The organism is Halonatronum saccharophilum DSM 13868 (assembly GCF_000517025.1).
Lineage (GTDB): Bacteria > Bacillota > Halanaerobiia > Halobacteroidales > Halobacteroidaceae > Halonatronum > Halonatronum saccharophilum.
The window spans coordinates 146013-261355 of sequence record NZ_KI912094.1; the positions used below are offsets into that span (position 1 = coordinate 146013).

The 115343-nt window shown below is 34.0% G+C and carries 115 protein-coding genes, 1 pseudogene and 3 riboswitches (1 of these 119 only partly in view); of the genes and pseudogenes, 7 read left to right on the plus strand and 109 right to left on the minus strand.

Annotation, left to right across the window (positions count from 1 at the left end):
- The 5 genes from HALSAC_RS15015 to HALSAC_RS0104170 form a co-directional block, all read right to left on the minus strand.
- The coding region (locus HALSAC_RS15015; RefSeq protein ID WP_035571273.1) for an ATP-binding cassette domain-containing protein at positions 1 to 428 on the minus strand (428 nt) is incomplete at its 3' end.
- Between the two features lie 308 nt (positions 429 to 736).
- Complete coding sequence (gene dut, locus HALSAC_RS0104155; RefSeq protein WP_027339203.1) at positions 737 to 1177, minus strand: dUTP diphosphatase; 441 nt, start codon at positions 1175 to 1177, stop codon at positions 737 to 739.
- 365 nt (positions 1178 to 1542) lie between these two features.
- Complete coding sequence (locus HALSAC_RS0104160) at positions 1543 to 2409, minus strand: VanW family protein (RefSeq protein ID WP_027339204.1); 867 nt, start codon at positions 2407 to 2409, stop codon at positions 1543 to 1545.
- A 13-nt stretch (positions 2410 to 2422) separates the two neighbouring features.
- Positions 2423 to 3157 carry a polysaccharide deacetylase family protein gene (locus HALSAC_RS0104165; RefSeq protein ID WP_051412071.1) on the minus strand — a complete coding sequence of 245 codons (735 nt, stop codon included), beginning with the start codon at positions 3155 to 3157 and terminating at the stop codon, positions 2423 to 2425.
- Positions 3158 to 3159: 2 nt separating this feature from the next.
- Positions 3160 to 3939, minus strand: a complete 780-nt coding sequence (locus HALSAC_RS0104170; RefSeq protein WP_027339206.1) for a polysaccharide deacetylase family protein — start codon at positions 3937 to 3939, stop codon at positions 3160 to 3162.
- A 258-nt stretch (positions 3940 to 4197) separates the two neighbouring features.
- On the opposite strand from HALSAC_RS0104170, the gene HALSAC_RS16330 reads away from it, so the two are divergent.
- On the plus strand, positions 4198 to 5337 hold the full coding sequence (locus tag HALSAC_RS16330) for an N-acetylmuramoyl-L-alanine amidase (protein WP_051412072.1): 1140 nt from the start codon (positions 4198 to 4200) through the stop codon (positions 5335 to 5337).
- 22 nt (positions 5338 to 5359) lie between these two features.
- On the opposite strand, the gene HALSAC_RS16335 is transcribed toward HALSAC_RS16330, so the two are convergent.
- The 43 genes from HALSAC_RS16335 to HALSAC_RS0104390 all read right to left on the minus strand — a co-directional run bounded on the left by HALSAC_RS16335 (position 5360) and on the right by HALSAC_RS0104390 (position 48051).
- Positions 5360 to 5926 (minus strand): DUF4126 domain-containing protein, encoded by a 567-nt coding sequence (locus tag HALSAC_RS16335; RefSeq protein ID WP_051412073.1) that lies wholly within the window; start codon positions 5924 to 5926, stop codon positions 5360 to 5362.
- Positions 5927 to 6144: 218 nt separating this feature from the next.
- Positions 6145 to 6942 carry a GTP cyclohydrolase FolE2 gene (folE2, locus tag HALSAC_RS0104185; RefSeq protein ID WP_027339207.1) on the minus strand — a complete coding sequence of 266 codons (798 nt, stop codon included), beginning with the start codon at positions 6940 to 6942 and terminating at the stop codon, positions 6145 to 6147.
- Positions 6943 to 6957: 15 nt separating this feature from the next.
- Complete coding sequence (locus HALSAC_RS0104190; RefSeq protein ID WP_245579424.1) at positions 6958 to 7728, minus strand: radical SAM protein; 771 nt, start codon at positions 7726 to 7728, stop codon at positions 6958 to 6960.
- Entirely contained in the window at positions 7703 to 8158 is a 456-nt protein-coding gene (locus tag HALSAC_RS0104195) for a 6-pyruvoyl trahydropterin synthase family protein (RefSeq protein WP_027339209.1), read from the minus strand. Before HALSAC_RS0104195 ends, HALSAC_RS0104190 begins: the two co-directional genes overlap by 26 nt.
- 105 nt (positions 8159 to 8263) lie before the next feature.
- A complete protein-coding gene (gene queC, locus HALSAC_RS0104200) occupies positions 8264 to 8941 on the minus strand; it encodes a 7-cyano-7-deazaguanine synthase QueC (protein WP_027339210.1) in 678 nt (225 codons plus the stop codon).
- 59 nt (positions 8942 to 9000) lie between these two features.
- Positions 9001 to 9765, minus strand: a complete 765-nt coding sequence (locus HALSAC_RS0104205; RefSeq protein ID WP_027339211.1) for an acyl-CoA dehydratase activase — start codon at positions 9763 to 9765, stop codon at positions 9001 to 9003.
- Positions 9762 to 10763 (minus strand): 2-hydroxyacyl-CoA dehydratase family protein, encoded by a 1002-nt coding sequence (locus tag HALSAC_RS0104210; RefSeq protein WP_027339212.1) that lies wholly within the window; start codon positions 10761 to 10763, stop codon positions 9762 to 9764. The genes HALSAC_RS0104205 and HALSAC_RS0104210 overlap by 4 nt, the downstream gene beginning before the upstream one ends.
- Before the next feature lie 484 nt (positions 10764 to 11247).
- Positions 11248 to 11469, minus strand: a complete 222-nt coding sequence (locus HALSAC_RS15030) for a YlzJ-like family protein (protein WP_035571277.1) — start codon at positions 11467 to 11469, stop codon at positions 11248 to 11250.
- On the minus strand, positions 11469 to 12200 hold the full coding sequence (locus HALSAC_RS0104220) for a ClpP family protease (protein WP_084804372.1): 732 nt from the start codon (positions 12198 to 12200) through the stop codon (positions 11469 to 11471). The genes HALSAC_RS15030 and HALSAC_RS0104220 overlap by 1 nt, the downstream gene beginning before the upstream one ends.
- Before the next feature lie 297 nt (positions 12201 to 12497).
- Positions 12498 to 14165 carry a ribonuclease J gene (locus HALSAC_RS0104225; protein WP_027339214.1) on the minus strand — a complete coding sequence of 556 codons (1668 nt, stop codon included), beginning with the start codon at positions 14163 to 14165 and terminating at the stop codon, positions 12498 to 12500.
- 251 nt (positions 14166 to 14416) lie between these two features.
- Positions 14417 to 15295 (minus strand): 4-hydroxy-tetrahydrodipicolinate synthase, encoded by an 879-nt coding sequence (gene dapA / locus HALSAC_RS0104230; RefSeq protein WP_027339215.1) that lies wholly within the window; start codon positions 15293 to 15295, stop codon positions 14417 to 14419.
- Between the two features lie 18 nt (positions 15296 to 15313).
- Positions 15314 to 16534, minus strand: a complete 1221-nt coding sequence (gene dapG, locus HALSAC_RS0104235; protein ID WP_027339216.1) for an aspartate kinase — start codon at positions 16532 to 16534, stop codon at positions 15314 to 15316.
- A 98-nt stretch (positions 16535 to 16632) separates the two neighbouring features.
- Positions 16633 to 17637 carry an aspartate-semialdehyde dehydrogenase gene (locus tag HALSAC_RS0104240; RefSeq protein ID WP_027339217.1) on the minus strand — a complete coding sequence of 335 codons (1005 nt, stop codon included), beginning with the start codon at positions 17635 to 17637 and terminating at the stop codon, positions 16633 to 16635.
- A gap of 213 nt (positions 17638 to 17850) precedes the next feature.
- Complete coding sequence (gene dapB, locus HALSAC_RS0104245) at positions 17851 to 18642, minus strand: 4-hydroxy-tetrahydrodipicolinate reductase (RefSeq protein WP_027339218.1); 792 nt, start codon at positions 18640 to 18642, stop codon at positions 17851 to 17853.
- A 167-nt stretch (positions 18643 to 18809) separates the two neighbouring features.
- Positions 18810 to 19403 carry a dipicolinate synthase subunit B gene (locus tag HALSAC_RS0104250; protein ID WP_027339219.1) on the minus strand — a complete coding sequence of 198 codons (594 nt, stop codon included), beginning with the start codon at positions 19401 to 19403 and terminating at the stop codon, positions 18810 to 18812.
- Positions 19404 to 19638: 235 nt separating this feature from the next.
- Positions 19639 to 20520, minus strand: a complete 882-nt coding sequence (dpsA, locus tag HALSAC_RS0104255) for a dipicolinate synthase subunit DpsA (protein WP_027339220.1) — start codon at positions 20518 to 20520, stop codon at positions 19639 to 19641.
- Between the two features lie 80 nt (positions 20521 to 20600).
- A complete protein-coding gene (gene dapB / locus HALSAC_RS0104260; RefSeq protein ID WP_027339221.1) occupies positions 20601 to 21395 on the minus strand; it encodes a 4-hydroxy-tetrahydrodipicolinate reductase in 795 nt (264 codons plus the stop codon).
- A gap of 261 nt (positions 21396 to 21656) precedes the next feature.
- Positions 21657 to 21828, minus strand: a riboswitch (Lysine riboswitch).
- 70 nt (positions 21829 to 21898) lie between these two features.
- Positions 21899 to 22417 carry a hypothetical protein gene (locus HALSAC_RS0104265; RefSeq protein ID WP_051412074.1) on the minus strand — a complete coding sequence of 173 codons (519 nt, stop codon included), beginning with the start codon at positions 22415 to 22417 and terminating at the stop codon, positions 21899 to 21901.
- A gap of 83 nt (positions 22418 to 22500) precedes the next feature.
- Entirely contained in the window at positions 22501 to 22776 is a 276-nt protein-coding gene (locus HALSAC_RS0104270; RefSeq protein ID WP_027339223.1) for a YlmC/YmxH family sporulation protein, read from the minus strand.
- Between the two features lie 173 nt (positions 22777 to 22949).
- Positions 22950 to 23600, minus strand: a complete 651-nt coding sequence (gene phoU, locus HALSAC_RS0104275) for a phosphate signaling complex protein PhoU (protein WP_027339224.1) — start codon at positions 23598 to 23600, stop codon at positions 22950 to 22952.
- 122 nt (positions 23601 to 23722) lie between these two features.
- Positions 23723 to 24487, minus strand: a complete 765-nt coding sequence (gene pstB, locus HALSAC_RS0104280; protein ID WP_027339225.1) for a phosphate ABC transporter ATP-binding protein PstB — start codon at positions 24485 to 24487, stop codon at positions 23723 to 23725.
- Positions 24488 to 24726: 239 nt separating this feature from the next.
- Positions 24727 to 25623 (minus strand): phosphate ABC transporter permease PstA, encoded by an 897-nt coding sequence (gene pstA, locus HALSAC_RS0104285; protein ID WP_084804324.1) that lies wholly within the window; start codon positions 25621 to 25623, stop codon positions 24727 to 24729.
- A complete protein-coding gene (pstC, locus tag HALSAC_RS0104290) occupies positions 25623 to 26531 on the minus strand; it encodes a phosphate ABC transporter permease subunit PstC (protein WP_245579425.1) in 909 nt (302 codons plus the stop codon). The genes pstA and pstC overlap by 1 nt, the downstream gene beginning before the upstream one ends.
- Before the next feature lie 121 nt (positions 26532 to 26652).
- Positions 26653 to 27570, minus strand: a complete 918-nt coding sequence (locus tag HALSAC_RS0104295; RefSeq protein ID WP_035571280.1) for a PstS family phosphate ABC transporter substrate-binding protein — start codon at positions 27568 to 27570, stop codon at positions 26653 to 26655.
- A 370-nt stretch (positions 27571 to 27940) separates the two neighbouring features.
- Positions 27941 to 28879: a PstS family phosphate ABC transporter substrate-binding protein gene (locus HALSAC_RS0104300; RefSeq protein ID WP_027339229.1), complete on the minus strand. Its 939-nt coding sequence runs from the start codon at positions 28877 to 28879 to the stop codon at positions 27941 to 27943.
- 151 nt (positions 28880 to 29030) lie between these two features.
- Positions 29031 to 30800, minus strand: a complete 1770-nt coding sequence (gene pnpS, locus HALSAC_RS0104305) for a two-component system histidine kinase PnpS (protein WP_027339230.1) — start codon at positions 30798 to 30800, stop codon at positions 29031 to 29033.
- A 23-nt stretch (positions 30801 to 30823) separates the two neighbouring features.
- Positions 30824 to 31516 carry a response regulator gene (locus HALSAC_RS0104310; RefSeq protein ID WP_027339231.1) on the minus strand — a complete coding sequence of 231 codons (693 nt, stop codon included), beginning with the start codon at positions 31514 to 31516 and terminating at the stop codon, positions 30824 to 30826.
- A gap of 162 nt (positions 31517 to 31678) precedes the next feature.
- Positions 31679 to 33049, minus strand: a complete 1371-nt coding sequence (argH, locus tag HALSAC_RS0104315) for an argininosuccinate lyase (protein WP_027339232.1) — start codon at positions 33047 to 33049, stop codon at positions 31679 to 31681.
- A 116-nt stretch (positions 33050 to 33165) separates the two neighbouring features.
- Positions 33166 to 33639 carry a GNAT family N-acetyltransferase gene (locus tag HALSAC_RS0104320; protein ID WP_027339233.1) on the minus strand — a complete coding sequence of 158 codons (474 nt, stop codon included), beginning with the start codon at positions 33637 to 33639 and terminating at the stop codon, positions 33166 to 33168.
- A gap of 31 nt (positions 33640 to 33670) precedes the next feature.
- On the minus strand, positions 33671 to 34879 hold the full coding sequence (locus tag HALSAC_RS0104325; protein WP_027339234.1) for an argininosuccinate synthase: 1209 nt from the start codon (positions 34877 to 34879) through the stop codon (positions 33671 to 33673).
- Between the two features lie 250 nt (positions 34880 to 35129).
- Positions 35130 to 35561, minus strand: coding sequence for a Fur family transcriptional regulator (locus HALSAC_RS0104330; RefSeq protein WP_027339235.1), 432 nt, complete (start codon positions 35559 to 35561; stop codon positions 35130 to 35132).
- 427 nt (positions 35562 to 35988) lie between these two features.
- Positions 35989 to 36819 (minus strand): serine hydrolase domain-containing protein, encoded by an 831-nt coding sequence (locus tag HALSAC_RS17630; RefSeq protein ID WP_342666844.1) that lies wholly within the window; start codon positions 36817 to 36819, stop codon positions 35989 to 35991.
- A gap of 56 nt (positions 36820 to 36875) precedes the next feature.
- Entirely contained in the window at positions 36876 to 37553 is a 678-nt protein-coding gene (locus tag HALSAC_RS17635) for a serine hydrolase domain-containing protein (protein ID WP_027339237.1), read from the minus strand.
- 241 nt (positions 37554 to 37794) lie between these two features.
- Positions 37795 to 38739, minus strand: a complete 945-nt coding sequence (locus HALSAC_RS0104345) for an NAD-dependent epimerase/dehydratase family protein (RefSeq protein ID WP_027339238.1) — start codon at positions 38737 to 38739, stop codon at positions 37795 to 37797.
- Positions 38740 to 38998: 259 nt separating this feature from the next.
- Positions 38999 to 39676 (minus strand): CPBP family intramembrane glutamic endopeptidase, encoded by a 678-nt coding sequence (locus tag HALSAC_RS0104350; protein ID WP_027339239.1) that lies wholly within the window; start codon positions 39674 to 39676, stop codon positions 38999 to 39001.
- Between the two features lie 214 nt (positions 39677 to 39890).
- Positions 39891 to 40613: a GNAT family N-acetyltransferase gene (locus HALSAC_RS0104355; protein ID WP_027339240.1), complete on the minus strand. Its 723-nt coding sequence runs from the start codon at positions 40611 to 40613 to the stop codon at positions 39891 to 39893.
- Positions 40614 to 40695: 82 nt separating this feature from the next.
- Positions 40696 to 41439: a class I SAM-dependent methyltransferase gene (locus HALSAC_RS0104360; RefSeq protein ID WP_027339241.1), complete on the minus strand. Its 744-nt coding sequence runs from the start codon at positions 41437 to 41439 to the stop codon at positions 40696 to 40698.
- Between the two features lie 219 nt (positions 41440 to 41658).
- The gene (locus HALSAC_RS0104365) at positions 41659 to 43557 is read right to left on the minus strand and encodes a S41 family peptidase (protein WP_027339242.1); all 1899 of its coding nucleotides are present in this window, start codon (positions 43555 to 43557) and stop codon (positions 41659 to 41661) included.
- Between the two features lie 173 nt (positions 43558 to 43730).
- Positions 43731 to 44354: a GNAT family N-acetyltransferase gene (locus tag HALSAC_RS0104370; protein WP_027339243.1), complete on the minus strand. Its 624-nt coding sequence runs from the start codon at positions 44352 to 44354 to the stop codon at positions 43731 to 43733.
- Between the two features lie 227 nt (positions 44355 to 44581).
- Complete coding sequence (locus HALSAC_RS0104375) at positions 44582 to 45433, minus strand: metal ABC transporter permease (RefSeq protein WP_027339244.1); 852 nt, start codon at positions 45431 to 45433, stop codon at positions 44582 to 44584.
- 2 nt (positions 45434 to 45435) lie between these two features.
- Positions 45436 to 46200: a metal ABC transporter ATP-binding protein gene (locus HALSAC_RS0104380; protein ID WP_027339245.1), complete on the minus strand. Its 765-nt coding sequence runs from the start codon at positions 46198 to 46200 to the stop codon at positions 45436 to 45438.
- Position 46201: 1 nt separating this feature from the next.
- On the minus strand, positions 46202 to 47212 hold the full coding sequence (locus HALSAC_RS0104385) for a metal ABC transporter substrate-binding protein (RefSeq protein ID WP_027339246.1): 1011 nt from the start codon (positions 47210 to 47212) through the stop codon (positions 46202 to 46204).
- Between the two features lie 413 nt (positions 47213 to 47625).
- On the minus strand, positions 47626 to 48051 hold the full coding sequence (locus HALSAC_RS0104390) for a flavodoxin family protein (RefSeq protein WP_027339247.1): 426 nt from the start codon (positions 48049 to 48051) through the stop codon (positions 47626 to 47628).
- Positions 48052 to 48291: 240 nt separating this feature from the next.
- Between HALSAC_RS0104390 and HALSAC_RS15035 the strand changes: the two genes are divergently transcribed.
- Entirely contained in the window at positions 48292 to 48945 is a 654-nt protein-coding gene (locus HALSAC_RS15035; RefSeq protein WP_245579426.1) for an HD-GYP domain-containing protein, read from the plus strand.
- Positions 48946 to 48971: 26 nt separating this feature from the next.
- On the opposite strand, the gene HALSAC_RS0104400 is transcribed toward HALSAC_RS15035, so the two are convergent.
- The 25 genes and pseudogenes from HALSAC_RS0104400 to HALSAC_RS0104515 all read right to left on the minus strand — a co-directional run bounded on the left by HALSAC_RS0104400 (position 48972) and on the right by HALSAC_RS0104515 (position 77000).
- A complete protein-coding gene (locus HALSAC_RS0104400; RefSeq protein ID WP_027339248.1) occupies positions 48972 to 50054 on the minus strand; it encodes a peptidoglycan DD-metalloendopeptidase family protein in 1083 nt (360 codons plus the stop codon).
- A 544-nt stretch (positions 50055 to 50598) separates the two neighbouring features.
- A complete protein-coding gene (gene argF, locus HALSAC_RS0104405) occupies positions 50599 to 51516 on the minus strand; it encodes an ornithine carbamoyltransferase (protein WP_027339249.1) in 918 nt (305 codons plus the stop codon).
- Positions 51517 to 51690: 174 nt separating this feature from the next.
- The gene (locus HALSAC_RS0104410) at positions 51691 to 52029 is read right to left on the minus strand and encodes a P-II family nitrogen regulator (RefSeq protein WP_027339250.1); all 339 of its coding nucleotides are present in this window, start codon (positions 52027 to 52029) and stop codon (positions 51691 to 51693) included.
- 147 nt (positions 52030 to 52176) lie between these two features.
- Positions 52177 to 53508 (minus strand): ammonium transporter, encoded by a 1332-nt coding sequence (locus HALSAC_RS0104415; protein WP_027339251.1) that lies wholly within the window; start codon positions 53506 to 53508, stop codon positions 52177 to 52179.
- Between the two features lie 55 nt (positions 53509 to 53563).
- Positions 53564 to 54289 carry an NAD+ synthase gene (locus tag HALSAC_RS0104420; protein WP_027339252.1) on the minus strand — a complete coding sequence of 242 codons (726 nt, stop codon included), beginning with the start codon at positions 54287 to 54289 and terminating at the stop codon, positions 53564 to 53566.
- Between the two features lie 192 nt (positions 54290 to 54481).
- A complete protein-coding gene (gene glnA, locus HALSAC_RS0104425) occupies positions 54482 to 55816 on the minus strand; it encodes a type I glutamate--ammonia ligase (protein WP_027339253.1) in 1335 nt (444 codons plus the stop codon).
- A 95-nt stretch (positions 55817 to 55911) separates the two neighbouring features.
- On the minus strand, positions 55912 to 56091 hold the full coding sequence (locus tag HALSAC_RS0104430; RefSeq protein WP_027339254.1) for a hypothetical protein: 180 nt from the start codon (positions 56089 to 56091) through the stop codon (positions 55912 to 55914).
- 141 nt (positions 56092 to 56232) lie between these two features.
- Complete coding sequence (locus tag HALSAC_RS17745) at positions 56233 to 57162, minus strand: methyl-accepting chemotaxis protein (protein WP_342666852.1); 930 nt, start codon at positions 57160 to 57162, stop codon at positions 56233 to 56235.
- Between the two features lie 6 nt (positions 57163 to 57168).
- Positions 57169 to 58437, minus strand: a pseudogene (locus HALSAC_RS17750) (ammonium transporter); the annotation flags it as partial.
- Positions 58438 to 59030: 593 nt separating this feature from the next.
- Positions 59031 to 60887, minus strand: coding sequence for an asparagine synthase (glutamine-hydrolyzing) (gene asnB, locus HALSAC_RS0104440; RefSeq protein ID WP_027339255.1), 1857 nt, complete (start codon positions 60885 to 60887; stop codon positions 59031 to 59033).
- Positions 60888 to 61305: 418 nt separating this feature from the next.
- A complete protein-coding gene (locus HALSAC_RS0104445) occupies positions 61306 to 62547 on the minus strand; it encodes an LL-diaminopimelate aminotransferase (protein ID WP_027339256.1) in 1242 nt (413 codons plus the stop codon).
- A 39-nt stretch (positions 62548 to 62586) separates the two neighbouring features.
- Positions 62587 to 63435, minus strand: a complete 849-nt coding sequence (gene dapF, locus HALSAC_RS0104450) for a diaminopimelate epimerase (protein ID WP_027339257.1) — start codon at positions 63433 to 63435, stop codon at positions 62587 to 62589.
- A 296-nt stretch (positions 63436 to 63731) separates the two neighbouring features.
- Entirely contained in the window at positions 63732 to 64847 is a 1116-nt protein-coding gene (locus HALSAC_RS0104455; protein WP_027339258.1) for a PRK06851 family protein, read from the minus strand.
- A gap of 179 nt (positions 64848 to 65026) precedes the next feature.
- Positions 65027 to 65665 (minus strand): NUDIX hydrolase, encoded by a 639-nt coding sequence (locus HALSAC_RS0104460; protein WP_027339259.1) that lies wholly within the window; start codon positions 65663 to 65665, stop codon positions 65027 to 65029.
- Between the two features lie 182 nt (positions 65666 to 65847).
- Positions 65848 to 66729 carry a hypothetical protein gene (locus HALSAC_RS0104465; protein WP_051412075.1) on the minus strand — a complete coding sequence of 294 codons (882 nt, stop codon included), beginning with the start codon at positions 66727 to 66729 and terminating at the stop codon, positions 65848 to 65850.
- A gap of 397 nt (positions 66730 to 67126) precedes the next feature.
- The gene (locus tag HALSAC_RS16340) at positions 67127 to 68089 is read right to left on the minus strand and encodes a M23 family metallopeptidase (protein WP_051412076.1); all 963 of its coding nucleotides are present in this window, start codon (positions 68087 to 68089) and stop codon (positions 67127 to 67129) included.
- Between the two features lie 291 nt (positions 68090 to 68380).
- Positions 68381 to 69043 carry a hypothetical protein gene (locus HALSAC_RS16345; RefSeq protein WP_027339261.1) on the minus strand — a complete coding sequence of 221 codons (663 nt, stop codon included), beginning with the start codon at positions 69041 to 69043 and terminating at the stop codon, positions 68381 to 68383.
- 283 nt (positions 69044 to 69326) lie between these two features.
- The gene (locus tag HALSAC_RS0104480) at positions 69327 to 69797 is read right to left on the minus strand and encodes a GNAT family N-acetyltransferase (RefSeq protein WP_027339262.1); all 471 of its coding nucleotides are present in this window, start codon (positions 69795 to 69797) and stop codon (positions 69327 to 69329) included.
- Between the two features lie 71 nt (positions 69798 to 69868).
- Complete coding sequence (locus tag HALSAC_RS0104485; RefSeq protein ID WP_027339263.1) at positions 69869 to 70159, minus strand: MazG nucleotide pyrophosphohydrolase domain-containing protein; 291 nt, start codon at positions 70157 to 70159, stop codon at positions 69869 to 69871.
- 488 nt (positions 70160 to 70647) lie between these two features.
- Complete coding sequence (locus tag HALSAC_RS0104490) at positions 70648 to 71130, minus strand: NUDIX hydrolase (RefSeq protein ID WP_027339264.1); 483 nt, start codon at positions 71128 to 71130, stop codon at positions 70648 to 70650.
- A 332-nt stretch (positions 71131 to 71462) separates the two neighbouring features.
- On the minus strand, positions 71463 to 71909 hold the full coding sequence (locus HALSAC_RS0104495) for a phosphatidylglycerophosphatase A family protein (RefSeq protein WP_035571288.1): 447 nt from the start codon (positions 71907 to 71909) through the stop codon (positions 71463 to 71465).
- Positions 71887 to 72447 carry a CDP-diacylglycerol--glycerol-3-phosphate 3-phosphatidyltransferase gene (gene pgsA, locus HALSAC_RS0104500; RefSeq protein WP_027339266.1) on the minus strand — a complete coding sequence of 187 codons (561 nt, stop codon included), beginning with the start codon at positions 72445 to 72447 and terminating at the stop codon, positions 71887 to 71889. The genes HALSAC_RS0104495 and pgsA overlap by 23 nt, the downstream gene beginning before the upstream one ends.
- Positions 72447 to 73766, minus strand: a complete 1320-nt coding sequence (gene rimO, locus HALSAC_RS0104505) for a 30S ribosomal protein S12 methylthiotransferase RimO (protein ID WP_027339267.1) — start codon at positions 73764 to 73766, stop codon at positions 72447 to 72449. The genes pgsA and rimO overlap by 1 nt, the downstream gene beginning before the upstream one ends.
- A gap of 170 nt (positions 73767 to 73936) precedes the next feature.
- A complete protein-coding gene (locus HALSAC_RS15055) occupies positions 73937 to 76237 on the minus strand; it encodes an alpha-amylase family glycosyl hydrolase (protein ID WP_051412077.1) in 2301 nt (766 codons plus the stop codon).
- Between the two features lie 268 nt (positions 76238 to 76505).
- Positions 76506 to 77000 carry a hypothetical protein gene (locus HALSAC_RS0104515; RefSeq protein ID WP_027339268.1) on the minus strand — a complete coding sequence of 165 codons (495 nt, stop codon included), beginning with the start codon at positions 76998 to 77000 and terminating at the stop codon, positions 76506 to 76508.
- A 424-nt stretch (positions 77001 to 77424) separates the two neighbouring features.
- Between HALSAC_RS0104515 and HALSAC_RS17240 the strand changes: the two genes are divergently transcribed.
- Positions 77425 to 77598 carry a hypothetical protein gene (locus tag HALSAC_RS17240; protein ID WP_169730080.1) on the plus strand — a complete coding sequence of 58 codons (174 nt, stop codon included), beginning with the start codon at positions 77425 to 77427 and terminating at the stop codon, positions 77596 to 77598.
- Between the two features lie 45 nt (positions 77599 to 77643).
- On the opposite strand, the gene HALSAC_RS0104525 is transcribed toward HALSAC_RS17240, so the two are convergent.
- From HALSAC_RS0104525 to HALSAC_RS0104535, 3 genes are all read right to left on the minus strand, one after another.
- Positions 77644 to 78087 (minus strand): hypothetical protein, encoded by a 444-nt coding sequence (locus tag HALSAC_RS0104525; RefSeq protein WP_027339269.1) that lies wholly within the window; start codon positions 78085 to 78087, stop codon positions 77644 to 77646.
- Between the two features lie 55 nt (positions 78088 to 78142).
- Entirely contained in the window at positions 78143 to 79285 is a 1143-nt protein-coding gene (locus tag HALSAC_RS15060; RefSeq protein ID WP_035571290.1) for a LysM peptidoglycan-binding domain-containing protein, read from the minus strand.
- 228 nt (positions 79286 to 79513) lie between these two features.
- The gene (locus tag HALSAC_RS0104535; RefSeq protein WP_027339270.1) at positions 79514 to 79813 is read right to left on the minus strand and encodes a DUF2103 domain-containing protein; all 300 of its coding nucleotides are present in this window, start codon (positions 79811 to 79813) and stop codon (positions 79514 to 79516) included.
- Between the two features lie 255 nt (positions 79814 to 80068).
- Here HALSAC_RS0104535 and HALSAC_RS0104540 point away from each other — a divergent pair, with 255 nt between their 5' ends.
- Positions 80069 to 80281 carry a hypothetical protein gene (locus HALSAC_RS0104540; protein WP_245579427.1) on the plus strand — a complete coding sequence of 71 codons (213 nt, stop codon included), beginning with the start codon at positions 80069 to 80071 and terminating at the stop codon, positions 80279 to 80281.
- A 12-nt stretch (positions 80282 to 80293) separates the two neighbouring features.
- Here HALSAC_RS0104540 and HALSAC_RS0104545 read toward each other — a convergent pair whose 3' ends face one another.
- The 11 genes from HALSAC_RS0104545 to sigG form a co-directional block, all read right to left on the minus strand.
- Positions 80294 to 80794, minus strand: coding sequence for a dihydrofolate reductase (locus HALSAC_RS0104545; RefSeq protein WP_027339272.1), 501 nt, complete (start codon positions 80792 to 80794; stop codon positions 80294 to 80296).
- On the minus strand, positions 80791 to 81435 hold the full coding sequence (locus HALSAC_RS0104550; RefSeq protein ID WP_027339273.1) for a hypothetical protein: 645 nt from the start codon (positions 81433 to 81435) through the stop codon (positions 80791 to 80793). Before HALSAC_RS0104550 ends, HALSAC_RS0104545 begins: the two co-directional genes overlap by 4 nt.
- A gap of 192 nt (positions 81436 to 81627) precedes the next feature.
- Positions 81628 to 82128 (minus strand): anaerobic ribonucleoside-triphosphate reductase activating protein, encoded by a 501-nt coding sequence (gene nrdG / locus HALSAC_RS0104555; protein WP_211231301.1) that lies wholly within the window; start codon positions 82126 to 82128, stop codon positions 81628 to 81630.
- A gap of 113 nt (positions 82129 to 82241) precedes the next feature.
- Positions 82242 to 82985 (minus strand): 4Fe-4S binding protein, encoded by a 744-nt coding sequence (locus tag HALSAC_RS15065; protein ID WP_051412078.1) that lies wholly within the window; start codon positions 82983 to 82985, stop codon positions 82242 to 82244.
- A 178-nt stretch (positions 82986 to 83163) separates the two neighbouring features.
- Entirely contained in the window at positions 83164 to 85938 is a 2775-nt protein-coding gene (locus tag HALSAC_RS16350; RefSeq protein ID WP_051412079.1) for an alpha-amylase domain-containing protein, read from the minus strand.
- Positions 85939 to 86490: 552 nt separating this feature from the next.
- Positions 86491 to 88611 (minus strand): anaerobic ribonucleoside-triphosphate reductase, encoded by a 2121-nt coding sequence (gene nrdD, locus HALSAC_RS0104570; protein ID WP_211231302.1) that lies wholly within the window; start codon positions 88609 to 88611, stop codon positions 86491 to 86493.
- A 27-nt stretch (positions 88612 to 88638) separates the two neighbouring features.
- The gene (gene nrdR, locus HALSAC_RS0104575) at positions 88639 to 89091 is read right to left on the minus strand and encodes a transcriptional regulator NrdR (protein ID WP_027339276.1); all 453 of its coding nucleotides are present in this window, start codon (positions 89089 to 89091) and stop codon (positions 88639 to 88641) included.
- Between the two features lie 255 nt (positions 89092 to 89346).
- Positions 89347 to 89496 carry a hypothetical protein gene (locus HALSAC_RS17020; protein WP_156924139.1) on the minus strand — a complete coding sequence of 50 codons (150 nt, stop codon included), beginning with the start codon at positions 89494 to 89496 and terminating at the stop codon, positions 89347 to 89349.
- Between the two features lie 150 nt (positions 89497 to 89646).
- Complete coding sequence (locus HALSAC_RS0104585; RefSeq protein ID WP_027339277.1) at positions 89647 to 89907, minus strand: YlmC/YmxH family sporulation protein; 261 nt, start codon at positions 89905 to 89907, stop codon at positions 89647 to 89649.
- 100 nt (positions 89908 to 90007) lie between these two features.
- Entirely contained in the window at positions 90008 to 90712 is a 705-nt protein-coding gene (locus HALSAC_RS0104590) for a stage II sporulation protein R (protein WP_027339278.1), read from the minus strand.
- Positions 90713 to 90723: 11 nt separating this feature from the next.
- Entirely contained in the window at positions 90724 to 91503 is a 780-nt protein-coding gene (gene sigG, locus HALSAC_RS0104595; RefSeq protein WP_027339279.1) for an RNA polymerase sporulation sigma factor SigG, read from the minus strand.
- 174 nt (positions 91504 to 91677) lie between these two features.
- Here sigG and HALSAC_RS0104600 point away from each other — a divergent pair, with 174 nt between their 5' ends.
- On the plus strand, positions 91678 to 92208 hold the full coding sequence (locus HALSAC_RS0104600) for a LysM peptidoglycan-binding domain-containing protein (RefSeq protein ID WP_027339280.1): 531 nt from the start codon (positions 91678 to 91680) through the stop codon (positions 92206 to 92208).
- Between the two features lie 232 nt (positions 92209 to 92440).
- Here HALSAC_RS0104600 and HALSAC_RS0104605 read toward each other — a convergent pair whose 3' ends face one another.
- Positions 92441 to 92803, minus strand: coding sequence for a sirohydrochlorin chelatase (locus HALSAC_RS0104605; protein WP_027339281.1), 363 nt, complete (start codon positions 92801 to 92803; stop codon positions 92441 to 92443).
- 229 nt (positions 92804 to 93032) lie between these two features.
- Between HALSAC_RS0104605 and HALSAC_RS0104610 the strand changes: the two genes are divergently transcribed.
- Positions 93033 to 93437, plus strand: coding sequence for a helix-turn-helix domain-containing protein (locus HALSAC_RS0104610; RefSeq protein ID WP_035571293.1), 405 nt, complete (start codon positions 93033 to 93035; stop codon positions 93435 to 93437).
- A complete protein-coding gene (locus HALSAC_RS0104615) occupies positions 93427 to 93771 on the plus strand; it encodes an ImmA/IrrE family metallo-endopeptidase (protein WP_027339283.1) in 345 nt (114 codons plus the stop codon). Before HALSAC_RS0104610 ends, HALSAC_RS0104615 begins: the two co-directional genes overlap by 11 nt.
- A gap of 95 nt (positions 93772 to 93866) precedes the next feature.
- Here HALSAC_RS0104615 and HALSAC_RS0104620 read toward each other — a convergent pair whose 3' ends face one another.
- The 21 genes from HALSAC_RS0104620 to murB all read right to left on the minus strand — a co-directional run.
- Positions 93867 to 95045 (minus strand): leucine-rich repeat domain-containing protein, encoded by a 1179-nt coding sequence (locus HALSAC_RS0104620; protein WP_027339284.1) that lies wholly within the window; start codon positions 95043 to 95045, stop codon positions 93867 to 93869.
- 256 nt (positions 95046 to 95301) lie between these two features.
- Positions 95302 to 96471, minus strand: a complete 1170-nt coding sequence (locus tag HALSAC_RS0104625) for an iron-containing alcohol dehydrogenase (RefSeq protein ID WP_027339285.1) — start codon at positions 96469 to 96471, stop codon at positions 95302 to 95304.
- A gap of 101 nt (positions 96472 to 96572) precedes the next feature.
- Positions 96573 to 96785, minus strand: coding sequence for an adenosylcobinamide-GDP ribazoletransferase (locus HALSAC_RS17025; protein WP_156924140.1), 213 nt, complete (start codon positions 96783 to 96785; stop codon positions 96573 to 96575).
- Positions 96786 to 96800: 15 nt separating this feature from the next.
- Positions 96801 to 97397: a cob(I)yrinic acid a,c-diamide adenosyltransferase gene (locus tag HALSAC_RS0104635; protein WP_027339286.1), complete on the minus strand. Its 597-nt coding sequence runs from the start codon at positions 97395 to 97397 to the stop codon at positions 96801 to 96803.
- A 400-nt stretch (positions 97398 to 97797) separates the two neighbouring features.
- Positions 97798 to 98301, minus strand: a complete 504-nt coding sequence (locus tag HALSAC_RS0104640) for a hypothetical protein (RefSeq protein WP_027339287.1) — start codon at positions 98299 to 98301, stop codon at positions 97798 to 97800.
- Between the two features lie 169 nt (positions 98302 to 98470).
- Positions 98471 to 99463 (minus strand): energy transducer TonB, encoded by a 993-nt coding sequence (locus HALSAC_RS16355; protein ID WP_051412080.1) that lies wholly within the window; start codon positions 99461 to 99463, stop codon positions 98471 to 98473.
- Positions 99464 to 99489: 26 nt separating this feature from the next.
- Positions 99490 to 101286, minus strand: coding sequence for a TonB-dependent receptor plug domain-containing protein (locus tag HALSAC_RS0104650; RefSeq protein ID WP_027339288.1), 1797 nt, complete (start codon positions 101284 to 101286; stop codon positions 99490 to 99492).
- 161 nt (positions 101287 to 101447) lie between these two features.
- Positions 101448 to 101697, minus strand: a riboswitch (cobalamin riboswitch).
- Positions 101698 to 101706: 9 nt separating this feature from the next.
- The gene (locus HALSAC_RS0104660; RefSeq protein ID WP_027339289.1) at positions 101707 to 102606 is read right to left on the minus strand and encodes a mechanosensitive ion channel family protein; all 900 of its coding nucleotides are present in this window, start codon (positions 102604 to 102606) and stop codon (positions 101707 to 101709) included.
- A 236-nt stretch (positions 102607 to 102842) separates the two neighbouring features.
- Positions 102843 to 103607 carry a heme ABC transporter ATP-binding protein gene (locus HALSAC_RS15080; RefSeq protein ID WP_051412082.1) on the minus strand — a complete coding sequence of 255 codons (765 nt, stop codon included), beginning with the start codon at positions 103605 to 103607 and terminating at the stop codon, positions 102843 to 102845.
- A 33-nt stretch (positions 103608 to 103640) separates the two neighbouring features.
- Complete coding sequence (locus tag HALSAC_RS0104670; protein WP_027339290.1) at positions 103641 to 104624, minus strand: FecCD family ABC transporter permease; 984 nt, start codon at positions 104622 to 104624, stop codon at positions 103641 to 103643.
- 1 nt (position 104625) lies between these two features.
- The gene (locus tag HALSAC_RS0104675) at positions 104626 to 105543 is read right to left on the minus strand and encodes an ABC transporter substrate-binding protein (protein ID WP_027339291.1); all 918 of its coding nucleotides are present in this window, start codon (positions 105541 to 105543) and stop codon (positions 104626 to 104628) included.
- A 184-nt stretch (positions 105544 to 105727) separates the two neighbouring features.
- Positions 105728 to 105891, minus strand: a riboswitch (cobalamin riboswitch).
- A gap of 86 nt (positions 105892 to 105977) precedes the next feature.
- Complete coding sequence (locus tag HALSAC_RS0104680) at positions 105978 to 107009, minus strand: FAD:protein FMN transferase (protein WP_027339292.1); 1032 nt, start codon at positions 107007 to 107009, stop codon at positions 105978 to 105980.
- A gap of 222 nt (positions 107010 to 107231) precedes the next feature.
- Positions 107232 to 107546, minus strand: coding sequence for a hypothetical protein (locus tag HALSAC_RS0104685; protein WP_027339293.1), 315 nt, complete (start codon positions 107544 to 107546; stop codon positions 107232 to 107234).
- A 110-nt stretch (positions 107547 to 107656) separates the two neighbouring features.
- Positions 107657 to 108373, minus strand: coding sequence for an RNA polymerase sporulation sigma factor SigE (gene sigE / locus HALSAC_RS0104690; RefSeq protein WP_035571424.1), 717 nt, complete (start codon positions 108371 to 108373; stop codon positions 107657 to 107659).
- A gap of 45 nt (positions 108374 to 108418) precedes the next feature.
- Positions 108419 to 109321 carry a sigma-E processing peptidase SpoIIGA gene (spoIIGA, locus tag HALSAC_RS0104695; RefSeq protein WP_027339295.1) on the minus strand — a complete coding sequence of 301 codons (903 nt, stop codon included), beginning with the start codon at positions 109319 to 109321 and terminating at the stop codon, positions 108419 to 108421.
- 152 nt (positions 109322 to 109473) lie between these two features.
- Positions 109474 to 110574 carry a cell division protein FtsZ gene (gene ftsZ, locus HALSAC_RS0104700; protein ID WP_027339296.1) on the minus strand — a complete coding sequence of 367 codons (1101 nt, stop codon included), beginning with the start codon at positions 110572 to 110574 and terminating at the stop codon, positions 109474 to 109476.
- A 25-nt stretch (positions 110575 to 110599) separates the two neighbouring features.
- Complete coding sequence (ftsA, locus tag HALSAC_RS0104705; protein WP_027339297.1) at positions 110600 to 111889, minus strand: cell division protein FtsA; 1290 nt, start codon at positions 111887 to 111889, stop codon at positions 110600 to 110602.
- Positions 111890 to 112041: 152 nt separating this feature from the next.
- Positions 112042 to 112749: a cell division protein FtsQ/DivIB gene (locus HALSAC_RS0104710; protein ID WP_027339298.1), complete on the minus strand. Its 708-nt coding sequence runs from the start codon at positions 112747 to 112749 to the stop codon at positions 112042 to 112044.
- A gap of 67 nt (positions 112750 to 112816) precedes the next feature.
- Positions 112817 to 113755 (minus strand): D-alanine--D-alanine ligase, encoded by a 939-nt coding sequence (locus HALSAC_RS0104715; protein WP_027339299.1) that lies wholly within the window; start codon positions 113753 to 113755, stop codon positions 112817 to 112819.
- Positions 113756 to 113768: 13 nt separating this feature from the next.
- Positions 113769 to 115019 carry a UDP-N-acetylglucosamine 1-carboxyvinyltransferase gene (gene murA, locus HALSAC_RS0104720; RefSeq protein ID WP_027339300.1) on the minus strand — a complete coding sequence of 417 codons (1251 nt, stop codon included), beginning with the start codon at positions 115017 to 115019 and terminating at the stop codon, positions 113769 to 113771.
- Positions 115020 to 115040: 21 nt separating this feature from the next.
- Positions 115041 to 115343, minus strand: partial view of a UDP-N-acetylmuramate dehydrogenase gene (murB, locus tag HALSAC_RS0104725; protein WP_027339301.1) — the final stretch only. 603 nt of this gene lie beyond the right edge of the window; the window shows 303 of its 906 coding nt (coding positions 604-906); its start codon lies off the right edge, out of view; the stop codon is at positions 115041 to 115043.

The following is a 115343-nucleotide window of genomic DNA, read 5'->3' on the forward strand; positions in this document are numbered from 1 at the left end:
TCCAAGGGCTTTTCTAAAAAATCCATCCCCTCTTTAAAATCACTATCACTTACATTATATATCTCTTTTAGTATAGAGAAGGTCTCAGTCAAAGGAAGATCCCACCATAGCTGTGTCCTCTGACCAAAAACTACCCCTATATCCTTGGCATTTAACTTACGATTCTCATAAGGGACTACCCCATTAACTATACATTCTCCACTGCTGGGAACCAAAATACCAGTCATCATCTTAATAGTTGTAGATTTCCCTGCTCCATTTGGGCCAATGTACCCTACAACCTCTCCCTTATCAATACTAAATGATATCTGATCAACTGCTCGTTTAATCTCAGCCTTTTTCTTATATAAACTTTTTAGTGCTCCAATCAAACCAGGATCTCGCTTGTAAACCTTAAACTCCTTTGTCAGATTCCTTACCTCAATCACATAACCCTCCCCTTTCTTTGACCTAATTGAAACTATAGGAAAAATTCAATTCATATAACATTAAATCTTATTTATATAATAATAACAATAAAATTACAATTAATCAACATAATTCCCCTTCTAAACTTAATAAAGGGATCAGCTTTATAAAGCTGATCCCTTTATTCTTTATATTATTTATCAACTATCTCTACGAGTTTTTAACTCTACGGGTTCAAAAACCGAACCCTTCGTGACAAGCCCACCAAAAAACTCTCTGTGGGCGGAGTTGCTCTTTCTTTTTTTAACTTGATACTTCTTGTACCGCCCTACTGCCCTATTCCTGTATGGCCATATCCTCCTTCCCCTCGCTTAGAATCAGAAAGATCATCAGCTATCTCCCATTGCACTCTTTCATACTTCTGTACAATTAACTGGGCTATCCTATCTCCTTTATTGACCTTAAACTCTTCTTTTCCATGATTGATCAACACTATACCAATCTCACCTCTATAACCTGGGTCAATCACCCCATCAGCATTTAAAACGGTAACCCCATACTTCAAGGCTAACCCACTGCGTGGATTAACAAAACCAGCATAACCAACAGGTAAACTAATAGCAATACCGGTCTTGAATAACTTATATTCTCCAGGGCCAATTACCCCTTCTTCTATAGAGTAAAGATCCATCCCTGCATCTTCATTGCTCCCATGTTGGTACTTTGGTAACTTCGCTTCTGCATCTAACTTCTTAATTCTTATCTTCATACTCTAAAAACCATCCTTTCTTGTATCTTTTAGTGTCTGTATCAGTGTGAGTGTAAGTAAAGCCTAAGTTCCAGAACTTAACAATAATTAAATCTAATTTAAGGTTTTACTGATTCCCTATTCCAGATTCCTAAAACTTAATTACTTAATCTCTTGTCCTGACCTTGTCGGCTCTTATCGGACTTTAATCTGCGTCCATTCCTTTATTCTTTCTTCATTGGACTCTGCTTCTACTTCTTTAATCCTCCTCTTATTAGAAATTCTCTGTACCTTTAGTAATTCCTCTTCCCTAAACCTTTTATATAATAGCTTCTTAAATATCAGGGTCTAAGTATTCAAATTGATCTTGGAACCCTACTACTCTTCTAGTAATCCTCCTCTTTACCTAAAACCTCTACAACCAACTTGTCATCGACTACCTTTGCTTTTATTATAATTGGACTAGAGAGATTATTCTTAAACTTCAAGTCAAAGTAATCCCAAGCAACTGTAGCATCTTTACCCTTAGGAACATAACCTACATCTTTAGAATGGGCATGCCTTTCTACCACCTCTAAACCTTCTACCTCTAAAGCATTATAGAGGGTACTTGAGACTTGGCAGATACCACCACCAACTCCTTTAGTCAATTCACCATCTACAACTTCTGGGGCTTCTGCAAATCCAGCCTCTTTAGTCCTTGGACCAACAACTCTATTAAATGAAAAGGTCTCACCACTTAAGAGTAATATATTATTAATAGCCTTAGTAGCTATTTCTATATTTCTCCTTCTACCTTCACTACCTCTAATAGTAGTATTATAACTCCCAACTTTATAACTTATATTCTCTATATCCTTTTTAGTTAACCAAGGTTTTAGAACACACCTTACACCTTCAACTTTCTCTCCATCCTCGGCATTAAATATCTTCTTCATTGTCTCACCAATATCTAAAATCTCTCCTTCAACCTCTGCAATTATCTCCCCATTACTCTTATCTATATAAGCATTAACTGGATATAACATTAACTCTTTTGAGTAATATAGAAGAAAATCTCTTACCTCACTATCTAAGTATCCGCTTAAATCCTCTCCATAATAGCTTACACCCTCTTCAACCCCCCAGAAGAATCTAATTAGCCTATCTACCTCACCAAATAAACCAATTAGTAATATTGCTAATATAATGATTATAATCAAGATTATCAAACTACGTTTAAGGTTAGCAAAACTTCCACCTTCTAATATCATCGCTAATCCCCCTCTATTCTAAGAGTTGGGAGATGGTAACCAGATTATATCCCTTTTCACTTAAGCCCTTAATCATCTCTGGTAAGGCTTGTGCTGTCGGCTCTGTTGGATGCATCAAAACAATGCCACCATTTTTGGCTTTAGGTACTATTCTATTTACAATTACCTGCGGAGCAGGTCTTTGCCAGTCTATGGTATCTACTGTCCACATAATCGTCTTATACCCCAACTCATTAGCTATCTCTACAATCCGATCATCAACCTCTCCATATGGAGGAGCAAATAGATTAGTCTTATACCCAGTCACATCTTCAATAAGCTCTTCATTCTTCTTAATCATATCTACTACCCCTTCTTTAGATAACTGTTTAGGATGGAGGTGTCTATATCCATGATTCCCTATTTCATGTCCTTTATCTTGTATCTCCTTAATCATATCAGGAAATTTCTCTACCCAACGACCAATAAAGAAGAAAGTTGCCTTTACATTATGTTCATCTAAGGTATCCAACATAGAAGGAAGGTACTCCTCTCCCCAAGCTACATTAATAGCCAAGGACATCTGGGCTTTATCTGTTGGTCCTTGGTAATAAGCTTTGTTCTGATCTTGAAATACTGGTTGCTCCCTTACACCTTGATTATCAAAATGTATAAGTCCAAAACTTATTAAAATCACCATTCCAACCAAACTCAGTAAAACATCCTTATTTAATGGTAAATAAAAGATTCTAATTTTTCCTCTCTTCATCTTTATTGTACCCCCCTCTTTCTCTTTTGAGTTCCAGTATGAGTCTCTATATAATAGTTATCATGGTAGATCAACTCTGAAACTGGTACTATCTCATAGCCCATACCCTTTAACTTGGGTATTAGTCGCCTTAAAGCTTCAGGAGTATTTTTTCCATTATTATGCATTAGAACTATATCTCCTGGGCCAACATTATCCATAACCCTCTTAACAATAGTATCTGCACTCACATCCATCCAGTCATGAGAATCTATACTCCATTGAATCGTATAATAACCAAGCTCATCACAGGTCTTGATTAAAAGATTATTATACTCTCCAAAGGGAGGTCTAAAGACCTTAGGCTCCTGGCCTGTTAGCCTCTTAATCAACTCCCCTGTTCTATTTAATTCCTCCTTCATCCCACTTTCATTTAATGAAGCCATATGAGGGTGACTATAGCTATGATTGCCAACTTCATGACCATTAGCTGCTATCTCCCTTACATAATTAGGATACTCTTCTAACCAATTACCCCCAAAAAAGAAGGTTATATTTACATCATTATCTCTAAATATCTGTAATAACTCTGGGGTTCTCTTAGCTCCCCACATACCATCTAAAGTTATAGCTACCTTCTTTTGCTCAGTATCTACTCTATAAATAGGGACCAACTTCTCATTACTAACTTTAATCGCCCTGCCATTAAAGACATCACTAGTAAATAAACCTAGCAAAAAGAAGGCTATACTCAAAACAAGACAGAAGACAAGTATATCCTTCTTATCAAATTCAACCTCCATTCAAATCCCTCCTCTCCTGCTATTTATTTATTCAATCATCTTAGTAATTATCACCTTCAATGGATAAATGGAATATTTTGTCCTGAATATACTTAAAGATCATTAATACAATAATAAAGCACAGCTTTATTGTTAGTCTTCAGCTATCAGCTTTCATCCATAAAGAAAAAAATCAAGACCTAAAGTGATTAAGATTTTAAGCTCTTTCTGATAGCTGACGACTGATAGCTGATAGCTAACCACGAAAGGAGTGTTTAGATGAAAGGATCAAGGGTATATTTTATTACTCCTCTAACAATCTCCCTCTCTTTAATCGCCATCTTCCTTATCTCTTTTATGATCACTTATGCTGTAAATAGTAATGAACCTTATTCATCGCTTGATAAGGTAGTAGTAATAGATGCAGGACATGGTGGTATAGATGCTGGGGCCAACAGAGATGGGATTTTAGAGAAGGATATTAATTTGGCGATTGCAAAGGAGTTGGCCCGGTTCTTAAATAGAGGTAATATTAATGTAGTAATGACTAGACAAGAGGATAGGTTATATCAGGATGATCGTAATAAAGATATTGTTAATAGAGTCAAGATAGTTGAAGATAATAAAGCAGATATTCTTGTCAGTGTGCATGTAAATAGCTTCCCAAGTTCTCAATCCTTTGGTGGGCAAACCTTCTATAACCCAGGCTCTGATGAAGGAAAAAAATTAGCATCAGCCATCCAAGAGAAGTTAATAGAGATACAACCTGAGAATTATCGTAAAATAAAGTCAGCCCCCTATTATATATTAAGAAAAAGTAATGTTCCTGCTGTAATCGTTGAGGTTGGATTTATTAGCAACCCTACTGATGTTAAGAGAATGACCGACCCTAAAGAACAGAGGATAATTGCTCAAGGTATAGGAGAAGGAGTAATAAATTATTTTAATAATAATCTACATTTGCTGCCAACAGAAAAAAGTGTCTTAGCATCTAGAGAAGATAAGAGTAATCAGATTAAACTCTATTATGGTGGAATTGATGGATTTAGGGAATCTTTAGTAGAAGAAAAACTAAAAATAGAATCCTTAGAAATAAGCCAAGAAGATAATAGATCAAGTCTTGAAGAAATTGCCTTCTTAAGTATTAATAAATTAATAGCAGGGCCAACAGAATATAATAGTCTATCACTAGTTCCTAAAGATACTCAACTTATCTCCTTAGCTATTGAAGATGGGATAGCTTATGTAGACTTCAGCCAAGAGTTTAGCTCTCATAACCTTGGCGGAGGTAGTGAATGGTTAAAGATCAAATCCATAACCAAGACCCTTACACAAATAGAAGGGATTGATAAAGTTCAGATACTTGTAGAAGGTTGGCCCTATAAGACAGAACATTTTTATTTAGATGAGGCCTTATAATGATACCATCCACATTATACCCTTATACCACCTTAATAGAAATATGAGATTCTATGTAGTATTTAAAGGCTTTAAAGATAAGTACTAAAGAAAGCAAAAAACTCAAGTAAGGAGCATATAAAGCCAAAAGCGAAAAGAAAAGAGCTGCTAAGAAAGTTAATGATGATAGATAAAACCTATACTCTTTTCTAAGCTCATACCCAACCACCTTCAACTTATTCAATGATAAAAATTCAACTATTGCCGAAGTTCCACCACCAGCAATAATAGCCACAGCCCATTGTAACAAAGGGCTTAACTCTACAACACAAGAGGCCATCATTATACTTCCGGCAATAACAGCTGTTGGCCCTTCTATTTTTATTAAAAGACGGTCAATGAGAGGAAAGTAATAAGAAAATACTTCAATAAAAGTAGCAACACTAAGGGTAATTAACGCCCCATAACTTCCTATCCATTTAAACTCTTCTAACAACTCCAAATCCCCTGATAAAGAAGCGATACTCATTATAAGTAAAGGGGTAAAGACTTTAAAGCCGCAGGCAGCACTTAACCCCAAACCAATTATAATATTCAATAATATATTCATCTCCACTTCAACTCCTTTTACCTAATTTATATGCAGATTGACTATTAAAATAACGCTTACCATTAATATAGTTGCACTTTCGTGCAACTTGCTACTAGTTACTAGCTATTAGCCAAGCCTCCAGATTTTCAAAATAATATATTTCCATTATACAAAAAATACCCTATAAGGAACACTCTTTTTTTCAGTGTCCACCTTATAGGGTATATTATAGAAACTTAGCTCTTTTTTCTATCTTTCTTCTTTTCTAACAAAGCATAAGCATCATGGGAATGGATAGATTCTTGGTGCCTACTTTCAACACTAAAAGATTCTATACGCTTATCAGAAAGTAAGGATTCTCCTACATACCTTACCATATCCTCTACAAATCGAGGATTATCATAAGCTTTTTCTGTAACATATTTTTCATCAACCCTCTTTAAAACAGGATAAATTTCACAACTACCTTGAAACTCTACTAATTTTATAATATCTTCAATCCATAATTTTTCATTAAAATTTAAAGATACCTTTACATAACCCCTCTGGTTATGTGCTGAATAACTACTTATTTCCTTTGAACAAGGACATAAGGTAGTCACTGGAACTTCTATACTTAAATCAAATTCATATTCTTCCTTTAGAGCACTCTTAATCTCACATCTATAAGGCATAATACCTTTATAATCTGAAACCGGAGCCTTTTTAGAGAGGAAGTAATTAAATTCCACCTCTAAATAAGAGTTATTAGCTCCTACCTTCTCCTTTATATCCTTTAAAACCTTGAGAGTATCTCTTTTAATATCCTCAAAAACAAAACCTTCTTCTTCTAAATTGGCTAACAATTGAGGTAATCTGCTCATATTTATTCCCTTTATATCCTTAGCTAAGTCAACACCTAAACTAAAATTTCCAACTGTTGATATAAGTTTACCTTCTTTAGATTTTAATCTTAAAGGCTGAACTAGATTTTTGACCCCAACCTTATCTATATCAAATAGATAATCACCTCTTCTATTTTGTACATCCTTCATCCTAAACCCCCTTCCTTAAACTCCTCTCTTATCAACGACCCAAATAACCTTGTGTATTTGTAAGCTTAGGCGAGTTTTTAACCCTAACTCCAAAAAAAATGAGTTATAATTTAATAAAAACTCTACCAGCCGACCCTCTTCCATTACTCCAAAAATTGGAGAGAAGTTAATAATAACTTTATTTTTAGCTAAAACTTTAGCATGTCTTTCAAGAAAAGTAATTGAATAATCTAAATCTGCCTGGTTGCCCACTACAAACTTCAATTCATCTCCTAAACTTAAGTTTAAAAGGTTATCTTTGAAAAACTTCTCTTCTTCTACCCCCGAGCTAGGACTTTTAACATCTAAGGTGTAATTTAATTTAAATTCTTTATTATAACTAAAAGAAATCATCTCATTTTGAGTATATATCGGACAGCTACCATTGCTCTCTATTCTAACCTCAAAACCTTCTTTAGCTAAGTAAATAGGTAAATACCTCTTTACTTTATCCACCTCTAATGGTTCACCACCTGTGCAGATGACCTTTTTAACCTCTAATTCATTTAAAGTATCTACTATCTCTTGAGGATATAAGAAGAGATTATCTGAACTATCTTCAATATAGCTATATTTAGTATCACAATAACTACACCTTAAATTACAGCCAGCAACTCTAACAAAAGCTACAATTTCTCCAGCAGATATCCCTTCCCCGGATATGCTCTTAAAAATTTCAACTATCTCTAATTTATTATTCTTAAATTCCTCTAGCTTCACACTATTCATCTCCTCTAACCTGAGCATAGCTTGTTGGTGTCTCCCAAAGCTTAATCTCTAATAGCTTAATACCCTCTCCAATAAACTTGTCTTCCAGCCGTTTAAAGAAGTCTAAAGCCATCATTTCAGCAGTAGGTCGATAGTTTAATTTAACAACTTTTCTCCCAGCCTGTTTTAAAACCTTTGCCACCTCTATCTCAACTCGATCTGGAGAGTTGGCCCAGTAGATAAATCCATGATCTAAAGGGTCAACGACCTCTTTCTTTACAATCCTCTTCAAACCCTTAAAATCAATAACCATTCCCGCATCTGGTCCAGTTTGAGCCAAAGACCCCTTATCTCTACCAACTTTAACCTCCATCTTATAGGTATGTCCATGGAGATTTTTACAAAGCCCTTCATGATGAGCCAGCATATGCGCCATATCCCAACTAAACTCCTTTGTTAGCGATAACATAATAACACCCCTTAAAATTCAGATAATAAATTAACTCTTTAAATATTTTTTATCAGCTTAAAGGCTATCTAAACACGCAAATGTATTGATAATATTTCTCATCTATTATCTACTCTTATACTCCACCGGATCTTTATGCCCTGCTTCTTTAAATGCCTTTAAACGTAATACACAGCTATCACATTCGCCACAAGCTTTCTCTTCACCATTATAACAAGACCAGGTACTACTATAATCGACTTCTAATTTCATTCCTAGCTTAACCTCTTGAGCTTTGGTCATATCTATAAAGGGAGCTCTAACTTTAATCTTTTTCCCCTCTTCTGCTCCACAGACTGTTCCTTTATTGATAGCCTCCTCCATAGCATCAATAAACTCTTGGCGACAATCAACATAGCCTGAATAATCTACTTCACTTACTCCAATAAAGATATCCTGAGCTCCTACAACTTCTGCATAAGAAGCTGCATAGGATAAGAAGATCATATTCCTTGCTGGAACATAGGTTACAGGTATATCACTGTCCTCATCATTACCCTTAGGTACATCTATCTGATCATCTGTAAGAGCTGAACCTCCCCAAGCTCTCATATTAGTCTCAACTATAATATGATCTTTAACACCTGCTTCTTTGGCTACTCTTTTAGCAGATTCTAACTCTTTGTTATGACGTTGTCCATAGTCAAAGGAGATAGCATAAAGCTCATAACCCTCATCCTTAGCCAAATATAAAGCCGTTGTCGAATCCAAACCCCCTGATAATAAAACCACTGCTTTCTTCATCTATAACACCCTTTCTTTTAATTAAGAATTAAGAATATTTCAAGTTTTATTCTACATTTTTAATTATTAATTTTTAATTTACTATAGTAACAACACCCTATCGCCCCATTAAATTGGGGATCATCTAACTTGATTACTCTATCATAATCCTTCTCTAGATACTTTAGTATTGCCCCATTATGGGCAACTCCACCGGCTAAAAGCAATTTATTTCCTTTAAATTTGGTAAGTAATGGCCTTAACCTTTTGTACATTGAATAGTTGACCCCAGCACAGAGCCTTTCTACCGTTGTCCCTTGAGCTATCTGTCCAATCAATTCAGATTCAGAGAAAACAGCACAGGTAGAATTGAGATCTACTGGATCTTCAAAATGTTTAGCCATATCATCTAAAGATATTTCTAAAAGGTTAGCCATATTCTCTAGATATCTTCCACAAGAGGCAGCACACTTATCATTAAGCTCCAAATCTGTTGTCAACCCCTTTTCAACTCTAACCACCTTAACATCTTGGCCCCCTACATCTAAAAGAACAAAATCCTTAAATCCTGTCTGGTACAAAGCACCATAGACATGGGCTTTAATCTCATTGATTGCTTCAAAGCCCTTTAAATCAGTATTATTTCTTCCATATCCAGTTGAAAATCTATAATCTATATCTCCCCAGTTAAACCTCTTCGTATCTACTACAATCCTACCCTCATACTTTGAATAGTCTCTATAAAAAGCCATTGTACTAACCTTCTCCTTGGCTATAACCTCTCCATTATCCATAAGGGCCATCTTAACCTCTCTACTTCCTAAATCTATACCTAAAATCTTCAACCTTTAACCCCCTTTAAATCCCCTAACATATCCAAGAAAGCCTCTAATCTAAGCTCTGTCCTAGAGTCTAAATAATTAAACTTATCACCACTTACACTTAAAATTGGGATGTCTAGCTTATCTTTGATTAGTATATCCTCAATCTCTCGATAACAAAAAGCTTGAGTATAATGAATAATAGCATCTAAATTTCTCTTTTCTATCTCCTTTTTTATAACCTCTAATCTAAATTCTATATCATATGGATATGTATAGTCATAATACTGTTCATAGATATTATTGACTCTATTTGCTCTAGGAAAAGCAAACTCCCTTTGTACCTCATTGTAAACAAAGTAAGCATTAAATTTATTTACATATTCATATATATCAGCTGTCATTGGAGGAACCCCTATAAAGCCTAACCTAATCTCTTTATTAAGAGGATCTCTTCTCTTAATATCTTCAATCTTATCTTTTAATTCTTTTTCAAAGCCTAAAATATCACCGTCAAAGTCACTACAACTTACTTGATAAAGGTGATTTTCAAAACCTGTTGCTTTATTCTCCTTAAAGGTTAATTCATCTATCCTCTTAGCCAAGTCTCTTGCTTTTTTTAAGCTTTTTCTCTCCTCTTCTACCTCTTCTAGAGTTACTCCAAAAAGATCCATAAAATCATCTAAAGACTCTTTAACTTTTTCTAAACTTCGATTATGTGGATAAGCAAAGGGATAGAATTTAATCCCTAGCAACTTCAAAACTTCAATTAAAGCCTTGGTATTAGAACAATCTCCTCCTATTACCCCAATAACCTCTTCAATTTTATGCTCCAAACAAGCCCCATATATCCCTTTAATCCAAGCACAAGAACTCTTAGGAAATCCATCTCTTTCTGCCCTATCTATGTATTTAGAATAATCCTTTGAGGTAATAAATAGGTTATTGAGATCAACAGGTTTATAACCTGCTGCTAATAGAATTTCTATTGGCACTGTGGTAGTAATTCCGATTCTTTTCATTAAACTTCCTCCTAAATTAGTTGAAACTATATAGTAATAAAGCGTCACTTTATTACTGGTGATGAGTAATCAGTAATGAGTAATGGGTAAAACCTTAAAAAAACAGAAACCCCTTTGTTACCTAAGACTTATAAGAGGTTTTGAGATTTTGACTTTACTCATTACTCTTCACTCATTACCCATTACTAGTGGCACGAAAGTGACACTTAATTACTATTAACTTTTATTTTGATGACTTAATTTCAACTCGTCACTTATTAGATTACAAAAAACAAAAAATAGAGGCCCACGCCTCTATAAGCAAACAAAGAACACCTACCTCTATAGGTAGATTATTCCTAGTTTTATTTATAGACAGGATGGTTGCGAACTGTCTTATTTAGTTTTTTAATCGTCTGACTTATTATAACACAGAATTAGTATCTTAATCAAGAAGATTTAAAAAGCCGCCCTTAAAGGGCGACTTTTAGTTAGTTATTTATCTTTATTCACTTATAAATGGTTTAAATTCAACCTTGGTTCCTGGTTGATAATCAGAATTCAAATAGTCTTGTGGATTAGAACTTATTATTCTAACTACTTCACAAGAATTAGTTGAATCAGATTTAAGTTCTAAAGTAACCCCGTTATTCTCTATCTCAAAGGTCTCTTCATCTTGATAATCTTCTTCTAACCATAGACCATCTGCTAAAATAGAATAATACATTAATTATCACCTTCTTCTAAAGCTTGGATAACACTTTGGCGCGGAGCACTCTCTCTTCCGTTACCATTCCCATTTTCAACTTGATTTTGATCTATTAGTGATCGTAACTTACTGATAGCATGGCCTAGACCTCCCACCTCTTTAATAATTCCTTCTTTCACAGCATCTTCACCAATTAAAACTGTTCCTACATCCCTTACAAGTTCACCAGTTTCAAACATTATATCTTTAAATCTCTGTTCTTGTATATTTGAGTGCTTTGATACAAACCTAACGATTCTTTCTTGCATCTTATCTAGATAATCATAGGTTTGAGGTACTCCTATTACCATTCCTGTTAAACGAATTGGGTGGACTATCATTGTAGCAGTCTCTGCTATAAAGGAATGATCTGCTGAAACTGCAATAGGAACACCTATACTATGCCCACCTCCTAAGACTAAAGATACTGTAGGTTTAGAGAGACTTGTCAACATTTCAGATATAGCCAACCCTGCTTCTATATCCCCACCAACAGTATTTAAAACTACCAATACCCCTTTAATTTTTGGGTTCTGCTCTATAGCAATCAATTGAGGAATTAAATGCTCATATTTAGTAGTTTTATTCTTGGGCGGCAAAACTGCATGACCTTCAATCTGCCCAACTATTGTTAAAGCATGGATGTCACTATCAACCTGAGGTATATTATTGGTCTGACCTAGCTGCTTTAAATTCTTTAAAGCTGCCATATTCGGCTGACCACCTTTACCCTTTTGTGGTTTTTGACTAGGCTGATTTGGTTGACTTGGGTTTAGCGAAGGCGTTGGCCCTCCTTGATTATTTAAATTTATATCTTTATTCAAACTTTATCACACTCCTTTCAGTTCTTACTATTTAGTATAATAAAGTTCTTTTTTTATATTCATTTATTTTTTCATTAATAAGCTTGGCTTTATTAATATCTATCAGTCTTCGGCTATCATCTAAAGATTATTAATTTTCAAACAAAAAAGACTAACCTTTAAAGGTTAGTCTTTTTTTATCATCTATACCTCCATAATAATCGGTAAGATCATAGGTCTTCTCTTGATTCTTTCATAAAGGAAAGTATTTAAAACATTTCTCATTTCAGATTTTAAGACTGACCATTCAGCAATACCTCTTTCTTCACACTTAGCCAATACCTTCTCAACCTCTTTATTGGCATCTCTAATTAAACTTTCAGACTCTCTAATATAAACAAAACCACGAGATATAATATCAGGACCAGCTAGGATTTTTCCTTTTTTATTTATTGTAACTACAACCATTAAAATTCCATTTTCAGACAATAATCTTCTATCACGTAAAACAACATTTCCAACATCTCCAATACCCAAACCATCTATTAAAACTCTACCTGCTTCCACACTACCAGTTATCTTGCCTTCTTTAGGTGTTAAATGGATTTTATCTCCTAAGTCAGGAATAAAGATATTCTCTTTAGAGACACCTACACTCTCAGCCAACTTAGCATGTAAATGTAGATGACGATACTCACCATGAACTGGAAAGAAATAAGTAGGTCTTGTTAAATTTAACATAAGTTTTAACTCTTCTTGACTAGCATGACCAGACACATGAACACCTGATAACGCTTCATAAATAACGTTGGCCCCGCGTTTAAATAATTGATTAATTGTCTTACCTACTGCTTTTGCATTACCTGGTATAGCAGTAGCAGATACTATAATTGTATCACCTTTTTCAACACTAATATGATAGTGATCTCCACGAGCCATCCTAGTTAATGCTGCCATTCTTTCACCTTGACTACCAGTCATAAGAAGAACAACCTTATCATCAGGATAATTCTTAACATCTTTTACATCAATTAATATCTCCTCAGGGAAATCTAAATATCCTAAATCCATAGCAATACCAACATTATTAATCATACTTCTCCCACTTAAAGCAACTTTGCGATTATACTTCATAGCTGCATCAAAAACCTGTTGAATTCTATGGATATTAGAAGCAAAACTAGCTACAAATATCTTCTGCTCAGCCTCACTAAAGTTTTTATCTATAGTCTTACCTACCTCTTTTTCCGACATAGTAAAGCCTTCTCGCTCTACATTAGTACTATCAGAAAATAGGGCCAACACACCTTCATTACCTAGTTCAGCTAGTTTATGGATATCTGCCATCTGTCCATCGATTGGCGTTTGATCAAATTTAAAGTCACTTGCATAAACCAAAGGCCCTGCAGGAGTATGTATAGCCAAAGCACAAGCATCAGCAATACTATGATTAACTCTAATAAATTCAACCTTAAAAGATCCTACCTTCACCGAATGTCCCGGATAAACATGCTTTAAATAAGCATCTCCCAATATATTATGGGATCTAAGCTTCCCGCTCAATAGACCTAAAGTTAACTTAGTTCCATAAACAGGGACATTTATCTCCTTTAATAGATAAGGTAAGGCTCCTATATGGTCCTCATGACCATGAGTTAATACGATTCCCTTTATTCTATCACGATTCTTTCTGAGATAGGATATATCTGGAATAACCAAATCAACTCCGTATAATTCATCCTCTGGAAACTTCACTCCAGCATCAACGATCAATATCTCATCATTGGCCTCTACAATCATCATATTCTTTCCTATTTCTCCTATCCCACCTAAGGGAATAACTGTTACCTCTTTTATTTTCTTTTTAAACATCTAATTAAAAAACACCTCCAAATTTTTTTACGATCTAATTCCGCATAGAAATTTATAATTAAGCTAGTCCTAAATAGCCTTAAATATAAAATTACAATATTATAAATCCCCGTTCTAAATACTCTATTTTATATTATAAGTTATTTTGCATATAAAAACAAGGAGAGATTTAATTTTAACTATTATCAATTAAATTAATAGTTAAAAATAAAAGTTCTCTAAGCTTTTAAGCTTAGAGAACTTTAAATAAATTAAAACAATCTATATTCCTTTAAGACACTCTCTAATTCTTTGTACTCACTATCTGATAATTCAACCAAAGGTGGTCTAAGTCCTCCAACACCTTGACCAATTAAATTCAAAGCTGCTTTTACAGGTATAGGGTTTGTAGTTATAAACATAGTATTGAACAACTTATTAAGTTGGGCATTCTTCTTAGCAGCCTTATCCAACCTACCAGCCTTAAAATCACCAATCATCTCTTTAATCTCTTTTCCTACCAAATGAGAGGCAACACTAATAACTCCTTGTCCCCCAATTGATAAGATCGGCAAAGTTAAAGTGTCATCACCACTATAAATTAAAAAATCATCATCAGTTAAGCTTCTAATCTTAATTGCTTGTTCAACAGACCCACTGGCCTCCTTAACAGCTACTATATTATCTATTTTAGACAATCTAGCTACCGTCTTAGGGTCAATATTTGTAGCAGATCTTCCTGGTACATTATAAAGGATAATAGGAAGATCAGTTTCTTCAGCCACCATCTTAAAATGCTTATATAATCCCTCTTGAGGTGGCTTATTATAATAAGGAGTTACTAACATCACCCCGTCAACACCGATCTCTTCAGCCCTCTTAGTAAAAGAAATTGTATCGGTTGTAGAGTAAGAACCTGTCCCAGCAATTATCTTAGTATCTCCCCCTAATTCATCAACCAAAATCTTTAATAACTTTTCCTTCTCTTCCTTAGATAGAGTAGGAACCTCACCTGTAGTCCCTAATACCAGCAAAGCATCAGAGCCATTCTCAATCAAATATCTACCTACTTTAACTGCACCATCATAATCTACACTTAAGTCCTCCTTAAAAGGAGTCACCATCGCTGTCAAAACTTCACCAAAACTCATTAAAAACACCTCCAAATTTTACTCCCCAAGCTCAAAATAATCATGCAGGGCACATAAGCCCTTGTTTTCATCTTTTGCCTCGACTAAGCATGAAATTGTTGTATGTGAATCTGTAGTCTGGTATATAGATATCTCCTCAGATGCTAATGCTTCAACTACTTGAGCCATTACCCCTGGTACCCCTGTCATACCCGCACCTACAATAGATAGCTTTACATAGTCTTGCAAGAGGTCATAATTATATTTCTTCTCCTCTAATAAATCACAAGCCTGACCTATTGCATCATCACTGACCATGAAGGTAATTATCTCAGGTCTTACATTGATAAAATCTACACTTATTCCAACCTCAGCTAATACCCCAAAACAACCTAATGCGGTTGCACTCTGTTGTTTGTTTCTTGGATGGACCCTAACTAAAGATAAATTAGACCTACTTGTCACCCCAGTTACAACCCTATCGCCCTTAATCTCTATTTGATCTTGATCAAATATATTTGAAATCACAGTGCCTTGAGCATCACTAAAAGTAGATCTAATAATTATAGGAACTCTTTCACGCATAGCAATCTCTGCTGCTCGTGGATGGATAACTCTAGCTCCTTGATAAGCAAGTTCACAAGCTTCTGTATAAGTAACATGCTTTAAGGTCTTTGCATTTGGTACAATTCTAGGGTCTGCTGTCATTATCCCCTCTACATCTGTATATATCTCCACCATTTCAGCATGCAAGGCAGCCCCTAAGGCACAAGCAGTTGTATCTGAACCTCCTCTGCCTAAGGTAGTAACCTCACCATTATCTGATACCCCTTGAAATCCTGCTACTATCGGAATCTTCCCCTCTTCTATAATATCTAAGATACGATTAGTCTTAACCTCTTTAACCCTTGTATCACCAAAGTTTTCATCGGTGATAATTCCTGACTGAGCACCATTTAAAGGCTCACACTCATAACCTCTAGATCTTAAAGCCTGACTAATGACTACAGTTGAAATTACTTCGCCACAAGACATTAAAAGATCCTTAGACCTTGGATCTATATTATCATAAATATCCAAGGCAAAATTAATCAGAGTATCTGTAGCATAAGGTGCTCCTTCTCTTCCTATAGCTGAAACTACCACAACAGGCTTATAACCAAGGTTTATACAATTAATAACCTTATCAATCACCTGTTCTCTTCGTTTAGCAGTAGCTACAGATGTCCCACCAAACTTTTGAACCACTATATTAGGCATCATTTCACCTCACTTCATCCCACAGCTAGCTAGACTCAATGCTAGCTTATGGATTCATTAAGATACAACCTTAAAGGAGGGAATAAACCTCCTAAAGATTAATCTTCGATCAACCTTTTAGCTATCTGAACTGTATTTAAGGCTGCTCCTTTTCTTAAGTTATTAGCTACAACCCACAAATTCAATCCATTATCTATCGTATAGTCCTCTCTAATTCTACCAACTAAAACATCATCTATCTCTTCAGAATCTACCTGCATTGGATATGATAAATCCTCTGGATCATCAACAACCTTAACTCCTGAAGTCTGATCTAACAATTCCTTTACCTCTTTAACAGATAACTTCTCTTTAGTTTCTATATTGATAGATTCAGCATGACCATAAAAGACTGGAACTCTAGCAGCAGTAGCAGTTACCTTTATACTATCATCACCCATAATCTTCTTAGTCTCATTTACCATCTTCATCTCTTCCTTAGTATAGCCATCATTGAAGAAAATATCAATATGTGGTAAGACATTGAAAGCAATTTGATGAGGATAAACATTAGATTGAGCTTCCTTCCCATCTAAAATTGCTCTAGATTGCTCCTCTAACTCATCCATAGCAGCCTTTCCAGTTCCAGATACTGCCTGATAAGTTGATATTACAAGCCTCTCAATTCCAACTCTATCATAGATTGGTTTTAGAGCTGCTACCATTTGAATTGTAGAACAATTTGGATTTGCGATTATACCTTTATGCTTAAAGATATCTTCAGGGTTGACCTCAGGTACAACCAAAGGAACCTCTTCATCCATTCTAAAAGCACTACTGTTATCTATAACAACTGTTCCTCTCTTTACTGCTTCTGGGGCCAACTTCTTGCTCGCTCCAGCCCCAGCACTAAATAAAGCAATATCCACCTCTTCAAAGGCTTCAGGAGAACTAACCTCCACTACATAATCATTACCTTTACAAGAGATAACCTCACCAGCAGAACGCTCTGTTGCCAACAACTTCAAATCATCAAAAGGAAAATCCAACTCCTCCAAAATACTTAGCATTTCACGACCTACTGCTCCAGTTGCACCTACCACCGCTACATTACACCTCTTCATAATAAATACCTCCCAAGTTTTTTTATATTGTTTATTCGTATATATTAATGTTAAAATGATACTTCATAGTAATATAGTGGTACTTTCTAAATTGATAATTGAAAGTGGATAATTGATAGTTAAGATCGAAACCTTACAAGAACTTTAGGGTTTAGAGTTTAAGGTTTTTAACTATCAATTATCAATTGACAACTATCAACTGAAACTATATTACTATATATCAATTAAATTCTCCAACCCATAAACCACACCTTCAACACCGTCTATCTTCCTAATGGCAATCTCAAGGCCTGGCATAAAGGACTCACGGCTGATGGAGTCAAATCTTATTGTTAATCTTTGACCTAAATCACCAAAGATCACTTCTTGATGGGATACAAAACCACCTAGTCTTACACTATGAATTCTTATCCCATCCTTATCTCCACCACGTGCCCCTTTAATAGTCTCTAAACCTTCTTTACTATCTTCCTTTAAAGAACCTTTTTTACTTATTGCCTCTACTGTCTTAAGAGCTGTTCCAGAAGGAGATTCGGCCTTATTCTTATGATGAAACTCAATTACCTCAACCCCCTCCATAAACTTAACTGCTCTTTTAGCAAAATCCATCATTAAAACAGCACCAATAGCGAAGTTTGGAGATATGATAACACCACTTTCAATCCCCCTATCCATTAAAGCTTCTAAATAATCATCTTCAATACCTGTAGTTCCTACTACAATGTCTACACCCTCTTCAATAGCGCATTCTATATTATTAGCAACAGCTTCTGGGGTACTAAAATCTACCACTAGATCAGCCCCAGTCTTGTTGACAGTCTCACTTAAATCATCACTTATCTTTATACCATCTCCATCAAGGGCCAACAACCTATAAATATCCTTTCCAACATTTATTATATCAACTGCTCCAACTAATTGAAAATCATTTTTTTTAAAGATCATCTTAATAGCCTCTCGCCCCATCTTACCATTGGCCCCACTTACAACAATTCTCTTAACCATCTTAGACCCTCCTTGGCTTAAATAGTTAAGCTATCAGTCGTCAGCAGTCAGCTCAAACCCTTTGACTATTTTCAAAACTATTTTTTATAAGCACAGGATTAGTAATTAAGAATAATTAAGTTATTGATTTTAACTGAAAGCTAATAGCTGAAAGCTGACAGCTTTTCTCATATCCCCATATACTCAATTATAACTGGTTGTAACTGTTTGCCTTTCAAAGCATAATCAGTAGTATCTATCACCAGATCCATCCTCGATACCCAAGATTTAGGTTTGTTGACTGCATCATCTTGACCTAAGGGGACAAGATATATATTTGGAGTATTGATAACTTCTCCTATATTTTTAGCATTGTTCCCCAAAGCATCATTAGTAGCAATAGCCAAGACAACTGGCTTTTCATTCCTAAGTTGAGCTTTAATAGCCATAGTAACCGCTGTATCGGTAATGGCATTGGCAACCTTAGCAGTTGTATTACCTGTACAAGGGGCTACAACCATTATATCAAATAAAGCCTTGGGCCCAATAGGTTCAGCCTCTGGTATGGTAGTTATCGGTTCATTACCAGTTATCTCTATAACTTGAGATCTCCACTTTTCTGGATTACCAAACCTAGTTTGGTGGGTCTGAACAGCCTCAGAGAGAATTGGAGTTACGTTGGCTCCTTTATCTACAAACTCCTGCATAATTGGCATAACTTTAGCCAAAGTACAGTGAGAACCAGTTAGGGCAAAACCGATACTCTTTCCTTCAAAACTCATGATAAGCACCTCCTAAATAATTAGTCAGTACTCTCATTTCATTTAAGTTTACAATATACGATTTTCGATTAAAGGGGATTAAAGTTATCTATAGCTTTAAAAAATAAATTCTCTTTACTATATAAGTTAAGCTTTTTTACTTTATAAAGATACTGAGACTTATTTCTAACACTATAAGCAGAGAGCACTCTTGACTCTAAACAATATTAACCTCCAAAACAAAACCTCTAAAAAACTACTCCTTTATAATACGGGGGATAATATCACCTAATATCCTTCCAGCACTCTTAGGTGCAACCTTTCCTGGTAACCCTAGGGCCAACTCTGCCTTAATCCCTAAGTTTTGAGCAGCATCAAAATCTGTACCACCAGGATAAGATGCCAAATCTATAATTATCCCTTCAGGGTTAACCTTTTCCAACCTCTCTTTGTCTAATATCAAAGCTGGAACTGTATTGAAGATAAAGTCACCTTCACCTAGTAACTCATCTAAATCATTAAAGTGAACAGGTATAAGACCCATCTCTTCTGCTCTAGCTAAATCTTTAGGCTTTCTTGCCACCCCATAGGTATTACTACCTAAAGCCTTTAACCTTCTAGCTAAAGCTAATCCTACCCTACCCAATCCCAAAACAAAGGAATTATTCTTATGTAAAGTTATTGGCATCTCTTGCATTGCTATCTCTATGGCTCCTTCTGCAGTTGGAATAGCATTTAAGATAGCCACTTCATCTAATGCCGCCAGTTCAATTAATTCTATTTGGTATTTTTGGCACCAAGCTTTTATTTTATCCTTGGCAAAGCCAATAAAGAACTTAGTCCCTGGCTTTAAGGTAGCAAAAAAATCTTCAGTTAATACTACATTTTTATCTTCAAAGGTCTTCTTAATCTTCAAATTTTGATCAGTTCCTGTCATAGGGGCAATTACAACATCTAATTCTTTACTTAAATTCATCAAAGAATCCACAAAGATAACTTCATCTTCTTTAAGGCCCTCAAGCTGTCCTAGAACTTCTAAAGAAGCTCCTTTCTTTAAAAGAATAGATAGCAACTCTAGCTCTCTATCATCTCCTCCTAAGAAACCAACCTTCTGACCTTCCAAGTTGATAACACTCATAGCTGATCCCCCTTTCTTCCCCTTAGTCAATATTATTATATGTTTAGAGCTTTCAGTAGTGCTTGTCTTATAAGATTTTTTTAAAATTCTATTAAATTATCTAACCCATATACTAAACCATCTACTTCATCTAGCTTCCTAATTGCCAACTCAACACCTGGCATAAAAGATTCTCTACTAATAGAATCATGCTTGATACTTAAGGTCTGTCCTAAACCTCCAAAGATGACCTCTTGATGGGCAACAAGACCTGGAAGTCTTACACTGTGGATATTGATACCATCATGATTTGCACCACGGGCCCCTTTTATCTTCTCAATAACCTCCAAGCCTTTTATCTTTTCATCTAAGTTATCACTAATCAATTCAGCAGTTTTAATAGCCGTTCCTGAAGGTGCATCAAGTTTATTGTCATGGTGAAGCTCAATTATCTCTACTCTTTCCATAAACTTAGCAGCCCTCTTAGAAAATTCCATCATTAAAATTGCTCCAATTGCAAAGTTTGGTGCTACAATAATATTAGATTTTCCTTCTTTATTAAGATCTTCAATCTTAGTCAAATCCGCCTCTGTAATTCCTGTTGCTCCAACTACAATATCAATCCCCTTAGCAATGGCTGTCCTAACATTATCCATAACCACCTTTGCTGTAGTAAAATCAGCTAAAACATCTCCTTTAGTCTCCTTTAAAACCTCTTCTAAGTTACCTTTGATAATTACAGGATCTTCTTTTAAAGATAAAATACTATGTATATCCTCACCAACCCCATTTATATCAACTGCACCCACCAATTTAAAATCATCCTTCTTACTGATCATCTTTACAACCTCTTGGCCCATCTTACCATTGGCCCCAGTTACTATTATTTTTTTCATTTTCCTTATTCCCCCTTTACAGTTTATAGTTTACAGTGTACAATTTACAATTAAATAGTAATATAGTTACAGTTGATAATTGTCAATTGATAATTGATAGTTAAAAACCTTAAACACCAAAGTTCTTGTAAGGCTTTGACCTTAACTATCAATTATCCACTATCAATTATCAATTTGAAAAGTGAAACTTTATTACTAAACATAAAAAAGCGATTGGCTATATATAATTATATACTACCAATCGCTTTAAAGTTCTAAAGTGATTAAGATAGCACTCCACTACTTTAGTGGCAGTCCTGTGCTTATTCAGCCCAGACCCAACTTCGCCCAGCTGCTAACCGCTACGAAATTTCGGCAGTAATCCCTTTTATTATAGTTCATTGCCAGCTAGCTCACTATAATTACTGATAATCACTGCACCTCAATCTTAGTCTATTATTCATTTATTATATTTTCTAATATTTCTTTCTTTTTGTCAAGGTAAATCCACAATTAACACCCTGCTATTTTCCTAGAGTTACGTCATATGCTCCAGAATCTTTTAAAACTGAAGTCACTTCGTTTATTTTTTCCTCTTGGGCATCCTCCACACCTACTAGAATACGACCACTCTCTAACTCATTTGCATACCTTTGTCCAGTCTCTTCATCCATTCCATAATCAACCAAACCTCCTGCAACTCCTCCAGCTGCTAATCCTGATAGACCAGCTGCTAATGGACCTGCTGCTAGGATTGGCCCTAAACCTGGTACAGCTAATAGACCTGCACCTGCTAAAATACCAGCGATCCCTCCTATTGCACCACCTGTTGCAGTACCATCAGCTATACTATCAGTACCTCCCATTTCTCTTCCGGCTTCAACATCTGCACCCTCCTGGTGCTTTGCCACTAGAGAGATTCTATTCTCTTCTACCCCTAGCTCCTTCATAGCTTGAACGGCACGTTCTGCTTCCGCCTTGTCTCTAAATAATCCTAATACCTTTGGCATATTCTTAGCTCCTCTCATTAAAAATCTTGGCATACTCTCGCTCCTAACTATTATAGTTCTAGAACTACAGTTATATATTAACCATATTGAATAGTTAATATTCTAAGTTTTAAAAATCAGTATTCTAGCCTAGGAGAATAATCTTCATACGCCTCTTCTTTGATATCTACAATAATAACTTCAGATCCAATTTTTACAACTGCTTCCCATGGGATCATAAGATATTTTTCTTGACTAAAGAAGCTTAAAAAATTACCATGATTAGGTATTATAATAGATTCCAAATTTCCAGTCTCCTTATTGACGATTAGATCAGCTTGTGAGATCATTCCCAGCCTACCGCCATTATGGATATTTATAAGTTCTTTTCCTTCTAATTCACTTAAGTTCATAATTACTCCCTCCTGCATAATATTAGTAATTATATTTTATGCAGAAGAGAGAGATAATAGTAATATAGTTGCACTTTGTGCAACTATATTACTATATTATTTAACTTTAATAAAAAATAGTGGAGTAATTGTGATATCACAATTACTCCACTATAGATTCTATTAATAGATAACTAATAACTAACTCTATCAGCTGTTGCGATATAGACTACTCTTTCACAAACATTAGTGGCATGGTCACCTATTCTTTCAAGATATCTACTTACAAAGATCAATCTATTCCCTTGCTTTATAGCACTATTATCCTCTATCATATAGGTCAATAGTTCTCTTAAAATTTGATTGTCTAAATCATCTACCTTATCATCTTGCTTTCCTACCTCTTCTGCTTTAACTTCATCTAAATTAACAAAGGAATCTAAAGATTCCCTAACCATCCCTTGGACTATCTGGGCCATCCTTGGTATATCGACTAAAGGCTTTATTAAATTATCCTCTGATAACTCTTTGGAAATCCGTGCGATATTTTGGGCCAAATCTCCCATTCTCTCTAAATCAGTAGCAATCTTGGAAATCATAAATATTTGCCTTAGATCCTTTGCTACAGGCTGTTGTAGTGCCGTCAATCTGACAGATTCCTTATCTATCTTAATCTCATACTCATCTAGAACATCATCATTATCGATAACCTCCTGGGCCAACTTCCTATCTTGTTTCTCTAATGATAATATAGCTTTATAAATAGTCTCCTCTACTATGCTACCCATCTTCAAGATATCTTCATTTAAAGCCTCTAATTGCTGTTCAAAGTGATTTCTCACCATCTTCTTACCCCCTCTTCAATATTAATTTAGAGTGTACAGTTTACAGTTAATCTTTTTAATAATTCAATCTTCTTTTAATTTTAAGCTTTTACTGATTCTTAAAATAAAGCTCCGCTTTATTTCTACCCAAACCTACCTGTAATATAGTCCTCGGTCTTCTTATTTTCTGGTTTTTCAAAGATATTTTGGGTTAAGCTATGCTCAATTAAATCCCCCATTAAAAAGAATGCAGTATAATCAGAGATACGAGCAGCCTGTTGCATACTATGAGTTACAATTACTATAGTATATTCTTTTTTTAGATCCTCTATCAAATCCTCAATTTTAGCTGTAGCAATTGGATCTAAAGCTGAGGTTGGTTCATCCATTAAAAGCACATCTGGATTAACTGATAAAGCTCTAGCTATACATAATCGCTGTTGTTGTCCCCCAGAGATCCCCATAGCCGACTTATCTAATCGATCCTTTACCTCATCCCACAAAGCAGCCTGTCTTAAACTTTTTTCCACAATCTGGTCTAACTTATCTTTATCTTTAATACCGTGAGCCTTTGGCCCGTAAGCTACATTCTCATAGATAGATTTTGGAAAAGGATTAGGATCTTGAAATACCATCCCGATTCTCTTTCTTAAATTAACAACGTCAACACACTCATGATATATATTCTCACTATCAATCAAGACCTCTCCATCTACCTTAGTTCCAGCTATTAGATCATTCATCCTATTTAATGTCCTTAAGAAGGTTGACTTACCACATCCAGAAGGGCCAATAAATGCCGTAACCTTATTCACTGGAACTTCTAATGATATATTCTCTAAGGCTTGAAAATCACCATAATAAAAGTCTAAATCATTGACTATAATCTTCTTCTCTAAATTCTCCATCCAAATACCTCCCTGTACTTTATAGTTGAAAGTTTATAAATCTATAGAAATTATTAAAAATCTAAAATCAAAATATTTGGCGCAGATTAGCAAAGATCAAACCCGATTAAATCTGATTTAAACCTTTTTTATTTTTAATGATTTAATCAGATTTTATCATCTTTTATCGGATTTAATCTGCGTCTATTCCTTTGATCTTTATCATTTTAAAACCTCAAAAACACAAAAATTATAAATTATCAATGTTTATTTCTAAATTTAGACCGTATAAAGATAGCCCCTAAGTTCATAATCAGAACTAAAGAGATCAATACTAGTGCAGTTCCGTAGGCTATTGGCCTTACCATCTCTATATTGCTATGTTGAGTTGACATAATATAAAGGTGATAGGGCAGAGCCATAAATTGGCTTGATAGTGAGCTTGGTATTCTTGGTAGTGAATAAGCTGCACCGGTAAATAGTATTGGAGCGGTCTCTCCTGCTGCCCTTGATAATCCCAATATAGCCCCTGTCATAATACCAGAAATAGCATGGGGTAGAACATTGGTCTTTATACTATGCCACTTAGAGACCCCCAAAGCTAGAGCTCCATGGCGATAAGAATTAGGTACTGCTTTAAGAGCCTCCTCACTTGCTGTAATGGTTACTGGCAAGGTCATCAATCCTAGGGTAAGACCTGCCGATAAAATTGAAGTTCCAAAAGCAAAACGCCTAACGAATAAAGCCACACCAAAGAGCCCATATACTACTGAAGGAACCCCTGCTAGATTTCTGATGGCCATTCTGATAATTCTAGTTCTCTTTCCCTGTTTTGCATACTCATTTAAATAGATTGCTGCAAATACACCGACGGGTACTGCAAAGACTGCTGTCATCATGGTTACAAATACCGTTCCAATAATAGCAGGCCAGATACCACCTTCAGTCATCCCTCTTCTGGGAGGCTGGCTTAAAAATTCCCAACTAATTACACCTATTCCTTTACTTATAATGTCATAAATAATAACTGCTAAAAGGACTAGTATAATCAAAACAGATATCCTTAAAATCCCAAACCCAATCCTTTGTTTAATATCTGCACTTTTATGACTATTTAAATTACAATTAACCAACGACTTTTCTTTAGCTTTTTTCATTATTCACCCTCCCCATATTTATGGAGTACTATATCTGAAACTAAATTAACCAAAAATGTCATCATAAATAGTACTGCTCCTATAGCAAATAAAGAGTGATAATGGGTGGTATTATAAGGAACCTCTCCCAACTCTATTGCTATTGTAGCAGTTAACGTTCTGATCGAAGTAAATATTCCTTTAGGAAAAGCTGTTGCATTACCGGTAGCCATTAAAACGGCCATAGTCTCACCTATAGCCCTACCCATCCCTAACATAACAGCTGCTGTAATCCCTGATAAAGCAGCAGGGATGGTAACCTTAATTAGAGTATGCCACCTATTGGTTCCTAAAGCCAATGAGGCTTGTTTATACTTATCCGGAACCGAAGATATGGCATCCTCAGATATACTTACAATAGTAGGAATTGCCATAATCCCTAGTAATATTGAGCCATTGATAACATTAAGACCATTGCTTATATTGAAAAACCTCGCAATAGCCGGTCCAACAAGGACTATACCTAAAAAACCGATAACTACCGATGGAATACTAGCCAAAATCTCAATAACAGGCTTTAATATTTCCCTTTCTTTCCTCCCTGCAATCTCAGCTAAATAAGCTGCTGCTGCAATTCCAACTGGAACAGAAAATAATAAAGAACCAATGGTAACTGCCAAGGTACTAACTACCATACTAACTATTCCATAACCAGATTGAGAATAAGAAGTAGGGTTCCAACGAGTTGATGTTAAAAATTCTACTATACTTACTTCTTTGAAGGTAGGATAACCTTCTCTTATTAATAAAAAGAATATTCCTAGTAAAATAAAGACTGCTAAAATACCATTTAAAAAGAAGAATCCTTCTATCCCCTTCTCTTTATACTTAAGCCACTTATTCTCTTTTACAATATCTGTATTCTCCAATTAAATCCCCCCCACTTTATAAAGTTTACAGTGTATAATTCACAGTTTACAATTATGAATTAAATTCTTGAAGGTTTGAACTATATATTGTACACCGTACTCTGTAAACTAAAATAGATTCTTAGTTTCCTAGTTGTCTTTGATTAAACTCTCTAAACTCTGGGCTTACTGGGTAGAAACCAGTTTGAACTCCTACCTGTTGGCCCTCTTCACTTAAGGCAAAGTTAATATAATCTAATTGAGCCCCCTCTGGATTACCGTCTGTATAATTGTATAATGGACGAGCAATTGGATACTTACCGCTCTCCACATTCTTTGAATCTAAAGGATTAACGTATTTTGAATCTTCATCTGCTGCCATGCTAAGAACATTTAACCCACTTACTACATGATTATTCTGATCTACTGTATATCCAATACCACCATATCCTATAGCAAAGCTATCATTTCTAACACCTTCAATAATCTGAGCTGTTCCATTCATCTGCCTTACCTCATCAGAGAAATCTTCCTTGACTACATTATCTCTAAAGTAAACATAAGTTCCTGAGTTACTCTGCCTTCCATACATATTAATCTCTCCATCTGAACCACCTAACTCTGACCAGTTGGTGATATCCCCTCTAAAGATTGCTCCTACTTGATCTATTGTTAACTTTTCAACCCCTACATTCTCATTTACAAATACTGCTAGTCCATCCATAGCAATGACTATCTCGAAGGGATCTACTCCATTATCATTGGCTTGTTCAATCTCTGAATCTCTCATTGCCCTTGAAGAGTTGGCAATATCAACCCTATTATCTATCATAGCTGCGATTCCAGTTCCTGAACCCCCACCAGTTACTGATAATGTCACTTCATCTTGCCTCTCCATATATGCCTCTGCTAAGTTCTGTCCAAGGTTAACCATTGTATCTGAACCTCTTAGCTCTATATGAGTGTCATCTCCACCTTGACTACCACAACCAACCAATAAAATTCCAACTAAAATTACAGTTATTAATGCAAATAAACCTCTCTTATTAAAAGATTTCATCTTCAATTATTCCTCCTGTTACTTATATTAGTTTTAACGTCAATTAGAGTATAGCACCCCACTGTTACAGCTAGATTAACGAATTGTTAAAACTGTGTTAACAAAATGGAATCAAGAATCAGTAAGTGAAGCTTTATTACTAGCTATGAGCCATGTGCCGTATGCTATGAGCTAGTTCAAAACCATAAGACCAAGGAACCCAACCCCTGTATGATAAGGTTTTGTAAAGTTTTTGATTTTGATTTTAGCTAACGGCACAAAGCACATGACTCATAGCTAAGTGGCACGATAGTGCCACTTAATTACTATAAAGTTTTAGGTGACGGATATCCGCCACCTATTTATTCTTTATTCTGTTCTTCTTTGACTATTATTTGGGCATATTCTGCTCATTGATTCTTTGGAACTCTGGGCTAATTGGATAGAATCCAGTCTCAACAGCTACTTGTTGACCCTTATCGCTCATTACAAATTGAAGATATTCTAATACTGCTCCAGATGGCTCCCCATTTGTATAGTTATTTAAAGGTCTAGCCAATGGATAAGCACCTGTTGCTACATTTTGTGCATCTAATGGAGAAGCATACTCTGAGTTCTGGTCTAATGCTACATCAACTATCCCTAAACCGTCTCTCTCATTTCCACTGTCATCTACTGCATAACCTATACCTACATAACCGATTGCTGAACTATCTGCTCTAACTGCCTCTACTATCTGGGCAGTACCATTCATCTGCCTCTTAGCATCAGAAAAGTCATCCTTAACTACATTCTCTCTAAAGTAAACAAAAGTTCCTGAGTTGCTCTGTCTTCCGTACATAGTAATCTCCATATCTGGTCCACCTAGCTCACTCCAGTTGGTGATATCCCCACGATAGATAGCACCAATTTGATCAAGAGTTAGATTTCTAACTGGGTTACTGTCATTTACGATAGCAGCCAAACCATCCATTGCAATTATATACCTATAAACCTCTACACCATTTGCTCTTGCTTGTTGAATCTCAGAATCACTCATATCCCTTGAAACATTAGCAATATCAATCTCATTATTAATCATAGCTGCAACTCCTGTTCCAGAACCTCCACCAGTTACTGATATATCATAGTCATACTCATCCATAAAGGCTTCAGCCAAGGCTTGAGAGATATTTACCATTGTATCGGATCCTCTAACCTGTGCATAGGTCTGCTCTGCATCTCTTCTAAAGAAGTTGAAAAAAGCATCCACCTCTCCACTCAAGCTGAATACAACTCCAACACTTAACATCAATACTAAAGCTAAAGTAAGACTTCTCTTCTTAAACATTAATAATTCCCCCTTAAATTTGATTGATTTTTATGTATCACTTTCAGCTACTTTAACAAGAGTATAGCATCTTATTATTACAGACAAATGAATATAATGTTAACATACTGTTAAAATAAAAAAGTATAAGTTTATCGCTTTTGCGATAAACTTATACTTTTGTTAATTCTATAATAAATTTAGTCCCTTTATCAACTTCACTCTCCACTTCTATCTTACCCTTATGGTCTTCAACAATATGCTTTACTATCGATAAGCCAAGTCCTGTTCCACCCAATTTTCTAGCCCTTGCCTTATCCACTCGGTAGAATCTTTCAAAGACCCTAGGTAGGTCTTTTTGAGGAATACCAATCCCATCATCCTCCACCTCTATGACTAAACTATTATCTTTTAGATAACTTCCTACCCTAACTTGCCCACCTTCTGGAGTATATTTTATAGCATTATCTACAAGGTTAATCAACAACCTAGATATCTGATCTTTATTCCCTTTTATCTGATAGTACTCATAAGAAAGATCAAGAACTATATCTATACCCTTCTTAGCTGCTTTATCCTCTAATAAGCAGATGGTATTGGCAATTTGAGTTACTATATCTATATCCTCTTGCACAAAATAATCACTCTTAGATTCAATCTTTGATAATTCTAGCAAATCACCTATTAATCGATCTAAACGATTAGTTTCCTGGCTTACTATATTTAAGAAGGAATCATAAGTCTCATAATCTGGCTTAGTATCTAAAAGGGTCTCTACATAACCTTTTATCGAAGTTAATGGAGTCTTTAACTCATGAGATACATTACCAACAAACTCAGTTCTCATCTGCTCTAAGCGCCTAAGCTCTGTAACATCCCTTAATACTCCTACAGCACCGACAATCATTTGTTGGCCCTTAATTGGTGCAATCTGCACCCTAAATATCCTCTTTTGTGGGAGTAATATCTCTATCTCTTCCATTATAAATTGATTGTCTCTAAGGTCTCTATTCATCAGCTCATCTAGCTTATGATTTTTAGTAACCTGGATAATTGATTTATTTAGAACCTCCTCCTCCTTAATACCAAATATCTTCTGTGCTGCAGAGTTAAAGAGGATTATCTTCCCTTTATTATCAATGGCAATCACACCATCACCGATACTTGTTACTATAGCCTCCACCTTATTCTTCTCATTTGATATCTCTTCAACCTTCTCTTTAACCTTATTGACCATATGATTAAACATAGAAGCAAGCCTACCTACTTCATCATTGGTATTAACCACTATATTTTGATCTAAGTAACCATTTGCTATCCGTTCAGCTGCCCAAGTGATGGATCTAATAGGATCAGTTATTTTAGTAATTAGCTTCAAAGCCAAGAATAAAGATATTAAAATTGCTATTATCCCAGCTCTAAATAAAACTACCCATATATCTATATATATATACCATAACTCCTCAAGGTTTATTGCTATCCTCAATATCTCTTTGGTCTGATTATCCCTAATTATAGGTATAGCTACATACTTCATCTCTCTATCTACTGTAGAGCTATACCTAATTTCCTTCCCTATCCCCTCTGTCAAAACCTCTTGAACTTCAGGTCTATAAAGGTGGTTCTCCATCCTTGCTGGGTCCTCTTGAGAGTCAGCCAAAACCTCACCTCTAATATCCATTACCGTTATTCTCTTCTCTAAATCTTCTCCATATCTATTTATTGATCTATTTAACTGCTCATAATCATCTTCTTTAAGTTGCTCTTCAATCAAACCAGATACTAAATTTAATTCTTTAATTAAATTCTCCTGAATAGTCTCTGTAAAGTAATCTTGCAATGACCTTTGTACAAAAAAACCAGCGAATATAAGTATTCCAAAGATCAATCCTATATAAACCACAAGAATCTTCCACTTTATACTTTCTAATTTTTCTAACATTATAAGAGCTCCTCACCTTAGTATTACAGATCCTTCAGCTTATATCCCACTCCCCTAACTGTTGAGATATAATCATCTTCACTCCATTCTTCAATCTTCTTTCTTAGCCTTCTAATATGGACATCTACAGTTCTGGTATCACCATGATAGTCATAACCCCAAATCTCTTGAAGAAGATAATCTCTAGAAAAGACTTGGCCAGGGTGCGATAAGAAAATAGCCATTAAATCAAACTCCTTTGGAGTTAAGTCAAGTTCATTACCTTTGATTTCAACCTTATACTTATCTAAATCTAATTGGAGATCCTTTACCCTGACTATACTCTTTTTAGTATTGTTCTTAGTATTGGCCCTTCTTAAGATAGCCTTAACTCTAGCAATTAACTCCCTAGGACTAAAAGGCTTGGTTACATAATCATCTGCTCCCATCTCTAGCCCTAATACCTTATCTAACTCTTCACTCTTTGCTGTTAGCATGATTATAGGAAGTTTAGAGTATTGATTATTACCCCTAATCTTACGACAGACCTCTAAACCATCGACCTTGGGAAGCATTAAGTCAAGAATAACTAACTTTGGTTTCTCTATATCTACCTCCTCCAAAGCCTTCTCTCCATCATAGGCTGCGATAACCTCATAACCTTCCTTTTCTAGGTTGAATTTAATAAGTTGTACTATATTCTCTTCATCATCTACTACCAATATCTTATTAGACATAAGTTATCCCCCGTTCTTATAATTTACTCCATTATATATTATTCTTATATTCTTGAGATTTAATTAATCTCCTTCTCTTAACATTGAAAGTAATACTTTATCACTATTAAACCTATATTATAGTAAAAAGTCCAATGCCATCACTGGCATTGGACTTCTAAATCAACTTAATTCCTTCTTCTCTTGCGCTATTACCCGCTCAATCTCTTTTCTCGCTGGTCCACCTATAGTATCCCTAGCATCGACACAAGTCTCTATAGCAATTGTATGGTAGATATCCTCTTCAAAGACAGAAGAGAACTCCTTCCATTCCTCCATCGTAAGCTCCAAAAGGTTCTTTCCATTTTGAATACAATAGAAAACAGCCTTCCCTACTACCTCATGGGCCTCTCTAAAGGGAATATCCTTATCTACAAGATAATCGGCTACATCGGTAGCATTTACAAAGCCACCTTCAGTAGACTCCTTCATCTTATGGGCATTAAAGGTTGTATTTGCCATCATTCGAGCAAAAATCTCTAAACTAACCTTTAAGGTATCTACAGTATCAAATAAACCTTCCTTATCCTCTTGCATATCTTTGTTGTAAGCTAAGGTTAAGCCCTTCATAGTTACAAGAAGTTGCATTAGATTTCCATAAACCCTTCCACTCTTTCCTCTAATCAACTCAGGAATATCAGGGTTCTTCTTTTGAGGCATGATACTACTTCCTGTACAGAAGGCATCCGAGATATTGACAAAGTCAAATTCTGAAGATGACCAAATAATCAACTCTTCACTAAATCGGCTTAGGTGCATCATCAAGGTAGCACCAGCAGATAAGAACTCTATAGCAAAATCACGATCACTTACTGCATCCATACTATTTTGACTAACCCCATCAAAGCCTAACTCCTTAGCGACAAATTCTCTATCTATTGGGAACTTAGTCCCTGCTAAGGCACCAGAACCTAGAGGTAGAATATTGACCCTCTTATAACAATCTGTTAATCGATCATAATCTCGCTTAAACTTCTGCTGATAAGCAATTAAATGATGGGCCAACCTAATGGGCTGCGCCCTCTGTAGATGAGTATAGCTAGGCATAAGGATATCGATATTATCCTCAGCTAACTCCAATAAAACAGACTGAAGCTGCTTAATCAACTCCTTAATCTCTTCTATCTGCTCCCTTAGATAAAGCCTAATATCTAAGGCCACCTGATCATTTCTACTTCTAGCAGTATGTAACTTTCCACCAACAGGGCCAACCTTGTCGGTCAACCTCTTCTCTATATTCATATGTATATCCTCTAACTCAACGCTAAACTCAAACTTACCTTCCTCAACCTCTTTTAAGATTTCTTTTAATCCATCTATAATCGTCTCGCTATCTTCCTTGGATATAATATCACACTTGGCCAGCATCTTGGCATGAGCCATACTCCCTTGGATATCATACTTGGCCAGCTTATAATCAAAGCCGATAGAGGCATTAAACTCCTCAACCAGCTTGTCCGTATCCTCTTGAAACCTACCACTCCATAACTTCATCATCTCACCCCTCTTTTAGATCAATTAATAGTTAAAGATTAAGAATTAATAATTTAAGACCAAAGATTTTTAAATCTTAAATTATTTTAATCTAAAAGGTTTATAACTCTTAATTCTTAACTGTTAATTCTTAATTGTTTTGTTAGTTTCGCTCTATCATAGTCATCGTCTTGGCTTACTTCTTCAATCTTGTATCCTAAGTTTTGATAAAAGTTCAATAAGTTCTTTAGTTCATAGGGAGAGTATAGGGTTATTGACTTGCCATCGTTGGTCCTGACTCTTTTTTCAACTTCTTTGAGCAAGGTACTTCCTATATTTAAACTTCTATACTCCTTTAAAACTCCTAAACGTATCAATCCATATTCTCCATCTTCTAATGGATAATATCTAAGAGATCCGACTGCCTTTCCATCCAACCAAGCAATCAAGACCTCCTTATTAATTATATCCATCTTCACATCCTCATAATCCTCTAACAAAGATGGAGTTGTCTTAAAAGTGGGAGATTGGGCATAATCACTAAAGCACTCCTTAGTTAATTCAAAGACCAACTTTGCATCTTCCTCTTTAGCCACTCTAATATTGATCATAACCCTCTCCTCCATCCCATTTAATTAAAGATTAATTATCTCCATTTACAGTACCATTGACCTTTAAAGATAGACCAAATAACTCAATAAACCCTACTGCTGCCTCGTGGTTGAAGGTATCAGACTTCTCATAAGTAGCTAAGTTCTCTTGATACAATGAATTATCTGATTTTCTTCCAACAACAGTTGCATTACCTTTATATAATTTTACTTTTACAGTTCCATTAACATACTTTTGAGTAGTATCAATAAAGGCATCTAATGCCTTCTTTAAAGGAGAGAACCACTGTCCATAATAGACTAACTCACTATACTTTTGTGCTACTAGCTCTTTGTAGTGATAAGTCTCTCTATCTAATACCAAATCCTCTAAGTGTCTGTGTGCATCTATTAATAAAGTACCTGCTGGGGCTTCATATATCTCTCTTGATTTAATTCCTACCAATCTATTCTCTACCATATCAATTCTTCCTACCCCATGCTTACCTGCAACCTCGTTAAGCTTTGCTACTAATTGGACTGGACCTAATTCTTCACCATTTATAGCAACTGGCTCTCCTTTTTCAAAAGTAATATCTAAGTACTCTGCTTGATCTGGCGCATCTTCAGGAGCAGTAGTAATCTGATAAACCTCTGCTGGTGGTTCTGCCCAAGGATCCTCTAGAATTCCACACTCAATACTAACTCCCCATAAGTTTCTATCTATACTATAAGGGCTCTCCTTAGTAGCACCAACAGGGATATTATGTTTAGCTGCATACTCAATCTCTTCACTTCTTGAACCAAACTCCCACTCTCTTAATGGAGCAACTATCTCAATTCCTGGGGCCAACGCCTGAAAAGATACATCAAAGCGAACCTGGTCATTTCCCTTTCCAGTACATCCATGGGCTACTGCATCTGCCCCCTCTTTTTTGGCAATATCGATCATCTTCTTAGCAATCAAAGGTCTAGAATAAGCAGTCGCTAAAGGATACTTCCCTTCATATAAACAACCTGCCTTTAAACCTTTAAATACATACTCTTTCATAAACTCTTCTTTTAAATCTTCAATATAGATTTTAGAAGCACCTGTATTTAATGCTTTCTCCTTTAATGGGGCTAAATCTTCATTCTGCCCAACATCTGCAGCAAAGCAGATAACCTCTACATCATACTTATCTTGTAGCCATTTAATTGCTACCGAGGTATCTAAACCTCCCGAATATGCCATTACAACCTTATTTAATTTCTTACTCATATTAAACTCCTCCTTTTTATATTTAAGTTCGACAATTAATTATTTTCACCTTCGTTAGTATGATTATACATCTTGATGTATAAAAATTCAACAAAAGGATTAAAGTCTAAATTTTCTGACAACTATACTGCTTTGCTAATTCTTTAATATATCTAAAATATAAGTTAATTTGAGCTTTTGAACTATATTAGTACCAATTCGTGTTCATTGGTGGTTCCAACCAGTTCTTAATTCTTTTCTTTTTAAATTCTTAATTCTCAACTGAAATTTTACACTTAGGACAGATTCCATACATGTTCATCCTATGCTCTAGGATTGTATAATCTGTCTCCTTCTTTAATTCATCTTCAAAATCCTTCAAAGGGCAATCTAAAGGGGTTATATCATCACACTTAATACAAATTAGGTGATGATGATGCCCCCTATCTGCTAATTCAAACCACTTTTCCTTATCGCTTAAAGTAACACTTTTTAAAAACCCTTCCTTCTCAAATCTATTAAGATTTCTATAGACAGTAGATAGTCTCAACTTAGAATCTTTATTATCCAATCTATTAAAGATTTCTTGTGCCGAAATGGGCCTCTTAGCATCTATTAAGACCTTCAAGATATTAGATCTCTGCTTGGTTAATCTGATACCTTTATCCTTCAACCTCTCCTCTAATAAAAATAGTTTGTCCATTATTATCCCTCTTTTAATTTGATTATGATACTTATCTATTTTTAGTATACCTAAAATTACATAATAAATAAAGGAGATTTAGTAATAAAGCTAGCTTTATTACTATAGCCATCAGCTATCTGCTAAAACCTTTAAGTCAAACCACTAAATCTGACTAACCACTCGACCAAACTTTTTCATTTTTTATGCTCTAATCGGCTCTTATCAGATCTAATCAGCTGCTGGACCTTTGCCCTTTAATTACTATAGTATTAATACCGCTGAAATAAGACAGGGCCAACGATTTAAATCGTTGGCCCTGCAAATATAAGTATATCTCTTATCCTCTATCCCTACGAGTTTTTAAATAACAAAAAACTCTTCGTGGGCAGAGTTACTATTTATTTTTTAACTCGATGCTTTTTTCGCTGCCCTTATCCTCTATCCCTTAATTCTCAACCTCTCCTGTTAAAAACTCCGAAATATTAAGAGGCGCAGTATCTAAGGTTCCTGTTAATTTATTATCAAAGAACATAAGGCTAAAGTTATACTTGAAATTGCCCATCTCCCTAAACTCTAAATTAAAGGTGTTTTCTCCACTCCATTCACCCTTTGCTGCCACTACATCAACATTTAAATCATGAAGATAAGCTCTATACTCAGTAGTTATTTCTGTCTTCCGATAGATTCCATCTAGGCCAATTTCAATAACATCATCAGGAATCCACGGAATCACATCATCATCGATTGATGGGCCTATCAGTCTCAAGTATGCCGTACTTTCATCCTCAAAATCCAACCTTATACCCTCAATCCCTAAATCATTGAGCTCTAGCCTATAAAAATTACCAGAAATTTGAGCTGCTTTTTGAGGTAAAGATATTACTTCTTGGGGCTGAGGATTCTTTATATCATTAATTCTCTCTTCTAACTCTCTGCTAGCTTGAAGGTTTTCCTCTATTGCTTGATCATCTTTAACAGCATTTCTGATATGAGATAAAAGAGTATATACACGATTATATACACGATTATATTCATTATATTTACCACTGGTTACTATAACCATATCTGACTCAGGAATAACCATAATATTCTGTTCTCCCATCCCACTAGCATAATAACCATATTCTGTAGCCCACCATTGATATCCATAACCTGGTGCCGCCCATCCTTCAGCATAGGTATGTTTCTTGGTAGATCTACTGACCCAAGATTCTGGTACTACCTCTTCACCTTCCCAATAACCCTTATTTAAGAAAAGGTACCCAAACTTAGCCATATCCCTAGGCTTCAAATAAGCTCCTGCTGCTCCTCCATAATAGTTGTTATCATCCTTTAAGTTATCTGAGGAACATAATCAATCTCCATTGGCTCGAAGAGGTATTCATTAGCAAAGTCAATTACTGTCATATCAGTAATTTCATTTAAAATAACAGCTAAAAGGTCACTACTACCATTATCATAAACAAAGCTTTCTCCTGGTTGGTTAATCAAAGGGCGTTTAATAATCCGCTCTGGCAGTGTTGCTTCTGAAATATTCCAATAAGGTTCAATAGCATAACCAGCCGTCATCGTCAATAGATTCTCTATAGTTATCTCTTTTTTACGAGGGTCCATATCATCACTATAATATTGAGGGAAGAAGTCGTATACTCTCTGGTCAACGCTCTCCAAATATCCCTCCTCTAAGGCAATCCCTATTAAGGACGATAAGACACTCTTAGTCGCTGAGTAGAGGTTTGCCGCATCTTCCTCTCTATGGGGTGGATAGTAGACCTCTGTAACTATATGCCCATTTCTTATGACTAGAAGACTATTCAAATCTATGTCTTGTCGCTCAATATAATCCAAAGCTCCAAGCAAAGCCTCCGAATCCATCCCCTGCTCCTCTGGTGTCGAAGTCTTCCACTCCCATTCCTCCTCCACCGGACTACTACTCATAGCAAAGGTACTAGTGCTACTAAGAACTAAGATTAAGATTAGAAAACTTAGAACAAGATATCTTTTCTTCATTATTCCACTCTCCTCTTTTATTTTTAGACTACTACAGATGATTAATTTGATAATTTCTACTTAGAATAATTCGATTTCTTGTTATGGTTTAAATTTCTTTTTAGGTTTATGTGGTTATTCTATAATATTTTCCAAACTAATACAAGTGACTCCAGTCATGAATTTGGCTGTCAACTAAAACCTTAACAATCAAATCATTAGCTCTGACAACTTCTTCGACTAAACCTTTGACCTTTAATTTCTAAGATTCTAAAACATACTCTACCTTATCCATCCTAGGATCATCTAGCTTCGGCCTCTTATCTGAATACCATCTATAAGCTCTCTCCAGACCTTCCTGCAAATTAATCTGAGGAGTATATAACCCATCCTCGCCCAAACTCTCCACACTCAACAAATGAGTAATATCCCTAAAGGGGAAGAACTCTCTTGGATGCAAGCCTAGCTTATCATAGTCAATCCTCTTCACTTCCACCTCTTTACCTACTGCCTCTATTGCACTTTCAACGAGATATTCCCAGGTTACCTTCTGTGGATAACTCAAACTATACCCTCTGCCCACTGCCTCACTAGAATATAGTGCACTCTCAAATAACTTCACCAAATCCTCAATATGTATAAAATGATTTATAGTATCTCTGGCTGGTATCGGTATAGACAAGCCCTCCTCTATCCTATCAAAGAAGTACCCCTCTCTATAAAGATTATTCCCTTCCCCATAGATATAAGCAGGTCTGAAGATGGTTACTGCTAAGCCTTCTTCTTCACATAATTTGAATAGATAATCCTCGGCTCTCATCTTATCCAAACCATAATTGCCCCAGTTAGGGTTGAATCCTCTTGGACTATCATCGCTAATAACCCCTTCCTTCTCTTTATAGACTGTCATAGAGCTACAGAAGATATATCTCTTTAATTTATCCCTTTCTAAGACCGATGTTAATAACCTAAGATCTTCTTTATTATAGGCTGTGATATCAAAGACCCCATCGTAGCTTCTCCCAGATAGGCCTTCTCTTAATGATTCTAGAGACCTTCTATCACCTTTTATATGGTCTCTAACTCCTTTATAATCGACCTCTCTTCTACCCCTTGTGAAGATATCGACTTGGTAACCCCTCTCTATTAGATGCATAGCCATTGCCCTACTGACAAACTCTGTCCCACCCATCACTAAAATTTTCATTATTAGCAACTCCTTTGTTTTAGGTTTATATGACTGTAACTATATAGTAATAAAGTGTAGCTTTATTACTAACTATGAGCTGTGAGCCGTGTGCTATGAGCTAAAAACATGAAAATCTTTATGGATCTTAAATTCATTCCGGATTTTAATTGTAGGTGTGATTTACTGTAAGTTTTTAAAGATTTTGAACTAGCTAATGGCTCAAAGCTCAAAGAACATAGCTAGTGGCACGATAGTGCCACTATATTACTATTAAATTTTACATCTGCACCAAAACCAATATACTCACAATAAAATTATGAAGCGAGTGACTTATTATACAGGCCCAAAGAGAATCTGTCTTCTTATACACATATGCCTGCAAAAGACCGATAACAAATAGATATAAAGAGGCGAATAAGAAGTCTGCAATTCCACCCATACCTCTAACATACCAGATTGGAAAGTGTATAACGAGAAATAGAAATGACGATATTATCATAGCCCTTTTAAAAGAAATCATCTCCCACAACTTCCTTAATAAAAATCCTCGAAATACGATCTCCTCGGTAAATCCTGCTAGTAATACAACATTGAGCCACCCATGAATACCCAGATTAAAATCCACCATTAAAGTTCCTAGTATATTTATTCTAAGCAAAGTATAGAATAAAAAGAATAAACTTAAAGATATAGCACCCATTAACCCTTCTTTAACATTTTCCTTCAGCCTTAAATAAGATAATGGCCTGACCTTATCATAAAGCTTAAGGTATAAGAAGACTGGCAAAATCCACACTAAGACCTTAATTATTGCCTTTGAAAGGGTATGAACATACTCTGGATAATTAGCCTGTATATATGTAGCCACTCCAATTTCGTAAATCGACCAGGTTATAAAGAATACTATTATATAAGATGCTAAATTTCTAATATTATTATCTATTCTACTTTTCATTAAGATTCCTCCTTTCTCTTAATTCTCTTCAATAAGCTTTCTTAACTCCTTCTCTATCTGAAACGCCCTACTTATATCAGCTAACCAAGTTAAGTCTTGATTAAATCTTTTATGATTATATCTAACCCTAATCGGATCTTATCAAATCTAATCTGCGTATAGATTTAGCCTTTGAACTTTATTTTTTAAGCCTTTAATATCTAGGAATCACCTCTCATAATCTCATATCCTCTACAACTAAATGCTTTTTAAAATTTAATGATAATGCTAATTCATGAGACCTTAGATTCTTTTCAGTGTGCCTATATAAACTTATTCTTTGATTATTTATACCCCAATTGGATAGTTTCGAGACTAAAGCCTTTCCTATAGACTGACGCCGATAATCTGGATGAACAACAACTCCAATATCACCTATCTTTTCTCCCCAAAGCCAAAAACTTGCCACACCAACTAGCTTATGATTATCAAAACAACCATATACAATAGGATCATCAAGGCTGACTAAACCCTCATCTAAATCTCTTTTAGAGCATTCACTCTTAAACACTTTGAATTCTTTATCATAACTCTTATCTAATTTAGATATTATATATTTCTCTCCAAGAAAAGACCCCTTATAATCACTTGGGTTTAAGAATAGATAAACTGTTCTATCTTCTACTCTATGCTTATCTAATCCCATCATACTTTTTAGTTGATTGATATCTACCCTCGAAACAATTCCAGACTGATCTATTCTCTCTACAAGATTATCATATAAAGATGGAGGTGTAATAATTAATGAATTCAACTTCATCTGATAGATTGAAATCTTTTTATCCTTTTCATATTCTTTCTTTGTAATTATTTCGACATCTTTCAAATTAAATGGAACATCTATTATTTTACTCATCTCTCTTTGAACCCTTCTTTCAAAGGGTGTTAGTTTATACATTTGGCATCATCCTCTCAATAAACTTTATCTATTCGCTGACTGGTGATAGTAACCTAAAGCTAAAATCTTTAACAAAATCATCCTACTTATTTACAACCCAAAACATACATTCTCCTGAAAGCTCCTTCACCTTATCCTTCTCATCAAAGAGGTCACTCCTATAAAAATCTTCTACCAACTCAAACCCAGCCTTAGCTAAGCTCTCTAATACCTCTTCTCTATCAGGTATATGAATAAAAATCTCACCTTTTTCATTCTTAGAGGTGGTTATCCTATCACCGTACTCATATAAGCGCTTATCTTGCTCTCCTCTTTCCCACCTTTCTTTCTCTTTCTTCCAAAATTCTCTGTACTCTTCTCCCATATCTCTATCATATGTAGTAAATATAAAGATTCCATCATCTTTTAGTACTCTTCTTATCTCTTCTAAAACCTTAACTCTACCTTCTCTACTAGGAATTTGCGTTATCCCATTAAAGGAGAATAGAGCATAATCAAATGAATTATCATCAAAGTCTAAATTTAATACATTACCCACTGTGAAGTTTAGTCCATATCCTTTCTCCTTATCTATCTTTTTGGCAGCCCTTATCATATCCTTGTTCAGGTCCAAACCTACTATATCCTTATACCCTTTCTGGTATAATCCAAAGGTAGTTCTCCCTGCTCCACAGCCAATATCCAAGATAGATTTATCCTTATCGAAGTATTTATCAAGTACATACTCTTCAGATTTCCATAGCCCCACCCCATCTACAGCATCACTATAATTAGAGATTGCTCCTTTATATGATCTTTCAACAAATTTAATATCAACTTTTTTCATAACTATCTCCTTTCTATAAATAAAATTTTTAAAGCTCTCCTATCCTGATTTGCTCATTCAATATTATTGGCCCTCTATACTACTTTAGCTAAGCTATAAACTACCTTATTACTTAGATAAGGTACATCCCTAAAATAAAAGATAATGTCCCAAAGATAATAAATTTACCCCCAATGATATTCTAAGCTCCTTTTTAAATTCATTTAATTATCTCATCTCTTAACGATTATCAATCAACTCCAATACTTTAGTTAAAACTTGATCTTCTACTTGCGTCTCCTTTATCCTATCAACTTCAACCTCAACATCTGGAAGTACTCCTCTACCATCATCATAACCTGATGGCCTAATAAAATGTTTATATGATACTGTAAACTCCAACCCTGAATTTGGCAAACTACTTCTAAGTAAATCTCCATAAGCAGACGCTACCCCACCTGTCTCTTGTCCAACTAAGACACCTGTTCCAAAATCCTTCACCACAGCTGCAAGATCAGAGGCGGCTGAATAACTTCCATGCCCAATTAAAAAATAAACCTCTCCATTAAATCTTAAATCATTATCCTCAGGTTCTATTAATTCCTTTTTGACACTTATTACTCTATCTTCACCTGCTCTAGCTACATCACTTAACCCAGCCCCACCCAATTCTACTGCATAATCAGATAATTTGGTAAGAATTTCACTATATATAAGATAAGGGGTATCAGTTATATACTCATATAAGTGCCTAGCTAATCTATCACTTCCACCTCCATTATTACGCAAATCGATAATTAAGTAATCTGTTTCATTGGCCCTTATCTCTTGAAAGAACCTTCTCATCTCTCTCTTATAACTACTAAAATCTTCATTAAAAGTATTGATAACATTTTCATCAAAAGTATTAACTGTTAGCAAAGCTATCCTTTCTTGTGGGAAATCTAAACTCCAAAGTAGTTCATCTCTATTATTTTGAGATTTAAATTGCTTATCCAAATAATCACCATGACTAATACTTTTTAACCTGGCTTCTTTAACTCTTTCTTCTTCCGTCTTATATTCAACTATAAACTCCTCTGACTCCCCATATAGAAGCCAAAAATATATTGGGAAATGTCTCTCAGCCCTTCTATAGCTCCAATGGTTTAATTGACTACTAATTAATCCATTTATATCTTCAGATATATTCCTTCCATCAACTCCATTAATGGAAATTACTCTAGAACCACTTGGTATCCCTTTATTACCAAAATCATCTAATATAACCATCCCTTCATTATCGAAGACGACTTTAAGAGGAACTAGATTGCTAAAACTATAACTTTGAAATGTTTGATTAATTGGTAATTCAGTATGAGAGTCCCTTACACCAGCTGTAAAACTAGCTAGTAAGGTATATAATTCTAATTTTGTCCAGTGGAATTTTGAATTTAATATATCTATTATTTGCTCAAACTCTCTTTTTGTCTCTTCTTTATCTCTTTTAAAGTATATATTAGGATGGATCCCTTCTAATCTCTCCCACAAATATTCTGCATCACTTATGGCTTCTTGACTAGTCAATATTTCTTTAGCAATACCCTCTTGGAATCTATTTTCATCTAATTCATAACCTTTCTCTTTGAAATCAAAGAGTTTAAAAGAATTAATCATCTCTTTGGCTATCCCTAGATTATCATGGTATACTCCTTCGTCAGATACAAAAATCAAATCAAATCTAAAGCCTTCCTTATATATTATAAAATTAACTAATTTCATCGAATACTCTGGATATGATATCATTAGTTCATAACCCTCATTTCCATCTAATTCAACTCTATCTACAGATTTTAGATTATCTACTAACCGGTCTATAATTTCAGAGACTTCTCGATTCAGTGCCCTCATAGATCCCATTGGACTTTGATAAATTTCAAAGCCAATCTGATAATCAACCATAGGAGCAAAGCCAACATTATTATTTAGTTCTGCTTTTCCCCATTTTGCTGGATACTTGATACTATAGTAGTCATTCGAGTAAGATTCCCAAACCAAACCACTTGGTAACTTAAGATTATTCTCCTCCATCAAACCACCTCTACAACCAACTAATACTGATAACAATAGTAATAATATTAAACACTTATATTTTTTCATAAATAAAAAAACCCCCCTCTAAAGAATTATAACTCTTAATGTTATATTATGGAATACAACATTAAGTAATAAAGATTAACTTCTGGATATATAATGATAAACCTCCAAAAATAACAATATTAATATAAAAAGAGAGATCAGGGCCAACACCCTCCTCTCTCTTACACTCTTTGCTACTTGTTCTCTCTAAACATATGATAGATGCTAATATCTTTACCCTTTCCTTCTTTAATTACTTTATATCCAAAATGTTCATAGATAAGCTTGTTCTTCTTATCGGCAAATAGGTAAACACCTGATACCTCAGGGTTACTTTCAGTAATTTGATGAATTTCATCTAAAAGCTTTCTTCCTATACCTTGGCCCTGATAATTAGGGTCTACACCTATCACCTCTAAAGTATAATAGGGCTTCTTCAAACTCTTTGGTGGTATAACGTGCTTTATGATTGAAAAAGATTTTTTAAGGTTAATTTTAATAATTATAGAGAAGAAGAATTTGATAGCTTCAGGAAATAAAATCTTCACCTTCTGAGCTAAAGAAGATTTTAAGCCTCTCTTTAAAATAGCAACTCCAACTATAGTGTCATCCTTTATAGCCAAAAGAATATCTTCTCCTACTTCTAAAGCCAATCTCAATTTTAATAACCCACCACGATAATAGACTTCTTTCACACCCTCTTTGGAAAATTCATGAATATATCTACTAATCCCTTCCTGCTCAAAGGCATCTGTTATAAGCTTAGCAACTTCTTCTAATGCGCTTTCATCTGCCTTAATGATCTTTATATCCTCCATAAACGACCTCCTAATTTCATATACTGATCACTGATTTATCCTCATAGTTATCTAAGGTTGTTACACTAATCACTAGTGTAGTCCTTATTTAATACTAAAAAATAACTATTTCCAACAATACCAAATAATTTTAAATATAGATATTAAATTCTAGATATCTGAGTATATACCTCTAAAATCAATAAAACAATATTATAATTACCACAAAAAATAAAGAGGTGGGCATATTATATGCCCACCTCTTTATTTGAATATTTCCCTTTATTATCTCTCAATGCTCTCATTACAAACTTATAAGATATGGTCAAAATCAAGAAGATAACACTGACGATTATTATCGTTCCCCCCGGGGCCAAATCATAATAAAATGAAGTTATAAGACCTATATTTAAGGACAAGACACTAAATATAATACTCCAAAGGATCGTCTGCTTAAAGCTCTTGGCTATCTGCATACTGGTTGCTACTGGCAAGGTTATCAGAGAAGATACCAAAAGACCTCCAATAATCCTCATCGATAAAGATATAGTTATAGATATCAAGATTATAAATAGAAGATTCAAAAAATAGACTGGAACCCCTGCTAACTTGGCATCCTCTTCATTAAAAGCTGTATAGAAAAAACCTTGATAGTAATAAGTTATTACCCCAATAATAAATATCCCTAGAGGGATAACTATGCGAATATCCTCTCTAGTTACAAGGGATATACTACCAAATAAATAACTAAAAATCCCCGAATTATTATTTCCCAAACTGATTAATATTGTAGCTATACCTAACCCAGCGGCAAGAATTATCGAGATAGAAAGCTCAGCATAGTCCTTGTAGTCCTTCCTGAGCTTCTCAATGCCTAAAGCAGAGAGAACTGAAAATAGCAAAGCTGTATAGATTGGATAAATTCCTACTAGCATACCAAAAGCCACACCTGCTAAGGCTATATGAGATAAAGTATGTCCAATTAAAGACAACCTCTTTAAAACTAAGAAAACTCCTACCAAAGGACATATGACAGCTATAATATTCCCTACTAAGAAAGCCCTTTGCATAAAAGAGTAAGCGAATACCTCTAAAACCATAATCAATTCACCCCCTTATGCTCATGCTTAGGCAAAACCATACTATTATTACCTTTTATCACATTCAAATAATCTAAATAATCAAATTCCTCAGCCCTATGAGTATATATCTTTTTATCAGCGAAACAGACTATCTTATCTGCTTTATTGGAAATCATATTAATATCATGGGATATCATCACTATTGTCAGACCCAATCTTCTATTTAGACTAGCCAAAAGTTCATAAAAGGAGTCCTGCACCTTTGCATCTACCCCTACCAAAGGTTCATCTAAGAAGATAATCTCTACTTCATTGACCAGAGTTCTAGCAATAAAGACCCTCTGTTGTTGGCCCCCTGACAAATCTCCAATCAGCCTATCCTTATAATCAATCATATCTACTAGTTCTAAAGCCTCATCCACCTTCTTATGGAGCCCTTTAGTTAAAAACTTAAAAAAGCCCATCCTAGAATAAAGGTTGGCCCCAACAATCTCTCCTACCGTTGCAGGAAAGCTTTCATTAAAACTTCTTACATTTTGTGAAACATAACCAATTCTTTTCCAATCTTTAAATCCTTTGATTGGTTTTCCTAAAATCTTAACCTCACCTGCTCTAGATTTTAAAGAACCTACAAGCAGTTTTAATAAAGTACTCTTTCCAGACCCATTAGGGCCAACAAAGGCGACAAAGTCGCCCTCATTGATCTTTAAATCTATATTATCTAGTATAATCTTATCTTCATATTTAAAGGATAGATTCTTTACTCCAATTACTTCTTCTTCCATTCTATTTCACCAAAGCTTTCTTTAATGTCTCCAGATTCTTTCTCATAATAGAGAAGTAATCCTCACCTTCGTCTACATCCTCTGGCCTTAGACCTTCGATTGGATTGAGAATCATAACCTCTAAATTAGCTTCCTGGGCCAAAACCTCTGCAGTTCTAGGTGCTGCTAAAACCTCCAAGAAGATATACTCTAAGTTATGATCTTCAACCTCTCTTACCAATCTAGCTAGGTTAGCTGGACTTGGCTCTTGATGAGGACTTATACCTGATACAGAAAGCTCCTTAAGCCCATACCTTTCGGCCATATATTGAAATGCAGAATGGGATACTAAGATATAGTCACTCTTTCTATTAGCTAAACCTTCCTCATACTCCTTATCTAACTGCTCAATCTCTTGAGCAAATTCATTATAATTTTGACGATAATAATCTTCGTTTTTTGGATCCAAAGAAATAAACTCCTCCATCATACGCCCTCCAATAACCTTCATATTCAAAGGATTTAGCCAGATATGAGGATCATACTCTCCATGGTAATGATCGTGTCCATGATCGTTATGACTATGACTATGTCCGTTATCGTTATGGCTATGACTGTGACTATGCCCGTGGCTATCATGACTATGATCGTGTCCACAACCATCATAGTCCAACACCTCTATACCGTCACTTACCTTAACTACCCTTACTCCAACTTCACTTAGATTCTGATCTACCCTCTCCCCCCAAGGCTCTAAATCAAGGCCATTATAGAAGAAGATATCTGCTCCTTCTAATTGAGCTATCTTCCTTGGTGAAGGCTCATAACTATGTACCTCCGTACCATATGGAACAAGAAGCTCAACATCAACTTTATCTCCACCTATCCTATTTGCAACATAGTATAATGGGTAGAAAGAAGCATAAACTGCTAGGCTATCTTCTTCAAGACTCCCAACTGTAGCCTCCTCTCCACCACACCCTACTAATAATAAAGCTATAACTAACATAGAAATTAACAATTTAATTTTCATTAATCTTACCCCTTTCTTCTTGCAAATGATTTGCATATTAATAGTATAGTACTAAAAAATATATTAACTGTCAAGGAGTTTCGTATCCAATTTATGGAATCAAGAACCTCCCTCCTCTTAATTCTATTAATTTGATATTTTTTATGTTTATCTTACAAGAAAAAAGAGCCCAACTTGAGCTCAAAATTTAAACTAACACTTAATAGTAATATAGTTGCACTTTCGTGCCACTAGTAATGGGTAATGAGTGAAGAGTAATGAGTAAAGTCAAAATCTCAAAACCTCTTATAAGTCTTAGGTAACAAAGGGGTTTCTGTTTTCTTAAGGTTTTACCCATTACTCATTACTGATTACTCATCACCAGTAATAAAGCTACGCTTTATCACTGTACTTCCACACTTTTAAACTAAACCCTATAATCCACTTATCCATTCTTCGAATTTTGCAATCAAAGCTTCGTCATCTCCATCAAACTTAAATCCTTTTACCCCTACCTTCATTCCCATATCCTTTAACTCTTCTTCTAAAATATCTACTGACTCACAGAAGGTTGGCCCGTTCTTATTAATAGGACAAAATGCCGCTCCTCTTTTCTTAGATAGATCAATGTCAACCTCTGCTAAAGAGTTATAGAATCGAACAAAGTCATCACTGCCTTCATCTTCTCTAGGCGATGACCCTAGGATGATTAAATCGAAATCTTCTAACTTATCAAGATTAACATCCTTTATATCAACTCTTAAAACATCATAAGTAGAAGTCAAAACTGCGCCCAATAACTTAGCTAATCTAATAGTCCCCTCAAATAAACTATCATATATAATAATTGCTTTCTCCATCTTTATCTCTACCTTTCTAATCTCTATTTATATTAATATGCAAGAGAATTACCTTTTATTGTTTTGATAATGGTTTTCATTATCTACTATTAATATATCACCTCACTTCCCTAGTGTCAATAACTTTTATCACAAGTATTAATTCAATCAATATGAATATTGACAATATAGGTATTTTCTGATAAGATTAAATCAGATGATACGAGAATGATTATCATTTGCAAAGAAAGGTGTGTTATATTGGAAAATAAAAAGATTCTTTCAAAGATAGATTTACATGAATTTGTTGACAGTTTGATAAAAGCCTTAGAATCAAAAGACCTATATACCTCTGGTCATTCAGAAAGAGTTGCCCACCTATCTAAACGAATTGGCGAAGAATTAGAAATGGAAAAAAATAGATTATTCAATCTCCATATTGCAGGACACTTACATGATATAGGAAAGATTGGAGTTAGGGACTCTATATTGAATAAAAAAGATAGATTAACAGAGGTGGAATATAAAGAAATACAAAGACATAGTCAGTTAGGTTTTGAAATTTTAAAAGGAGTAAAGGTTTTTGAAGATATAAGCCAATTTGTAAAGTACCATCACGAGCGATATGATGGAAAAGGTTATCCCCAAGGATTAAAAGGAGATGAAATACCTTTAGAATCCAGGATTATATCTGTAGCCGATGCCTTCGATGCTATGACCAGTCCTAGACCTTATAGAAACCAGATTAACATAAAAGATGCTCTAAAAGAAATTATTTTAAATAAAGATAGTCAATTTGATCCCAAAATAGTGACTATTATAAGTGATGTGTATGAAAATGATATAGATTTTTTAAAAAATTTAAATGAAGAGCCTAAACTGATTTATTTACAAAAAAATAGGAAAGCCTTATGATTCATAAGGCTTTCCTATTGAAAAAATTAATCTAAATATTCCATTGGATTAACAGGTTCATTATCTATCAAGATTCTAAAGTCAACATGTGGTCCTGTGCTTACTCCTGTACTACCTGCTTTAGAAATTATATCTCCTTGATTAACCCGTTGGCCCGGTCTTACAAGAAGCCTCGAATTATGAGCATATAAAGTAACTATACCATCACCATGATCTATAGTTACCGTCTCCCCAAAACCTCTAATCCATCCACTACTTAAAACCGTTCCTGTTCTAGAAGCTTTAACTGGAGTACCCTTTGGTACTGCTATATCAATCCCGCCATGGAAATGTCTTTGATTGGTTATTGGATGTATTCTATATCCAAATCCAGAAGTTATCCTACCTCTGACAGGCCATATATACTCTGACTTCCTTGTATTTCTTTCTTCTCTACTGCTATTTCTAGAGCTATTAGAACTAGGTTGTACATTAGAACTAGATGGCATATTTAATATCAATTGCGGTATCTTAATCTCTTGTCCTACCCTAATCCTATCACTGGTGAAATTGTTCATATTCTTAATAGTTCTAACTGTAGTGTTATATCTACTTGCTAAACGTTCTAGGGTATCACCTCTTTGAACGCTATAACTTTTCACATCATAAAGATCTGTATCTATCCCTCCACCTAATGCAGTTTTAGGTATAATTAACTCTTGACCAATTCTAATCATATCTGAGTTTAAGTTATTGGCTTCTCTTATTACCTGTGCAGGAACATTATATGTAGCAGCTAAACGAGATAATGAATCTCCTCTTCTAACCTTATGAACATCAAAACTTATAGCTTCTTTTAACTTATTCCAAGTTTGCCTTCCTACTACTCCATCAGGAATAAGATCAGATTTTTGTTGGAAGTTGATAACAGCCCTTCTTGTAGCAGGTCCAAACTTACCATCTATAACTATACCTTCTCCTAGCATAACTAAATTCTCCTGTAGTTCTCTCACATCCCTACCGTCCATCCCCTGTTGCAGTGTTCTATAACTTGCTTCTAAATCACTTGCCGTAAATGATAGTATTAATACCAATAACAAAGATACTATAACTAAACTCTTAGACTTCAATGGTTCATACCTCCAATTCTATTTTTTCTTCAGCTCCTTTTACTAACTCTTATTTAGTTATTTACTTATTAGGTTAATTCTATTACTATTATTATTTCTACAAGTAAACACCGATTCCTTTAAAACCGCCTACTTTTCTCCTATAAACTTTACCTAAAGTCTAATCAAAAAATCTATAGTTATTAATGAAATTAACTTTAAAAACTTTAGGGCCAACTTTGATTAGGCAATTCTAAAATAAAAGACTTCATTTATTACAATACCCTTTTTAAAAAAATATATAAGTTAAAATTAAATAATCACCTCCAAATACTAAATTACTTAAATATAATAACCAATATATAAACCTATTAATAGGATAGTTTCAATAATTTTGTGTAAATAACTTTTCCCTTAAAAAACAGAATATAATAAGCTATTTTAAATTATATCAATAATTTAATTAATTAACAATGGAATAAAAAAGAAAGATCAATAAAAAAATATAGAGCAGACTTTTTAACTGTCTACTCTATATTTTATATTAATCCTACAAATCTTTAAGTTATTTTATCAATATAGCCATTATGGCTTTTTGCACATGTAATCTATTTTCAGCTTGATCAAAGATAACAGATTGATCACCATCTATCACACCTGTAGTTACTTCTTCCCCTCTATGTGCTGGTAAACAATGCATAAATATAGCATCATCATTCGCTAAAGCCATTGCCTCATTATTCACTTGATAATTTACAAAAGCATTTTTCCTCTCTTCTGCCTCATCCTCATCTCCCATACTAGCCCAAACATCAGTACAAACTACATCAGATCCTTTAATTGCTTCTAATGGATCGATAAGCACTTGAATTTGAGACCCACTATTTTGGGCTATAATTCTAGCCGCTTCTATAACCTTATCATTTAACTTATAGTCCTCTGGAGTAGCTATAGATATATCCATACCAACTTTGGCACACGCTATCAAGAGTGAATTGGCCATATTATTACCATCACCTATATAAGACATTTTTAGTCCTTTAAGCTCCCCCTTCTTCTCTTTAACTGTAAACAAATCTGTCAAAGCCTGACAAGGATGATATAAATCAGTCAAACCATTTATAATTGGAATTGAACCATATTGGGCCAACCCCTCCACATCACTTTGCTCAAAGGTTCTAATCATTATCCCATCTATATATCTAGATAATACCTTAGCTGTATCAGATATTGACTCTCCTCGACCTAATTGAATATCATTAGAGCTTAAAAATATTCCTTGACCACCTAATTGATAGATTCCAGCTTCAAAGGATACCCGCGTTCTAGTAGAGGACTTAGCAAAGATCATCCCCAAGGTCTTTCCCTCTAAAATTTTATGGCTAATCCCCTTCTTCTGCTTTTCCTTCAATTCCGCCGCTAAAGAGAATATCTTATTTATTTCATTCAAACTTAAATCTTTAACCGTAAGTAAATTTTTCATAGTACCTACTCCCTTCTCCTCTTCTTTTTAATAATTATACATATAAAAGAATAATTATTCAAGGGTTTTCTAAAAAAAGATACTGGGATTTTCCCAGCACCATTAACCTTATAGTTTGCACTTTATTACTTATATACCCACAAAAAGACCCCGGATTCCTCCGAGGTCTCTCTGTTATATTGCATCTATTCCTTTCTCTCCAGTTCTGATTCTAACAACTTCATCGATAGAATAGATAAATATCTTACCATCTCCTACCTCATCAATCTTAACTGCTCCAATCACCTCATCAACCAAATCTTCTACCTTATCATCTTCTACTACCATCTCTACTTTTAATTTTTCCTTTAACTTAACCTCATAGGTTACACCACGATAAACTTTTGTAGCACCCTTCTGATTTCCATAACCTGAAATCTGTGTTATATTCAATCCGCTAACACCTAAATCCTCTACCACCACTATTAAATCATCCAATTTATCAGGTCTAATAATACACTCTACCTTCTTCATACTCTCTCCTCCTTGAGTTCAGTTAATAAAGAGTATTGAATATTGAACAGATAAAATCAAAACCTATGCTAATTTTATTCTCTATTCTCTATTCTCTATTCTCTATTCTTTTAATTCTTAACTCTAAATCCTTAATTCTTAATTATTTTAGTTGTTAACCTTAACACTCTTTCCTTTTAAAGAAACGAAATCTGGATAAGATACAGATCCATGCTCGGTAATATCTAATCCTTCTATCTCTTCCTCTTTAGATACTCTTAAACCAATTGTAGCATCTATAGCTTTAAATAGTATGAAAGCTCCTATGAAAGCCCAAGCTCCTACTGCAACTACTCCTAAAGCTTGAATTCCTAACAATTCTAAACCTCCGCCATAAAATAGTCCTCCATCTACAGCTAATAAACCTACCATTAAAGTTCCAAAAGCTCCACAGATACCATGAACGGCAACTGCACCTACTGGATCATCGACATATAACTTATCAATTAATTCTACACCATAGATAACTATTACACCAGCTAAAGCTCCAATTATTACCGCTCCGAAGTTGCTTACATCTGCTGTCCCTGCTGTAATACCAACAAGTCCCGCTAAAGCTCCATTTAAAGTCATCGATACATCAGCTTTACCATACTTAATCCAACTTGTAATCATAGCCAAAGTAGCACCTGCTGCTGCTGCCAAGTTTGTAGTAACTGCAATATCTGCTATGCTCAAATCAATTCCAGACAATGAACTTCCTGGGTTAAATCCAAACCAACCAAACCAAAGAATAAATACACCAAGTGAAGCCATCAATAGATTATGTCCTGGTAAGGCATTAATAGAACCATCTTCATTATATTTCCCAATCCTTGGGCCAAGAACCATAGCCCCTGCTAAAGCTGCCCATCCACCTACTGAGTGAACCACAGTTGATCCTGCAAAGTCAATCATACCTAACTCCTCTAACCAACCTCCACCCCAGATCCAGTGTCCTACTACTGGATAGATAAAAGCTGTGATTACAACACTATAAGCTAAATACCCGCTATACTTTGTCCTCTCTGCCATTGCTCCCGATACAATAGTTGCTGCCGTTGCCGCAAATACTGCTTGGAATATCCAAAAAGCACTTATAGGTATATCTAATCCTAAATGTTCAAAACCACCACTTAAAAAGAATCCTTCTGTACCAATAAATCCATTTCCTGCTCCAAACATAAACGCAAAACCAATTGCCCAATAAATTAAAGATCCCACTGAAAAGTCCATTATATTCTTCATTATAATATTCCCAGCATTTTTGGCCCTAGTAAACCCAGCCTCAACCATAGCAAATCCAGCTTGCATAAAGAATACTAAAAACGCTGCCAATAGAACCCAAATTGTATTTATTGCTACTGCATTACTTTGAGCACTTACCTCTGTTGCACTAGCAATAGGGGCCAACGCCATAAATAATAAACCAAAATTTAAAACTACTAATCTTCTTCTCATCTTCTCCACTCCTCTTTTTATTTAAAATTATAGACTTATACCTTAATATTAAATATCAAAATCTAGGTATAGGGGGTAACTTTAACTTATGTTCATTCTTAGTTGCTAAGGAATCCACTACATCTTTAACCTTCTTTTCTCCCTTACCTGTAAGAATATATTCATCCACCTGATCGTAACTTATACCCAACTCACTCTCATCTGTTTGTCCATCCCACAACCCAGCTGAAGGGGCCTTTTCTATAATCTTATCTGGGACACCCAAAACCTTAGCTATCTCTCTAACCTCACTCTTCACCAAATCTCCAAGAGGGGCCAAATCAATACCCCCATCACCAAACTTAGTAAAATACCCCAACTTTAATTCACTCTTATTGTCTGTACCAACAACTAAACTATTACAAGAAGCTGCATAATAATATAAAGTAGTCATCCTTAAACGTGGCTTAATATTAGCTACAGCCAACCCATCTTCACTTGAAACCCCTAAAGAATTTAATAAAGTCAAATAAGTCTCCTCTAAATTAATGAACTTATATTCAATATCAAAAGCCGAGGCTAACAATTGGGCATCTTCCTTATCTTGAGGATTACTTCTGCAAGGCATAATCACACCTAATGTCTTATCGGGAACAGCCCTCTTACATAAAAGTGCCGTTACAGAAGAGTCCACACCTCCAGACAATCCAACTACAGCTCCATCACAACCTGCTTCATTTATCTTATCTCTAATCCAAAGGACCAATTGCTCTGTAACCTTCTTATAATCTTTATCTACCATTATAATCACACCCTTTTGCGAATTGATAATTGATAGTGGGTAATTGATAGTTAAAAACCAAATATCTTTTTATATTTCCTACTCATAAAATAATCATTCCTAAAATATCACTCTAATATTTCAACTATTTACTTTTTAAATCTCTTGATCTTCAACTATCAATTATCAATTATCCACTTTAAACTCAACTTTCTAGTAAACCTTCAAATACTCATCTAACTCCCATCCATGAACTTGAGTTCTGTAAATATCCCACTCTATCTTCTTAGCTTCTACAAAATGTTCTAAAACATGATCTCCTAAAGCATCCTTTATAAGCTCATCTTCTAATAGATAATCTACTGCCTCAATTATACTTCCTGGCAAGCTTTCAATCCCTCTTTCTTCCTTAGCTTCAACACTCATATCATAGATATTCTCAAGCACCTCTTTTGGTGGTTCAATTTTATTCTTGATTCCATCCAATCCAGCCTTTAACATAACTGCTATAGCCAAATATGGATTAGCAGTTGGATCAGGATTTCTCATCTCTAATCTAGTCCCTAATCCTCTTGCTGCTGGAATTCTAATCAAAGCACTTCTATTTGCCGAAGACCAAGCAAGATATACTGGGGCTTCATAACCCGGTACCAAACGTTTGTAAGAGTTAACTGTTGGATTAGTAATTGCTGCTATAGCCTTAGCATGCTTTAATAAACCTCCAATATAATAATAAGCTGTCTGGCTTAAACCTAATCTATCTTCTTCATCATAAAATACATTCTCTCCATCCTTAAATAATGATTGATGGACATGCATTCCTGAACCATTCTCGCCAAATATAGGCTTTGGCATAAAGGTAGCATGTAAATTATGCTCATTGGCTATTGCCTTAGTTACAAACTTAAAAGTCCCTATATTATCAGCAGTCTTTAAAGCTTCTTCATACTTGAAGTCTATTTCATGTTGTCCTGGAGCTACTTCATGGTGAGAAGCTTCCATTTCAAAGCCCATTTGCTCTAAAGCTAGGACTATATCTCTTCTTGTATCTTGACCAGTATCTGCTGGTCCTAAATCAAAGTACCCCCCTTGATCATTTGTCTTTGTTGTAGGGTTACCATCCTCATCACGTTGGAATAAGAAAAACTCAGGCTCTGGGCCAACAAACATTTGATATCCCATCTCTTCTGCTTCCTCTAAAGCTCTCTTTAAAACATTCCTTGGATCTCCCTTAAATGCTTCTCCACTTGGCATATAAACATCACAGATTAATCTTGCTACTGTACCACCTGTCTTTGGTCTCCATGGAAATAATGTAAAAGTATCATAATCAGGCTTTAGATACATATCTGACTCCTGTATTCTAGTAAACCCATCAATTGATGATCCATCAAACATTATCTTCCCATCCAAAGCATCCTCTAACTGTTCAACTGTAATTGCCACATTCTTTACTACTCCTAGAATATCTGTAAACTGTAACCTCACAAACTTAACATCCAATTCCTCTGCCTTCTTTAAAATATCCTCTTTAGTAAATTTACTCATTTTCTCTCCTCCTCATATTTTATAAATCTAATCTTTTACTAAACATTACAACTTATTTCTTTAACTCAATAATAAAGTTAACATCTATTTTATAACTAATTTGTAAACCATTCTATAATCGTCTCAGAGACTATCTTAGAAGCATCAACTATCTTACAACCATCTTCATGCAAGTTCTTTCCTACCAATACTACTTCATTATCCTTAATTAAAAGATCAACCTTCTCAACTTTATTACCATTATTAAAGTTTCCATTTTTAATAATTATGCACATAGAATCAACTCCTTCTCCTCTTTTCAAAATTTAATGTCAGGTATATGTTAACTATACGTTAATTATAATCTGATTATAAACTTTTGTCAAGGCTTATTTGAAAAATATACAAAAAGTTTACATCACCCTGTTAACTAACCCCTAAATCTTAAACTCACAGATATGCTCACTTACCCTTTTAGCCATTCCATTTAACTTTTGGGCAGAAACTTTAATCTTCGAAGCTATACCTTGCATATCATTAACATTGACCCTTATCACCTCACTACCCACAGATAACTCCTGGCTATCATCTGATGTTTTTTGAATATTATCAGACGTGGTAAATATATACTCTTTGATTTCTGCAAAAGCCCCACTTGCTCTTTTTATAACTCCTTTTCCTCCCTCAGCCTTTTTTTGAACATCTAAAACCGATTTCAAACTAGCTTCAGAATTGCTTTGAGTTTGTTCTATCAGTTCTTTAATGTCTCCAACAGCAGTTCCAGTACTATCAGCCAAACCTCTAATCTCCTCTGCTACTACAGAAAAACCTCTACCTGCTTCACCAGCCCGAGCCGCCTCAATGCTAGCATTTAAGGCCAACAGATTTGTTTGATCAGCAATATTATTTATAAACTTAACAATCCCTTGAATTTTCTGAGAGTTGTCAGCCAAATCATTCATCATAGAAACAACTTCATCCACCGAAGAACTTATCTCTTCTATTTGCACAATAGCCTCAGCCAACCCAACGCTTCCATCTTCAGTACAAGAAGCAGATTGTTGAGCAAGCGCACTTGCTTCCTGAGTCGAGGCAGATATACTCCCTATACTATCCAGCATTTCTTCTACTCCTTTACAGCTTTGACCCATCAAATCATCACCCTTTAAAGCGTAGGAATGAAGATCTTCGCTATAAATTTCCAATACATTTGTCAACGAAGAGAGTTCTTTAACTAACTCCCCCACCTTGTTATTAGTTTTATTGAAAGTTCGAAGCAACTTCAACTCTTTTTTGTTGGCCCCTGGTTTAGATAACTCCACACTAAAGTCACCAGATTCCATTCGACTTAATCCACCCAAAACCATCTCAACAACTTCACTGCTTAAAGATCCAAAATCAGGGTAAGAACTAGATCCATGTTCAGTTATATCCAAACCTTTTAACTCTTTAACTTCTGATACCCTAAGCCCTACAAAGAGATTAATCAACTTAAAGAGCATATAAGCTGCCGGGAAAGTCCAAATAAAAACCCCTAAAACACCTTTTAACTGCAAAAACAAAAGATCAACTCCACCCCCATAAAGGAAGCCACCTTCTAAAGCAAATAAACCTACCATCAAAGTACCAAAAACACCACAAACCCCATGAACCGATATAGCCCCTACCGGATCATCTATATGCAACCCATCAATAATCTCAACTGCCCAAACCACAATAATACCAGCTAAAGCACCTATTAAAACCGCACCAAAATCATTAACGTCAGCAGTACCTGCAGTAATAGCAACCAAACCTCCCAAAGCTCCATTTAAAGTCATTGAAACATCAGCGTTACCATACTTAATCCAGCTAGTAACCATAGCCAAGGTAGCTCCAGCTGCTGCTGCTATATTTGTAGTCATTACAATATCTGCAATACTCAAATCAGTGCCAGCTAAAGTACTGCCTGCATTGAAACCAAACCAACCAAACCATAGAATAAAAACACCCAAAGCAGCCATTAAAAGGTTATGTCCAGGCATAGGATTTATACTCCCATCCTCATTATACTTTCCAACCCTTGGCCCCAAGACCATAGCACCAGCCAAAGCACTCCAACCACCAACAGAATGAACAACTGTAGAACCAGCAAAGTCAACCATCTCCGAAAGCCAACCTCCACCCCAAATCCAGTAACCAACTACAGGATAAACAAAACCAGTAATAAAGACACTGTAGATAAGATAAGCTTTAAAATTAGTCCTCCCCGCCATTGCTCCAGAAACAATAGTAGCAGCAGTAGCAGCAAAGACCCCCTGAAATATCCAAAAAGCACTTATTGGTATATCCAAACCTAAATGTTCAAAGTTACCACTTAAAAAGAAACCATTAAAACCAAAGAAGTTACCACCAATGCCAAACATAATACTAAAACCAAAAGCCCAGTAAATTAAAGTCCCCATCGAAAAATCCATCAAATTTTTCATTATTATATTACCTGAATTCTTCGCTTGAGTAAAACCAGCTTCAACCATTGCAAAACCTGCTTGCATAAAAAATACTAAGAACGCCGATAATAAAACCCACATCGTATCAAGGGCTATAGCATCCGCACCCCTACCTCCGCCACTGGCAAAAACAGATGACGAAAACAAAACCATAATTACAACTACTAAAAAAACTACTCTACTTCTCATCTCAACCACTCCCTATTCTTATGTAAAGTAAATGTTATGTTTGTGTTAATTATAAGGTATTTTCAAGTTGAAATCAAGACTTATTCTCAAAACTTTTGCATAAAAGTGGCATTTTTCATCAGCTACTTAGATAATATAGTAATAAAGTAGCACTATCGTGCCACTTAGTAATGGGTAATGAGTGAAGAGTAATGAGCAAAGTCAAGAACTCACACCCCCCTCCGGGGTCTATCGACCACTCCGTGCAAAACCAGCCTCTCCCCCTCTGAAGAGAGAGGGCGGAAAGTATTTCCCCTCTTCGAGTCTAAAGAACAAGACTCTTCGTGCCCTACAGGGAATAAAATTCAATTCCCTTTCGTACCAAAACCAGTAAAATCGGTTTCTCCTTAGATAAGGGGAAGGGCTTAGGGAAATTATCTTCACAATCACTTTGGTGAAGATAATAACCATGAAGAGTTTCTTGAAACTCGTAAAGGGGATGTGGTCTGAGGTTTTAAGGTTTTACCCATTACTGATTACTCATCACTCGTCACTAGTAATAAAGCTACGCTTTATTACTAGTAAACTCCACTTATCTGTACATTATACTCTTCTATCCAATTATTGAGCTGTACAAGATAAGCAAATAACTGGGGCAACCTCATCAATTGACCATACCAAGGAATATCAAAATCCTTATCTACCCCAGTTAATTGATATAGGTAATCCACATCTACAAATTCTAACAATGGAGAATTATTATCATTTAAAAGAGCTAAAAGCAAATCCTTAGTAGCTCTAAAGTAAGCAGGGTCAAAAGTTTTCGGATAAGGATTCTTGGGGCGTAACCTCACCTCTTCTGGCAATAACCCCTTCAAAGCTTCTCTCAATATACCCTTTCTTCTCCCCTTAAAATTCTTCATCTCCCAAGGGATATTCCAGGCATACTCTACCAATCTATGGTCACAGAAGGGAACTCTAACCTCTAAACCTGTAAACATACTCATTCTATCTTTTCTATCTAACAAGGTCGGCATCCAACGGGTAAGGTTTAGATAAAACAACTCTCTCATCCTCCCATCTTTATCCCCTCCACCTTCTAAACGCGGAACCTCAGCTAGAGCCTCTTTATACCGAAAATCCAAATATTCCTCAGGTTTAATCTTAGCTAGCAAATCAGAGTTTATAAGATTCAACCTCTGCTCGATAGTTCTAGACCACGGAAAGGTGTTGGCCCTTAAGGCCTCCTCCTGATGATACCAAGGATATCCTCCAAAGATCTCATCTGCACACTCTCCAGATATTCCAACAGTGAAATTTTCCTTGATCTCTTGGCAGAAAAGATATAAGGAAACATCAATATCTACCATTCCAGGAAGATCACGGGCCAACAAAGCCTCCCTTAAACCTTCCAGCAAAAACTTATTCTCCAGGATAATAGAACTATGGTCTGTATCTGAATAATTAACCATTAATTCAATCCATTGGTTGTCAGAACTCGGTTGAAAAGTATCAGCTTCAAAATGCTTGCTATTATCTCTGTAATCTACAGAATAAGTATGCAACTTACCCCTACCCTCTTCTCTAAAATAATTACTTGCTATCGCTGTAATCGCACTAGAATCTAAACCTCCAGATAATAATGTACAAAGAGGAGTATCAGATACTAACTGCCTAGTGACCGCATCTACAAAAAGCTCTCTTACCCGCTCAACAGTATCTTCTAGAGAATCTCTATGCTTTTGACTTTTTAATTCCCAATACTTTTCAATCTCTACACCTCCAGAGTTGCAAGTCAGACTATAGCCAGGCTTCAGCTCCTTTATACCCGAAAATACACCACAGCCTGGAGTCCTTCCTGGACCCATAATTAGAAGTTCATTTAATCCTTCTCTATCAACTCTAGCCTTCACTTTGGGGTGGGCCAATAACCCCTTAAGCTCAGAGGCAAAGATAAGAGAGCTTTTACCCTCCTTATAAAATAGAGGTTTAACCCCAATCCTATCTCTAGCCATATACAACTGCTTCTTACGACAATCCCAAATCCCAAAGGCATAGATACCATTCAACCTCTTAACAGCACCCTTACCCCACTGAATATAAGAAGTCAGGAGAACCTCAGTATCTGAATAGCCTCTAAAAGTATGACCCAACCTTTTAAGTTCTCTACGCAAATCCTCAGTATTATAAAGCTCACCATTATAAACCATAATATATTTATTCCCACCAACCTCTTTAACCATAGGTTGAGCCCCACCTTCAGGATCAATTACAATCAACCTTTTATGAACCAAGCCCATATTTTCATCAAACCAACTACCAGTTGCATCTGGGCCTCGATGAGATTGAACCTCCCCCATCCTTTCTAAACCCCTTTTATTAGCAACCCTTTGCAAATCCTCTCGCCAATCTAGCCAGCCACCAATTCCACACATAAAATCTCCTCCTTATTATTTAAAACAGATATATTTTCCTCACTCTTATTTATATTTCTATTATCTGTAATTTCATAATATGATATTTGTTTTTATATTGTGATAGTTTTTTTAAGTAAAAAAGAGACTTTCGGGTTTCCCCAAAAGTCTCTTAATTAATTATATTCTTTTTAGCAGAATCATTAAAGGTCAAAATATTTTTTACCACAAATGAACACGAATCATCACGAATAAAAGATCTTAAAAACTTATATCAATAAATTCTTAAAATTAAAATACTAAACTTTAATAATAAATAAAGTAGGTTTTGACCTATACCAGTGCCTATTAGTGTTCATTCGTGGTTCCAAAAAGTTCTTAATCTTTTCTTTTTGATCTTCAAAAGCGACACTTTATTACTATTAATTTTCACCCAAACCTAAAATATAAACTCATCTCGAGATAACCTATCTTTTATCTCTTCAATAATCCTCTTCTCCTCTTCCTCACCATCAGCTACAAAGGTCACAGAGAACCTAACAAAAGCTCCCGCATTATCCCAAGGTACTGTAGATATTAAATGCTCTTTAATTAAATACTGAGAGAACTCTTCTGCATTTGCAAACTCTACCCCACCCTTTACTCCTTTAGGAATAGGAACATATAGATAAAAAGAACCCTTAGGTTTAGTAATATCAAAACCTAAATCACTAAGTACTCCAACTAACATATTGTGTCTTCTTGAATATTTCTTAGAAGTCTTCTCAGTAATCTCTGGATGATCAAGAGCATAAACAGCAGCCTGTTGAATCCCTTCAAACTGTCCTGAGTCATTATTATCTTTAACTGTCGCAAAAGCATTAACCACTAAAGGGTTTCCAACCACAAAGGCCATCCTCCACCCTGTCATATTGAAAGCTTTGGATAAGGATTGTATCTCAATCCCAACCTCTTTAGCTCCAGGAATCAATAAAAATGACAACGGCTTATATCCATCAAAGGTTAAACCAGCATATGCGGCATCATGAATTACTATAATATCATTCTCCTTAGCAAAAGCAATCACTTCTTTAAAAAACTCTCTGTTAGCTACTGCACCAGTAGGATTATTAGGATAATTTAAGTAAAGCAACTTGGCCCTTTTCTTCTGATCTTTAGTTAAAGTAGATAGGTCAGGTAAAAAATCATTTTTCTTTAATAAAGGAAGGTTAACAACCTCTCCCCCTAGCCATTCTGTATGAGTTCCCATAACTGGATAACCTGGCGTAGTCATAATAGTAATATCACCTGGATTAATAAAGGCACTAGGTAACATTGCCAGAGCAGGTTTGGAACCAATAGAATGGTTCACCTCACTTTGGGGATCTATTCCCTCTACACCATAAACCTCTTCCATATATTTAGCTGCTGCTTCTTTAAATTCCAAGATTCCATTATCTGTATAACCTCTATTTTCCCATTTTCTCGCTTCTTCACATAAAGTATCTATTACACCTTCATCTGCCATCCAATCAGGTTCGCCAACACCCATGTCTATCAAATCAACTCCAGGGTTAGCATCTATAGCAGCCCTTTTGGCCCGCTTTATCTTTTCAAATTTATAAACTACATCACCTTTCCCAAATCCACTTCCACCAATTCTTTTTGAAAATAACTGTTGAATATAACTCTCTTCTCTCATTCTTCTCATCTCCCATTAATATATTATATTTTTAAATTCTTAATTCTTAATTCTAAACTCTCCCCCAAAGACCTCTTCTGCTGGCCCTGTCATATAAAGGTGATCATTATCTTCTGACCACTCAATAGTTAAGTCTCCACCCAGCAAATGAACAGTAACCTTTCGATGACTCAATTCATTTAAGATGGCAGCTACAGCCGAGGCACAAGCACCAGTTCCACAAGCCAAAGTAACACCTGCTCCCCTTTCCCAAACTCTCATTTCTAACTCTTTAGAGTTTAAAACCTCTATAAACTCAACATTTGTCTTTTCTGGGAACAAGGGATGGTTTTCTATTTTAGGGCCAACTTCCCTAACAGGAAAACCATCGGCATCATCGACAAAGATTACACAATGAGGATTACCCATAGAAACCAAGGTAATACTATACTCTTCTCCATCTACCTCTAAAGTTTCTCCAACTACCTGTTGTTGCTCAACCCCCGCAAAAGGAATATCTTTACTTCTTAACCTCGGTTGACCCATATCAACTCTTACAGCTTTAAACTCACCATCTTCAAGAATCAACTCTGGTATTATAACTCCAGCCAAAGTCTCAATTCTAACCTTCATCTTATCAGTCATTTCTCTGTCATAAATATACTTAGCAAAACATCTAATAGCATTCCCACACATCTCTGGTTCACTTCCATCTGGATTAAAGATTCTCATCCTAAAATCATTCTCATCACTCTCAGATGGAAGAATTAAAACCAACCCATCTCCCCCAACACCAAAACGCCTATCACATATATCTTTAGCCAAACCTTCTAGATTTTCAATTCCCTCTTCAAAGGCATTAACCATTATAAAATCATTACCCAATCCATGCATCTTAGTAAACTTCACAATTACCCCTCCAATTTTATGTAAGCTTAATTTTTATACTGATAACCCCTACAAACTTTAGCTCAAACATCATCTCATATCATTTTTATGTTATGTTTGTGTTAACTATTTAATGATAATTATAATCATTTTCTTTTCCTTTGTCAAGTGTTTTTACTAAAATAATATAACCTAACAGATGTATATTTCTTAGATTTCCACACTTTATAGAATTTAATCTATCAATATAATAAAAGATAAAGCCGTTAAACTTTTGAAAGTTCAACGGCTTTATCTTTTATTATAAATCCAACTTTTTACCCTAATAACTTATCGACTATACTGCGCCTTCTTTCTTCTACTTCATCAAAGTCCATAGCTTCTACATAAAATTCCTCAAGCTCATCATGTAAAGATTTAGCTTCTTGGATATAAGAGAGCGCTTTAGAAATCACCTGCTTATAATAACCCTCAACCTCTTTAATCTCCTCTTTATGACTTTCGATAGTATCTATGTCTAAGCACTCCACCATATCAACTACAATATCACCTTCTCTAGAAGGATCTATTATATGAGGAGAGGTTCCATCTAATATGGCAACACCTAAATCATCTACTATGATCATATCTAAACTATCAGGATCGAAGGAGCAATGAAAGTATTGAACATCAAGACCTTTCTCTCTTACAGCTTGAGCAACTTTTTTCATTAGTGTAGATTTGCCAGTCCCAGGTCTTCCTTTAATAATATAACGAAATCTTAAATCCTCTGTCAATTCATCAAAATAATTTATCACACCTTGGGGAGTAAAAGCACTAGCAAATAAATGTCTTTCTTTACCCATTTCATCTGCAAAATCTTCTCTTCTAAATACTCCTCTTCTATAAGGTACCCTAATTAGACTAATAATATCTTTAATAAGGTAATCTGTCTTCATATTTGCCATCTGAAAGTCCATTGCCTCTAAATAATATTCTTCCCACCTATCATGTATCAATTTGGCTTCATCCAAATAAGCATAAGCCTTATTAAAAGCATTCCAAACCCCTTTGCTTAAGGCAACTATCTTATCCTTCTTATTCTCCAACTTCTTACGATCCCAATAACGACCCAAATTTATAATTTCATCTATAGCACCAGGGTATTGAGGATCAATCATATGGGGGGAAGTTCCATCTAAAAAAGCAACCTTTAAATCAGGAATAGCCAACCCATCCAAAGAATCTTTATCTGAAGAACACCAATGCATCTCTACACCATAGCCTCTTTCAATTAAATCTTCACCCATACGCTTCATAAATGTAGATTTACCTGTCCCAGGACCACCTTTAATTACAAAGATTCTATCACATTCATAGGGTAAATACTCATAAAAAGAATGAAAACCTTTACTCGTATTACCTCCTGGAAAATAATTCTTTACTCTTCCCATTCTCTAACCTCCTTTTATAACTTACCTTTAATATTTATGCTTAGAAGGTTAAATTATTGCTTATTTACTTTAGAAAATATTAGTCAAAGAATACATTAACCTAGAACTGACACTTAATAGTAAAAAAGAGATACTCAATTAATCGAGTATCTCCTCTTTTAATCTATCCGCTTTATCAACTACTGGATAAGGGCTGCGGTTATGCCCCAAATAGTCCCCTCAGAAGTGGAATATAAATAAACACTCCTATCTTTTCCGCTCCAAGGTTCTTTATACCTTTCTTGTAATCCTAGTTCTTCTGCAGGTAGCAAAATCTCCTTCTTCCCATCTTCATCAAAATAATATGGTTGAAACTCAACTTTAATCCCATACTCTTTAGGCTTATTCTCAATAAAATAACTTAGAGGTAGTGCAAAGACTCGTTCCACCTCATCCTTATTTATATCAAACTGATCTAAAGAACTTATATGTAAGAATCCTATAAATGGTTCAATAATTATACCCATTGGCGTAACCATTGTATCTAATCTTCCTATAACCTCAATCTTCTCTCTAGCAATACCTAGTTCTTCTACACATTCCCTTATAGCTGCAGCTTGATAATCAACATCTACTTCTTTTTCATACCTTCCACCTGGGAAGGAAATCTCTCCACCTTGCCTAATACTCTCAGCTCTTAATTGGAAGAGAAGATAATATTCACCCTTTAAATTTATCAAAGGAATTAAAACTGCCGAATTAAAGTATTCATCCCTTTGATGTATATTAGGTTGTTTTAGCAATGAATCCTTTAACTTTTTTAAATCTTTTACTCTCATAAAACCTCCATTCTAACATCCACTCTCAATTACCAATTTTCAACTGCCTTTTATGATTCTTACTTGTATTTCAAGGTTTATAATTTTCAACTATTAATTATTCCTGCCACCCCTTTATTAGCTGGTTTATGTGATGGAAATATACGGATTTTTATAAAAGATATTAATTTAACATTAATTCTCTAAATTTTTTTATGACTATATTCTTTTAAAATATAATCATAAAACTCTCTATATTCTTCTTCAGTAGGAAAATACCTAACTGGTGATATTTTATCAATAAGTCTTTGATATAAATCTACATTATTTAAAACATCCTCTATTGATGTAGCACTAATTTCACCAATACACTTATCTATTTCAGATTTTGCTCTAACAATCGCCTCTAAAGGATAATCTTTATTAAATTTCGATTTGTGTTTTTGATTATTTTTCCTAAGTAAATAAATTTCATGTCTTAAATCTGATATGTTTTCTAAAATAGCTTTATCAGGACTAACTTCCTGCTCGTCTAGTGTTGCAATTTTAAATTGACCAAAACTCTTTAAAAAAGTTGAATAATCTGGGTTTTTTATTGATTCTTCTAATGTTGCAATTAACTTTCTTCTTAATGTTTTCTTAAATTCAACTATTTTAGTAAATCTTAAATCCCTTGGATATTCCAAATGTTCTATTACTCCTGTATCAAAAGAATAGTCAGTATAATCATCTTTTACAATTATTGTAGGTTTATCAAATGCTAATCTCATTCCTAATTCAAACATAACATTAGGGTTTTTAGTGCTTATATCACAAATAACTATATCAGAATTATAAACATTTTGTACTATACGTTTATGTATAATCCCAATATCTTCTGACTCACTAACCATCATAGTTTTAAATTGATATGTCTCAATATCACCAGTAGCTTGTTGAAAAATTGTCTTTACCTCTAACCAATGTTCACTAGAACAACCATCACTAGAAGAAATAGGCATAATGATTCCACATGTAATTATATCTTTATTTTTATCATTCATTTTTTTAGACTTATTTTTTTCTACTTCTTTAACTTCATCCATTATTTTTCTCCTCTCTCATCTTAAACAGTAGTATATTTCTGTCACATAACGTACCGCAGGTTTACGAAGTTTCTGAATCCTAGGGCGACTGCCCTTGATGAAGAAATTTGGGTGAAACGACGATAGGAGTGGAGCCGTAAACCTTGCTGTTATGTGACCGTCTCGATATCTTTATACTTGCTTCATTAACTAACTTCTTAAATTCCTTTGTTGCTAAAACCATCTTGTATTTTTAAAGAATGCAATGGTGCAACCCTTTCGCCTTTTTTATATATGAATCTATTTTATCCTCCCCGTTAATTTTCAAGTTGTTAAATCTAATGGGAATTCCTCGACCTAGATAAAAATTAGGATGATCTTGAAAATGAATGTGAAGATGTGGCTCTGTTGAATGTCCTTAATTGCCACATTTACCAATTATTTCTCCTCTTTTAACATAATCCCCTTTCTTAACTTTAAAACTTCCAGGAATAAAATGAGCCATAAAAGAATATTCTTTTTCCTCATATTTTATTATGACAAAGTTACCTCTGAAATCTTTAGCCAAAAAGTCTATCATAATAGTGCCGGGATGTGGGCAATCTCTAATGCCATCTTTAACTTTTATAACTTCTCCATCTTCAGGAGATAAAATGTTTTTCCCATAGCAATAATAATCTTTAAGATTATCTCCATTATTTTTGTGTTGTCTATTGTTCGAATCAGATACTACTAAATCATAAGCATACCGTTGATTAACAACATCCCATGAATGAGAATCTTTTTTCTCAATACCCCCATTAAGAACTAACCATTCATCTGCAAACGGTAAAGTATATTTTTTCTTTTGCTGAAAATTTTCTAATTCAGATAAACATATACTTCCTACTATTTGCTTGATCATTTGAAAGAATTGAAAAGGATTAAAAAATGATAATATTACTGAAATATAATATTTAACAAGGATCTTTGTTTCACCTGCTCTTTCAGTAGGTTCTTGTTGTGGAAAAAACTCATTTTCTTTATCTTCATTTTTTTCATTTCCGTCTTTAACACTCTCAAAAGAAGTACTAAATATAAACATTAAAATCCCGATCAAAATAGCTATTACTATTAAGGTATACGAATCTAAAACTAAAAAACCTAAAGTATATAGAATTATCCCTATTAAACCTAAAGATTTAAAGAATAAACCAGCATTTTTTAGCCACGGAAGAGCTAGTGCAGTAATAAGAAACACTGTTATAAGCAATAGTCTAGTTATATTTACTAAGTCTTGTGGTGGATACATAATTCTCTCTATTACTGTCAGCACCATCAGAAGCACTAAAACTATTTTTGATAATTTTTTTAAATTTGAAAACATGTTATCTCTGTTCATATAAATAATTCCTTTCTGTTATATTAATTCTATGTTGTTTTTAGAGATCTCACATAACTTTAATATTAACGACTGATGTCGTTATAAACTATCGAGTTATTGGTATTAACGACATGTGTCGTTAATACCCGTTTTAGATTAAAGCAGAGTAGGGTGATAGAGCATCTAAACTATAAATAATCAGCCACAAACAGTCATACTCCCAAGATCATCCCCAGAACAATCATCACTTATCTCCAACTAGCTCTTGATCTGCCTCTCCTGAGCAACATTAACAAATTAATACTACAATTAAGAATTAATTATATCAATCATATCTGAAAATACATCTCTTGCTAACTGGTCATTTTGTTGTTCTTGTTCATTTCTTGGTGCTAAAGGATTATCAATTCTGTCAATTAACTCTTTTAGCAAACTAATATAGTCATCTTCTGTGCTGCCAAATATATTTACCCAACCACTATCTCCTGGGCTTAGTATTTTGATATTACCATTTGCATCTTCAAAGCTATTTGCTTCAAGTTGTCTAGTTAAAAATTTAAATTTAATCAAGCTTTTTTCTCTTAAGGTTAAATCAGCAGTTGCTTCTTCCCAAGCTTCTTTAACAGATTCTGGAGCATTAGGTGGTGGAAAAACAAATGATTTAGCTTCTCCAACTTCTACTATGCCATCATTGTTTAAATCTACTAACTCCCGACCATCAACTGGTCTGTTGAAAAGATTTTCTGCACCTTCTTGAGATAAATTGCTAACATTTATTGGTGAAGCTAGGTTATTAGCTTTTTGGATTTTATATAATTCGGTAGATGTTAAGGTTGATAAAAAATCTTTTGCACTTTTGTTAGAGTTGTCTCTCGTATGAAGAATAGATTTAAAATCCTCAATATTATTACAATTGCTTTTGTCGCTTAAATCAAAATTATTGCTTGGCTGCATTGCATTATTAATTTTCATTTAAAAACTCCTTTCATTTTTAGGTGTTTAAGATCTAATGGGGTTGTAACTTAAGAAAGTAATTAAATTTTCATAAATAGTCAGTCACTTAGAACAATTATTAGTTATCTCTAGTAACTCTTAATTAATTGACAGGGGAGGGGAGTAGTAAAAAGTAAGCTTGTTTTGTCATGCCTATTTTTAGCTCTAGAAATATTTATTCTTGACTTTTATTAGCTGATTTAAGTGAAGTCACCTATGCACTAAATTTACATTTAAAACCTTAACCTTATTTTTATAAAATTTAAGATAAATCCATTGTCATCCAAATTATCTCATCCTTCTTATCAGGCTGAACTTTATCTTCTATAAATCCCATTTTCTTATAGAATTTTAATCCACTTTTACTACTTGGAACATGAAATTTATTCACATCTTTCTCTTTAACAATTTCTAATAAATGCTCAAAGATAAATCTTCCTATACCTCTTTTATGTAATTCTGGTTTAACAAAAAAATTAGACACAGAATACTTAGGCAAATTATCATCACCAAAATTAGCAATTGCTCCTGTTCCAACAATTTCGTCATTTTCTTCAACAACATATATTTCTTTCCATTTCATTTGTTCTTTTAATTTTTCGGGCTTATTATGTTTTTTAAACTTTTCAACTATCTCTTTAGAATGATATTTTATCATTACTTTATCAAAATTATTTCTAATTAACTTCCAAACAAACCCAATATCATATTCTTTCATCTCCCTAATTTTCACCTTTATCCACTCCTACTTTAATTTTAAATGCTCACTTCACTTTTAAATCTTACTTATCTTAAAAACTCGATTCATCCATATTTTTGATTATTAATAGTTTCTTTCAAATAAAAACATTCTTCTAAATCAATATCATAGACATTTGCTAAAGCTACTATATAATATAAAACATCATAAAGCTCTTCTTCAATAGTCCCTTTTATCTTATTAGTTTCATCCATTTTTCTTTCTTTTCTAATAACTTCTGCAAGTTCACCAATCTCTTCTATTAACTTCATAAAGTAGCCTTGTTTCAAGTCTGGATTATAATCCTTATCTTTTATGTAACTCTGTAGCTTTTCTATAGTTAATTTTTCTTCCATAAAACCTCCTCCTTCTCCCATAAATTTCATTTAGGACGATTTCACTTAACATATGTCATTTAAACTATCCAGTTGTGAGTATTAACATCATAACTTATATAATTATGCTTTCAAAGAATAGATTCCTTCAAAAACAATTAAATTAATCTATTTACAACTTTTTTCGACAAAAAGCACAAACAAAAGAGACAGCCAACCTTTAGCTACCCTTTTAGCATCCTATTCTTCTAACCTCCAACTATTAATTTCCTTTCTACTCTACAACTATCAACTATAACTTCTCAATTACCAATTTTCAACTATCTTTTATGATTCTTGATTATTCTTTAGGTATTAGTCTGATTTCAGTCGGCTCTTATCAGATTTTAATCTGCATCAAGCCTTTGCGCTTAAGGTTTTAAAGAGGTTATAACTATTCCTACCATCCCTTTATTAGTTGGTTTATGTGATATTAGAGATAGACTTTGGCAATAGCTATGAAATTATGTCTAATATTCGTATGTAATAATATGCTCTACTCTATCTTCAAAATTATTAATTTTATCTTTAAAGAAAGTTGGAAATGCCTTATAATGTTCTAACTTGTCAATTGGAATCCAATGCATATACTCTTTAACACCAAAAGGCGAATAACTATTACTATTAAGTTCCTGTGTTCCTCTAGATTTCATCAAAAAATACAACGCAATTTCATGACATTTATATCCATCTAAACTACCAGAACCTTTAAAAAAATTTTCATGGATAAAAGCTAACCTTTCAATTTTATATGAAACTCCAGTTTCCTCTAACACTTCTCTTCTAACAGCATCTTCGGCCTTCTCACCTATATGCACAGCACCACCTATAGAATAATAATAATCATCTATCTCATTTTTGGCAAATAATACACAATCATTCTCTATAATAATTGCAGCAGCTCTATATCTAAACCAGCCATTTTCTTTTGTAAATCCACAATCATTTTCCATAACCTTTCCTCCTAATTATCTAATGTTTTATTTTATTGCAAAATCATTCTTTTAAAAACAAGTGTGTAATGTTACATAAATTTTTTATTAACAAAGCCTTCAAGTAATATATATAAACAATTGGCTATTATTATTTTTTCTATATGAAATAGTATACTCCTCCAAAATAATCTATAAGCTTGAAATCTATTAATTGCAAAAATTAAAATATTTTACTCTGTGACCCTAGGATGATTTTCATAAAGAAGTAGTCTTGGGATGAGACGTTGGACTTAATTAGCCAGGCCAACTTTGCTTTAATAAAAAAAGAGTACAACGATAATCGTTGTACTCTAAACAAAGAAAATAACCATTCTAATTAAGATATTAGCGATTATTCCAGCTAATATATCATCTAACATTATCCCTACCCCACCATGAAACTCTTGAAGGTTTCTAATTGGAGGCGGCTTTAAGATATCAAAAATTCGAAATAGAACAAAGGCTGGGATAAGCATGTTGGCCCCTAACCCATACATCGCAACAAAAAAACCTGCAATCTCATCAATTACAATCTGTTGAGCATCCTTTACCCCATAATAATCTTCTGCTTTTTGGGCCAAATAAATACCTGCAATGGTAATTATAAAAACCAAAGGAAAATCAATTGCTACCCCTATAGCTAAGAGAATCCATACCAAAATCAATCCAACTAAAGTTCCTGCCGTCCCTGGAGCATAAGGACTTAAACCACTATTAAAGCCTGTTGCTAAAAATTTAATTATCCTCGCTTTTTTCATCTGTATCATCCTTAATTATTTTTTTCGACTTCATCAGATAATCTAAACCAGATATAACCGTTAAGATAACAGCAATCCATAATAATACTTGAGCATAAGGAAGGTTAACCATTAAAGCAATAATTGCAAATATCTGTGCATTAGTCTTATACTTCCCCAAATTACTAGCAGCTATAACAACTCCTTCAGCAGCTGCTAATACTCTCAAACCAGTAACTGCAAACTCACGACCAATAATAATAATAGCTGGCCATGCACTTATATCACCTAGATCAACTAAAGCAATTAAAGCTGCCGAGATTAAAAGCTTATCTGCCAAAGGATCAATAAATTTTCCTAATCTAGTTACAAGACCCCGCTTTCTAGCAATATATCCATCTACTCCATCAGTAATTGCAGCTATAATAAATACTACAACTGCAACATATCTACCATAGACTTGATAAGCATCAGCAAAACGGATCAACAAAAAAGCCATAAAAACAGGTACTAAAGCAATTCTAAGTAAAGTCAGCTTATTAGGCAAATTTAATTTCATTAAATCTCCACTCCCATTAAATCATATTCATAAGCTTCTATTACATTAACCCTAATCATATCTCCAACCTGGGCCTTACTATTCTTAATATAAATAACTCCATCAACCTCTGGCGCATCTCTTCTAGTTCTTCCTATAAGTAAGCCATCTCCTTGTACTTCCTCTACTAAAACTTCAACCTCTTTATCAACCCACCTTTGATTCACTTCAAAAGAGATATCCCTTTGTAAATCCATAACCCTTTGATGCCTTTCTTGTTTCGTCTCTTCTGATATTTGGTCAGAGAGAGTGGCTGCTCTTGTTCCTTCTTCTCTTGAATAAGTAAAAGCACCAAGGCGATCAAATTTAGCTTCTTTAATAAAGTCCAATAACGTTTTAAAGTGTTCTTGCTTTTCACCAGGAAAACCTACGATTAAAGATGTTCTTAATGTAATATCAGGTATTCTATCTCTTAACTTCTCTATTACCCCTAAAATATCCTCCTTGCTTCCACTACGATTCATCTCTCTTCTAATATCCCTATGAGCATGTTGGACAGGCAAATCAAGATAATTACATATTCTATCCTCTTTAGCCATCAACTCAATCAAATCATCATTTAAATGACTAGGATAAGCATACAATAGCCTAAACCACTTAATTTCTTTCACCTCTAAAAGTCTCTTTAATAACTCTACTAACTTACCCTCTCCATAAAGGTCTATTCCATATTGAGTTATATCTTGAGCTATAATATTGACCTCTTTGATACCTTTCTTTGCCAACTCTTTGGCTTCTTCTATTATATTCTCTATCGTTCTACTCTTTAGCTTCCCTCTCAGTTGGGGAATAATACAATAAGAACAACAATTATTACAACCTTCAGCAATCTTTAAATAAGCCGTATGCTTAGGGGTTAAATTGCTCTTTGGTAAGTACCTATCATAATCAAAGTCTGGGGAACTAACTCCAAAGTTATCATTACCTTCAAGAGTATCATTTATCACTTCTACAATTTTATCAAAGTTCCCTGTTCCTAAAATAGCATCAATCTCAGGCATATCCTTTTGTAACTCTTCACTATACCTTTGAGATAAACAACCTGTAACAATCAAAACTTCACAATTTCCTTCTTCCTTATATCGGGCCAACTGCAAAATTGACTCTATTGATTCCTCTTTAGCATCAGATATGAACCCACAAGTATTAACTATCAAAACATCAGCTTCTTTATAATCTTCTACAACAATATGACCATTCTCCTGTATCAAACCAAGCATAATCTCAGAATCAACCTGATTCTTAGCACATCCTAAACTTAACAAACCTATCTTAGCCATCTTTATAAATCCACTCCTTCTATATTTTAACCTAAATAATTATTTTATAGATTACTTTTTTGATCTAAAATAAATAAAAGAGCAATTTAAATTGCTCTCCTACTCTAAATAATTATATACTATTTATCATTTTTATTCAAAGAAATTACTCAATTTTAACAAAGTATTATTTACCCCTTCAAAATCATAACAGCTAAAGGAGGTAGCTCAACCTTTAATTTGCCATCTATCAGATCATAACTTGTAGAAGTTAATAAATCTCTAAGCTTCTCTTCTTTAATAAAGCTTTCCTCATTCAAATCGATCTCTACCTCTCCACCTTCATCTTTAGTATTTAATAATACCATTAGATTATTGTCTTCATAAGATTTTAAATAAGCCCAAATACCCTGCTTATCATCTAAGACAATATCCCTTCTATCTCCTAAACTAAGCGCCTTATTCTCTCTTCTGATCTTACATAACTTTTGATAAAAAGAGAATAACTCTTTGTCTTGCCCTTCTCCCCAAGGCATAAAGTCACGGGAATTATCAAAGATAATACCTCCAGTATTGTCATCATAACAAGGGTTCTCTTGAGATAAACCAACCTCTGTTCCATAATAGATAAATTGTGTTCCCTTCAAACTAAACTGACAGGCAGCAGCCAACTTAAGTCGCCTCTTATCCTCTTTTGCCTCCCATAGAAATCTATCCATATCATGGTTATCCAAGAACCTTCCTAAGATAAATTCTGAATTATAATACTCATCTAAATACTCAATATCTTCTTTAAATTCTGAAACCGTCTTACTACCATAAATAAACAACTCTCTAAAAGACCAAACACTTGAAAAGTCAAAGCATCCATCAAGCTCACCTTCATACTCTTTAATAATACCTGGTCCTTCCCAAACTTCACCAAAGATATAAGCCTCAGGTTTAACCTCTTTGACTGCAGCTCTTAATTCAACCCAAAAGTCATGAGAAGGTCCATTAGCATGATCCATCCTCAATCCATCAACATCATAATCCAACAACCAACCCAAAGCCTGCTCTTTTATAAAGTGAGCTCTAGCATCAGGGTGATCATTATTTACCTTAGGTAGCTCCTTAACACCACAGAAGGTTTGATAATCATTTGGCCAATTATCGAACTTATACCACTTATAATAAGGGCTATTCTTATCCTGTTGAGCTTCCACAAAGAATGGATGTTTATTAGAAGAATGATTTGGAACCATATCTAAAATAACTTTTAAGCCTTTTTTATGAGCCTTATCTATAAACTCTCTTAAGAGCTCATTATCTCCAAAATGAGGATCAACAGTTAAAAAGTCAGTTATATGGTAGCCATGATAAGCTTCTCCTTTATAAAATGGCGTTAACCAGATAGCAGTAACTCCTAAATCCTCTATATAATCTAACCTATCTATAACCCCTTGCAAGTCTCCACCTTGGTAATCAGTTGCTTTAAAACCAAGATCATAATTATTAGTAGGATCTCCATCACAAAAACGATCTACTTGTATCTGATAAACTATTGCTTCTCTAGCCCAGTGAGGAGTATTATAAGCTTCTACAGAATAGGAGAAACTTTTAGCTCCTAACGGACTCTCTTTTCCACCATCTGCAAAATAAGATTTATCTTCTTTACTATCATATCCTTCTACTATATACCTAACCCTTGTGCCTTCATCTACACCTGGAATCTTAGTCTCCCACCAGTCAATTAACTTCTCTCCTACTGGGGAAGCTTCAGTATAACTTCTCTTTAATTCTAAGACCTCTCCGTTATCAAGTTGGCCCTTCTTACCTTTTGGATCACTGCCATCGATTGTATAGTATAAATAAACCTTATCGATTAATTTTCGTTCACTACTTACCCTAACTGAAACCTCTTCTCCCTTTTGGGGGATATTAGGTGAATAATTATTATTATGAAATACCTTTGTATTAAAATGAGTCTTCAAAGTTGGATTATAAAAAGATCTCATTACCTGGTTATGGTATGGACTTAACCTTTTAGTCTCATCCCATAATGACACTGAAGCAAAAACCTTATCTAAAGCTTTAGACCTTAACTCTCTAGTAATACTTTCATCTATTTTAAATTTACTTGCCTCCCCCTTAGTAGGAACCTCCTTTAACTTTTCACCTGTCTCTGTATTATATACTACAGTCTCTACTCCATTAGTTAAAAGAACCAAAGGTATACTTGGTGTAGATAAGTGAGCATAAGAAAAAGCTTGACCTTTAATATATTCTGTTAAAGACTCAGCTCCACTTCTTACTATAGCAGCAATAACAGGTCTACCATAACTCTCAATAACCAAGTCTACTTCTGCATAGACCTTCCTTCTGCCTAAACTTACTAACTCCTTGGACCCAATATTTAAATCTTCCTCTAAATAACCTAAACTATGTAATTTGGGAAGCAAAAATTTATCTCTAACTACCTTTCTATACTTTCTTTTCACCTTATAATCCATTAACATCACTCCTTAATCTTTTTTTACATATCCTAGACCAATACACTATTACCATAATTATAACATTTAGAGCTAACCTTATATTATTTAAATTAATTATATATTAAATAAATATATGCATAAGAAATCAAAAAACCCCGACCAATTATTAAGTAACTTCTAATAATTGACCGGGGTTCTTATCTATATAAGATAGCCCTCAAATTTTTAAATTTTATATCTTATTACTTGTTTATATTATATATCAATATTAATATAATGTCAAATTCTAATCGCTAACCCTTATATTCTTATTCTCATACCAACAGCTAGCCTTTGGTGAATTATTAAGTTGCTCTTTACCTAAACCATTGTAAGTCTTTAGTGATAAAATTTGAATCCCTATCCTAGGTGCACCTTCAACTTTTACCAAAGGAAAAGTTATATAGTCATTAGGCTGAAGGGTTTTTGGAATAATCGTCTTAACTTCCCAGCTATTATATAAACTATGATCTAAGTCTCTAATTTCTACTCTATACTCCAACTTCAAATGTGAAGCTAATCTCCTACCAGAGTTAAATATCCTTAAGGATATACAGGTATTATCAAATTCTAAAATTAATCTTTCCGGAATCTTATCTCTCCCGTTTATAACCTCCTGGTTCTCAAAAAATTTAATCTCTTTTTCCAAATCTTTTTGAGAATCGTGCAACTCTTCATCCTCTATATTGACAAACATAAATTTGATATCCTCTTCATACTCCTTCTCAAAGGAGTACCTCATAAACTCTAAGGTCTTTTGACTAGCATATGCATAGCTCCAGGTTACATAAGCTAAAAGGAGTGAAGTGGATAGTTGTATCAGCTCATTATAATCTCTTAAGATAGTAATGACATTTGTGATTTGTCCACCTAATTGCAAGAATATAATAAAGGTTAGAATAACTATAATAATAGATAAGGTAACTATCCTAATTTTTCACCCTCCTAACAATATTTTTTATAATAGGTTCTCTTTATTATTATTCTTTAATTCATTCATTTTTTATTCCTCTAAAAAATTTATTTTAACTTTACTTTATAAATAATAATCACCTTAATCAATATTAATCTATAATATCTATTTTTTACTAACATTATTAATTAAACTTTTACAAATAATATAAATAAACCTTTCCAAGACCTAATATTGAAGGAGGATAGCAAATATGCTAGACTATACAAATTTAAAAGGATTAAAACAAATAGTAGGTGACCTAGAACGAATTCAAAGCAATAAAGTTCACGATGTTAGGTATATCAAGGAAGATGAATTGGATGGTGTTATCAATCTTTTACAAGCAATAATTAATACCAAAGAATTCAATCAAAAAATAAGATAGCCTCCTGTTATCAGAAGGCTTGTCCAATCAAATTTAAATTAACTTTCAAAAACTAATTAATACTAAAACATTAAAAGCATATGCAAACTCTAATAAACCTAGATAAAAGTTAATCTTTTGTTTTATTTTATAGGTCTTTTTATTACTATCAATGCTCTTCTCTAGATCATCAATTGAGTTTATAGATATCTTTTTACTTAATTTAAATAGTCCAAAGATAAGAAGAGCATAACTTAAAAAGTTAGTAATAGTATAAGAGTCAAATACGATTGAATTGGCAATATAGTATAAGAACAAGAATATATAAAATACGAAACTGCTTAGCTTCATTAAAATAAAGGGATCCTTACGTTGACTTATTGCTCTTAAATAAACTTTAACCTCTTCATATTCCATCGTGTAGTCCTCAAAGGTCTTACTATTATCTTTTAGCTTAATTATAACTGCTATTATGTAAATTACTGATAATAACCCTATATATTCCTTCATCTCTTACCTCCCAATCTTAAATCCGAGGGACTTAGCCCTCGGATTTCATAAAATTTTAATAATATAATGGATCATCAGTAGGATCATAACCTTCTTCACTAGGAGTTAGCCTTTCTTCTTGTTGGCTGTCTTTCTCAGGCTCTTCTTCTTTTAACCCTTGCAACTCCTTAATTAACTTTTGATACATATTCTTAATACGACCAATCTCTTCTCTTTGAGATCCTATCTTCTTCTCTTGCATCCTCAATTGCTCTGAATACTCACTTATTTCAAACTCTTCTATTAATCTTACAGGGTCAACTGTAAGGTTATTAACTTTAGAATCATTTGTTAATTGATAAGCTTTAAATACTAATTTTGTAATATCATCTCTACGTCTTGGATTCGCCTGATAAGCAATATCAGAGATATAATAGAAATAAGATGGATAATTTATAGTTGAACTATTCACTCTAGGGATATACACCTTTTGATCAGGATAAATCAAATTTGGATTTCTAATATGTGTATTTAGATCTATCAATAACCTTAAAGGAACTTCATACTTTTGGGCCAAATAATAAAGACTGTCCCCTTCTCTAGCACTAGTCAAGAATATATTATCAAAGGAATCTACTCCCAATGTTAAATCTAAATACTTGCTGATATTTTCTGCTAAAATACCTTCTTCTAGTTCCCTTATTCCATTATCATCAACCATAATACCATTTTGAATATCAGAAATCAACCCACTATCATACCTATATCTATTTCTAACATTGTCAATCTCTATATTTAGCGGTGGAAGATTGTTTAGAAGGTGATTATTAAGTCCAATCAAAGTATCTACCTTCCTTTGAGAATCCCTCCTATAATTTTGGGCCAAATTCTTAAACTCTTCCCTCTTTTCTCTCTGATCAAAGGGAAGTTCTCCTTCACCTATTATAAAAGCCTCTTCTAACTTCAAATCTCTCTCTATTTGAGCAGCCAAAATTACCGTCTTAAAGTAGATTGACTTAGATAAATAATCAGAATGAGATAAGTCTCTCATTATCACCCTATCAAAGTGCCTCTCAGCCTCTACCCAATCTCCCCTCTCGAATGCATCAACCCCTAACTTATAATTCTCAAAGGGTAAATCATTTGCAAAACCTACTGAATTAACCCCTAATAAAAATACCAAAGTTAATATAAAAGAACTAACTATAACCCTTCTCACTGAAAAACCTCCTCTATCTTTGTATTGATTTTTTAAATTTTTTTAATTTTTTAATTTTAATAAGTACTATGGAGCATAAACCATAAATATTAAGGTTAAAACATAGATAAAATTAACCTCTTAAAAATTTAGTACTCACTTTATTTACTTCTACATAATCAGTTAATTTCCTTTAAAAAAATAGCTGTGGTATCACTGATACTTATACAATCAGCAATACCACAGTTTCTACTTCACAAATTTTTTATTTTTAATTAAAAGCATTGCCTTATCTGAATCATCTGTTACAACAAAAACCTCTTGTATAGAAGCACTATTTTTAGCCAGAATCTTTATACCACTTGGAGTTGGATACTTAAGCCTTAGATGAGGTGGCATCCCACTTCCCCCTCTTCTATTTATCCTCCCAGGAATTATACTCTTAACCACCTCTAGTTCTGATATTTCTTCTAAAAGAGGTAAAATATCCTCTATAATCGTATGTTCCTGCTTAATTTTGTTGGCCCTGTACTTATTATCCTTACTCATTCTAGTCTCCTTTCTATTAATTTATCTTTATAATTATACCCCCATATTGTATCTTTCTTAGTCTTATACTAATATTATATTACAGAATAAATAATTATCCAAATATCTTTGCTCAGATTGAATTATTTTTAAAAAAGGAGAAAGAATAAGTAAAGGAGGTGAAGGATAATCGAATATTTAAAAAAAATAAAAGAAAAAGATGCTAATGACTTCTGTTTTGAGGTAAGACACAAGGTCTTAGAAGTTCCACGAGATATGTACTTAGATGTTCTTAAAGATTTTGACAATCCCTTTTCTGAAAGAGGAGCACAAAAGATTGTAGAAGATTATCTGAAATGGAAGAAAGACCACGGACTTCTTGGAATGATTAGAATAAATGACTATGAAGATGAAAATATAGTAGAGCTAGATGCAGCAATCCGTTATGTAATTGATTGCGAGCCAAGCACTTGTCCAAATTGTGGATAACAACAAGGGCTTTTACTTACTACTCTTTACTCTCTTATAAACATAGTGCTTATAATTATAAGCACCTTCTTTAGCATCCTCCCCTTCTTTCTCCCATACCTTCTCCCAATCCTTCCAATTGACTTTAGGGAAGAAGGTATCACCTACAAAGCTATGATCTATCTTAGTAATATAAAGTTTGTTGGCCCAGGGTAAAAATAAACTATATATCTTTGCACCACCTATAATAAAGACTTCATCATCTACAGATTTAATAAAATCCAAAGCCTCATCTAAGGAATTAAATACTATACAACCTTCAATCTCAACACTCTTATCTCTAGTTAATATAAAGTTCTTTCTACCTGGCAATGCTTTTCCTATACTCTGATAAGTCTTTCTCCCCATAATAATTGGGTGAGCAGTTGTAACCTCTTTAAAATATCTTAGATCACCCTTTATATCCCAAGGCATCTTATTACCTTTTCCAATTACCCCACCTTTATCTGTAGCTACGATCATCGATATATTCATATACTATCAATTACCTTTCTCAAATTACCCATAGAATCATAGTGCCTCCACTGGTTAAAAGATGGATGAGGTATACCCTCTACAACCTTAATACTTTCTATTAATTCTTCTTTAACAATATCTAAATAGCTTTTAGCAAATTTACCACAAGGAACTATATATTCTAAGGAAGCTACCCTTTCAGTAGTTTTGACTAACCTTTCTTTAAAATCAGATATCAATATACTCTTTACTTCATTCCACTCTTTTTTTTTGTGATTCCTTGCTCCATAGTTTACTCTCAACTTCTCTAGTATAGCAATTACCTCTTTGTCAGCATTACTCAAATTATAACCTTTAAGTCCATCACCCTGCATAGGTGCTGAAGATACATTTAACAAACTAAATCTAGTTAATCCCCGATAACTTTGTTCATAATCTTCAATTTGACTGACCACCTTACCAAAAGAATCTTTATGATCGGCTCCATAGATAAACCTTGTCATCTCAAAACCAGAACTCCCCGCCACTGGATAACCAAACTTCATCTCCTGAGTATGAGGGGATTCTAGAATGAATAGAATTTTAGAGTTTTTATTTATAACATCATCAACCTTGTATTTACTTAAGTAATCTTTTGTTTTTTTAATTAGATCATTCATTGTTTAACCTCCCTTTTGTAGTAATAAAGCGTAGCTTTATTACTGGTGATGAGTAATCAGTAATGAGTAATGGGTAAAACCTTAAAAAAACAGAAACCCCTTTGTTTCCTAAGACTTATAAGAGATTTTGACTTTACTCATTACTCTTCACTCATTACCCATTACTAGTGGCACGAAAGTGACACTTTATTACTAGTATTCTTCACTATATAAAATAGCCCTATCTTCATCCAATGATCTTTGGACATCAATGATCCGTTGATTTGATGATCCACGATACTTCAATCCTAGATCTTTCTTCTCCTCTACAAAGGGGCCATCAATTAATATATCTATAACCTCTAGTAGCCTTCTCTTCTCTTTATCCTTAAGTAAATCCTCAAAATGATAACCAGTATAGGCAAGGATATCCCAGTCCTTATTAACCTCTTTTACCCTCTTAGCTAATAAATGAAACCCTTTGCTTTGTAAAAAAGGGTCTCCGCCACTAAAGGTTAGTCCTTTTATCAATAGCTTACCCTTTAGCTTATCAATTATCTCTTCTACTCCCATAAGTTTACCACCCTCTAAAGGATGAGTGGAAGGATTATGGCAACCCTTACATTTATGACTACACCCTTGAGCAAAGATGGTAAACCTAATCCCAGGACCATCAACTAGACTCTCTGGACTTACCCCTGCTACCCTTAACAATTTAAATTCCTCCTTCATAACAGATAAAAATCCATAGAATATTCTATGGATTTTTATTACATACACTATTATTTTTATTATATCATACCTTTATAGAGTCAACAATACTCCCTTTAAACTGTAGTTCCAATATCAGTTTCTCTTCCACCTATATCCGTCTTATCTAAAGACAAAATATTTACTGGACAAGAATTAATACAAGCTCCACATTTAATACAATCTGGATGATCAAAGATATTTCCTTCGTTAAAGTTTTTATGAGGTTCTAATCCCATTGGACAAGCCTTAGTACATAGACCACACTCCAAACAGTCATCTTTATCACTAATTTGAATCTTAGTTTCAGTTCTCTTATTCAATTTCAAAGTAGATCCTACCTTATCCATTACTTGGCCCATAGTTCCCATAGGACAGACGTGACACCAAGTTCTAGGACTTATTAAAATTGCCAAGCTAGACCCTAATATAGTGGGCATCACTAAATATTGAATAACAAATAAGAAACCTAAGTTATCCCAAAAACCATCACTTCCCCAGCCTGAACTTACTCTAATAATTCTAACTATAAACATAATCATATAAAATGTGAAAAATCCCCACTTAAAGACCTTTGATTTAAATATTTTAGGTAGCTCTCTAGAAAAGGACCTCGGTTTAAGAATATTATCAAATAAGCTTGCGTGGGGACATAAATTCCCACACCAATACTTACCATTAAATAACCCTACTCCTATTATAATTCCCATTATCAAGAGCATTGATAACCCTAGTTTAGGATAAAATAGACCTCCAAAAGCGATTAAAGGTATAGCCCACCATAAATATTTTTTAATATTAAAATCATTTAATTTTTCCATTATTACCCCCCCTTTTTTTACCCCCTCTCCAGGGGGTATGGGGTGATTATATTACTTTCTATCCCAAATGTCAAGTTTAAGTGATGTATTTATATTAATAGATCATAGTTTTATTACTATTAACTCAAACACTAAAAAAAGCAGACCAAGTGGCCTGCTCTCTTTATAACTATTAAATTTAGTCTATTACTGGAACCCAAATTGACCATCCATTTGCCTCAGACATATTAACTCTAAAGTCTCCATATCCAAAGCTATCAGTAGTTACAGTACCAGATACATTTCCAGTATAGTCATAAAAAGTTGTATTTGGTTGTCTAGAGTTAATATTCTTAACTGATTGATCTCCACTTGTACCATCCGAGATCATCATTACAAGACCTGTTCCAGGTATATCTTCTAACCCTTCACGCACATAAGAGTAAACATGATAGTCATTGTTATTCACTTCATGACCTGGTCCATAAGCAAAGTATCTTCTTGCTTCAATCATTTTATCTAAAGTATCATTCATACCAAACTCATCATAATCTCTAGCATATACAGTTGGTATACTATGCTCACGCATTAAAATATAAGCATAAGCTTGATTTTTAAAGTTAATTACTGGATCAACTGGATAATCATTATTCTCGCGAGAGGTATCATGGTTATCAACGAAAGTTACTGCTCTGTCGGCCCTAGGACTATTAGCTAATCCACCCCAAGAACTCATATCATGGCGTCCTTCACTTAAAGCTACAAAATCATCTCTCAATGCAAAGTCAAAAACTGTCATAAATGGATTGTCTACATGATCAAGATAACCCCAAGTATCGTTAGTCCATGCTTCACCTACAAAGAATATATCTTCTTCAGTATTATTTTGTACATGCCATAACCATTCATTTACAAAATCACTATCGACATGCATAATAGCGTCCATTCTAAAGCCACTAAATCCAACATCATTAATAATCCATTCTCCCCATTCCTTCATCTCATCTATAACTCTACGTTGATTGTAATCTACATCATTACCCATTAAATAAGGATGACCAAAGGTTCTTCCCCAGTATTTACCTTCGAATGAAGTTTCTCCTATATTACCATCATTTGCACACCAGTCAACTCCATTAAATTCTTCCCAATTCCAACTCCATTGATCAGCATTGCTATAATGTGCTGATCTTCCTAATAAAGTCATATCGGTATATGATTCTATAGTTTGACCCCAGCCAACTGGTGCTGTCTCAGGGGCACCACCCATTCTATGATTGAATACAACATCGAAATAAGAATCTACCCCTAAGTCATTTAAACGTTCAAGAGCATCCTCTAACTGCTGTCTTGTTCCATAACGAGTCTCTACTGCACCATGCTGGTCAAACTCTCCTAAATCCCAGAAATCATAGACAGCATAACCTACATCATCAGTACCATTAGCAGCTTTAGCAGCTGGAGGTAACCACATAGAAGTAATTCCTACATCAGCTAAATTATCAACATCAATATATTGATCTTCATTATTAGCAATATCTGACCATAGACCTTCATAAGATTCCCAATAAAAAGCTTGATAAATAGTATCATTTACTAAATTCTCTGGTATGTTTGGCAATAGTCCTAGGTTTGGATCTGAATCTGGATCACCCTCTGTGATTATTCCTTTCTCTAATGTAGATACTTCATAAATAAACAGGTAATTATTACTATTATTGTTATCCCAATTTCCTGCTCCATCATTAAATACTGCTTCTACATTATCAATAGGCTCATTAAAGTTAATAGTAGCAACCTTATAACCTTTATAATTTGAATCTTCCATTGCTAAACCTGGAACATCTGTCCAAGTTCCACCATTTACTCTATAATGGATATTAGCATCTACCCAATTTGTTTCATAATAAATTGTTGCTTGGTACTCTCCACCTCCACCAGTATATGGAACACCTGATCTAATTTCTCCACCTTCTAATGTCGATATTTCGTCTGTAAAGATATAATTATTACTGTTATTGTTATCCCAATTTCCTGCTCCATCATTAAATACTGCTTCTACATTATCAATAGGCTCATTAAAGTTAATAGTCGCAACCTTATAACCTTCATAATTTGAATCTTCCATTGCTAAACCTGAACCTTCTGTCCAAGTTCCACCATTTACTCTATAATGGATATTAGCATCTACCCAGTTTGTTTCATAATAAATTGTTGCTTGGTACTCTCCACCTCCACCAGTATATGGAACACCTGATCTAATTTCTCCATCTTCTAATGTCGATATTTCGTCTGTAAAGATATAATTATTACTATTATTGTTATCCCAGTTTCCTGCTCCATCATTAAATACTGCTTCTACATGATTTGCACCACTAGTATCTATTGTAACTACCTTATAACCATCATAATTTGAATCTTCCATTGCTAATCCTGGTACTTCAGTCCATTCTCCACCTTCTATTCTATAATGAATATTAGCATCTACCCAATCTGTGCTATAATAAATAGTCGCCACTTCACTTGAAGAGGTAGCTAAAGAATTAACTAAAACATCAGATGAATTATCCGAAGCTTCTAACTCAATGTCAACTCTACTGTCTTCTTGGAATAATACCGAATCCTTCTCTCCAATATAAAGGGTATTATTGTGTTCATCTTTGACCGTTACTCTTAAAGAATAACTTTCATTGATAATTAAATCTTTAATTTCAAAAGACTCTTGACCTCCAAATGTAAATACTTTCTGATCTTGAGGCTCATTTACATTAACTGCCTCTACTTCAATAGCCCTTATAAGATCAGCACTAGCACTATCTAGGTCTTGGTCAGTATATTCTAATATAACCTTTAAGCCTTCACCATCTAATAGAGCGTTGTCTAAATCTTCGCCAATATTATTGCTTGAACATCCTACTACAAACATAGCTATAACTAATAATGAGATTATTAATAACCTTTTTTCATTTAACAAAATCAATCACCCTTTCTATTTTTTAACATTTTAAAACTACTTAAATCGCCCCTCCTTCCTCTTTAAATTTAAAATTGACCTTATAATAATCTTTACTTATACCCCAGAAAAACCATTAGAAGATCAAATGATAACATTTTTCGAAATTTGACCCAAAAAATAAAATCATACCTTTTAATTAAAAGGTATGATTTCTTATATGAGTTATTTTCTTATTATTTGTTATAAATAAAAACTTCTAAATACCTTAAGGAATTTAGCGCAGATTCACCATTAGCTCCATATAATCTAGGTAACTACATAAAAATTATATTTCATCGCTTCTGAACTTATTATCTTATATTTCTTATGATTGAGTTTATTTTACTATATGAATTACCATTAATCAAATTGAATGCAACTTCCATCGAGATGATTTAGGATGATATTTTGCATATATATAACTTTTACTTATTTTTACTAAGTTATACTTAAAATTATATCTAATGGGAGAGCAAGTGGATCGCAAGAAAAATTTTCATTTAACCTGCGATCTTTTCTTATTTTTTATATTCATTCACAGAGATGATCAACCCTTTTTTTGTACTCAGCTTTCTTGCCAGGAGCAAATCGATCTAAAGTTGACAAATAACCTGTTACCCTTCTTACTCTTCTAATTTCACTATGTCCACAGACAGGACATTCATCATCCTCAATTATCCCTGAATGATTACATAATAAACACTCATCAATAGGAAAGTTAATACCAGCATAACCCATATCAGCTTCACTCATAGCTCTATGAATACTCTCAAGAGCTTCTATATTATCTTCAATTGCACTTGGCAATTCAATATACGATATATGTCCAGCATTTGTTAGACTATGATATGGACCTTCTATCTTAATCTTCTCTTCAAAAGAAATATCGTGATAAACTGGAACATGGAATGAATTAGTATAGAAATCTTTATCAGTAATTCCCTCTATACTACCAAACTTGTCCTTGTCGATAGCAATAAATCTACCTGATAACCCTTCGGCAGGAGTTGCATAACAGGTAAAATTAAGGTCATATTCTTCACTTAATCTATCTAATCTATCTTTTAAATGCTTAATTATCTTAAGCCCTAACTCTTGTGCCTCTTCACTCTCACCATGATGCTCACCTATTAGTGCTTTTAAACACTCGGCAAGACCAATAAAACCTATACTTAAGGTTCCATGCTTCATAGCTTCTTCAATACTATCATTTAAATCTAAACCTTCAGAATTGACATAGATCCCTTGGCCCATTACAAAAGGAAGATCTTTAACCTTTAACTTTTTACATACTTCATAACGATGCATTAACTGTTTTTCACAAAGATCAATAACCTTATCAAATTTATCAAAAAATTCAATTATACTATTAGACACTATTCCTAATCTTGGTAGATTAATAGAAATCGGTGCTACATTTCCTCTTGCTTCAGGAGTATCTTCACCATGGCGATCTGCCATTACCCTACTTCTACATCCCATATAAGAGGCTTTATCTCCATGAACTTCATTAAAACTACTATCCATAAAAGAGAAGGTTGGATTCATTCTCCTTCCGGCTACCTTCAGGGCCAACCTATAAAGGTCATAATTTGGATCCTCTGGGTTAAAGTTAACACCCTTCTTCACCCTAAAGATTAAATTAGGAAAGATTGGAGTCTCTCCATTACCTAAACCTTCACCAAAGGCCTTTAATAACTGCTCATTAATAAGACGCCCTTCAGCACTAGTATCAGTTCCAAAGTTAATAGAACTAAAAGGAACCTGCGCCCCTGCTCTAGAGTGCATAGTATTCAAATTATAAACTAAAGCTTCCATAGATTGATAAACCTCATCTACAATAGAATCTAAATGCTTTTCTTCAAATTCACTAAGCCCTTCTTTCTCTTTCTTATCTAAAAGTTCCTTATACTCAGTTGGCACATAATTCTTCATCGACTTATCAAACCAAGGAAAGGCTTGTCCTCCATACATATCATTTTGACAGCTCTGTAATATTATACAAGATAACATAACTGCACTAGAAATTCTCTTTGGAGGTCTAATATATCCATAACCTGTATTAAACCCCTCTTTTAAAAGTTTTTCTAAAGGAATCTGCATACAGTTGATTGTCTTTCCATAATAATCTAAATCATGTATATGTACATCACCTTTACGATAAGCTTCTACAATATCATCTGGTATTAAATTAGATAAATAGTACTCCTTACTTGCTGCCATTCCTACCTGTAGCATCTTTGCTGAAGGAGAATTTCCTACATTGGCATTATCACGTAAAGTCTCTCTTTCTACTGTTGCTACCTGATTCATCAAATCACTCTTGGCATGTCGATAATGTGATCTCTTTTCTCTGTATATGATATAAGCTTTAGCAGTCTTAGCATGACCGGTCTCAATCAAAGCTTTTTCTACTGAATCTTGCACCTCTTCTACTGTAGGTATATCATTTCCTACCATGTCTATTAAATAACTAATAGCAATTTCCCCTACTTCTTTAGCAATATTACGATTATGACCACCTACCTCTTTAGCAGCAGAAAATATAGCATCTATAATCTTCTCTAAATCAAAAGGAACTAACCTTCCATCACGCTTTTTCACCTTAGTAAACCCATTTTTATTCAACATAGCTTCCATCGATTCTGACATAAACTCCACCCCTTATTATAATTTAAATCACTTATTTAATAACCTATCCAGCTCTTTTCTAAAATTATCAATATCTTTAAATTGACGATAAACTGATGCAAATCGTATATAAGCCACTTCATCAATATTACTCAAAAAATCCATCACTAACTCACCAATTACTGTGCTCTCAACCTCGTCTTCCATAGTATTTCTTATTCTTTGCTCAACAGAATTAACTATTCCCTCAATCTGCTCACGAGATACAGGCCTCTTCTCACAAGATCTCAATAGACCTTCTAACACCTTATTTCTATCAAATCGCTCCCTGCTTCCATCCCTTTTAACTACCATAATCGGTAGTTGATCTATTCTTTCATAAGTAGTAAAGCGCTTATTACAGCTTAAACACTCTCTTCTTCGTCTGATTGTTGTGTTCTCTTCAGTAGATCTAGAGTCTATTACCTTACTCTCAACGTCGGTACAGTATGGACACTTCAAAGACTTACCTCCCTCCTGAAAATCTTCCCCAAAAGGAAAAATGCACAATATATTGTGCACTTTTAAATAATACCACACTATATATAATATGTCCAACACTGTAAAAAATAAATATAGCTTGTTTTTAGTAATTAACTTCAATTAGAATTGATTATCTTATCAATACAAGAAATTTTATTTTCCTAAATTTAAAAACAATAAAAATGATATTCAAAGATCTAGATGGAGTCAACCATCTTCTTAGATAAAAGTTAATTATGATAACGGATCTTGATCTTTTACTACAATAAGCTTAACTTTACTTCCACCATCTTCATTAATAGCCTCTTCCATATTTTTAAGTTTGTCCAACTCATTCATATCTAAGTTAGCTAGCCTACCATTAAATTTTTCTTTTAAAGACACCTCTACTCCTCCTTTATATTTAAACTATATATACTATTTTTTGTAGTTAAGCTTTTTATATTCATTAATTTTAGTAACAAGTTGTGGAAAATGAGTAATGGATAAATTGAAAAATTCAAATCTCTAACCCTTTACTTATAACTATTAATACTAATCATTAACTAAAGCATCCCCCAATCCAGCTACTCTTACCAAAATCACATCATCACCGATTCTGTGTATATCATTCCACTTAATATAAATCTCCTCATTGGCCCCAAAGAATTTAAACCCTTTTCCTTCCTTTGGTACTGAAATACCCTTAACTTTACCTTCTACTAAATCAATATCTATATCTACTATCATCCCTAATTTCTGTCCGTTATTAATATTTACTACCTCTTTTAACTTTAATTCAGAAGTTTTAATCATAATATCTCCCCTCCACTATCTCTCATTATTTTCTATTCTTATTATATGTTTCAAACATAAGTTTGTTACATCTAATTTATAAAAATAAAAAGCCATCAACTTAATTTGCTGACGGCTCTTTACTATTAGGGGAAAACAACCTATTAATACCTGGAAAAGAACTTTCTAAAATATTAGCTAATCTAAGTTTAGATTTAACCCAATTAGGATTTTCTCGTACTAACTCTACTGCTTTAAACCTAAATTCTACTTCCATTCCATTTACTAACCTATCTTCTTTAGAAATATCCTTTTTTTCCTTATCAGATATTTCTTCAGTAGAATCTATAAAACATAAAGGTGGGAAAAGTACACACCACCAATTATTTCCTAAGCCTTCTCCTATAACAACCTTTAGCGCCTTATAGTTTCCAGAATTTAATTCTGTATTGCCATAACTTCTTTTAGGAAAATAGAACTCTCCTATCTCTACCTCTACATTATAACCGTTGTTATACTCTTTCAACTTACTCTCTACTACCTCTTTTATTGTAAATAGATTACTTTCTAAAAACAATTTAGCTTCTAAAGGGTTCTCCAATGAAGCAAAGAGAGTTGAAGTTTTATTAACTATATCTTCTTTAACCTCTCTTTTGATTCTTTGATCCTTAAAAGAGTTACTATTAGCAATTATATGTAACCTCAATAGATCATCAGTGCTATACTCTTTATGTAACCCTTCTATCTTAACTCCACTTTTCATCCCAAAGATAAATAAAGAGCTTATAATCAAAACTATTAAGATTATAAAGGGAACCCTTTTCATATTAATCCTCCTCAATCTTCTCTAACATACTTCTTTAGATTATCCAAAGCTGCTTTTTCTAACCTAGATACCTGAGCTTGGGATATACCTATACTTCCTGCTACTTCCATTTGAGTCTTTCCTTCATAAAACCTTAAGATTAAAATCAATTTCTCTCTTCTGTCTAATTTTCTTAAGGCTTCTCTAACTGCAATACCTTCTAACCAATTACCATCCTCCTTTTTACTGTCACTTACTTGATCCATAACATAGATAGGGTCTCCACCATCATGATATATTGGTTCAAAGAGCGAAATAGGATCTTGAATTGCATCTAAGGCATATACTATATCCTCTCTTGGAATACCTAACTCCTCTGCTACTTCAGATAAATTAGGCTCCTTAGTTCCTTTACTCTCTAAATTCTCTTTCATCTGTAATGCTTTATAAGCTGTATCGCGTAATGAACGACTGACTCTTATAGGATTATTATCCCTAAGATGACGTTTTATCTCTCCAATTATCATAGGTACTGCATAAGTAGAGAATTTAACATTTTTACTTAGATCAAAGTTATCAATTGCCTTCATTAACCCAATACAACCTACTTGAAAAAGATCGTCAATTGATTCTCCACGGTTATTGAACCTTTGTAATACACTTAAGACTAAACGTAAATTGCCTCCTACTATCTCATTTCTTGATGGTTCATGCCCACCTTGCATCTTTTTAAATAGCTTTCTCATCTCTTTATTGGATAGAACGGGTAATTCAGAAGTATTTACTCCACAAATTTCTACTTTCTTTCCCATTTACCACCCTCCTACTTATTACCAAATTAAAACTTCCACTAACAGTATTCTCAGTAATAATAATATATATACATCCATTTTTTGTTATAAGTTTCTTTCTTTACTATCTGTAACAATTTAACACGGGCCAACATACCTTATATCAAATTAAATAAAAGAAAGGAGGTATAAAAGGTGCCAACACCATTAGAAATTGCCAACGAATTGTTAAAAAATGAAGAAGCTAACCAATCCTTATACCGACAACTTCTAGAAGCAGTAACAGCTCCTAAATATGTTAGAGCTGTTGAAAGCTTGCGCACACTACAAACCAGACAGCTTTCTATTCTAAATAATCTTATTGATGATCTAGCTGATGAAGAAATACCACCACCAGAGGAACGCTTCTATGCCCAACATGTATTACAACCTGGAGAAACCCTTCAGATGCTAGCTACAATGTATAATACAACTGTAGCTAGAATTAGACAGTTAAATCCTAGATTACCTGCAACACCACAGGCAGGTCAAGTAATTAATTTACCAATTGAGATACCCAGACCACCTGCTGGAAGCCTTAGATATCATGTGCAACGTAGTGATACTTTATTCCACATTGCACAAAAATATGGAACAGATGTGGCTACACTTGTTCGTTTAAATAACATAGCTGATCCTGATGTAATATTCCCAGGTAGGATATTAATTATTCCTAGACCACGATAATTTATATAGAAATAAAGTGTCACTTTCGTGCCACTAGTAATGGGTGAAGAGTAATGAGTAAAATCAAAATCTCAAAACCTCTTATAAGTCTTAGATAACAAAGGGTTTTCTGTTTTCTTAAGATTTTACCCATTACTCATTACTGATTACTCATCACCAGTAATAAAGCTCCGCTTTATTACTAATAATTATCACTATACAAAAACAAAGAGGATTGAGATCATTAATGATCTCAATCCTCTTTTATCATATTTATAATCATATCTCTAAATAAATCACTTCCACCTAAATGCTCTTTCAACTTAAAATCAACCTTTGGATATTTTACTTCTGCCTTCTTTATTAGCCTTGGTATATCCCCCTTTACATGCTTTCCTGAAAATACAAAGAGAGGAATGATTAAAATTCTACCTACCTCAACCTCTTCTACCAAGTAACTTAAACCAGTCCAAAAATTAGGTTGTCCAAATTCTAAAGTAGTTCCTATTACTAACTTATTACTCTGCTCTTGTATAGCTTTTGCTAAACTTTTAAGCTCTTTTTGTCCTATCGTAGACTTACTACCATGGCTTAATAAAATAATACCTTCTTTCAATTCAAAACCTCCTTAAAATATACTCTTTCTTAATAACTTATTATTGAAAAAGCATTAGAACTCCTTCACAATATCTTTTGAATATTAAATTTTATCTAAAGATTGTAAATTATTTTTAGTATGTAGCAGGAATTAAGTAGTCTATACGAGAATAAATTAACCTAAAGAAGTACTTTATATTATCTTTTTCAACAAAAAACGTGATCTTTCATATAAAGGTGGTGATTTAATGATTAATTTTAGTACTAGATTAGAAAAGGAAAGACAAAAAAAGAATTTAACTCAACGGGGATTGGCCCTAGAATTAGGTTGGAGTGTTTCAGAAGTTGCTTTTTTAGAATTAGGCGATAAAAAACCCGATTTAGAAACTCTTAATACTTTAGCCGATTACTTTAATGTATCCGTTGATTATTTGATTGGAAGATGCGATAAACCTAAAAATGCTAACCAAAAAATTAAAGAAGTTCTAGCAAAAGATCCCGCATTACATGGGTTTTGGGAAGAGATATCTAAAAGAGAGGATTTACAACTACTATTTAAACAGACTAGAGATTTAAGCCCAAAATCCATCTATAGAGTTATAGAAATTATTAAAACAATAGAAGAAGAAGAAAGGGAACAATATGGAGGATAATAGAGAAAAGATCGATAAACTTAAAAAACCTCTTGGACAAGATATAGAGTCTTTTACCCAATGGGCCAACGACTCTAATATTTTTTCAAAGATAACCCGCTTAAACCCAGAATTATGGGGTTTTGTTTATCGATCTAGCAATCATAACTACTATATAATAATTAATAAGGACCTAAGCCACGAAATACAACAAAAGGTCTTTATCCATGAAGTAAAACATATAATTTCCGATATGCCCACCAAACCTTACCTTATAGGTTTAGATATGCAACATTCAGGTTTTGAAAAAAAAGCCGATCTCTTTGCCCAAAATCATCTAAATAAACTTAAATAATTAATATAATAGCAGGAGTATAAAATTAGAGAATTCTAATCCTAAACCTCTAATTCCAAACTCCTGCTATTTCTCTTTAAGACTGTTATTTTAATTTAGTATATTACTACAACACCTCTTTGCTCAAGCTCACTAATCACCTCTAAAGATTCTAAGCCTTTAGAAATATCTATATTATTACCCTCTATATTAACCCACTCTAAAGCCTCTAATTCTACTAGTTTGCTAATTTTAGTTAAATTATTATCCTTAAGATTAAGCCTCTTTAGACTATTTAATTCTTTCAAAGAAGTAATCTCATCAACTTGATTATTTTCTAAATTCAAACCTTCCAAAGCCTTCAAATTACTTAAAAAAACTAAATCATTTATCTGATTATCCTCTAAATTAAGAACTTTTAAACTATCTAGACCAGCTAAAAAATCTACTCGCTCTAATTTATTTCCCTTTAAGTTAAGACGATTTAAACTTGGAAGCTTAAGTGAATAACCAGAGTCTACTACTTGATTATTTGCAAGGTTTAGACCTTCTAAATCATTAAGATCAGCTAAGATCTCTATATTACTTACTTTATTTCCTCTAAGATCTAACCACCTTAGCTCTTCAATATTTGCTAGAGCAGATAAGTCACTTACTCTATTATTCCTTAAATTAAGTCCATATAAATAATTAAGATTACTTAAACTATTTATATCATCTATCTGATTATTACTCAAATTCACTACCTTTAAGTTGTTAAAATATTTTATATCTTCAAGATCTGCAAGTTCTTTGGCCCTAAAATCAACCCTCTCTAACTCTGATATATCTCCCAAATAAATATCCTCATCATCTCTTTCTAAAGCCTTCCTGACTGCTTTTTCAAAATTAGCATCCTTAAATTCTAATTTTAAATTTGTAAAATAAACTCTTACAATCTTATCCTTATCTATAACTACTTCCTTCTTAGGGTTATCACTATATCTCTGCTCTTTAGACCAAAAGACAAAACCTTCTGCACCGTCTGCTTCTAACTTAACTACTTCACCTTCTTTGTATCTATGACCTGCTCCTGCTAAGTTAATACTGCCCTCACCTTTAACCTCAACAGTTAAAGTATATTCACTTAACCCACCCTTATTATCAACTTGTAATGACTCTTTACTATTATTAAATACAAAAATAAATACTATAAAGATTAAAACTACTAAAGAGGTAATTAATATTTTATTCCTTTTTGTCTCCCGCCTCTCCGCTCTCTTTCTCCTGTCGTTCTCCTCATTATCTAGTTCCATCTTATCTCCTCCTATAAGTTTATATATTTTAATGATTATTTTATTTAAGACAATTAACTAAACAGAACTCCTTCCTCTATTGTACATTTATTAATTATTATAATTTTTCTCCCCCTTAATCCTTCAGAGTAACTTAAACCATTTAATATCTTGTCTTGATTAATAAATTTATACAAAAAAGAAAATAATCCTGCCTAAAATTAAATTTAAGCAGAATTTCATTAAAATATAATCACTACTTATTTTTTCTAAAGTTTCACTTTGCTAATTCATAAATTTTTATTATATCTTCTTTATCTAACTTCATAAAACTACCTAACCCATCACCATAAATTTCTATACACTTTGTTGCCATCTCTTCAAATCGATTATCTTCAACTCCTAATTCTTCTAAAGTTACAGGCATTCCAATAGATTTAAAGAAGCTTTTTAACCTCCGTATACCTTCTATGACCGTTCTCTCTGGGTCATTAAAATCATACTCTACCCCAAAGACACGAGTAGCAAATTGAGCAAAGCGATTAATATCTTGCTTATAAACATACTGCATCCAAGCTGGAAAGATAACTGCTAATCCAGCACCATGAGCAACATCATAGATAGCACTTAATTCATGCTCTATATTATGAGATGCCCAATCACCTATCCTCCCAGTTCCTAAGAGACCATTATGAGCAATTGTACCTGCCCACATAATCTCAGCCCTTGCATCATAATCTTCTGAGTTTTCCAATACAATTGGTACGTTTTTAATCATAGTCTTTAAAGTCGCTTCACATAAACGATCGGTCAAATCTACATTAGACACTTTAGTAAAATAACGTTCCATAACATGTGCTATAATATCTACAGCTCCAGCCGCTGTCTGGTAAGGAGGTAAAGTAAAAGTTGTTTCTGGGTTCAAAATAGCAAATTTAGGTCTTAATTCGTCTGTTCCAAAGGATTGTTTATACCATCCTTCCTCTTTAGTCACTACTGTCCCAGCACTTGTTTCACTACCAGCAGCAGGTATTGTCAAGACCACACCTATATTTAGAACCTCTTTAGGTCTTGCTTTTCCGTCAAAGAAGTCCCAAACATCACCATCATAAGAAACACCAGCAGCTATAGCTTTTGCTGAATCGATTACACTTCCACCACCTACAGCTAGGATAAAGTTTATATCCTTCTTTCTACATATATCTATACCTTCCTTGACTAAGCTTAACCTTGGATTAGGCTTAACTCCACCTAATTCTATAAATTCAACTCCACTTTCTTTTAAAGAATCAACCACCTTATCATAAACACCATATTTTTTAATACTCCCACCACCATAATGGAGTAATATCTTATTACTAAAAGCTTTAGTCTTCTTTCCTAACTTTCTTTCACTTCCTCTACCAAAAATAATCTCTGTTTTATTTGAAAAGTTAAAATTTTTCATTAAATACTCCCCCTTTTTTGATCAATATTATATTGGTTAAAAAAATAGAGTTTCCTAAATTAGAGAAAATATAAACATAACCAACAAAACAAATACCTCCATTAGCTCATTAACCCCCCGTATATATCTCCTGTCATCCCTTCATACTTCTTTTCTAGCATAAGGTAAAGCGCACCTATATAATTAATCATAAGCAATATTAAACCTAATAGAGTCCCAACCAAAGGATAGTAAACCATAGAAGCTGCAATGGATCTATCATCATATTTCAACCCTTTATTGATTGAAACTCTAGTTATAAATTGCAGAGCAATTAAAAAAAGATTTCATCAATATTCAATTCCTCTACGACTCTTAATCCCCTCTTGATAAGGATGCTTTATAGCCTTCATCTCAGTAACTAGGTTGGCTGTTTCTAATATCTCATTGGGAATCCCTCTACCTGTTAAAATCAATTCTGTCTTATCCCCTTTCAATTCAATTAAATCTATTATCTCTTCAACAGTTAATAGCTCATAGCGCAATGCATTATTAATCTCATCTAGGATAACAATATCCGCATTACCTTCTTTTAATACTTTCTTAGTATATTCATAACCCCAATCTACAAATCTCTTGTGCTCTTCTTTTTTTTCACTACCTCTTATAAAGCACTCCCCACATCCAGTGCAACCGATCAACCCTTGACGAATCAATCCTGCATATGAGCATCCCTTGCCAAATTGCTTTATTTTAAAATTAGATAACTTCTCTACAGCAAATAACTCACCTGTATAAGAGCTTCCTTTCATATATTGAACAACTTCTACCTTCATATTATGTCCAACTGCTCTTAAAGCAAGACCTAAAGCAGCCGTAGTCTTACCCTTACCATCTCCTGTATAGACCTGCACAAGTCCCTTACTTAATTTATTCTCAAAATTCATCTAGCATTCACTCCTTTTAGTTTCAATTTGCGACTAATACAGTAAAATAATATAGTAATTAAGTGGCACTTTATTACTAGGGATCTTATAAACGAAAATATCTCCACCTCTAAATCGAGATGGAGATTTTAGATATAGTTAGCCCTATACCTCCTTGCCATCGAAGATGTAATTATATATAATTAGGCAGGTCTCCTGACTTCTAGCTATAGGATTTCACCTTCCCTGGAGGTTAATAATCATTAACTACTCCAAGTGGTCTTACTAAATCCTTTCAGTAATTAACTATTAAATTTTATTTATAATCCACTTCAACTTTCAAAATTCCCTTTATTTCTTTAATGAATCCTATCGCTTAGATAATCACACTAAATATTAGGCTTATTAGCAAATGGTTTAATTAAAACCTTATTCCAATATTGGCTATATAACCTGAATTCCCAAAAAATGAAACTTCAAAAGCATAATTATTATACTCTATACCTAAAGTTGGCAAAATTGCTGGAAAGGTACCTAACCTATTTATAACAGCACGATGTTCTCCATCTTCATCATCATATCCTGTAATAATACCATAAGTTAACTTTCCATATAAATTTAATCGAGAAAACTCCTTAATATCATATAAACTTCCAGTATAAAAATACCAAGTTGGTTGATAGTACGAATTTTCAAAATGGGCCAACCCATAAAGATCGGATCTAGATCTATGATATTCTAATCCTATTAGCCCTTGATCGTTATTACGATCAGGATTTCTATTCCAGTGATGAGTCCTAACACTTGTTTGTAAAACGAGAAAACTTTCACCTTCCTTTTTAACCTCTTGAGCTCTTATAGATTGAGACAGTAAAATTATCATAATCAATACGATAACTAAACTCTTCCTAGATTTTCTTATCATCTTTTAAACCTTCCCCTTTAATCAATTAAATAATTACCTCAAGTTATATTATTTCTATATTATTATTATAACATATTTATTTTAACTTTTGCTAACTCTTGGACAAAATAATATATTTTTTATCTCTGATTAAATCTATAATATAAATTATAAGATAATATCTATCTCATTACTTTACTTGAAAGGTTATTGGAATCAAAACCAAAGCTTCAACAGGATAACCCTCTAACTTTACAGGGGTAAACCTCCAATTCTTTAATGCATTTTCAGCAGCTAAATCTAAGCTTTCATAATTAGAAGATTCTTCAACCTCTACTTCTTTAACTTGACCATTAATACCTAAGAGTACTTTTAAAACTACCTTTCCTTCAATCCCTCTTCTTCTCATCATTTGTGGATACTTAGGTTCTTTGTAATCCAAAACCCTAGGATAATCAACCTTTCCTTCTCCACCTCTAGAAGTTAAATCAATTCTATCATTATTTAAAGAATCGTCTTCACCATTTTGTTCATACTTTATTTTATCTAATTTTTGATAATCATTACTGGCTAACTTCTCTTTATTCTCGACAAGAGATTCTAGTTCATCTAACTTCTCTTCCATAACATCTGCCTTACTACTCTCTTGATCTATTTCTATATTATTATCTAACTTATCTACTTTTTGATAGTCGCTTTGGGCCAACTCCTCTTTACTTTCATCAACCTCATCTTTAATAGCCCCTTTATCATCTATGTTTTCTTCCATAACATTACTTTCTTGTTCTTGTAGGTCTTCTATCTCTTTAAATATCTTTTTTTCATTATCAATACTCTCTACTATCTCATCATTAACCTCTTGTGTCTCTATATCAGAAGAAGTCTTTGACTCTTTATAATCACTTATATCTTTCTTTTCTATAATATTACCTTCTAAACTTTTTTCTGTAGCTTCCTTCTCTTGTGGAAAAACTTCTATTTCACTCTCTTCTCTAATATCATTTACAAAAGGCAAAGGGAGATCTACCTGCCTTGTCTCTACTTTATAATAGATTATCTCCTTCTTAAAGTGATTATTTCCTTTTATTAACCTTTGTTCATCACCCAAATTTATTAGTAATATAAAAACCAGCAGGTGCAAGCAGATAGATAGAAGAAAACTTAGCTTTAATTGAGCTCTCATCTTCATATCCCCCTTTATCATTTTATCTAAAACCTTTTAATTAATTCTACTTTATAATTTCTCTCTGGCATTGGATAACCTGCTTGAACTTCATACTCACGATCAAAGAGGTTATTGACTCCAAAGAAAATTTCAGCATTACTAGTTAACTCTCTTAAAATCTTAAAATCTGCTAGATAATAACTTGGCAAATCCTTTCTCCCAACTACCAACCTATTGCTTAAATTAACTATTGTTCCTTTATTATTGTAAGACAAACCTAGATTAGCCCGATGATAAGGTCTGTTAGCTAACCTTTCTTTATCTCCATCCCTTGCATCTAAATAAGTATAATTAAAGTTTGAATATAAAGAACCACTTAAATCTTTATCAAAAGATAATTCTATACCTTTAATTTTAGCGGAATCAATATTATCAGGAGTCCACCTCCATGGATTTTCATCAGTTGGATTAGGAACCCAGGCTATCATATCGTCCATATGGCTATAGAAAACTCCAAAGTCTAATTTTGTTTTATCCCCTATATACCGAAGACCACTCTCATAAGATTTAGAAATCTCTGAATTCAAATCTGGATTTCCCGAATCAGGCCAATATAAATCATCAAAAGTAGGTGCTCTATAAGCTTTTCCTACTGAAGAATACCAGCTAAGATTGGAGTTTAAATTATATAAAAACCCTACTCGTGGACTTAAATTAGAACCATACTCTTCATGTCGGTCATAACGAGTTCCCAAATTAAAGATAAAGTCATCAGTCAAACTCCATTTGTTTTGAATAAAAGCTGCTTGATTTGTTAATTGATAAATTTCATTATAAGCTGTACTATCAACTTTCTGCTCTTCAAGGTCCAACCCATAAACAATTGTATGATCTTGAAGATAAAATCTATGATTAAAGTTAACTCCCTTTCTTCTTCTTTTATGATTATCATCTGTTGACCAAGTAGGATCTTTATAATCTCTTTCATCTGATCTCCAATGTAAAGTTAATTTAAAATCACTATTATCAGTTCTTCTTTTACCTTGGAAGTTTAGATTCAAGAGTTCATCATTCTGCCTAGCCTTTGGACTAGCCGATTGAATAGAACCAGGAACTCCCTTATCAGCCTTATCATATTGAATAGATAACCTTGTATCTATAGAATCACTTAACGGATAATCAAAACGGACAAATAAGTTTTTTTGATCTAAATCACTATTTTCACGATGACCATCAGAACTCTTCTTATTCAAATTTAAACTATAACCCAAATCTCCCTGCTGATTGTAATGACTTAGATTATAACTTTGAGTATCAAAGGAAGCAAAACCTGCTTTAATGGTTGTTTGACTATCTAAAGTACCCCTTTTAGTAATTATATTAACTACACCACCCAAAGCGTTGGCCCCATAAATAGCTGAGGCTGGCCCTTTAAGCACTTCAATCCTTTCAATCTGCTCTATAGGTATAAGACTTAAATCAATCCCTCCACCTTGAACTTCATTAATCGGCTGCCCATCAATTAAGACTAATACTTGCTCTGAAGCAGAACCTCGTATAGATATTGTTTTCACACCAGAAGCCCCAGCATTATCATTAATATTTACCCCTGATACATCTCTTAATAAATCCCCTACATTCTCAACACTTCTCTCTCTAATCTCTTCTTCTCTAATTATTTCAATGCTAGTAAAGGTCTCTGAAAGTAATTCCTCATAACGAGAAGCGGTAACTACAACCTCCTCAAAAATAAAGAAACTTTCCTCTACCTCCTCTGCCAAGACATTTGATACTGCTAAAAGATTGAATATTAATGTAAAGATAATAGTTAACTTTTTCATTTTTCTCCTCCAATTTATTATTTTTATAATTTCCTGTTATACTAATTTTCCTTTTATCAAATTATAAAGATCCTTAATCTCAATACCGAGATTAAGGATCTTTGCATATATAGACATACTTATACCTATACAAAGTTCCCACCTCCTTGCCATCGAGGATGTAGTTATATATTAATTAGGCAGGTCTCCTGACTTCCAACTTAAAAGCAATTGATAGTTGATAAAGTATAATTTAGTAGTTCAAAGCAAAACTATTAATAAATTTTAGTTTTTGTTCTTAACTATCAATTATCAACTGGACATTGTTAACTGCTTTTACTCGGTTACAGTGGCGGGCCCGCTCAGGCTTCTCACCTGATTCCCTATTCTCCCTTAGCCATAACAAAGGGCACCTAATTAACTATTAAATTTTATTTATAATCAACCTTCAAAATTATCAACCATACAAATCTCTTCATTTCTTCGATAAACTCTACTAGTTGGATAAGCAAACTCAATATTAGTCTCATCCGAAAAAGCCTTCAAAACTTCTTCATAAATATTATTTTCTATCATCCTTCTCTGTCTTACAGAAGTTAAGTATCTTAATGTAATCTGAACACCACTTTCTTTAATGTCAATATAGGTAATTGGTGTTAATTTACCATATTTAATCATATAAGACTTGCTCATCTTATCTATCTTTTTTTTAGCTGCTGATTGTACTTCTTCTTTACTCCTTTGGTAACCAATATCTAAAATTATCTCCCTGGCCTTCTCCCAGTCACTCTCATAGGTAACCTTAAATCTGAGTTCATTCCAGATTGAACCAAAGCCCTTAGTATAATTAAATAATGGGTCAGAAAATATAGAACTATTAGGGATAGTGACCATCCTTCCTGTACTTTGATCCCCTTCTACCCAGTTTCCCACTTCAAGTAAAGTAGTATAAAAGACTCTTATATCTATTACATCACCACGAATCTCATCCCATTCTATCCTGTCTCCTAAATCAAAGGGACGTCTTAGAATTAATAGAAGCCATCCTGCAATATTCAGCAAGACCTGATGAAGGGCCAACGCCAATCCAGCTGATAGAAATCCAATATAAGTAGTTATAGCCTCTGATTGATCTGCCCAGATAATAATGATAATAATTATAGTTAATAGGGTACTTAGATAATATGTATACCTTCTAGCTTGATGGCGGTGCTTATAATCTTCAATCTTTTTATTAATCAGCCTAATTATCCAGATAGCAATTAAGTACGTTAATAAAACAACACCAACTGATATTAAAATTTTCTGTACAAAAGGATCGTTAAAATCAAAATAATTCAATAAATATCCCCCTTTCAACCTTAGCCTTCAGGCGTCTGCTATCATCCATCAGCAAAAAATCAAAAATATCTTATGCGATCCCAATTTCAAAGGTGCCTTCGATGTTTTAAAGACCAAAAACATCTTATGCGATCCCAATTTCAAAGGTGCCTCTATCCTTGATCTTTGCCCTTGCCCTTGACCTTGATCTTAAAACTATCAATTATCAATTGTCAACTATCAACTGCTCTTACCTCTTACCCATAAACTATATAAAAATTATCATCTTTAAGTTCTACTCCGACTTTACAACCATAAACATCTTTTATATTATCAGAAGTGATAACCTTTTTGGGTTCTCCAATACTCTTTACATTTCCCTTATCTAATAGGAGTACCCTGTCACAAAAATTACTAGCTAGATTCAAATCATGAAGTATAATTATTATAGTTCTTCCTTCAGATTTAAGCTTCTTTAATAGAGAGAAGATCTCTAATTGATAATTAATATCTAAAGCAGAAGTCGGTTCATCTAATAACAATAGATTTGGACCTTGGGCCAACACTCTAGCTAAGAGAACTCTCTGTCTCTCCCCACCACTTATATCATTAATACTCTTATCCTTTAAAGATAATGTATTGGTAGTTTCTAAACTTTGAAGAACAATATCCATATCCTCTTCTCTCATCCCCCGCCATCTACTGACATAGGGATGCCTACCCATCTCTACAACCTCTTCTACACTCAAATTAAAGCTAACCTCTGTCCTTTGGGGCAGAACTCCTACTCTTTTAGCCAAATCCTTTTGTTTATAAAAGTTTAAATCCTTAGCTAAGAGGCTGATCTTCCCCTTATAACCCTTCATTCCTCTAGCCAATAGCTTTAATAAAGTAGACTTACCCGACCCATTTGGCCCGATAATCCCAAAAATCTCGCCCTTAGAAACCTTAAAATTAACCCCTCTTAATATCTTCTCCTCACCATAAGAAAAAGTCAAATCTTCAACCTCTACTATATTCATAATTCTCAATCCTCAATTCTTAATTTTTAATTCTTAATTCCTCTTTCTCAGTAGATACAAGAAGAAAGGGCCCCCACAAAGGGCAGTTATAATCCCAACAGGGATCTCAGTTGGTGCAAGAATAGTTCTAGCTAAAGTATCAGTCAAGATCAGAAAAGAAGCACCACCTAAGGCTGCAGCAGGCAGAAGTATCTTATGGTTGGCCCCAACTATCAATCTCATAATATGAGGAACCATCAAACCAATAAACCCAACTACACCACTTACAGCAACAGCAGTTCCTGTAAGCAAAGATCCTAAAATTAAAATTATCACCTTAACCCTTTCAACATTGACACCTAAATAAAGGGCATTCTCTTCTCCTAATAATATTATGTTCAACTTATCGGCATATAAATATAATATAAAGAAAGCAATCAAAATAGGAAGCCAAATCATTCTTACTTCTGTCCAACTCCCCCTTGTTAAACTTCCCATCAACCAATAGAATACCTTCTGAAGACTATTTGTATCAACAATCATAAGAAGAGACACTAAAGCAGAAAGAAAGAAACTAATAGCCACCCCCGACAATAAGAGATCAGGTATAGATACCCTCCCATTCTTCCAAGCTAATGTATAGACACCTAAGGTAGCCAAGATAGCACCTAAAAAAGCTAATAAAGGCACACTCCCTATTCCTAGAAAATAATAGTCCAAACCAAAATTAATGGCTATAACAGCTCCTAAAGAAGCTCCTGCTGATATACCAATTATATACGGATCAGCCATAACATTATTAAATAGACCTTGAAAGGCAACCCCAGAAGATGCTAGGGCCAACCCTACTAATCCAGCTAAAATTACCCTAGGTAACCTTATATCTATCAGAATCGTCTCCTCTATACTACTTAACTCCCCTTTTAATAAATCTAAGAAGGAAATCCCAGCAACACCTGAACTTAACGCAATTATTATACTAAATCCCAATACCATAAATAATATTAAAAAAACTACTTCTTCTTTTCTTCTAAACATCCTACTCCTCCAAATTTATTTGGGGATGGATAGCTTCAACAAATAACCTTAAAGCTTCTATAACCCTTGGTCCAGATCGATTAATTATATTAGGATCAAAGATATAGATTCTTCCATCCTTTATAGCACTAATTTCACTATAATTCTTCCTTGCTTTTATAGCACCTACACTTGTCCCTTTTATACTACTTTCATAAGTAGCTATATAAACTTGGGGATCCTCTATTAAAAGCATTTCCTTACTATATTGTGGCCATGGACCCTGAGCTTTTGCCCCAATATTCTCTCCCCCTGCTCTTACTATTAAGTCGTCTATATAAGTATTATCTCCAGCAGTATAAAGCGGATCTTCCCAAACCTCGTAAAACACTTTAACTCTTCCTTCAACATCTACTACTTCTTCTACTTTAGAACTTATCTCCTTAAATTCTTTCTGTAATTGTGAACTTAATTCGTTGGCCCTTTGCCTATCACCTATTGCAACTCCTATCCTTTCTATACTCCCTAAAGTTTGATCTATACTCTCTGGAGCAAAACCTAAAACATATACCCCTAAATCTTCTAAGCTATTTATAACTTCCTTAGGGGTAATTCCAGCTCCAATTACCACATCAGGTTCTTGGGCCAAAATCGACTCCAAACTATTATGGCTTACCCTCGCCTTCTCTTCAACACCTTCAGGGTAATCACAAACTTCACTGACCCCAACAATTCTATCTTCAACACCTAAAGCGTATAATATCTCTGTAATATTTGGCGCCAAAGAGACTACTCTCTCTGCTTTACTATTGATTACAACCTCTCTCCCCAAATCATCTACTATACTAATTGGAAACTCATCACTTGCCTCAACATTTAAAGCCAATACTATAACTAAAATCAAAGTAACTGTACTTACCTTAGTAATTCTTTTTAACATAATTAACACTCCCTCTTCTTAGTTTAAAATTTACAGTATTCAGTTGACAATTAAATATCTTAAACAACTTTAACAATATTTAACCGTACATTATAAACTGTAAACTTTACACTATAAAAAAGCCCCAACTACATAAGGATATAGTTAGGGCCAACGGCTCTATCTTATTTCCCGAAGATAGTAAATATGTACAGACTATTAGGCAGGTCTCCTGACTTCCAACTTAAAAACAGCTGATAGTGTCAACTACTCTTAATTAGTTACAGTGGCGGGTCCGCTCAGGATTTTCACCTGATTCCCTATTCTCCCTTGGCATTAACCAAAGGCACCTAATAGCGATATTTAATTTTTTCCCTACAGGGTACAAGGCTTTTGATTTCAAATATCTTGATCTTTAACTGTATACTGTACATTGTAAACTTTACACTGCTCTACTACTGAAGCTGATACTTTTCTTCTTTAACTAAGTTAACCTCTTCCTCTAGATTAGAACTGATATAAACCTTATTGTCATCAGTAACTATAATTCCCTCTACACCCTCTATCTCCTCTATCAACCTCATTCCTTCTTCTAAACCTAAGTTATAAATAGCGGTTGATAAGGAGTCTGCTTTTAGCCCCTTTGGAGTTACAATAGTAGAGCTTATAATCCCCATATCACTTGGATAACCGGTATTAGTATCTAGGATATGATGATATCTAACCCCATCTTCGATAAAGTACCTTTCGTAATCACCAGAGGTATCCACTGACATATCCATCAAATTTACAATGGCTAGAACCTCACCTCTAGGCTCTCTAGGGTCTTGAATACCAACCCTCCAAGGATTATCATCTTCTCTAGCACCTAGAGTTGTTACACCTCCACCCATATTTACATAAGCACTCTTAATCCCATTGTCTCTTAAAAATTCTACAGCTTTATCGGCCGCATAACCTTTGGCTATACCTCCAACATCAATCTTCATCCCCTCTTTAGTCAAGAAAATCTCATTATTCTCATCGTTAAACTCTACTTTATTATAACCAATCAACTCTAAAGTCTCATCTATCTCCTCTTGACTTGGGACTCTTGCCTCATCTGTATTAATCCCCCACAATCTAACAAGCGGGCCAACAGTAGGATCAAAGGCTCCCTCAGTTAATCTAGCATACTCAATTGCCTCTTTGACTACATAATAAGTCTCATCACTAACAGAAACACCTTCCTTACCAGCAGCTTGATTAAGCCTATTGATATCACTACCTTCTATATTCATACTCATTTTATACTCAATATCGGATATAATATCAAAGGACTTCTCTAAAAGCTGTTCAGCCTTTGGCCCGTGAGCCCTAATCTGAACACTAGTTCCCATTAGATACTTTGTATCTGAACTTGTAATACTTTGATCAGTTGAACAACCTACCAAAAAGATACTTATTACTAATATTGATGTTAATATTATCTTATTTTTAAAAATCATACCTTTCCTCCTGACTAGTTTAATAATTAATTTAATTATAAGATTGCTTTGACTACAGTAAAATTATAATAAAAAATCCAACTAAAAATAACATAGCTACACTAATTATAAGACAACTTTGACCTCTATGCAACCTAAATTCTAAATTCCAGTAATACCATTGCAGATATCTTTTCTCCTTAAAAACTAAATACTATAGTATTATAAAAATATAACAACCCTTTAAAGGGTTGTTATTTTCTCTTTATTTAATGAAATACCTTCTTTCTCTTTTAACTTATCTACCCACTGCTTATCTAATTCATCAAATACCTTATTTGGAATAAGATAATTATCTCCAGCAAGCTTCAAAACCATAGTATTACTTTCTCTAAACTTGCTTATTTTCTCCTCTGTAGCTCCTTTACTCTTTAAAAATTTATAAATCATCTCATATCTAACCTTTTCAGTAATATTATAAATCATCTTTTCATGCATCCCAAAAAATTCTTTCATCAATTCATCAGTTGTACTTATTTCATTTGCAGAAACTCTCATTAATAATCATTCTCCTTTTTATCCATTAATTTATTGCTAACTATTGGCTAAAGTTAAAGGTTAAATAACTTAATAGTTTTTTGATATCTAATAGTCAATAGCTAGTGACATTATTTCATCTTATCCACTTCAATTTGCAGCTTACCTATAATCCTCTTTTCTAATCTTGATATATAAGATTGAGATATACCCAAGATATTTGCTACCTCTTTTTGAGTCAACTCTTGTTTGTTTTTTTGCAAACCAAAACGTAAGATCATTATCTTCTTTTCTCTATTAGTTAGATTATCCATAGCCTCCAATAGTAATTCCTTATCTACCTCTTCTTCTATATACTTATAAATCAAATCTATCTCTGTTCCTAAAACATCAGATAACTTTAGCTCGTTTCCATCCCAATCAACATTTAATGGCTCATCAAAAGATATCTCTGACCTCTTTTTATTATTCTTCCTTAAATACATCAGTATCTCATTCTCAATACAACGTGAAGCATAAGTAGCCAATTTGATCTTCTTACTTACATCAAAGGTATTAACAGCCTTGATTAAACCTATAGTCCCTATAGAAACTAAGTCTTCAATATCTATTCCTGTATTATCAAACTTTCTTGCTATATAAACTACTAACCTTAAATTCCTTTCAATTAAAACGCTTCTAACTGCACCATCACCCTTCTCTAACTTTGATAAAAGATATTCCTCTTCTTTATTAGATAAAGGTGGTGGTAATGCCTCACTATTACCAACATAAAACACCTTCTTAGCATTATAAAGACCTATAAATTGTAATAACTTAATAAAATATAACCTGAATCTTAATCTCATCTGTATAAACGCAGAACCCAAATTAATCTCCCCCTTATAAGATTATTATCCCTTAAATATATCTGGATTTAATAGAGCCTGATAACTATTATCTTTGTCAAACTTTTGATTCTGTAAAGCAATAATCACTCGTTTTGTTGTAACTATCTCCTCTTTGGTAACTACTGTAACCTTATCAGGCCTAAAACCAACCAACATCCCATTCTCATTACCCAGTGATGAAAATGGAATTATCCTAAACCTATTAGACCAAGGTGTATCTGTCATATCATCTAATATACTAGTAAAATCTAATCCATGTTTATAAAAAGAAGAACTTATTTTATCTGGCAATATATCAAGCATAGCCTCTATCTCTATTACTATAACAGGAACTCTTGTCAAAGGATCCTCTAATTGATTGCCTGTATCAACTAAAGCCTTAACCTTTAAAAAACAATCATTAAAATTAATTATAATAGGTACACAAAAATTATCTGGTAAAAATCTTTGTTGAATTAACATCCAACCAAATTTACCTATTATAATAATTATTAAAAAACCCATAATTATAATCCACATATTGTCTGGTGATATATTCAATACTTGGGCCAAACTATCTAAAGGACTACCTCCAGTTAGATTATAAAGTGCTAATATTGCTCCTGCAGTAACAAAGGTTATTAAATAAAAGTAACCTACTACTTTCATAAAGTACTCTCTTTTTAATGGTGCAAAAGCTACTAAGATCATAATTATAGATATTAAAAAATGAAAGAATATATTATTTAAGTAAGCAAAGCCTGGCAGAACAATCATAATAGTATAAAGTGTTCCTACTATAGAAGTTAGTAATAGCCTCCAGATACTATAATCTAACTCTGACAACTTAGCGGTTGCCCAAATTATCAAATAATTCATTATTAAATTTATAATAGCCAGTAAATCCAAATAAACTACTAACCTCATCTCATCACCTTATTCCCCCTATTAAAGATTATATTAATCCAAAATTAAAATATAACTAAAAATTTTGATTTAAATTATATTAATCAATCTACTTTAGTAAATTGATGTCGAAATAAAAAAATCTCGATACCCCTTGGGCATCGAGATTAATTTTATGATTTTCTATTTCTCCTTAAGAAAGCCGGTATATCTAAATCATCATTAGAAAAAGGCTTTATATCTAGATCATCTCTCTTTAGAGTCTCTTCTTCAACCTCTTCCTCTTTTACAACTTTCTCTTTTTCTTGGCTTTTAGATCCACCACCATCAAAACCTGTAGCTATAACTGTAACTTTAACTTCACTCTCTAGATTCTCATCCACAACTGTACCTAATATAATATTGGCCTCAGGATCAGCTACTTCAGAGATCACCTTAGCAGCTTCATTAGCCTCATGTAAGCCTAAATCTCTACCTCCAGTAATATTAAGCAAAACACCTTTAGCACCATCTATTGAAGCTTCTAGTAATGGAGAAGCAATAGCAGCCTTAGCCGCATCAGCAGCTCTATTGTCACCAGTTGCATTTCCAATTCCCATTAGAGCAGATCCAGCATCCGTCATAATGGTCTTAACGTCAGCAAAGTCTAAGTTAATTAGTCCGGTAATAGTAATCAAATCAGATATACCTTGAACACCTTGCCTTAAAACATCATCAGCTGTCTTAAAAGCATCAATTAAAGTTGTCTGCTTCTCTACAACATCCAATAATCTATCGTTAGGAATTATAATTAGGGTATCTACCTTCCCTTTTAACTCCTCAATCCCACCTTGGGCCTTCTGCATACGCTGACGCCCTTCTACAGTAAAGGGCTTAGTTACAACTCCAACAGTCAATGCCCCTGCTTCCTTGGCAATCTCAGCCACTACAGGCGCAGCTCCTGTTCCAGTTCCGCCACCCATACCAGCAGTTATAAATACCATATCTGAATCACCTAAAGCGTCAGCAATCATTTCCTTACTCTCACGAGCAGCCTCTTGTCCAATCTCAGGGTTGGCCCCTGCACCTAGTCCATTAGTAAGCTTATCTCCTATCTTTAAAGTTACCTCTGCACGAGATGATACTAAGGCTTGACCATCAGTGTTAACAGCAATAAATTCTACACCATTTAATCCAGACTCTATCATTCTATTAACGGCATTATTTCCTCCGCCACCTACTCCAACCACTTTTATATTTGCAAACTGCTCCATTTCAGAACCGAATTCGAACATCAGTCATCCTCCTTACTACCTCTTATTAGAATTTACTTATAAACCACTGTCTGATCTTATCGAAAAAATCAGTTATCAGCTGTTCTTCTCCCTTATCCTTTATTGAATCATTTTGAAATACCTCTGCTCCATAATGAACTAATCCTACACCAGTAGAGAAGATTGCTCCATTATCTTCAGAAAATTGGGTGTAACCTTCACCAATATCATAAATAGATCCATCTAAATACTCTAAAAGGCTATTTATATTATCAGGAACACCAATCCTAACAGGCAGACCAAGCTTTTTAGAAGCCAATTCTGGAATCCCCTCTAATAAAGATCCTCCTCCAGTCACTACTACTCCTGCTGGAATTATTCCATCATAACCTGCTTTAGATATCTCCTGTTTAACCAAGCTAAAGATTTCATCAACCCTTGGTTCAATAATATCATCACATAAATGTCCCCTTGAAATAGACCTTGTCTTCATTCCACATGTACCCAAAACATCTATCTTCTCTTCAGCATCAATTAAATCAGCACTGGCACATCCATATTGTATCTTTATTCTTTCAGCATTGTTACTAGGAGTTCTCAGTCCTAAAGCAATATCTTTTGTAACATGGTCACCACCTACAGGTAAAATAGACGTATACCAAATACTTCCATCTTTGAAGATGGCTATATCCGTTGTCCCTCCCCCAACATCAACTAAAACAACTCCCAAATCCTTCTCACTAGCAGATAGTACAGCCTTACTTGCTGCCAAAGGTTGTAATACTATCCCTTCAACACCAAGACCAACTTGATGAACACTTTTAACTAGATTTTGTATGGATGTTACAGATCCCGTCACGATATGGGTCTCTGCTTCTAATCTAACTCCTGACATCCCTAATGGATACTTAATATCTTTGCATCCATCTACAATAAATTTCCTAGGCAGAACGTGAATAATCTCACGCCCTGGAGGAATAGATATTATCTTAGTAGCATCAATAACACGCTCAATATCATTTCTAGTTATTTCTTTATCTTCACCTCTTACTGCGACTACACCAGGGCTATTAATAGATGAAATATGTGAGCCAGAAACCCCTACAAAGACCGACTCTAGCTCTACACCTGCCATTCTTTCAGCCTTAATTACAGCCTTTTCAATAGAAGAGACTGTATCATCTATATCAACTACCACACCCTTTTTCAAACCAGTAGAAGGGCTAGTACCAATTCCGATTATTTCAGCTTTTTTATCATCTTTCATTTCAGCAATAATAGTACACACTTTGGTCGTCCCTATATCAATACCAGCAACTATATTCCTAAGCGCCACTAGATGCCCCCCCTTCTTTAGCAATTCCTTTTATTTTATTATTAATAAAATATTATTATCAATAAAAATAAATTTTAAGAGTCCTTTTTATATATTATTTTCAACAAATACATTAGATCCCCTTTTTTAATATCAATATTTTCTAAAAAAATTCATTCCTTTAATTTTACAATTATATTATTCTCATACCTTAAATCAATATAATCCACATCTACTCTTTTGGATTTAATATCGCTATAAACTGCTATGAATATATCACTTTTACTCTTAGCAGAAAAATCCAACCCCAGTTTAACCCTAATATTATCACGTAAAAAAAGTTCTATTCCACTATTAGCAAAAACCTCCACTTGATAAACTTCATCTAAAATCCAATCCGGTAGTTGACTTAGATAATCAACTACCAATTTGAAGTCATCTTCTAATTCCACCCTCTTCCCATCTTGGGATCTATCAACCCCCATAAAGAGAGGGAATTTACTTAAAGATAAATTATTAGAAGTTGCTAATATCCAACCATCTTTATCTATGATCTGATAAGGAGCTTTTCCACCTACCATTCCAATAGGCCTTCTTTCATTAATTTCTATAACTAATTTATTAGGTACAGATCTAGATATAGAAGCTCCTCTAACCTCAGGTAATTCCAATATCTCATTTGCTAAATTCTTACTATTAACCCTTAATAAATTTTCTCCTTTTATATCGAAAGAATTTATAAGGTAATCTTTCTTCAAAAGATTATTTCCAACTACTTTTATATGCTCAATTTCAAAATAATTAGAGTTTATAAATGATATTATACTTATTATCAATAATAAGATAAAAGAGATAAGATAAATACTTTGCTGCTTGTCCAAATTATCACCCCACTATTTAAAGAGGATAAGGGTCAAGAGCTAATTAAAATTAGCTCTTGACCTTAAATCAATCTAAAGCATACTCCAATATCTTAGCTACCAATTGATCAAAATCTATCCCTGCTGACTTAGCTGCTTGAGGCAAAAGACTTGTTTCAGTCATACCAGGAATTGTATTAACTTCTAAAAGATAAGGTTCTCCTTGCTTACTGATCATAAGATCTACTCTTCCCATACCTCTACACCTTAATACCTTATATGCTTGTAGAGCCAAATCTTCAGATTTTTTATAAACTTGTTTATCTAAAGAAGCTGGGATAACAAATTCAGTCATTCCTTTAGTATACTTAGCATTAAAGTCATAAACCCCCTCATTAGGCTTTATCTCTATTATCGGTAAGAGTTGAGGATCTTCATTTCCTAAGATACCTATAGTTATCTCTCTACCTTCAATAAACTCCTCAACTAAAACCTCTACATCGTGTTTTAAAGCCTCTTTTATAGCAGTTATTAAATCTTCATCTTTATGGACAATCGATAAACCTATACTAGAACCTTCTAAAGCAGGTTTAACTACTATTGGAAGTTCTAATTCTTTAATCAACCCCTCTTTTAAAGCCAAGAGATCTCTTTCTAAATCCTTAGAGGTTAAGGTTTTAAACCTCGGGGTTGCTAAGCCTTGTTGCTCAAATAATCTCTTAGACATTACCTTATCAATGGCTAATGCACTAGAGAGAACTCCTGACCCTGTATAAGGTATACCTTCAATATCTAATAATCCTTGTATAGTCCCATCTTCTCCATAACGTCCGTGTAATGCTATAAAAGCTAGATCAATATCTTTATTCCTTAAACTACTATGTAAATTATAAGCTGGATCTAAATCGAAAACTTTATATCCTCTAGCATTTAATGCATTAAGAACTGCTTTACCGGTCTTTAAAGAGATCTCTCTTTCAGCTGACCTACCCCCTCTAATAACTCCAATCTTCTTATCCTCTAACACTACAAATCTCCTCCTAATCTGTACGAGATATCTGAGCACCTAAATTAGATAGCTTCTCTGTTAACCTTTCATACCCGCGATCAATATGATATATATTCTCTACTATCGTCTCACCTTCAGCTGCCAATCCAGCTAAAACTAAAGCAGCTCCAGCTCTCAAGTCGGTAGCCTCTACGGTTGTACCAGATAACTTATTAACACCTTGTACAATAGCAGAATTTCCTTCTATCTTGATATTTGCCCCCATTCTTCTGAGTTCATCAGCATGCTTTAATCTATTTTCAAAGATTGTTTCAGTAACTACACTTGTACCCTTAGCAATAGATAAGAAAGTCATCAACTGCGCTTGCATATCAGTAGCAAATCCTGGATATGGTAGTGTCTTGATATTTACTCCATCCCAACTAATATTTCCTTTAACTCTAATCTTATCCCCATCTACTTGAAGATTAACTCCAGCTTCAACTAACTTTGCAATAACAGATTCAATATGCTCAGGTATTATATCATTAACTATTAAATCTCCTTTAGTTATAGCAGAAGCTACTAAGAAAGTTCCTGCCTCAATCCTATCAGGGATAACTTGATAGTCAATAGATTTTAACTTATCTACCCCCTTAATCTTGATAACATCAGTTCCAGCTCCACGGACTTTGGCCCCCAACCTATTTAAAAAGTTTTGTAGATCAACTATCTCAGGTTCTCTAGCAGCATTATAGATTACCGTCTTCCCTTTGGCCCTAGTAGCTGCCATCATAATATTCTCTGTTGCACCTACACTAGGAAAATCTAGATGTATCTCTGCTCCCTTTAGGTTTTTAGCCTTACCCTCTAAACAACCATGTTTTTGTACAAACTCCACACCTAAAGCTTTCAATCCCTTCAGGTGCAAGTCTATTGGTCTTGGGCCAATACTACAACCACCTGGCTGAGAAATCTTCACTTGACCAAAGCGAGCAACCAAAGGGCCCATTAAAAAGACAGTGGCTCTCATCTTTCTCATCAAAGAATCTGCTATCTCATAGGAATCTAAATTTGAACTATCTACAACCATCTCATCATTCTCTTCTTTAACAACAGCCCCTAAGGACTCTAAGACTTCTTTCATTACCTTAACATCACGCAGTTTAGGAACCCTACCTATTCGACACTCACCTTGGCTTAAGACAGTCCCAGCCAAGATTGGTAGAACTGCATTCTTAGCTCCACTAACCTTAACTTCACCTTCAAGCTTCTTACCACCTTCAATTAAAAATCTTCCCACTTTTACTCACCTCCTAATAATTTAATCTAAATACTTTACTTCCCTAACTAACTTTACACCAAATTTCTGATAAACAAGATCCTCTATCTTAGAGATCAACTCAACTACATCTTTAGCTGTAGCTTCACCAGAATTAATTATGAAATTAGCATGCTTAGAAGAGACCTCAGCCCCCCCTACCTTCAAACCCTTTCCTCCGGCAAGATCAATCAATCTTCCAGCAGAATCTCCTTTAGGGTTCTTAAAGATACAACCTGCATTTGGTTTAGAAATTGGCTGACTTCTCTTGCGCTTATTAATTAAATCCTTCATCTCTTCTTCTAT

What these genes read in the sequence shown, in the direction of transcription:
- dut (WP_027339203.1), bottom strand. Translation starts at nt 1,177, where the DNA reads ATGAAGATAAGAATTAAGAAGTTAGATGCAGAAGCGAAGTTACCAAAG.
- HALSAC_RS0104160 (WP_027339204.1), bottom strand. Translation starts at nt 2,409, where the DNA reads ATGATATTAGAAGGTGGAAGTTTTGCTAACCTTAAACGTAGTTTGATA.
- HALSAC_RS0104165 (WP_051412071.1), bottom strand. Translation starts at nt 3,157, where the DNA reads ATGAAGAGAGGAAAAATTAGAATCTTTTATTTACCATTAAATAAGGAT.
- HALSAC_RS0104170 (WP_027339206.1), bottom strand. Translation starts at nt 3,939, where the DNA reads ATGGAGGTTGAATTTGATAAGAAGGATATACTTGTCTTCTGTCTTGTT.
- HALSAC_RS16330 (WP_051412072.1), top strand. Translation starts at nt 4,198, where the DNA reads ATGAAAGGATCAAGGGTATATTTTATTACTCCTCTAACAATCTCCCTC.
- HALSAC_RS16335 (WP_051412073.1), bottom strand. Translation starts at nt 5,926, where the DNA reads ATGAATATATTATTGAATATTATAATTGGTTTGGGGTTAAGTGCTGCC.
- folE2 (WP_027339207.1), bottom strand. Translation starts at nt 6,942, where the DNA reads ATGAAGGATGTACAAAATAGAAGAGGTGATTATCTATTTGATATAGAT.
- HALSAC_RS0104190 (WP_245579424.1), bottom strand. Translation starts at nt 7,728, where the DNA reads ATGCTCAGGTTAGAGGAGATGAATAGTGTGAAGCTAGAGGAATTTAAG.
- HALSAC_RS0104195 (WP_027339209.1), bottom strand. Translation starts at nt 8,158, where the DNA reads ATGTTATCGCTAACAAAGGAGTTTAGTTGGGATATGGCGCATATGCTG.
- queC (WP_027339210.1), bottom strand. Translation starts at nt 8,941, where the DNA reads ATGAAGAAAGCAGTGGTTTTATTATCAGGGGGTTTGGATTCGACAACG.
- HALSAC_RS0104210 (WP_027339212.1), bottom strand. Translation starts at nt 10,763, where the DNA reads ATGAAAAGAATCGGAATTACTACCACAGTGCCAATAGAAATTCTATTA.
- HALSAC_RS15030 (WP_035571277.1), bottom strand. Translation starts at nt 11,469, where the DNA reads ATGTATTATTCTATTTTAGCAGATGGTCTATGGTTAGAAGAAGATTAT.
- HALSAC_RS0104220 (WP_084804372.1), bottom strand. Translation starts at nt 12,200, where the DNA reads ATGGCAGCTTTAAAGAATTTAAAGCAGCTAGGTCAGACCAATAATATA.
- HALSAC_RS0104225 (WP_027339214.1), bottom strand. Translation starts at nt 14,165, where the DNA reads ATGTTTAAAAAGAAAATAAAAGAGGTAACAGTTATTCCCTTAGGTGGG.
- dapA (WP_027339215.1), bottom strand. Translation starts at nt 15,295, where the DNA reads ATGAGTTTTGGTGAAGTTTTGACAGCGATGGTGACTCCTTTTAAGGAG.
- dapG (WP_027339216.1), bottom strand. Translation starts at nt 16,534, where the DNA reads ATGCCTAATATAGTGGTTCAAAAGTTTGGTGGGACATCTGTAGCTACT.
- HALSAC_RS0104240 (WP_027339217.1), bottom strand. Translation starts at nt 17,637, where the DNA reads ATGAAGAGGTGTAATGTAGCGGTGGTAGGTGCAACTGGAGCAGTAGGT.
- dapB (WP_027339218.1), bottom strand. Translation starts at nt 18,642, where the DNA reads ATGGTTAAGAGAATTGTTGTAAGTGGGGCCAATGGTAAGATGGGGCGA.
- HALSAC_RS0104250 (WP_027339219.1), bottom strand. Translation starts at nt 19,403, where the DNA reads ATGAGTTTTGAAGGAAAGAGTATCGGTTTTGCCCTAACTGGTTCTCAC.
- dpsA (WP_027339220.1), bottom strand. Translation starts at nt 20,520, where the DNA reads ATGAGTGTTATCAACTTGGAAGGTCAGAAGGTTGGTTTCTTAGGAGGA.
- dapB (WP_027339221.1), bottom strand. Translation starts at nt 21,395, where the DNA reads ATGAAAAAAATAATAGTAACTGGGGCCAATGGTAAGATGGGCCAAGAG.
- HALSAC_RS0104265 (WP_051412074.1), bottom strand. Translation starts at nt 22,417, where the DNA reads ATGCCAAGATTTTTAATGAGAGGAGCTAAGAATATGCCAAAGGTATTA.
- HALSAC_RS0104270 (WP_027339223.1), bottom strand. Translation starts at nt 22,776, where the DNA reads ATGAACTTAAGTGAATTAGAAGGAAAAGAACTTATAAATATCCATAAT.
- phoU (WP_027339224.1), bottom strand. Translation starts at nt 23,600, where the DNA reads ATGGTGAGAAATCACTTTGAACAGCAATTAGAGGCTTTAAATGAAGAT.
- pstB (WP_027339225.1), bottom strand. Translation starts at nt 24,487, where the DNA reads ATGGAGAATTTAGAGAAGAAGATTATAGTCAATGATTTAGACTTTTAT.
- pstA (WP_084804324.1), bottom strand. Translation starts at nt 25,623, where the DNA reads ATGAAAAAAGCTAAAGAAAAGTCGTTGGTTAATTGTAATTTAAATAGT.
- HALSAC_RS0104295 (WP_035571280.1), bottom strand. Translation starts at nt 27,570, where the DNA reads ATGAAATCTTTTAATAAGAGAGGTTTATTTGCATTAATAACTGTAATT.
- HALSAC_RS0104300 (WP_027339229.1), bottom strand. Translation starts at nt 28,879, where the DNA reads ATGTTTAAGAAGAGAAGTCTTACTTTAGCTTTAGTATTGATGTTAAGT.
- pnpS (WP_027339230.1), bottom strand. Translation starts at nt 30,800, where the DNA reads ATGTTAGAAAAATTAGAAAGTATAAAGTGGAAGATTCTTGTGGTTTAT.
- HALSAC_RS0104310 (WP_027339231.1), bottom strand. Translation starts at nt 31,516, where the DNA reads ATGTCTAATAAGATATTGGTAGTAGATGATGAAGAGAATATAGTACAA.
- argH (WP_027339232.1), bottom strand. Translation starts at nt 33,049, where the DNA reads ATGAAGTTATGGAGTGGTAGGTTTCAAGAGGATACGGACAAGCTGGTT.
- HALSAC_RS0104320 (WP_027339233.1), bottom strand. Translation starts at nt 33,639, where the DNA reads ATGATCAATATTAGAGTGGCTAAAGAGGAAGATGCAAAGTTGGTCTTT.
- HALSAC_RS0104325 (WP_027339234.1), bottom strand. Translation starts at nt 34,879, where the DNA reads ATGAGTAAGAAATTAAATAAGGTTGTAATGGCATATTCGGGAGGTTTA.
- HALSAC_RS0104330 (WP_027339235.1), bottom strand. Translation starts at nt 35,561, where the DNA reads ATGGACAAACTATTTTTATTAGAGGAGAGGTTGAAGGATAAAGGTATC.
- HALSAC_RS17630 (WP_342666844.1), bottom strand. Translation starts at nt 36,819, where the DNA reads ATGGCTAAGTTTGGGTACCTTTTCTTAAATAAGGGTTATTGGGAAGGT.
- HALSAC_RS17635 (WP_027339237.1), bottom strand. Translation starts at nt 37,553, where the DNA reads ATGAAGAAAAGATATCTTGTTCTAAGTTTTCTAATCTTAATCTTAGTT.
- HALSAC_RS0104345 (WP_027339238.1), bottom strand. Translation starts at nt 38,739, where the DNA reads ATGAAAATTTTAGTGATGGGTGGGACAGAGTTTGTCAGTAGGGCAATG.
- HALSAC_RS0104350 (WP_027339239.1), bottom strand. Translation starts at nt 39,676, where the DNA reads ATGAAAAGTAGAATAGATAATAATATTAGAAATTTAGCATCTTATATA.
- HALSAC_RS0104355 (WP_027339240.1), bottom strand. Translation starts at nt 40,613, where the DNA reads ATGTATAAACTAACACCCTTTGAAAGAAGGGTTCAAAGAGAGATGAGT.
- HALSAC_RS0104360 (WP_027339241.1), bottom strand. Translation starts at nt 41,439, where the DNA reads ATGAAAAAAGTTGATATTAAATTTGTTGAAAGATCATATAAAGGAGCA.
- HALSAC_RS0104365 (WP_027339242.1), bottom strand. Translation starts at nt 43,557, where the DNA reads ATGAAAAAATATAAGTGTTTAATATTATTACTATTGTTATCAGTATTA.
- HALSAC_RS0104370 (WP_027339243.1), bottom strand. Translation starts at nt 44,354, where the DNA reads ATGGAGGATATAAAGATCATTAAGGCAGATGAAAGCGCATTAGAAGAA.
- HALSAC_RS0104375 (WP_027339244.1), bottom strand. Translation starts at nt 45,433, where the DNA reads ATGGTTTTAGAGGTATTCGCTTACTCTTTTATGCAAAGGGCTTTCTTA.
- HALSAC_RS0104380 (WP_027339245.1), bottom strand. Translation starts at nt 46,200, where the DNA reads ATGGAAGAAGAAGTAATTGGAGTAAAGAATCTATCCTTTAAATATGAA.
- HALSAC_RS0104385 (WP_027339246.1), bottom strand. Translation starts at nt 47,212, where the DNA reads ATGAAAATTAAATTGTTAATTTCTATGTTAGTTATAGCTTTATTATTA.
- HALSAC_RS0104390 (WP_027339247.1), bottom strand. Translation starts at nt 48,051, where the DNA reads ATGGAGAAAGCAATTATTATATATGATAGTTTATTTGAGGGGACTATT.
- argF (WP_027339249.1), bottom strand. Translation starts at nt 51,516, where the DNA reads ATGAAAAATTTACTTACGGTTAAAGATTTAAGTTTGAATGAAATAAAT.
- HALSAC_RS0104410 (WP_027339250.1), bottom strand. Translation starts at nt 52,029, where the DNA reads ATGAAGAAGGTAGAGTGTATTATTAGACCTGATAAATTGGATGATTTA.
- HALSAC_RS0104415 (WP_027339251.1), bottom strand. Translation starts at nt 53,508, where the DNA reads ATGAGAAGAAGATTAGTAGTTTTAAATTTTGGTTTATTATTTATGGCG.
- HALSAC_RS0104420 (WP_027339252.1), bottom strand. Translation starts at nt 54,289, where the DNA reads ATGGTAGATAAAGATTATAAGAAGGTTACAGAGCAATTGGTCCTTTGG.
- glnA (WP_027339253.1), bottom strand. Translation starts at nt 55,816, where the DNA reads ATGAGTAAATTTACTAAAGAGGATATTTTAAAGAAGGCAGAGGAATTG.
- HALSAC_RS0104430 (WP_027339254.1), bottom strand. Translation starts at nt 56,091, where the DNA reads ATGTGCATAATTATTAAAAATGGAAACTTTAATAATGGTAATAAAGTT.
- HALSAC_RS17745 (WP_342666852.1), bottom strand. Translation starts at nt 57,162, where the DNA reads ATGGTTTTGGGTGGATTAAGTCGAATGGAATCTGGTGACTTTAGTGTG.
- asnB (WP_027339255.1), bottom strand. Translation starts at nt 60,887, where the DNA reads ATGTGTGGAATTGGTGGCTGGCTAGATTGGCGAGAGGATTTGCAAAGG.
- HALSAC_RS0104445 (WP_027339256.1), bottom strand. Translation starts at nt 62,547, where the DNA reads ATGAGAGAAGAGAGTTATATTCAACAGTTATTTTCAAAAAGAATTGGT.
- HALSAC_RS0104455 (WP_027339258.1), bottom strand. Translation starts at nt 64,847, where the DNA reads ATGGGAAGAGTAAAGAATTATTTTCCAGGAGGTAATACGAGTAAAGGT.
- HALSAC_RS0104460 (WP_027339259.1), bottom strand. Translation starts at nt 65,665, where the DNA reads ATGAGAGTAAAAGATTTAAAAAAGTTAAAGGATTCATTGCTAAAACAA.
- HALSAC_RS0104465 (WP_051412075.1), bottom strand. Translation starts at nt 66,729, where the DNA reads ATGGATGAAGTTAAAGAAGTAGAAAAAAATAAGTCTAAAAAAATGAAT.
- HALSAC_RS16340 (WP_051412076.1), bottom strand. Translation starts at nt 68,089, where the DNA reads ATGAACAGAGATAACATGTTTTCAAATTTAAAAAAATTATCAAAAATA.
- HALSAC_RS16345 (WP_027339261.1), bottom strand. Translation starts at nt 69,043, where the DNA reads ATGAAAATTAATAATGCAATGCAGCCAAGCAATAATTTTGATTTAAGC.
- HALSAC_RS0104485 (WP_027339263.1), bottom strand. Translation starts at nt 70,159, where the DNA reads ATGGAAGAAAAATTAACTATAGAAAAGCTACAGAGTTACATAAAAGAT.
- HALSAC_RS0104490 (WP_027339264.1), bottom strand. Translation starts at nt 71,130, where the DNA reads ATGGAAAATGATTGTGGATTTACAAAAGAAAATGGCTGGTTTAGATAT.
- HALSAC_RS0104495 (WP_035571288.1), bottom strand. Translation starts at nt 71,909, where the DNA reads ATGAAAAAAGCGAGGATAATTAAATTTTTAGCAACAGGCTTTAATAGT.
- pgsA (WP_027339266.1), bottom strand. Translation starts at nt 72,447, where the DNA reads ATGAAATTAAATTTGCCTAATAAGCTGACTTTACTTAGAATTGCTTTA.
- rimO (WP_027339267.1), bottom strand. Translation starts at nt 73,766, where the DNA reads ATGGCTAAGATAGGTTTGTTAAGTTTAGGATGTGCTAAGAATCAGGTT.
- HALSAC_RS15055 (WP_051412077.1), bottom strand. Translation starts at nt 76,237, where the DNA reads ATGGATTATAAGGTGAAAAGAAAGTATAGAAAGGTAGTTAGAGATAAA.
- HALSAC_RS0104515 (WP_027339268.1), bottom strand. Translation starts at nt 77,000, where the DNA reads ATGAGGTACTCCTTTGAGAAGGAGTATGAAGAGGATATCAAATTTATG.
- HALSAC_RS17240 (WP_169730080.1), top strand. Translation starts at nt 77,425, where the DNA reads ATGCTAGACTATACAAATTTAAAAGGATTAAAACAAATAGTAGGTGAC.
- HALSAC_RS0104525 (WP_027339269.1), bottom strand. Translation starts at nt 78,087, where the DNA reads ATGAAGGAATATATAGGGTTATTATCAGTAATTTACATAATAGCAGTT.
- HALSAC_RS0104535 (WP_027339270.1), bottom strand. Translation starts at nt 79,813, where the DNA reads ATGAGTAAGGATAATAAGTACAGGGCCAACAAAATTAAGCAGGAACAT.
- HALSAC_RS0104540 (WP_245579427.1), top strand. Translation starts at nt 80,069, where the DNA reads ATGTACTTAGATGTTCTTAAAGATTTTGACAATCCCTTTTCTGAAAGA.
- HALSAC_RS0104545 (WP_027339272.1), bottom strand. Translation starts at nt 80,794, where the DNA reads ATGAATATATCGATGATCGTAGCTACAGATAAAGGTGGGGTAATTGGA.
- HALSAC_RS0104550 (WP_027339273.1), bottom strand. Translation starts at nt 81,435, where the DNA reads ATGAATGATCTAATTAAAAAAACAAAAGATTACTTAAGTAAATACAAG.
- HALSAC_RS15065 (WP_051412078.1), bottom strand. Translation starts at nt 82,985, where the DNA reads ATGGAAAAATTAAATGATTTTAATATTAAAAAATATTTATGGTGGGCT.
- nrdD (WP_211231302.1), bottom strand. Translation starts at nt 88,611, where the DNA reads ATGTCAGAATCGATGGAAGCTATGTTGAATAAAAATGGGTTTACTAAG.
- HALSAC_RS0104585 (WP_027339277.1), bottom strand. Translation starts at nt 89,907, where the DNA reads ATGATTAAAACTTCTGAATTAAAGTTAAAAGAGGTAGTAAATATTAAT.
- HALSAC_RS0104590 (WP_027339278.1), bottom strand. Translation starts at nt 90,712, where the DNA reads ATGAAAAGGGTTCCCTTTATAATCTTAATAGTTTTGATTATAAGCTCT.
- sigG (WP_027339279.1), bottom strand. Translation starts at nt 91,503, where the DNA reads ATGGGAAAGAAAGTAGAAATTTGTGGAGTAAATACTTCTGAATTACCC.
- HALSAC_RS0104610 (WP_035571293.1), top strand. Translation starts at nt 93,033, where the DNA reads ATGATTAATTTTAGTACTAGATTAGAAAAGGAAAGACAAAAAAAGAAT.
- HALSAC_RS0104615 (WP_027339283.1), top strand. Translation starts at nt 93,427, where the DNA reads ATGGAGGATAATAGAGAAAAGATCGATAAACTTAAAAAACCTCTTGGA.
- HALSAC_RS0104620 (WP_027339284.1), bottom strand. Translation starts at nt 95,045, where the DNA reads ATGGAACTAGATAATGAGGAGAACGACAGGAGAAAGAGAGCGGAGAGG.
- HALSAC_RS0104625 (WP_027339285.1), bottom strand. Translation starts at nt 96,471, where the DNA reads ATGAAAAATTTTAACTTTTCAAATAAAACAGAGATTATTTTTGGTAGA.
- HALSAC_RS0104635 (WP_027339286.1), bottom strand. Translation starts at nt 97,397, where the DNA reads ATGAATTTTGAGAATAAATTAAGTAAGGGACTTGTGCAGGTCTATACA.
- HALSAC_RS0104640 (WP_027339287.1), bottom strand. Translation starts at nt 98,301, where the DNA reads ATGATAAGAAAATCTAGGAAGAGTTTAGTTATCGTATTGATTATGATA.
- HALSAC_RS16355 (WP_051412080.1), bottom strand. Translation starts at nt 99,463, where the DNA reads ATGAGAGCTCAATTAAAGCTAAGTTTTCTTCTATCTATCTGCTTGCAC.
- HALSAC_RS0104650 (WP_027339288.1), bottom strand. Translation starts at nt 101,286, where the DNA reads ATGAAAAAGTTAACTATTATCTTTACATTAATATTCAATCTTTTAGCA.
- HALSAC_RS15080 (WP_051412082.1), bottom strand. Translation starts at nt 103,607, where the DNA reads ATGAATATAGTAGAGGTTGAAGATTTGACTTTTTCTTATGGTGAGGAG.
- HALSAC_RS0104670 (WP_027339290.1), bottom strand. Translation starts at nt 104,624, where the DNA reads ATGTTTAGAAGAAAAGAAGAAGTAGTTTTTTTAATATTATTTATGGTA.
- HALSAC_RS0104675 (WP_027339291.1), bottom strand. Translation starts at nt 105,543, where the DNA reads ATGTTAAAAAGAATTACTAAGGTAAGTACAGTTACTTTGATTTTAGTT.
- HALSAC_RS0104680 (WP_027339292.1), bottom strand. Translation starts at nt 107,009, where the DNA reads ATGATTTTTAAAAATAAGATAATATTAACATCAATATTAGTAATAAGT.
- HALSAC_RS0104685 (WP_027339293.1), bottom strand. Translation starts at nt 107,546, where the DNA reads ATGAGAGTTTCTGCAAATGAAATAAGTACAACTGATGAATTGATGAAA.
- sigE (WP_035571424.1), bottom strand. Translation starts at nt 108,373, where the DNA reads ATGAGATTAAGATTCAGGTTATATTTTATTAAGTTATTACAATTTATA.
- spoIIGA (WP_027339295.1), bottom strand. Translation starts at nt 109,321, where the DNA reads ATGAGGTTAGTAGTTTATTTGGATTTACTGGCTATTATAAATTTAATA.
- ftsZ (WP_027339296.1), bottom strand. Translation starts at nt 110,574, where the DNA reads ATGTTCGAATTCGGTTCTGAAATGGAGCAGTTTGCAAATATAAAAGTG.